This is a genomic window from Leptotrichia sp. oral taxon 417 (assembly GCF_013394865.1).
Taxonomy (GTDB): Bacteria; Fusobacteriota; Fusobacteriia; order Fusobacteriales; family Leptotrichiaceae; genus Leptotrichia; species Leptotrichia wadei_A.
Genome location: NZ_JABXYV010000001.1, coordinates 2,191,518 through 2,306,860, shown reverse-complemented (window position 1 = coordinate 2,306,860; position 115,343 = coordinate 2,191,518). Strand labels below are relative to the sequence as shown.

Genomic DNA, 115,343 nt, shown 5'->3' with positions numbered 1-115,343 from the left:
TATATTTGCAATAGTTTACTTTGGAAGTAGAACTTTAATGGATGGGTTTATAGCGATTGTGGAGTTCTTTTTGAAGTTAGCAGGGATTCAGTTAAATTTAATGTTTTAAATTTCAAAAAAATCAAGAAAAAATTTTTAAAAATTACAAATGTGGGATATACTATAATATATAGTGGATATTAAATGGGATGTTTTTATCAAAATTTTAAGGATGTGGTAAAGATGAGAAAATTATTCTTGATTTTAGGGATATTTTTAATGATGAATTTTGAAATATATGGATTCACACAAAAGGAAAAGATTCAGGAAACGTTGTCAAAACTTGGAGTTAGGCAGGAATTGATTGATGAAACAGTTGCGTTGGATTATGAAATACGTGATACGCAATATTTTGAGGAAGATGAGAAAATTATTCGAGAACGGGTGGCAAAACTGGAAAAACTGCTTCAAAAGGATAAGAGAAATTATATTGCAGCACAGGCATTAATCACTATTTTTGAATCAAAAATAAGTGGAGACTATAAAAAATATCTGGATTTATTTGAAAAATACACACCCTATGAATATACAAAAACTTTTTCAAAAATGATGTATGCCTTGGAACAAGGAAATATGCCTGAATTTGAAAAATACATGGATGAAATTCCTAAAAAATATAGTGATCCTGCGATAATAGCATTGTCAAAAATTTTTGTGGCAAAGGATTTTAATGAAAAGCAAATGTTGACAGAAAAGGTTTTGAAGTTGTTAAAGGATGAAGGTGAAAGAAGAAAAATAGGAGTTTCTGATGAGGAATATCATATGATGAAATTGACTTATTATTTAAATAAGATTCGTGGATTATTTGATAGTGGGGAATTAAAGCAGGCTGTTGCAGAATATTTGGATAATGTTGTAAATGAAGATGTCAACGATGAAATACGGAATTATAATCTTCGTGCTGAAGTTATACTTTATTTTAATGTTGTAATAATGAATGAGGGAATACAGGAAGTTATGCTTAAAATAAGTAATGGGGCAAAATTGGAAGATGCTTGGATTGCTAGGAAGATTCAGGAGGAAACTGAAAAAGATAAGGATTTCTTGGCAAAAATGGTAAACTAATGCTGCTTAATAAGGAAATAAGAGTTCCTTGCCAGTAAATAAACAAAATATTATTTCTATTTTTAACAAAAAGATAGTAAGAAGTCGTAGGCTTTCTATAAGTGGGAGATGAATTGCTTTTTTTGTAAAAAAAATTGAAAAAAGGATATGCCTATGATACAATTTTTGTATAAAATATCGAAGAGAAATAATTAAAAATAATATTCAAAATCAAAAGGATGTGTAATTTTATGAAATATAATTTAGCATTCAAATATAGAATTTATCCAAATAAGGAGCAAGAATTATTGATAAACAAGACTTTTGGATGTGTTCGTTTTGTTTACAATACAATTTTGTATATTGCTAATAAAATTTATGAAGGAACTGGAAAAAATAAAATAATTACACCTGCTAGTTTGAAAAGCGAAAACCAATTTTTAAAAGAAGTGGACAGTTTGGCACTTTCAAATGCTCAATTGAATGTAAAACGATCATTTACGAATTTTTTTCAGAAAAGAGCGAAGTTTCCAAAGTTCAAATCTAAAAAGAATAATGTTAAAAGTTACACGACAAATTGTGTGAACAATTCGATACGAATTGAGAAAAACAAGTATTTGGTTTTGCCAAAATTGAAAAGAATAAAATTAAAATATCATAGAGAAATACCAAAGAATTATAGAATAAAGTCGGTAACACTAATAAATAGTAATGGAAATTATTATGTTTCTGTTTTGACGGAATTTGAAAAAGAAATTCAAAAAATACCAAGTAATGATAAAGTGATTGGACTTGATTTTTCAATGTCTGAATTATTTGTCAGCTCTGAAAACCAAAGGGCTGATTATCCAAGAGATTTTAGGATGTTGGAGAAAAAATTGAAAAAATTGCAGAAATCATTATCGAGAAAAGTAAAGTTTTCTAAAAATTGGTATAAGCAAAAAGCAAAAATATCAAAATTGCATGAATATATTAAAAATTGTCGAAGAGATTTTTTACATAAATTATCGAAAAAATTGTCTGAAACATATAATGCTGTGGTTGTTGAGGATTTGAATATGAAGGGGATGAGCCAGGCATTAAATTTTGGTAAAAGTGTAGGAGATAATGGGTGGGGAATGTTTTTGAGAATGCTTGAGTATAAACTGATATTTTTAGGGAAACAATTTTTGAAGATAGATAAGTGGTTTCCGTCGTCGAAAACTTGCAGTAAATGTGGAAATGTTAAAGAGGAACTGAAATTATCAGAAAGAAGTTATAAATGTGAGTGCTGTGGAATTGAGATTGATAGAGATTATAATGCGGCACTGAATATAAAAAACATTGGAAAAGAGATTTTGAAATATTAGGAAATAAAAAGACAGGGTAGGAACTACCCGAAGAGCTTGGTAAATATATTTGGCTAGCAAAAGCAGATACTTCCCAAGAAGCTCCCGCTTATAAAAGCGGGAGTAGTTCACATAAAATTTATATAAAAACAGGAGGAAATTTATGAAAAAATTGTTTATATTATTGTCATTGCCATTGTTTTTTAGTTTAAATTCAAAATCGCTGGCATATACACGGGCAGAGCTTATACAGGATAGGCTTTCTAAAATTGGGATAAAACAGGATATTATTGATGAAACTATAAAATTTCAATATGATATTAAAGATGAAAAAAATTTTTTTACAGAAGAGGGGAAGGAAAGTGATGATTTTCAAAAACTGAAGGAAATTTATGAAAAAGATGAGAGAAATGAAACCTTGGGAGCAACTATTGCTGGTGCGTATATGGTTGGGGAACAGAAGGATTTTAAAAAAGCAAGACAATATATGGACAAAATTTCAAAATATTCGTCAAAATTTGACAGATTATCAAATGAATTGAGTTATTATAAACTAAAGGGCGATGAAAAAAATTCTAAAAAGTATTACAACCTTTTGAAAAGAAGTTATAAGGGAACTCCAGTTATGGATTTGGTTGAAATATTAAATGATAATTTAGAGATGATTTCGTTTCTTAATACATTGGGAGATTATTTAAATGAAGAAGATAACAATATTAATAATGAAGCGAATGATCTTCCAGATGGATTTTTATATGATGAAAAAAATGGGATCATACAAAATAAAGATGAAGATGAAAATGATGATTCTGATGAAGCGGAAAATGATGAAGAGGACAATCAGACTTATTCTGAAAGCATAAAGGAAATCCTTGATGATGGAAAAGAAACATTGAAAAGTCAAAAGGAGGAAGCTGATAAATATCGGCGAATAGCAGATTATTTTAAAATTGATAAAAATCAAAAGGAATTTGGTATTCCAGATGACTATGTGAGGGGATTTGAACTAAAATTTGCAGAAATAGAAATATCTAAAAATATGTTGAATTATGGAGTGGGAAGCGCAGTAAAATATTATCTGGATAACGTTTCAACAAAGGATGTAAGTTATGAAGATGTATATTTTAACGAGCAGTCGGAACTGGCACTTTATCTGTCTATTGCTCAAATGCTCGCAGCTGCTGATGAAAGTGTAATAAACAAATACAGAAAGGAATTTGAAAACACAAGAGTAATTAAACTTTTAGATGAAGTTTTGGAAAATGAAAGAAAAAAAGAGAAGGATAAAATTGAAAATCCTGATAAAAATAGTAAAAAACATATAAAAGGTTAATTTTTGAAATTAGATTTTGCGAATAAACTTGTAGCAGGGGGTTATTGACCCCTTGTTATTATTTACAAAAAAATACACCTAAAACTTTTCTTCATTTCAGGTGCATTTATAAAATTATGAAATTATCAATGGCAATAATAATAAAATAAAAGCCATTAATGCAGGCATTCCCTGTAATAAGAATATTTTTTTTGAAACTGTTACAGAACCATAGATTGCTGCACAGATAATACAAATCAGGAAGAAAATTGCAATTTGAAATTGAAATTCTCCGCTTTCGGTTAAACTCCACATTAATCCTGAGGCAAGAAAACCGTTGTATAGCCCTTGATTTGCCAGCATTTTTTTTACACGTTCATCTTTTAGAAAGTCTAGTTCCAATCCAAAGTTTTTTTGGATGGATTTACTTTCGTTCAGGTACATTTCAAGAATTAATATGTAATAATGCTCCATTGCCACGAATAATATTAATATGAATGCCAGTATGCTCAATTTAATTCTCTCCCTTCATTATATTTTTTGTTAATCTCTTACACTTAAAATTACAGGCTTTCCATCAATAATGGCAAAACTGTGTTCATATTGGGCTGAACGTTTTCCATCTTTTGTAACGGCAGTCCACATATCAGGCAATATCTTCACTTTATAAGTTCCAACGTTTACCATTGGCTCAACTGTAATTACCATTCCGTTTTCAATTTTAGCTCCAGTTCCAGCTCTTCCATAATTTGGAATAATTGGATCTTCGTGCATTTCCTTTCCAACTCCGTGTCCTGCAAAATCCCTTACAAGCGAGAATCCAAAACTTTCCACATATTCTTGAATAGCATGCCCAATGTCGCCAATTCTATTTCCAGCATGTGCCGCTTCAATTCCAATAGCTCTTGCCTTTTCAGTAACTTCCATCAATTTTTTAGAAGTTTCATCAATTTCTCCAACAGCATAAGTAATTGCAGAATCTCCAAAATATCCATCAAGCACTGTTACTGTGTCAATTGTCAAAATATCCCCTTCTTTTAAAATTTGCTTTTTGCTAGGAATACCGTGTACCACAACTTCATTTACAGAAATACAAGTTGCAGCTGGATATGGAGGATATGGACTTCCTATGTCATATCCCTTTGTTCCTGGGATTGCCCCTTGGCTTCTAATATAATCTTCTGCTATTTGATCAAGTTCATAAGTGCTTATTCCAGCCTTTACATATTTCGGCAATACATCTTCAAAAAGTCTTGCGATTATTTCATTAGCTTTTTTTATTTTTTTTATTTCATCTAATGTTTTGTAAATTATCATTTTTTCTTCTTCTTTCTAAATTTCTTTTTCTTTTTTTATTTGTTAAAAGTTAATTTCGCTAAATAATATTTTTTCTTATTTTTCCAAAATATCAATTATATCTTTTGTAATTTCTTCCAGTTTTTTTGCACCATCTACGCTGTAAACTTTATTTTGCTTTTTGTAAAAATCCAATACTGGCGCTGTTTGTTCGTTATAAACTGCCAATCTTTTTTTAACTGTTTCTTCGTTATCATCTGCTCTTTGTTCCAAATCTTCTGGATTTTCGTCAACTGGCGGATTATATTTTATGTGATAGATTTTACCAGTTTTTTTAGAAACTCTTCTTCCCGTAATTCTTTCGATTATTTCTTCATCACTTACTTCAAGTGCAATTACTTTTTCAATTTCTCTATTTGATTTTGCTAAAATTTTATCAAGTTCTTCAGCCTGAGCCACAGTTCTTGGAAATCCATCCAAAATGAACCCTTTTTTACAGTCATCTTCTTTAAGTCTTGCTTCTACAAGTCCATTTACAATATTGTCTGAAACCAATTTTCCTTCATCCATCAATTTTTTTGCTTCCAGTCCAAGTGGAGTTTTATTAGCGATTGCCGCTCTTAAAATGTCTCCAGTTGAAATTTGAGGAATTTCATATTTTTTAATTAATTCTTTTGCTTGAGTCCCTTTTCCTGCTCCAGGTGCTCCAAATAATACTATATTCATAATTATATCCGATATTTTAAATATCGCTCCTTTCTAAATTATTTATCTATACTTAATTTTAACATTTTAATAGTTATTTTTCAATTTTCTTTTTTAATTTTTTAAAAAAATAATGAATTTAATTTGGAAATAAAAAATAACCGCTGCCTTTTATAACAACGATTATTTAAAGTTATTATTTTTTCTTATAGTAAGAATCTTGCTGTAAAAATAAATCAATTAATAAATAAATAAAACTTTTGTTATATAATTATTTATACTTAATGTTTACTAAAACAGTTTTCAAAATATCTTACATTATAAATTATCTTCTTCTGGCAGCTCTCGCTCTAGCGGCAGCTCTTTGTCTACGTGTAGGCTCCTTTTTCACATATACTACTTTTGAATTTTGCTTTTTAGGAACTTTCACGAAAATGTATCTTCTTCTTACGATTTTACGTGTAGGTTCTTTTTTTACATATACGACTTTGTTATTTCTTCTAGGTGCAGCAAAAGCTGTAAGTGAGATTCCAATAACTCCAAAAATTAGAATCATTTTTTTAATAAGATTTCTGATGTTCATTTTATCATCTTCCCTTCTTTAAAAATTATTTTTTAACAATGAAAAAATTGTCTTTTGAATTATAGCACATGTTTATTAAAAAATATTGTCAAATTTATTTGAAATCTATGTTTAAAAAAAATTATTTTTTTTAGTGATTTTTTTTGAAAATCAAGTTATAATTAAACTGGAAATATAAAATTTGAAAAATAGAAATTATATAATGCAGGAGGTAAAAATTATGAAAAAGTTACTTTTGTTAGGTTTAGTATTGGCATTACTGCCAGCAGCAAATTTAGAGGCAAAAACTGTTAAAAAAGCAGCTGGAAAAAATTCACAAAGTACATTTGAGTTAAATGTTGCTCATATTAATGACCATCATTCACATCTGGAAGAGGAAAAAATGCCAATTAAGCTGGATGGAAAAACAGTTACGGTGCATATTGGTGGATTACCTAGAGTAGGACAGGAAATTAAGAATTTTAGGAAAAATAATAAAAATACTCTTGTGGTTCATGCAGGTGATGCTGTGACAGGAACTCTCTATTATACGTTATTTGAGGGGAAAGCAGATGCCGAACTTATGAATGCGATTAATTTTGATGCCTATACTTTGGGAAATCATGAATTTGATGATGGGAATAAATTTTTGAGATCATTTTTGGATGCTTTAAAAATACCAGTAGTTTCATCTAATGTTGTGCCTGATAAGGGAAGCATACTGGAAGGCAAATGGAAGCCTTATATTATAAAAAATATTGGTGGACAAAATGTGGGAATTATTGGAATAGATGTTGTGAAAAAAACGAAGGAGTCTTCTAGTCCAGGAGAAGATATTAAATTTTTAGATGAAGTTGAAACAGCTAGAAAATATGCAAAAGAACTTCAAGATAAGGGAATAAATAAAATAGTGCTGTTATCTCATGCAGGATATGAAAAGAATGTGGAAATTGGGCAAAAAGTTGATGGAATTGACTTGATTATATCGGGAGATACGCATTACTTGCTAGGAAAGGAATTTGAGCAGTTCGGATTAGTTCCTGAAGCTGACAGTTATCCGAAAAAAGTAAATTCTCCTAATGGAAATCCTGTCTACATTGCAGAAGCGTGGAATTATTCATATTTGCTTGGTGAAATGAAGGCAAAATTTGATAAGAATGGAGTGATTACAGAATTGATTCCTGCACCAAAACTGCTAATTGGAGATGACTTTTTTGAAGTGAAGGATGCCGATAGTAAAGCTGTTCAGCTTGATGAAAAGGAAAAAAGCAAGATTTTAAATTCAATAAAAAATAATAAAAATATAGTTGCCATAAAAAATGATCCAGCTTTGGCAAAACTTCTAGAAAGATACCAAAAGGAAAAAACAGAACTTGGAAAACGTAAAATTGGTAAAATTACTGAAGAAATCCCAGGGGGTTCAGATAACAGAGTGCCAAGTGAACATAATAAAGACGGTTCATTCGCAACAACTCTTGTGGCGGAATCTGTTTTGCATAAATTAAGAAATACAGGAACTGGAAATGTTGATTTTGTAATTGGAAATGCAGGAAATGTAAGAATTACGCTAAATCCTGGAGATTTTTCATATGATTTGGCATATTCATTATTGCCGTTTACTTCAAACACAGTATTTATAACAGATGTTACAGGTGCAGAAGTAAAGCAAATTTTGGAAGATGCGATTGATTATGTATTAAATGGCGGATCAACAGGGGCTTTCCCTTATGGTGCAGGAATTAGATACGAAGCAACAAAGGAAGGTACTCTTGGAACAAGAGTTAAAAAAATAGAAGTATTTGACTTTAAAGCAAATAAATGGATACCAATTGATGCTAAAAAAACTTATATGCTAGCCGTAAATTCGTATATTGCCAAAGGAAAAGACGGATATACAACATTAGGAAAAATCACGGCTCAAAAAAGAGGAAACGATACTCATTTAAGCGATACAAAGATGTTTATTGATTATTTGAAGGAGAAAAAAGAGCTTGGAAAACCAAAATCTACAAATGTAATTTTTAAATATTAAAACTTCTGAATAATTTAGCTTTTTAAGCAGAGGGGTTGACAGTATTAAAAAATTTTATGAAATATTTTAGGAGCTTTAATCTTAAAAATTATACTGTTTTAGCATAAATAATATATTCTAAATAAAAAAAGGAGAAATGCTACTATATAGATTAATAGCAAAAGAGAATATATTATATGTACCGATAGCTAGTCGGGAATTTACGACTGTGGAGAGCAAAAAAGTATGTTTTGATCAAAAGTATGCTCGATGAAGCAGTAATATTCTAGTGTGTTGACTATATTTTGACACATTTTGGTAGCAAGAGCAATGAAAGAGAGAATAAAAAAATTAAAAAAAGAAAAAGATGTGGCGATTTTAGCTCATTATTATGTAGATGGAGATGTACAGGAGATTGCTGACTATGTTGGAGATTCTTTTTATTTAGCTAAGACTGCGACAAAGCTGAAAAATAAGACAATAATAATGGCAGGAGTATATTTTATGGGTGAAAGTATAAAAATTTTAAATCCAGAAAAAACAGTGTATATGGTTGATATTTATGCTGACTGTCCTATGGCACATATGATAACTATAAAAAAAATAAAAGAAATGAGAGAAAAGTATAGCGATTTGTCGGTAGTATGCTATATAAATTCAACAGCTGAAATTAAAGCACATTGTGATGTCTGTATAACTTCATCCAATGCACTTAAAATTGTAAGTAAATTAAAAGAAAAAAATATCTTCATAGTTCCTGATGGAAATTTAGCCTCATATATTGCAAAACAAGTAAAAAATAAAAATATTATTTTAAATGAAGGTTATTGTTGTGTACATAATTTAGTGCATTTGGAAAATGTAAAGAAACTAAAAGAAGAATATCCTAATGCAAAAGTTTTGGCTCATCCAGAATGCAAGGAAGAAATTTTAAAATTAGCAGACTATATCGGGAGTACAAGCGGGATAATCGCCGAGGCTTTAAAAGAGGGAGATGAATTTATAATTGTAACTGAAAGAGGAATTAGATTTGAAATATATAAGAAAGCTCCTAATAAGAAATTGCATTTTGCAGATACTTTGATATGCAGAAGTATGAAGAAAAATACCTTGGAGAAAATTGAAAAAATTTTGACGGAAGGTGGAGATGAACTGAAAGTTGATGATGAAATAGCTAAAAAAGCTCTAATTCCTTTAGAAAGAATGTTAGAATTGGCAGGGGATTGAAATGAAAGCTGAAAATTACGATGTGGTTATAATTGGTTCTGGAGTTGCAGCATTGATTTGTGCTTTGACATTAGATGACAGTATAAATATATGCTTAATAACAAAAAAGGAGCTTAAAGACAGCAATTCTTATCTTGCACAGGGTGGAATATCTGTTTGCAGGGGAAAAGAGGATAGAGAAGACTATATTGAAGATACTTTAATTGCAGGTCATTATAAAAATGACAGAAAAGCAGTCGAAATATTAGTTGATGAATCAGAAGAAGCTGTAAAGACTTTGATTGAAATGGGAGTAAAATTTACAGGTGATAAAAAAGGTCTTTTTTATACAAGAGAAGGAGGACATAGAAAATTTAGAATTTTATATTGTGAAGATCGAACTGGTAAGTACATAATGGAAAGCCTTATAAAAAAAGTTTTGGAAAAAAAGAACATAAAAACAATAGAAAATTGTGAATTTTTAGATATAGTTGAAGAAAATAATACTTGTCTTGGTATTGTAGCCAAAAATAAAGAAATATTTTCAATAAGATCTAAATTCACAGTTTTAGCAACAGGAGGGATAGGCGGAATATATAAGAATACTACAAATTTTTCTCATATAAAAGGAGATGGAATAGCGGCAGCTATCAGACATAATATAGAATTAAAGGATATTTCGTATGTTCAAATACATCCAACGACATTTTATGCAAAAGATAATGAAAGGAAATTTTTGATTTCGGAATCAGTAAGAGGGGAAGGAGCGGTGCTTTTAAATCAGAAATTTCAAAGATTTACAGATGAGTTAAAACCTAGGGATGAAGTTACGAGAGCAATACTGGAAGAAATGAAAAAAGACAAATCTGAATATGAATGGTTGGATTTTAGCACAATAAAATTAGATATTGAAAAAAGATTTCCAAATATTTATAAACAATTAATAAAAAAAGATATAAATGTATTGAAAGATAAAGTTCCAGTAGTTCCTGCTCAGCATTATACAATGGGAGGAATCAAGGTTAATATGGATTCAAAAACTTCAATGAAAAATTTGTATGCTGTTGGTGAAGTTGCCTGTACGGGTGTTCATGGGCAAAACAGGCTTGCAAGCAACTCGTTATTAGAAAGTGTTGTGTTTGGAAAAAGAGCAGCCCATTCGATTAATGTTGAAAATAACGTCTCTAATTATAATAATGTGACAGCAGATAATGCATTTAAAAATATTGAAAAAGAAGTTTTTGAAATAGAAAATAAAATAAAAGAAAATAAAAATATTATAGAGCAAAGGATAAAAGAAGATGAGTTTGAGAAAAATAGATAAATTTCAAATGGATAATTCAATCAAATTAGCATTAAAAGAGGATATTACTTCAGAAGATGTAAGTACAAATGCAATTTATAAGGATGATAGACTGGCGGAAATTTCTTTATATTCCAAGGGAGAAGGTATTTTAGCGGGACTTGATGTATTTAAAAGAGTTTTTGAGTTAAATGGTTCTCCTGTTTTTACTGAATATAAAAAGGATGGGGATGAAGTTTTTAAAAAAGATCTGATACTAAAGATAAGAGATGATGTAAAAGCATTGCTTTCTTCTGAAAGAGTAGCTTTAAATTATTTGCAAAGAATGAGTGGAATTGCAACTTATACAAAAAAAATGATAGAAGCGCTAGACGATAAAAACATATATTTACTAGATACAAGAAAAACTGTTCCAAATATGAGAATATTTGAAAAGTACGCAGTTGTAGCTGGTGGAGGGCATAACCATAGATATAATCTTTCCGATGCGATAATGTTAAAAGACAATCATATAGATGCCGCTGGTTCAATAACAAAAGCTATAAAACTTGCTAGAGAATATTCTCCTTTTATTAAAAAAATTGAAATAGAAGTTGAAGATTTAGAAGGGGTAGAAGAGGCAGTTAGAGCTGGAGCAGATATAATTATGCTTGACAATATGGATATAGAAACTATTAAAAAGGCTATAAAAATTATAGGAAAGAAAGCTATAATAGAATGTTCTGGAAATATAGACATTAATAATATAAATCGCTTTAAAGGATTGGAGATTGATTATGTTTCAAGTGGAGCTATAACACATTCAGCTAAAATTTTAGATTTAAGTCTAAAAAATTTGAGGTATATAGAATAAGAAAGAAAGGGGATAAATTTTTATGAAACGTAATGCTGAAGATATGACGCTTAAGGAAGTCCAGTATCTGATTAAAAGAATAGAAAAGGGAACTTTGGATGAAAGCAGGGATAAGGAAAATTTACAGCGAAAAAGAGAAAATGGACAAAGATTAGTTTTAAAATTAATTGAAGAGTTTGGGGAACTGGCTGAAAATATTAGGAAAAATGCGAGATTTGATGGGGAAAATATAAAGGGGACAATTGAGGAGGAAGTGTTTGATGTTTTTTACTATGTTATTGCGATTGCGAATGACTATGGGATTGATTTGGAAAAAATCTTTTACATAAAGGATGAATTGAATAAAGTGAAATATGGAAGGGAATTTTCAATTTATGAAGCTCGGGAAAAATGGAAAAATATGATGGAAAATAAAAAAAATAAAAAAGAAGAGGGAAAATAGAAATTATGTCAATGAAAAATATTGATGCTTGCTTAGAAAAAAAAGAAAATAAAAGGGAAGTGAATATAAAAATACTTGGAACGAGTGATGTGCATGGAAGAGTGCTGGCTTGGAACTATGGGGCAGATGAGGAGGACAGGTCAGGCTCTTATGCGCAGATTTCAACATTGATAAAAAAAATTAGAAAAGAAAATAAAAATGTGATTTTAGTGGAAGTTGGGGATGCGATACAGGATAACTGGATAGAAAAATTTGCGATGGTTCCAAAGCATCCTGTTCCCCAGATTTTAAATTATATGGGCTATGACATCTTTGTACCTGGAAATCACGAATTTAATTTTGGAATGCCAACTTTGTCAAATATTTTAAGAGATATGAAACTTAATAAATTGACAGCTAATTTATATTACAATGAAAATGCTGAAAATGATACTAACTTTTCAAAAAATAAAAGAAGATATTTGGATGCCTCTGTAATTATTGAAAGAGATGGCATAAAAATAGGAGTTATTGGACTATCAACTCCGATGTCTGCGCAGTTTGAAGAAGATACAGGCTACTTAAAGGATTTTTACTTTGTATCGCCTATAAATGAAACTAGAAGGCAAATAGAAAAATTAAAATCTGAAGGGGCAAATGCGATTGTCGTAGTGGCTCACATGGGAATTGAAAATGAAAATAACATTCCAGAAACTGGAGTAAGGGATCTGGCAAATGCTGTACCTGAAATTGACGTAATTATTGCAGGACACATGCATCAAAATGTTCCAAAGAAAATAATTAACGGTGTTTTAATTACAGAGCCTCATAGATACGGCACTTTTATTTCAGAAGTCGATTTAAAATTTGAAATTGAAAATGGAAAAATCAGTTTAATAAGCAAAGATTCGACAACTGTTCCTGTAAAAGATGAGGAGCCTGATCCAGAAATAGAAAAAATTTACAAGCCTTTTCATAACAGACTTTGTAAAATTGCAAATGAAAAAGTGGGCGAAACTTTAAATGATATGGTGCCAAAAGGGAAATTTCACGGTGTGTCGGCAGCTTTTGCCAAAGATACTGGGCTGTCTTCGTTTATAACGGATGTAGAACTTTATTACAGTGGAGCAGACGTGGTTTCATTTGCATATAATTATGAAAATGTTAGGCTTAATAAGGGGGAAATTAGGAGAAAGGACATAGTTTACAATTACAGATATGCAGGTGGAGATGTTACAATTTATAAAATGACAGGGAAGCAACTGAAAGATTATATGGAATGGGCTGCTGACTATTTTGACACGATACAGCCTGGAGATACGGAATATCGGTATAATAGTGAACGTGCTGAAAGAAAATATGTGACTTTTGATATTTTTGGCGGAGTGAAGTATAAAATTGACTTGAGAAATGAAAAAGGTAATAAAATTACTAATTTAATGCTTGTAAATGGAAAAGAGATAACTTCTGAAATGGAACTGAAAGTTGGAATGAATGCTTACAGATTTGAGCAGCTAGCAAGAAAAGGCGGAATTTTTGATGGGCAGGAAATTCCAGTGTTATGGGCATCTAAGGAGGCAATTGGCGAAATTGATGGAACAATTCAAAATATGATGATTGATTATATAAAAAATGTGAAAAATGGAATAATAGAAGGGAAAAGTCATAATAATTGGGAAATTATAGGATTATAATAAATTTTTTTAAAAGTTATATATAAAAAATAATAGGCAATTGTAAAAGTAAAAGCGATAAATATTGAACAACAGCGGCATTTGTAATCGCAAGGGGTCAAGACCCCTTGTCAGGAAGCGGAGAAAAACAAGAAAAATCAAGCATAAAAATACTGTGTTTATTGCGTTTTTAGACTTTTACAAATGACTATAATAAAAAATAAATTTAGGAGAAAAAACAAATAATGAGCATAGAAAAGGAAAATCAGGATTTTAATAATCCAATAAAATATAAATTGGAAAAAAGTGATGGAAATGCACGTGCGGGAATTATAACAACTCCACATGGAGAAATAAAAACTCCAGTATTTATGCCAGTGGGGACACAGGCAACTGTGAAGGCTATGACTAAGGAGGAACTGGAAGAAATTAATTCTCAAATTATTCTTGGGAATACGTATCATTTGTATTTGCGTCCAGGAGATGAATTAGTAAATGATTTTGGCGGGCTTCACGGATTTATGAGATGGGATAGACCGATATTAACTGATAGTGGCGGATTTCAGGTATTTAGTCTGGGAGATTTGAGAAAAATAAAGGAAGAAGGTGTTTATTTCCGTTCGCATCTGGATGGATCAAAGCACTTTTTATCGCCTGAAAAATCTATTTCAATTCAAAATAATTTGGGAAGCGACATTATGATGGTGCTGGATGAATGCCCGCCAGGATTATCAACACGTGAATATTTGATTCCATCTATTGAAAGAACCTCAAGATGGGCAAAACGTTGTATTGAAGCAAATAGGAATAAGGACAGACAGGGTCTTTTTGCAATTGTGCAAGGTGGAATTTATGAGGATTTGCGGGATAAAAGCCTTGAAGAATTGTATGAGGCTGACTATGGATTTGCGGGATATGCTTTAGGAGGGCTTGCAGTTGGAGAGCCACGTGAGGATATGTATAGAATTTTAAAATATATTACGCCCAAATTGCCTGAGAATAAACCACGATATTTAATGGGAGTTGGAGAGCCGGCGGATATGCTTGAGGCTGTGGAACATGGAATTGACATGATGGATTGCGTTCAGCCTACAAGAATTGGAAGACACGGGACTGTTTTTACAAAATATGGAAGACTTGTCATTAAAAATGCTGTTTATTCAAGAGATGACAGACCTTTAGATGAAGATTGCGACTGTTATGCCTGCAGAAATTATACGAGGGCATATATTAGGCATTTATTCAAGGCTGGAGAAATTTTGGGGCAAAGGCTTGCAACATATCATAATTTGCATTTTTTGCTGAAACTTATGGATAATGCACGTGAGGCGATTATTGATGGAAGATTTAAGGAATATAAGGAAGAAGTGCTGAAAAATTATGCAATGGGGAAGGAAAGTGATTGGATAAAGCCAAAGTCAATATAAAATAAAAAAACTGCAGGGGATAAAAACCTTGCAATTTTTTTAAAATTTTATATAGAACAAAAAGATTTTTATGAAATAATTTGAAAGAGCAGAAGGAATAACCGATATTTTGCTCGCAATAACTTTAATATTAAAAAAAAAATCCGATCTACCGTTCTAACTTAATTTTTGGTTGCCTGCAAAATGTTACAGGTGGTAGTCATATTTATAAATTGTACAGAATCCGTACAAAACTTAAAGTAGTCGTGATTTTCCTGAGACAATTTATAAAGGGATAACCCCATTAAAAAAGAGTAAAGCCCAAAAATTTGGTGTTAGTGGCGTATAGACCAGAAATATTATACATATTTGAATTTCTTATTTAAGCAAAAATATTTATTGCTTTTCACTTCTTCAATATTATAACTGTTATACGAAAAAATGTCAAACATTCTTTTGAAAAAAGTTGGAAAAATTTATAATATAAACGTTATTTTCTATTTTTTTTAAAATTTTTCTTTTGCATAAACTTGAAATTTCCCTTGATAAGGCGGGCCTTGTTACTTCAAATTTTTTTGCTAGAGCTGAAATACTGGGCAAAAACTTTATTTTATCATCTTGAGCATTTTCTTTTATATAGCTAAGAACCTTTTCTTCAATTGTCTTATGTGTAAAATTAAACCAGATACGTTTTGACAAATATTGGCTTTTATTTGAAATTTCCCTTATAAAGTTAAGTAAAAGCCTTTTATCTGACTGGATTAGATCCAGATATTTTTCCTTATCCAAAAAAAGAAATTCAGAATTTTCCAAAGCTATCAAATCAACAGGGAAAACATTATTTTTTCCAAATAAAAATGCAGAAGCCAGCACTTCACCAGCCTTCATTTGATTTATAACAATTGTATCTCCGTTAAATTTCTGCATTTCTCCACGTGCTGTTCCTTTTACAATAATAATAATTTTTTTTAAAATATCTCCACGAAAAAATACAATTTCATTTTTTTTATATTCTTTTATTTTAAAGTCAGCTTCTGTTAGACATTTTGCGATTTTATCAGGGTTTAATCCTTTAAACAGTGAAACTTTTGTCAAAAAAAGTGACAGATCTTTTATTTTCATTTTTTACCTTCTGTTATTTTAAATTTTTTAGTTTGTATATAAAATATTTTGTATATATTATCATTTTTGATTTATGATTTCAAGAAAAATTTTAAAGAAAAATATTTGGGTGTAAGCCAACTAAAAGACTATTCAAGTCAATAACTTAAGATTGCTGGTTATAATAATTATTAAAAGAAAAAAGGAGAAAATAATAAATGGAAAAAAGTAAAAAGATAGTTATGGCAGTTTTGCTTGTAATGAGTATAGGCTGCATTGGAAATGCGAAAGTGTCAGGTAAAAGCGGAAAATTTAAAAATGTAAAAAGACCAGCTGTTACATCAAAAAATTCAAAGAGCAGTTCAAAAGAATTGAATAGTGAAGAATATGCAAAAGTTTTGGATAATTTTATGAAAAAGGCGGAGAAATATCTTGAAACAGGGGATAAGGTACGGCTTGTGGATGATTATATAAATGATATTGAAAATGCGAAGGTTTCTAAAAAGGCATTGGAAGATAATTATGATGCTGATAAAGAGGCTTTTGGAATGGTTGAAGTGGCAATATTTATGAAAAGTTCATATTCAAGTGGAGAAAAGGCTAAAAAGTTGACAGATGCAGATTATGAGAGAATACAGAAAAAATTTACTAATACAAGTAAATTTAAACAGCTGGAAGGATATGTGGAAATACAGCCAGTACAGCCATTACAAATTCAATAATTTTAAGAACTCGGGCAAACTTAGATAAAAAAAATAAGTTGTCTGGGTTTTATTTTTGTGGTAACATATAAATGAAATATAAAATATAATATATTTGAATCGAATTGGAAAATTGAATAATTTTTGAATTTGAGTATAATTTTTGAAAATATTATTTATGTAAAGGGGAAATTAAAATGAATATGGAAGTAATTAAAGCAAATGTAAGAAATTTTTTAGATGAAAAAAGATATGAACACGTGAAAAGAGTGGCAAAATGTGCTGTGGAACTGGCAAAAATTTATGGAGTTCCTGTGGAAAAAGTGGAAGCTTCAGCTTGGCTTCATGATGTGGCAAAGTTTTTTAACTTGTCTGTTATGATTGACTTGACAAGGGGGAAATATCCTGAAGTGGCGGATAAGATGTCACAATCTACGGCTGTGCTGCATGGATTTGCAGGGGCTGAATTTGTACGGCAAAATTATGACTTGTTTGGAGTTGATGATGAGGAAATTCTGGATGGGATTAAATATCATACTATTGGGTGCGAAAATATGAGTACACTTGCGAAAATTATTTATCTTGCTGATGCGATAGAGGAAAAGAGAAGCTGGGAAGGTGTGGAAAAGGCTAGAGAATTGGCAAAAACAGATTTAGACGAGGCAATAAAATTTGAAATTGAGGAAAAATTAAAATATTTGCTTGCGAAGGATTCTATCATTCATCCAAATGTTATAAAATTTAGAAATTCGATAATAGCTAATAAAATTTAGAATAAAAAAATAGAGGTAAAATATGGGAAATAAAAAAAAGAAAGAAAGACATAGAAATATTGAAAATAGTGATAAAGATTTTCATAAGGAAAAAAGATTTGGCAAAAAAAATTATAATGCTAAAAAGGAAAATCAGAAAACTCCCAAAATGGAACTTAAAGAAGAACGGGAATTGAAATATTTAAAGCAAGTTCTGTCAGAATATGAATTTACTTTTCAGGAAATATTGCAGCTTTTGGAATGGAGCCAGAAAAAACGGAAAATGTATAAGCAGCTTTTAAATGCTTGGGAAGAAAGTGGAGAAATCTACTTGAAAAGAAATGGGAAATATACTTTGCCTGAAAAGGAAGGATTTGTAAAAGGTGAAATTTCTATTTCCAGCGGGAATTTTGGATTTCTTGATATTAATGGGCAGGCTAGTGTCTTTATTCCTGGAACTTATTTAAATACGGCTATGAATGGAGATACTGTTTTAGTTCGTATTTTAAAGGAAAGTTCAGATAATAAGAAGCGGGAAGGTGAAGTTTATAAAGTTATAAAAAGAAATCGGGATGTTATTGTCGGAATTTTTGAACATAACTTGAGCTTTGGATTTGTACGTCCAAGAAATTCTCCAAAGGATATTTATATTCCAAAAAAATTAATAAGAGGGGCTAAAACTGGAGATTTAGTGGCTGTAAAAGTAGATTTCTGGGGAGATGACGAAAGAAAGCCTGAAGGCGGGATTGTGAGCATTTTAGGAAGTCCTAAGGATACAGAAGCACTTATTTCATCACTGCTTTTAAATGAGGGAATTGAGGAGAAATTTCCAAATGAAGTTTTGCAGGAATTGGATAAAATAGATGAGGATTTTTCAGATGAACTTGAAAATCGTAAGGATTTACGGCATCTTGACATTATCACAATTGACGGCTCTGATGCAAAGGATTTAGATGATGCAGTTTATGTGGAAAAAACGGAAGACGGATATAAACTTTTTGTAAGCATTGCCGATGTTTCCTGTTATGTAAAGGAAAATACCGAACTTGATACAGAAGCATTAAAACGTGGAAATTCAATTTATCTTGTAGACAGGGTAATTCCTATGCTGCCAAGAAAATTGTCAAATAATTTATGTTCGCTTAATCCAAATGAAGATAAGCTGACTTTTACTGTGGAAATGGATTTGGATAAAAGGGGTAAAGTTATAAAAAATGATTTTTATAAATCAGTTATAAAATCAAAATACAGAATGACTTACGAAAATGTAAATATAATTTTGGAAAAAAATGAAGAATCAGAAGAATACAGAAATCTTTACGACAAATATAGAAAAATTGATGAAATGTTAAAAAATATGCTGGAACTTTCTAAAATCATCAGAAGCAATAAAAAAAGACGTGGGAGCATTGATTTTGAATTGCCTGAGATAAAGGTAGTCTTGGATGAAAATAAGGCCGTGAAGGATATTGTATTACGTTCCAGAGGGGAAGCAGAAAGAATCATTGAAGACTTTATGGTTATTGCAAACGAAACTGTGGCGGAAAAACTTTTCTGGGAGGAAATTCCTGCGATTTACAGGGTTCACGAAGATCCTGACAAGGCGAAAGTTCAGGCATTGAATGAAACTTTGATAAAATTTGGATATTCTCTGAAGGGATTGGAGGAAATTCATCCTGGAAAATTCCAGAATATTATTGAAAGAACGACAGGACTGCCAGAAGGCTACCTAATTCATAAATTAATTTTACGGGCAATGCAGCGTGCAAGATATGCCAATAAGAATTTAGGGCATTTTGGACTGGCTTCAAAATATTATTTGCACTTTACATCACCAATTCGGAGATATTCTGATTTAATCGTTCACAGAATGTTGGGACGTTCAATTGAAAAATTTATGAGCGAAAAGGAAAAGGCAAAATATGGTGCTAATTTTGAAGCGATTGCCTCAAGTATTTCAAGAACTGAGCGAGTGGCGGACAAACTGGAAGAAGATAGCGTAAAAATCAAGTTAATTGAGTATATGCAGGATAAAATTGGACAGGTTTATATTGCCAGACTTAGTGGAATGAATAAAAATAAAATATTTATGGAGCTGGAAAATCACATAGAAGTGGTTTACAATGTTACAACAGCACGTGATAATTTCATTTACGATGAGGAAAACTTTAAAATTGTGGATAAAAGAAATAATGAGTCCTACACTATGGGAAGTACAATGAAAGTGAGCATTGTAAGTGCAAGTTATGCTAAGATGGAAATTGAGGTCATACCCTATGTGGAAGAAAAAGTAAAAATTGACGAAACTGAAGAAGAATAAAAAACAAAATAGCAAAAGGAGGGAAAATGCCAGTATTAGCTAGAAATAAAAAGGCTTTTCACGATTACTTCATAGAAGACAAGCTGGAAGCAGGGATTGAGCTTGTGGGAACGGAAGTGAAGTCGGTAAAGGCAGGAAAAGTCAGCATAAAAGAAAGTTTTATAAGAATTATACGAAATGAAATTTTTGTGATGAATATGCATATCACGCCTTATGAATTTGGGAATATTAACAATGTGGCAGAATCTCGTGTGAGAAAATTGCTTTTGAATAGACGTGAAATAAAAAAGTGGAGTGAAAAGATTAAAGAGCAAGGTTATACTATTGTTCCAATTTCAATTTATACAAAACAAAGGCTTGTAAAAATGGAAATAGGACTTGCAAAAGGAAAGAAAATGCATGATAAAAGAGAATCGTTGAAAAGAAAAGATATTGAAAGAGATATGAAAAAATTACAGAAAAATTTTGGAAGATAAAAATTGCATAAATTGATTAGAATTAGTATAATAGACATATTCAAAAACTATTTGAATTTAAAATTTAACAAAACAATTTGAATATTTCAAAAGATATAAAATAAAAGAAAATATAAATTATAGAGGGAGTGAAATTATGAGTAAAATCATAAATTATGCTGGAGAAGATTTTGATAATGAAATAATTTTGCAAAATGGGCTTACACTTGTTGATTTTTTTGCCATCTGGTGCGGACCTTGCCAAATGTTGGAAAAAGTTCTAGCGGAAGTGGCTAATGCTTCAGAATGTAAAATTGTCAAAGTTGATGTTGATGATTATCCAGAATTTGGAGCGAAATTTAAAATAAGAGGACTGCCTTTGCTTTTACTTTTTAAAGATGGACAAATTGTGGAAACTTTGAATGGTTTTCAGACTTTTGATGAAATTATGGAAAAAATTAATTTACATAGTTAATTTTGAACTCGTTTTTATTTTAACAAGGGGAATTATTTGTCACTAATTGAGATATTATTTTTTTATAAAATTTATACTATTTTGCATTTAAACAGCAGAATAGTTATAAATTTCTTTGCAAGGGGTCAAGACCTCTTGTTAGCAAATAATATAAAATATTTTTAAACAGAGTTTAGTATTAATATAGTATTTTAAATTTTTTTGTATATGGAAATAAAAATTTTTAGAAGGAAGGGATATTTTTATGAAAACTATTTTAGTTCCAGGGGGAGCAGGATATATCGGTTCGCACACTGTGTTAGATTTGATTAAAAAAGGATTTAATCCTATTATAGTGGATGATTTTAGTAATTCTAGTAAAAAAGTTATTACAATTTTAGAAGAGCTTTCTGGAGAAAAAATAAATTTTTATGAATTGGATGTGAAAAATAAAGAAGGTTTGCAAAAAATTTTTAGAGAAAATAAAATCGATGCTGTTATTAATTTTGCAGGATTTAAGGCAGTGGGAGAATCTGTAGAAAAACCGCTTATGTATTATGAAAATAATTTATTTGGAATGATTACTTTGCTTGAAGTAATGAAAGAATTTAATGTAAAAAATATCGTATTTAGTTCGTCAGCTACTGTTTATGGTGTTTCTGAAAAAGTACCTTTTGTGGAAACTGATCCGATGGGAGAAGTTACAAATCCTTATGGGCGTACAAAAGTAATAATCGAACATATTTTAATGGATTTGGCAAAATCTGACAATACTTGGAATATAATTGCTCTTAGATATTTCAATCCATTAGGTGCTCATGAAAGCGGAAGAATTGGAGAAGATCCAAACGGAATTCCAAACAATCTTTCACCTTATATAACTCAAGTTGCAGTTGGAAAATTGGAAAAATTACATATTTTTGGAAATGATTATGATACTCCAGATGGAACTTGTATAAGAGATTTTATTCATGTAAATGATTTGGCGGCAGGACATTCAGCAGCATTGAATTATTTATTTAATAATGAAAATCTTGGTTTTGATGCGATAAATTTAGGAAGCGAAAAAGGTTACAGCGTTTTTGAAATTTTAAGTAATTTTGAAAAAGCTGTTGGAAAAGAAATTCCTTATGTAATTGATGGCAGAAGAGCTGGAGATATTGCAGTTTGTTATGCAGATGCTTCAAAAGCTAAAAAATTATTGAATTGGGAAGCAAAATATACAATTGAAGATATGTGCCGTGATTCTTGGAATTGGCAAAAGAAAAATCCAAATGGATTTAAAGATTAATTTATTTAAAAAATATCGAAAGGAACTAGAAAATGAACAACTTTGAAGACAAATTAAATAAATATGCAGAAGTAATTGTAAAAATTGGAGCAAATGTGCAAAAAGGTCAGAAAGTTTGGGTAAACTGTACGACTGATGCATTGCCATTGGTTTACAAAGTTACAGAATTAGCTTATAAAGAGGGAGCGAGTGATGTTCATGTTAAATTGACAGATGATAAATTGTCAAGACTTCATGCTGAATATCAGTCAAAAGAAGTTTATTCACATATCCCGCAATGGGCAATTGACGAGAGAAATGACTATCTTGACAATAATGTTGTATTTATACACATTTTAAGCAGCTCTCCAAACTTATTCGCAGGAATTGATGCTGAAAAACTGGGAGCGTTGACAAAAAATGCAGGGGAAGCCTACAAGTATTACAGAACTTGCATCATGACAGATGTAAACTCTTGGACAATTGCAAGTTATCCTTCAGCAGATTGGGCAAAACTTGTGTTCCCAGATGAAACAGATACCGATGTTGCACAGGAAAAATTGCTTGATGCAATATTGAAAACTGTAAGAGTTGATAAAGATGATCCAGTTAAGGCTTGGGAAGAACATAGAAAGAATTTGAATGAAAAAGCTGAATTTTTGAATAGCAAAAATTTTGTGGCACTTCACTATACTTCAAAAGGAACTGATTTGACAGTTGGACTTCCTAAAAATCATATTTGGGTGGCAGCTGGAAGTGTTAATGCGAAAGGGGCTGATTTCTTGCCTAATATGCCGACAGAGGAAGTGTTTACGGCTGGAGACAGAGATCGTGTAGACGGTTATGTTTCTAATAAAAAACCACTTTCGTATCAAGGAAATATTATTGACAATTTCAAATTGACTTTTAAAGATGGAAAAGTTGTAGATTTTGAAGCAGAAGAAGGTTACGACATTTTGAAACAGTTGCTTGACACTGATGAAGGTTCGAGAAGAATAGGAGAAGTTGCTCTTGTACCAAATGATTCACCTATTTCAAATTCAGGACTTCTTTATTATCAAACATTATTTGACGAAAATGCCTCAAACCACTTAGCATTGGGTGCCGCATACCCGACTAATGTAAAAAATGGAACAAAAATGACAGAAGAAGAATTAATAAAAGCTCACATTAATCAATCAATTTCACATGTTGATTTTATGATTGGTGATGCTGAAATGGATATTGACGGAATTTTGGAAGATGGAACGAAAATTCCTGTATTTAGAAAAGGAAATTGGGCGTTTTAAATTTTAAAATTTTGGAGATAATATTATGAAATGCAATAGTTTGGAAGAAGTGAGAGAAAATATTGATAGTATAGATGATAAAATTATAAAATTAATTGCAGAGCGTTCAGATTATGTAAGACAGGCAGCATATTTTAAAAAGTCAAAAACAGATGTAAAAGCAGCTGATAGAGTTGAGAAAATAATAAAAAAGGTCAGGGAAAAGGCTAAAATTTATGGTTGCAGTCCAGATGTTGTGGAATTGATTATGAAATAGTGTAAGAACACTCGCAACTTTAGTTATGAGATGAATTGCACGAAAATTTAGTAAGCATATGGAAAAATTTTAGTAGATAGAATGTAGAATATATGATATAATATCTATGATTGAAGACTGTAATGGAGTATTAAATATTCTCAAAGAAAAGTAAAGTTGTGGACTTAAAAGTTGTCCTATACAATAGGGGCGAGCTGAACACGCCTAAAAGAATAAGGATAGTTGTTGTGCTATCAAACTTCTTAGAAAATTTTTAAATACTTTTAAAGATTTTAGAACCCTGCGACTTTAGTCGTGGGAGGTTCAGTGGTGAAGAAATGAAAACTTCTGAAAAAAATGAATAGTTAATAAAAAAGAAACTGCTTTAATTCAAGGGTTTCTTTTTTTGTTTTAAAAAAAAACAAATTAAAAATTTTCATGCTATTTTTTATTTAAAAAGTAGACTGGTTATAAATTTCTTTACAAGGGGTCAAAATTTTTTATTAGCAAATAATAGGAAAATATAACTTTTATTTTTAAACGGAGTCTAGGATTAATTTTTATTTAGAAAAAAAACTTGCATTATTTTCTAAAAAGGTATAAAATTAGTTTGGTAATTAAAATGTTCGATTTTCACAGCATTTGTTTCAGTTTTGAAATCATTATAAAGTGCTTTGTTATACAGGAAGTTTTCTTATTAGTTTGAATGTATAAGTGTTATTTGTGAATCGAAATTAATAAATATTAAATAATGGGAGGAGATGATCTGACATGACGTTAGTAGAAGGAAAAGTCGGAGACAAGTTTTTGTTAAAGGACATCGATCAAAAAAAATTAGACACACGGTTGTTAAGTTTAGGAGTTTGTAGAGGAGATGCATGCACAATTGAAAATATTGCAAATGGAAATGTCCTTATAAAGACAGTTGAAACTAAAATTGTCATTAGTACAAATTTAGCAAATCACATTCAAATTGAGGTGGTAAAATGATAAATGTGGCATTTGTCGGAAATCCTAATGTTGGGAAAACCGCTTTAATTAATCAAATTTCACATGCAAGTTTAAAAATGGGGAACTGGCCAGGGGTAACAATTGAAAAAAAAGAAGTATTTTTTAAGGTCGGAGATGAAGATGTAAAATTAATTGATTTGCCAGGAATTTACAATTTATCAATGAGTACGGCAGAAGAAAGAGTTTCACGAGATTTTTTGCTGGATGAAAAAGTTGATGTGATAATTAATGTACTAGATTCGACATCGCTTGAAAAAAATATTTATTTGACTGCTTTATTAAAGGAACTTGATATTCCAGTTGTGATGGCACTTAACTTTGAGGATGAATTTAAAAGAATTGGCTATCAATTGGATATAGAAAAATTTGAAAAGCAATTGGGAGTTCCAGTTATTTTCACAAGTGGAAGATCTGGAGCTGGAGTAGACAAGCTTATGGAAAAAGCTGTAGAACTTTACAAAAAAAATTCTTCAGATAAAAAAATACAGCATAGATTGCCATTTGAAAAGGAAATCGAAGATAATATTAAAAGTTTGAAGGATAAATTGGAAAATGATAAATCTTATGAAAAAGTTTTAGAAAAATATCCAGTAGAATGGCTGGCAATTAAAATTTTGGAAGATGATACCAATGTAGCGGCAAGAGTAAAAACTGAATTTGGAGTAAGTGTTTCAAATATCGGAGAAACTGAAAAGAAAAATATCGAAAATCGTTACGGAATCGAACCTCAAGATGCTTTGGCAAGAGAGAGATATGGAATCGTTCGTGGAATTATCTCGATGAACCTAAAAAGAGGTACTGGAGATAAATTTGCATTAACTGATAAAATTGACAAAGTTCTTTTGAATAAGTTTTTTGGTGGAATAGCATTTCTTGCTATAATTTATGCTGTTTTCGTAATCGTATTTGATGGAAGTTCGCCGTTTATCGACTGGATTGATGGGTTCTTTAGTGACTTTGTCATAAAATATGTGGGTCACGCCATCGAAGGAGTGCCAGATTGGTTAAGCAGCTTTATACTTGATGGAATTTTAGCTGGTGTAGGTTCAGTATTGACATTCGTTCCACTTATGTTCTTTATTTACTTCTTCATGGCAATCCTTGAAGAAAGCGGATATATGGCTCGTGTTGCATTTATTTTAAATAAAATGATGACAAAAGTTGGACTTTCAGGAAAAGCATTCATCCCAATGCTAATCGGATTTGGATGTACAGTTCCAGCAATTTATTCAACAAGAACATTGGAAGATGAAAAAACAAGAAGATTGACAGGGGTTATCGCAACATTCATGTCATGTGGAGCAAGACTGCCAGTTTATTCATTGCTTGCAGCAGCGTTTTTCAGCAAGAATGCAGCGTTAGTTGTAGTTTCAATCTATGTTTTTGGTGTATTTATGGCCCTTTTAGTAGCTTTTATATTAAAAAGATTTAAATACTTTAAAGGAAACAACACAGAGTTACTTATAGAATTACCGCCATATAGACTTCCAGGTGCAAAAGCTGTCTGGAGCAATATGAGATCAAGAACTTTTTCTTACATAAAAAAAGCAACTACAATAGTTTTAGGAATCCTGTTAATTATCTGGTTCTTCCAATATTTCCCAAATAAAGGAGATGCTGAAAGTTCATATATAGGTCAAGCAGCAAAAGTTGTTCAGCCTGTATTCAAGCCAACTGGTTTTGGCGATAGATGGGAACCTGTAGCTTCTATTGTGCCAAGTATCATTGCAAAAGAAACAGTAGTTGGATTTTTAGGACAAATTTTATTATCTCAAGGAGATGATGAGAAAAAAGAATATAATTTTGTATCAGATTTAAAAGATCAAGTAGTTGGATTGGGAGGAGCAGCAGTAGAGTCAGTAAAATCATTAGGACATATTGCAACCTTCAAAATTACGACATTGGAAATGAAAAGTCAGGAGGAGCTTGACCAAGATGCAGGTGGAAACATCATTCCAGCAATTAGAAGCTTGTGGAATGACAAATATGGTCAACTAAGAGCATACTCATTTATGCTGTATGTCCTTTTGGTAGTGCCATGTGCCGTAGCAATGGGAGCTTTAAAACAAGAATTTGGATGGAAATTATTAGCATTTCAAGTGTCAATGCTGTTAATTCTGCCTTACGTAGTATCAACCTTATTCTTCAATATCGCAAGGCTATTTATATAGATATGAAATAAAATTTTGAAAGGAAGTGCAGAAAATGATAATAAAAACAGTTATCATCGCTATAATTGCAGCTGCAATCGTATTTGCAGTATTTAGAAAAATATACAAGGACTACAAAAAAAATAAAAATCTTTGTGGAACAGACTGCTGTCATTGTTCAACTGGTTCAACTTGCAGTCCACATAAAGAAAATCATGCTAAGTAGTAAAAAAATTCAAAAAATTTTATAATTTTTTTCAAGCCCCAGTAATATTTAGTCGTATGACTCTAGTATTTATGGGGCTTAATTGATTTTCATTATTTTTATTCTACAAACAAAAAACAAAGAAAATAAAAAATTTATTATAAGAATATTCCTGTATAATAATACTTGACCAATAGAAAAAGTGAAAACTTTTTTCTTCAAAACTCCTTTTTAAATACGTCATCACAAGGGTGGCGTATTTTTTTTACATATCTATCATGAAACCAAATAATACAGTATTTTGAGATAATTTTTCTTATGAGAGTTAATAAGTACTAATTTTTATTATTCTAAATTTTGTAAAAATAATCATTATCCTACGTTATATGGCATTCACGATGACCTATATAGTCTTATTATGAACAGTTTTAAACGTTAAAAAGAGCATTATCTTGAATAAAATTTTTCATTACAAGATTATTTGTTTTGCTCCTGTTTAGCTGCCTGAAATTTCGGTGACAAGCAGCGTTATCAGTAAAAAATTTAAATGAGTTTGTTTTGTCTTGCTTTGTGATTTAAATAAGAAATTTTTTAAAGAAATTAAAAAAACTTATAAAAATTATTTGGATATATGATATAATATGTGTAACAATAAGAAAAGTTTTTAGGAGAAAAAATTGTTAAAAATAGGAATTGTTGCTGAATATAATCCATTTCACAATGGTCATTTGTATCAAATCAGGAAAATTAGGGAAATATTTGGTAAAGATGTCTTTATTGCTGTTGTAGGAAGTGGGGATTTTGTTCAGCGGGGAGAAATTTCGTTTTTGGATAAATGGGAAAAAACGCAGGTTAATTTAGAGTGTGGTGTTAATTTAGTTGCAGAACTTCCACTTTACTATTCGATTCAAAATGCTGAGATTTTTTCAAAGATGGCGACACGAATTTTGGATTATTTGGGAATGGATATTCAGGTTTTTGGAGCAGAGGAGGAAAATATTGAGGTTTTGCAAAAGGTGCTTGATTTGCAGAAAAGGCAGGATTACAAGGACAAACTTATGGGATATATGAAAAAAGGCAATAGTTACAGCACTTCTCAAAGATTGGCATTGAAGGAATATGAACTGGATGGAATTGTGAAATCGAATAATATTTTGGCTTTGGAATATATGCGTGAGATTGAGAAAAGTAATCTTGGAATAAAGCCGTTTATTGTAAAAAGGGAAATTTCAGAATATAATGAAGAAAAAGTTGAAAAAGAGAGGGAGGAGTTTGCCAGTGCTTCGTTTTTGCGGAATGAACTGGAAAAAATTTTGGAAGAATTTTGTGGCGATAAAAATTTAAAATCAAAAAAACTTATTTTGGAAAAGCTGAAAAAAATTCAGAAATTTGTGCCAGAAAAATCTTTTGAAATAATTCTTGAAAATTTAGAATTTAAAATAAAAAATGGAATTAATTTTCAAAAACTAAAGGAAGAAATCTTTAAAATCGTAAAATATAAGATTTTGACTGAAAAAAAAGAAAAAATAATGGAAATTTATGACATTAATTGTGAAATTTATGCTAGAATATATAAGGGAGCGGAAATTTCAAAAAATTATAGGGAATTTTTGGAAAATACGAAGTCAAGAAACTTATCAAACAGGCGTGTGGAGCGGATTATTTTAAATATTTTGTTAAACATAAAGGCTGGAATGATGGATTTTGAGATAAATTATGTCAGAATTTTGGGATTTGATAAAAAGGGACAGGAATATTTGAAAAAAATTCGAGAAAATAATAATTTTGAAGATATTGAGGGGAAAAATGGTTTTGAGAAAAAAAATATTTTTGTAAATTGGAAGGATATAGAAAAATTTGGAAAGTTTTTTGAAAATAATGGAAATATGGCAAATTCAAAAAATTTAAAAAATTTAAAAAATTCAGAAAATAAAAATATATCAAAAAAAGAAAATATAAAAAATTTTAAAATTCAAGAAAATTTTTTTAAAAAAATAAAAATTGAAAAAAATGGATTTTTGTTAAAAGAATTATTTTTGGGGAAAAAAGAAAAATTGAATCCAATTGTTTATTTAAATAATTAAAATTAAAATATAGGCAATTGTAAAAGTAAAATTTTTAAAAATTAAGCAACAATAATATTTATAACAGTAAAGGGTCAAGATTCCCTGTTAAAAATTAATAAAAAAGTGAAAAAATATTGTTTGATGAGATTTTATAAACTTTTATAAATGTCTAAAAATTAAAGCAGAATGGGAGTGAATTATGGGAACGGAGTTGTTAATAGCAGTTAATGTGCTGTTTATGATATTTTTCTTTGTGATTGCGTATTTGTCAATAAGGTATTTTATTAATCAAATTGAGAAGTATCCGAGAATTACATTTGAAGAGGTGTATAATAGTAAAAAGTTAAGACAGAAGTATAATATTGAGAATAATAAGGCAAATCCTTATGATTATGGTTACAATTTTAAGGAAATTGAGTATAAATCGGGGAAAATTCAGCTTTATGGATGGCTTATTGAAAATAAGGATGCTACGAAGACTATGATTATTTCTCATGGACGTGGTGTGAATAGACTGGCGGCATTGCAGTATTTGGGTATGTTTAAGGACATTGGGCTTGATAAGGAGTATAATTTTTTTATTCCAGATTTGAGAAATTCCGGGAAGTCTGATGTGGCTAGAACTAAGATGGGATATTGCTTTGGGCAGGATATTTTTCATACGATGGAAATGTTAAAAGAAAGATTTGGAAAGAATAATTTTACGTTGTATGGGTTTTCACAAGGGGGAATGGGATCTGCCATTGCTTCTAAAATGTATGTAAAGGTACTCAGAAAAAAAGGGATAGTTATTGAGAAATTAATATTGGACAGTTCAATTTCAAATATAAGAAAGAGAATTAAGGAAGATGCAAGAAAACGTCGTGTTCCAAAATTTATTGTAAGTGTTATTGTAAGAATTTTTAATTTAAGAGTTGGAAGTCATCTTGATAAATTGAGATTGTCGTATTTGCTAAAAAGAATACCTACATTGATAATTCAGTCTAAAAATGACAAGGCTACAACTTATGGAATGCTTATGGAAGAGTATAACGAGCTTGCACAGAATGAAAATATCAAGCTAAAAGTTTTTGAAAAAGGTTCGCACACAAGAATTTATGCAGATCCTGAGTGTAAAGATGAATATGCCAAGGCAGTAAAGGAATTTTTGGTAAATTAATATAAATTAAAAGTAGAAAGGTAAAAAAATTAATGAATTCAAGATTAACGAAGAAAAGTTATATAATTTACGGGCTTGGTGTTTCATATTTTATGATTGACCAGATCTATAATCAATGGCTGTCGTATTATTATTTACCGCCTGAAACGGAAAAAAACCTAGTTCCGTTGTTAAAGCCGCAATATTTGGTTTTGGCCTTTATTTTTGCGAGGATGATTGATGCAATCTCAGATCCTGTAGTAGGATTTTTATCTGATAATTCCAAATCTCGTTTTGGAAAAAGGTCAATATTTATGCTAATTGGAGGATTGCCGCTTGGGATTCTTACGATTATGTATTTTTATCCAGTTAAAAGTTCACAGCTGGCGACACTTATTTATTTGTCAATCGTTGGAGGGCTGTATTTTACAGCTTATACTCTAGTTGCAGCCCCGTATAACGCTTTAATTCCAGACTTGGCTTCAAATAAGGAGGAGAGGCTTAATCTTTCCACAATGCAATCGACTTTTAGGCTTATATTTACTGGAATTGCGATGGTATTGCCAGGTATTTTGATTTCAAAATTAGGTATGGTAAATGGAGTGCTGAATACAGAAGTTGGAATACGTAAAACAGTAATTTTAATTACAATATTGTCAGTTTTGGGGATTTATGCGTGCATATTTTTTCTAAAGGAGAAACAGCTTACACAAAATCGTCCTAAGACTGAATCGCTAGGGTTTATGAAATCAATTTCACATTTGAAGGATAAGGAAATTATTTTGTACTTTTTAGGATATTTCTTTTTCTTTTGCGGGTTTAACATACTTCGTGGGGATTTAACATATTATTTGAGCACTGTAATGCAAAAGGACATTAAGTATTTGACTGTAATATCGGTTGTGCTGTTTGGGATGGCTGGGCTGTTTTTTCCGATTACGAATAAGTTTGGGAAAAAATATTCATATAAGAAAATATTGATTGTGGATATGCTGCTTTTAATAGCTGGAACTTTTGGGCTGCTGTTTATTAATAAAAATAATTCAATTTTTGCTTATGTATTTTTTGTAATTTGTGGAGCAGGATTAAGTGGTGCGGCATTTATTTTTCCGCAGGCAATGCTTAGTGAAATTTCGGCAAAATTGTCTGAAATTAAAAAAATTAGTCTGGAAGGATTTATGTTTGGAATACAGGGAATGTTTTTAAAATTGGCATTTCTAGTTCAGCAGGTTGTTCAGTCAACTTTGCTAGTTGCTGGAAATCAAAATGTTCAAAATGGTGTAAAGGGTGCAACTGAACTGGGAGTTAAGGTAACGCTTGTTGTGGCATTGGCATTGTTTGGTGTTTCTTTGTTTTTTTATAATTTGAAAAAGGAAGATTAGAATAAGAAATATTGAAAATTACGATAGTAGAAGTTCTTTTAAAAATCGAGTTTATGGTTGTTTTAATAATAAAATCAAAAAATTAATAATCAATATAAATATGATAACGGAGGTTTTTATGAAAATTGAAGATTTGCAAAAAAAGTCAAAAACATTGAGAAAAGACATTATTGAAATGATTTATGGGGCAAAGTCAGGGCATCCAGGTGGTTCGCTTTCAATTGCCGATATTTTGGCTGTGCTTTACTGGAAGGAAATGAATGTTGACCCAGAAAATCCAGAAATGGAAAACCGTGACAGGCTTGTGCTTAGTAAAGGGCATGCAGCTCCTGCACTTTATGCGGCTTTAATTGAAAAGGGATTTTTAGGAAAAGAAGGAAGAGATCTTATTCCAACATTGAGAAAATGGCATTCTCCGCTTCAAGGACATCCTGATATGAAAAAATTGGCTGGAGTTGAAATGTCAACTGGTTCACTTGGGCAAGGGCTTTCTGCTGCAAATGGAATGGCTTTGAGTGCAAAAATTTATAAAAATGACTATAGAGTTTATGCGATTTTGGGAGATGGAGAATTACAGGAAGGACAAGTTTGGGAAGCTGTAATGACGGCTGCGCATTATAAACTTGATAATTTAGTTGCGATAGTTGATTATAATAATTTGCAAATTGACGGAAAAGTTTCGGATGTAATGGATGTTGCTCCAGTCGGAGAAAAATTTAAGGCATTTAACTGGAATGTAATTGAAATTGACGGACATAATTATGAAGAAATCATAAATGCCCTTGATACAGCGAGAACAGTTAAAGGTCAGCCGACAGTTATCGTTGCAAATACTGTAAAAGGTAAAGGCGTTTCATTTATGGAAAATAATGCAGGATTTCACGGAGCTGCTCCGAATGAGGAAGAATATAAAAAAGCGATGGAAGAATTAAGCTGAAAGACTGGTGCTGAAGGAAATTAAAATTTAAGGTTTGTAATAAAGAATATGAATATTTAAAGTTATAATTTTTTTGATTCAATATGTGAATATAAAAATTTAAAGTATTGCGTTAATCGGATCTTATAAACTTTAAAAATAACCGACCAAAATAAAAAAATAGGAGAATATGAGAATGGAAAAAAAATCAACTAGAGTAGCTTACGGGGAAACATTGGTTAAATTGGGGAAAATAAATAAAGATGTAGTGGTTCTGGAAGCTGATTTGTCAAAATCGACAATGACTGCATATTTTCAAAAGGAATTTCCAGAAAGACATATAAACGTTGGAATTGCTGAAGCTGATATGATTGCAACTGCAGCGGGAATCGCAACAACTGGAAAAATACCGTTTGCTTCGACATTTGCACATTTTGCGGCAGGACGTGCCTTTGATCAAATCAGAAATTCGGTTGCATATCCACATTTAAATGTAAAAATCTGTCCAACTCATGCAGGAGTTTCGCTAGGAGAAGATGGAGGTTCGCACCAATCAGTTGAAGATGTGGCTTTAATGCGTGCAATTCCAGGAATGGTTGTATTATCGCCAGCAGATGCGGTTGAAACAGAAAAAATGATTTTTGCAGTCGCTGAATATGAAGGGCCTGTCTATGTAAGACTTGGAAGATTGAATATTCCAGTATTATTCGATGAAGATTATACATTTGAAATAGGAAAAGCCGTAACTTTGACGCAAGGTGATGATGTAGCAATATTAGCGACAGGACTTATGGTTTCAGAGGCTTTAAAAGCTGAAAAACTATTGGAAGAAAAAGGAATAAAAGCAAGAGTAATCAATGTTTCAACAATAAAGCCACTAGATACAGAAACTGTTTTAAAAGCTGCGAAAGAATGTAAATTTATTGTAACAAGTGAAGAACATTCGGTAATTGGAGGATTGGGAAGCGCAGTTTCAGAATATTTATCTGAAGTTCATCCTGCAAAAGTGATAAAACATGGAATACAAGATATTTTTGGACAAAGTGCAGATGGAGAAACTATGCTTACAAATTATGGATTAAGAGCTGAAAATATCGTAGAATTAGTTTTAAAAAATATGTAATTTTTAGAAATTATTTTTGTGTTTTGATTAAATAATACTTTATGCTATTTCCCATTTAAATAACGGATTAATTATGAATTTTTTATAAGAGGGCAAGCCTTTTTGCCAGTAATATAAAATATAATTTCTGTTTTTTAAATGGGATTTAGTATTATAATCAATGTTTTATTTATTCTTTTTCTAAAGACTTTTTCAATATCTTTTCCACTTCTTTAGTTAATTTTAGCAATTCCTATTTATTTTATAGATATATTTTTGTAATATTATAAAAAAAGACTAATAAAAATGTAAAAAATATGATAAAATATATTGTATATTCAAATTTAATTTGAAATATAAATGAATTTGTTTGAAATTGAACTGATTTAATGCGATTTTTGTTTAAATAATATATTTTTTTATTATAAAATTATAAAAATAAAAAATGGAGGGAAAAATGAAACATACGGTAGCAATTGTTGGTAGGCCCAATGTGGGGAAATCAACGTTATTTAATAAATTAGTGGGGGACAGGCTGTCAATTGTGAAGGATGAGCCTGGAGTTACTAGAGATAGGCTGTATCGTGAGATGGAATGGAGCGGGAAAGAATTTATACTGGTGGATACTGGTGGGCTTGAGCCACGAACTGAGGATTTTATGATGGGGAAAATTAAGCAGCAGGCACAAGTAGCAATTGATGAAGCGGATGTAATTATATTTTTAGTTGATGGGAAGGCTGGGATTACTGGACTTGATGAAGATGTGGCAACTGTACTTAGAAAGCAGGATAAAAAAGTTGTTGTAGCTGTAAATAAAATTGATAATTATATGCGTGATCAGGAAAATATTTTTGAGTTCTATGGACTTGGATTTGAGGAAGTCATTGGAATTTCCGGAGAGCATAAGACAAACTTGGGAGATTTGCTGGATGCTGTAATTGAAAAATTTGAGGATAAAAAGATAAAGCAAACTGAAGATGGACTTAGTATTGCTATTTTGGGAAGACCGAATGCCGGGAAATCTTCGCTTGTAAATAAACTTTTGAATGAAGAGCGTTCTATTGTAAGTGATATTGCAGGGACAACAAGGGATACGATTGATTCCAGCTTGAAATATGATGGAGAAACTTATACTTTAATTGATACAGCGGGAATCCGTAGAAAGTCAAAAGTGGAAGATGATATTGAGTATTACAGTGTATTACGTGCAATGAAATCTATAAAAAGGGCGGATGTATGTGTGCTTATGCTGGATGCGACAGAACTTTTGACAGATCAGGATAAGAGAATCGCTGGAATGATTTATGAGGAGAGAAAGCCGATTATTATTGCCATAAATAAATGGGATTTAATTGAAAAGGATAATAATAGCGTAAAGGAATTTACTGAGCTTGTGAAGGCTGATCTGGCATTCTTGGATTATGCGCCGATTGTTACAATTTCGGCATTGACTGGAAAAAGAACTTTGAATATTTTGGAGCAGGCTAGGTTTATTAATGAGGAATATCATAAAAAGATAACTACTGGTCTTTTGAATCAGATTTTGTCAGAAATAATAGCACAAAATCCAGTTCCTACGAGAAAAGGGCGAGCAGTAAAAATAAATTATGCAACGCAAGTAAGCCAAGCACCGCCAAAATTTGTATTCTTTGCAAACAATCCAGAATTGATACACTTTTCATACCAAAGATATATTGAAAATAAATTGAGGGAATATTTTGGATTTGAAGGATGTCCAATTGATATTGTATTTAATAAAAAAAGTGAAAAGTCTTTTGGATAAGTTTATAAATTTAGAATTACTGTTTAATAAAAATTTTCTATATTTTAGAAACTGGTATTATAGAAAGGAAAAGTGAATGAAATTTTACAATGAGGAAAAGCTGTTAAAATTAAGAAATATTTTAATTGTAACGGTATTGGCACTTTTAGCACTTTTGTTATTTTTTAGAGTTTACGATAATTTCGCAAAACAGATAAAGCTTGTTACAAGCACGATTTTTCCGTTTATTTTGTCATTTATTATTGTATATTGCCTTATGCCTTTTATTGACATGATAAGTGAAAAGGACAAAAATGACAGTTTTTTAAAAAATAGTAAACTTGATGAGCTGGAAAAAGTGGAAAAGATGAATATAAGCGATTCAGAAAAAAGAAAAAAAATAGAGTTGTTTAATGAGATTTCACAGAGTAAGAAGAAAAAAAGAATTAAATTAAATCGTACATTTGCAATTTTACTTGTACTGACTATATTTTTTGTGATTTTTCTTTACATTGTTTTAACAATTGTGCCGATATTTACAAAGCAGGTATCGAGTCTTATTGATTTCTTGCTAAAAAATCAGGAAAAGCTTCAAAATAATTTTTTTGGATTTCTTAAAAGTAATAATATTGACCTTAAAAGTTCTCTGATGAGTTCTAAGGATATAATTGTATCCAATGTCATAAAAGTATTAAGTTCAAGTTTTTCGCTGATAAGCAGCACATTCAGCCTGCTGTTTATGACTCCTATTTTTACAATAATGCTTATTTTCAGTTATGATAACATGGAAAATGGAGTTAAGAGAGCATTGCAGAATATGGATAGGGAAGACTTGATTGTTCTTATAAAAAATATGGATGAAACAATTGGGAAATATATTCTTGTAACAGCACTTGACAGTATGATAGTTGGAGTTGTATCATTTATAATATTTTATTTTTTGAAAATGGATTACAGTATGCTTTTTTCAGTAATTATAGGTTTTGGGAATGTGATTCCGTTTATTGGTCCGTTTATTGGACTGATTCCGGCTATACTTTATGCTTTTACAAAATCATTTAAATTAGTGATTTTTATTGTAGTGCTAATTACGATTGTACAAACAATAGAAGCAAATATTGTAAAACCGTGGCTTACTGGAAAATCTGTAGAAATGCATCCAATTACGACGCTTCTGGTAGTTCTTATTGGAGGAGCTTTATTTGGAATTGGAGGAGCATTTATTGCAATTCCTGCATATATCATTATTAAATTAACTTTCCTGTTTTTTTGGGAAAAATATACTGTAGATAATAAATTAAATAAAAATAGAAAATGAGAAAAGGGAGTGAAAATTTATGGATAATAAAGGAAAAATGGAAATTCAAAAATGTATTTATTTTTCAATTTCAAAGATGTTTAGAATAGTTAATAAAATAGCGGAAGAATCATTTGAAAAGATAGATATTTATCCAACGCACGGATTTTTGATGATTATATTGAAGGAAGAAGAAAATGGGCTTACAGTAAATCAAATATCTGAAACATTGGCAATAGCTCCATCGACAGTTACACGCTTTGTGGATAAATTAATTTCCAAAGGATATGTGAAAAGGGAAAAGTCTGGAAAAAATTCAATTACGAAAATAACTGAAGAAGGTCTGAAAATAATACCTGACATTTACAAATCGTGGGATGGAATTTCAGAAAAAATAGAAGAAGTTGTAGGAAATGAAGAGTACTTGAGAAAAACTGGCGAAGATTTTAAGGAATTTGCAGATATTCTTGGAAAAGATAAAAAATATGATCAAATAAGTGAAGATTTTGATTTTTGGATTATATAAATTAATTTAAACTCTGTTTAAAGATAGAAGTTATATTTTATATTATTTGCTATTAAGAGTTTTTGGATTCTTGTAAGCCTGCTATTTAAATGGGAAATAGTATAAAATATTCAAGAAAAAAATTCGATGTATCAGCATTGATAAAAAAGGTAATATATGGTAAAATAAAAGAAAATGTATTAAATAAATAATGGAGGAAAAAACTATGAGAAAAGTAATAGTAGCTGGAAACTGGAAAATGAACAAAACTGCGAAAGAAGCAGCAAAATTCTTTAATGAATTGAAACCTTTAGTAGCAGATGTTAAAAATGCAGGAATTATAATTGGAGCACCTTTTACTGCATTGGAAACAGCAACTAGAGAAACTGCAGGAAGCAACATTAAAATTGCCGCTGAAAATATGAACGCTAAAGAAAGTGGAGCATATACTGGAGAAGTTTCACCATTAATGTTAAAAGATTTAGGTGTGGAATATGTAATTTTAGGACATTCTGAAAGAAGAGAATATTACCATGAAAATGATGAAATTATCAATGAAAAAGTAAAATCAGCATTAGCTCATGACTTAAAACCAATTTTATGTATTGGAGAAAAATTAGAACAAAGAGAAGCTGGAACAACTAACGACGTTGTAAAAACTCAAATTGTTGGTGGATTAAAAGACGTTACAGCTGAACAAATGGCAAATGTTGTACTTGCTTATGAACCAGTATGGGCAATTGGAACAGGTAAAACTGCAACTCCAGATCAAGCTCAAGAAGTTCATGCATTCATCAGAGGATTATTGACTGACTTATACGGAAAAGAAGTTGCAGAAAATGTAACAGTTCAATACGGTGGTTCAATGAACGATGGAAATGCAGCTGACTTAATTGCACAAACAGACATTGACGGTGGATTAGTAGGAGGAGCAAGTTTAATTCCTGAAAAATTCGCTGTAATAATAAAAGCTGGAGATGCAGCAGCTAAATAATTGTTTTGAAAATAAAAAATAATTAGCTATTCTCTTGTTTTTTAGATTATAGGAGGAACTAATAAAGTGTTAGAAAATTTATTAATTATAGCTTTAGTAATTTTATCAATCATCATGATAAGCGTAATTTTACTACAGCCAGACAGAAGCCAAGGTTTAGCAAAAAGTTCTGCAAATATCTTGGATGAAGAAAAAGAAGGAATTGAAAAATTTACAGAAATAGTTGCAACATTATTTCTAGTCGTTGCAATTTTATTCCAAATTGTAAGATAAATAATTTTGAATAGAAATTTTAAAAAGTAAGTTTTTTTGATTTTTTGTAAAGATATTAGAATCACAGTTAAGAATATTGGCTGTGATTTTTTCTAAAAAATTTTTTTAAAACTATTGACAATGTACTGTATACGTGTTATAATAGATTTGTAAGTTGAAAATGACTATTTGTAAAACTTTTCAACTATTCCTAATTTTCAGATACTTTCTATTAGAAGTTATGATTAACATTATTTTAGAAGGGAATGATATTTATGTCATATAAAAAAATCGAAAAAAGATTTAGAAAATTAGGCGGAAAAGTTGTGCGTATAAGAGGTAGTCATTATCAATGGAAAATTCCAGGTGTAAAAGGTGTTGTAACAGTACAATACTCAAAAGATATACCTATCGGAACAGTAAAAAATATTGAAAGACAAGTTGGGATTAAATTCTAGTCCCTTCTTGCTTTCACTAAAAATTATTATCCCATAATTTGGATGGGATTTAGAGCACCCCAAAAATGAAGGGGACTAAAACCCAAATATCTGCCGTGCCCTTCAATGATTGGATTTAGAGCACCCCAAAAGTAAGGAAAATTTGTAATTAGGTAAGAAATATTAAAAAAATTGATTTTAAAAAAATAAAGAAATTAAATGAAAAATTGTCCAAGTAAAAAAGAATTACTAACAATGAATGATTAAAAAATAGAAAAATTTAAAATAATTATTTTGATTTAGCAGAAATGCTAAAAAATTTTACAAACAATTTTATACACGTGTTCAACACGTAAAAAAAGATAGGAGATAATGAAAATGGATGTATTTTATCCAGCAGTGGTAACTAAGGAAGATGGGACTTATTATGGTTGTATTGTTGATTTTGATAAGTTTGAAGATGGAGAGATAAATTATTATGCTACATTTGGAAATAGCATGGAGGAGGCTGTTTCCAATTTGAGAGAGACATTAGGTCTGCATTTGGCTGATTTTTTGGATGTAAGAAAAAAATTTCCTGAGCCTTCAAAAGTGGAGGATGTGAAACTGAAAGAAAATCAGTATTTGTATATTTTATCTGTTGATCCAGTGTATGAAGTGGCAAAAGTTACAAATGCGCTTAAAAAGAAAACTTTAACAATTCCTGTTTGGCTAGATATATTGGCACAGGAAAAAAATCTGAATTTTTCACAAATTTTACAAAAAGCATTGAAAAAAGAATTAGGTATTGAGTAAAAAATACAGATATTAGGAGGTTTTTATATATGAAAGTTACAAAAGTTGGAGGAATTTCACATAAAAAATATACTAGTGAAGGAAGGCTTGTAAAAAGCGAAAGTGAAGAAAATAGGACTGATGAGAGATTATCTGCACTTTTAAATATGAGACTAGATATGTATATAAAAAATCCTAGCAATACAGAAACAAAAGAAAATAAAAAAAGAATAGGAAAACTGAAAAAATTCTTTTCAAATAAAATGGTGTATTTAAAAGACAATACCTTAAGCTTAAAGAATGGAAAAAAGGAAAATATTGACAGGGAATATTCTGAAACAGATATTTCGGAATATGATGTAAGAGATAGCAAAAATTTTGCAGTTTTAAAAAAAATATATTTAAATGAAAATGTAAATTCAGAAGAATTGGAAGTATTTAGAAAAGACATTAAGAAAAAATTGAATAAAATAAATTCTTTAAAATATTCATTTGAAAAAAATAAGGCTAATTACCAGAAAATTAATGAAAATAATATTGAAAAAGTTGAAGGAAAGAGCAAAAGAAATATTATTTATGATTATTACAGAGAATCAGCAAAACGTGATGCTTATGTGAGTAATGTAAAAGAAGCCTTTGATAAATTATATAAAGAAGAGGATATTGCCAAGTTAGTTTTAAAAATAGAAAATTTAACAAAGCTTGAAAAATCTAAGATAAGAGAATTTTATCATGAAATAATTGGAAGAAAAAATGATAAAGAAAATTTTGCTAAAATTATTTATGAAGAAATACAAAATGTAAATAATATGAAAGAATTAATTGAAAAAGTTCCAGATATGAGTGAATTAAAAAAATCACAAGTGTTTTATAAATATTATTTGGATAAAGAAGAACTTAATGATGAAAATGTAAAATATGTTTTTTGTCATTTTGTAGAAATTGAAATGAGTAAACTTCTGAAAAATTATGTGTATAAAAAACCAAGTAATATAAGCAATGATAAAGTGAAAAGAATATTTGAATATCAAAGTTTAAAAAAATTAATAGAAAATAAATTACTAAATAAATTGGATACTTATGTAAGAAATTGCGGGAAATATAATTATTATTTACAAGATGGAGAAATTGCAACAAGTGATTTTATTGCTAGGAATAGACAAAATGAAGCATTTTTACGAAATATAATTGGAGTTTCTTCGGTTGCATATTTTTCATTGAGAAATATTCTTGAAACTGAAAATAAAGATGATATTACAGGAAAAATGAGAGGAAAGACTAGAATAGAGAGTAAAACTGGGGAAGAAAAATACATTCCTGGAGAAGTTGATCAAATATATTATGAAAATAAGCAAAATGAAGTAAAAAATAAATTAAAAATGTTTTATGGCTATGATTTTGATATGGATAATAAAAAAGAAATTGAAGATTTTTTTGCAAATATTGATGAAGCCATTAGCAGTATTAGACATGGAATTGTTCACTTTAATTTGGATTTGGATGGGAAAGATATATTTGCATTTAAAAATATCGTTCCTTCTGAAATTTCAAAAAAAATGTTTCAAAATGAAATAAATGAGAAAAAATTGAAATTGAAGATATTTAGGCAGTTGAATAGTGCGAATGTATTTAGATACTTGGAAAAAGATAGAATATTGGATTATTTAAGAAGTACACGATTTGAATTTGTCAATAAAAATATTCCATTTGTCCCATCATTTACAAAATTATATGATAGAATAGATGACTTGAAAATTAGTTTGAATATTTACTGGAAAACTCCAAAAACTAACGATGATATCAAAACTAAAGAAATTACAGATGCTCAAATATATCTTTTAAAAAATATTTATTATGGAAAATTTTTAGATTATTTTATGAGCAGGAACGGAAACTTCTTTGAAATAAGCAGAGAAGTAATTAAATTAAATAAAAATAATAAAAAAAATGTAAAAACTGGATTTTATAAACTGCAAAAATTTGAAAATCTTGAGGCAAGAAGTCCTAAAGAATATCTTGCAAAGGTACAAAGCCTTTATATAATTAATGTTGCAAATCAGGATGAAGAAGAAAAAAATACATACATTGACTTTATTCAAAAAGTATTTTTAAAAGGATTTATAACTTATTTAGCAAATAACAGAAGATTAAGCCTTATGTATATTGGAAGTGATGAAGAAGTAAATAATTCTTTGGCTGAAAAAAAACAGGAGTTTGATAAATTTTGGAGAAAATACGAAGAAAATAATGATATTGAGATTCCTGATGAAATAAATGAGTTTTTAAAGGAAATAAAATTAGGGAAAATATTGAAAAACAGTGCAAAATTAAATATATTTTATTTGATTTTGAAATTGCTTAATAATAAGGAATTTACTAATTTGAAGGGAAATCTTGAAAAATATCATAGTGCAAACGAAGTTAATATTTTTTCAGATGAGCTTGAACTTATAAATTTTTTAAATTTAGACAATAATAAAGTAAAAGAAGATTTTGAATTTGAAGCAGATGAAATTGGAAAATTTTTAAATTTTAATGGCAATAAAATAAAAAATAGAGAAGAATTAAAGAAATTTGATACAACTAAAATGTATTTTTATAAAGAAAATATTATAAAATACAGAGCTTATTATAATATAAAAAAATATGGAATGTTAAATCTACTTGAAAAAATAGCGGATAAGGCAGGATATAAAATAAGTATAGAAGAATTGAAAAAATACAGTAATAAAAAAAATGAAATAGAAAAAAATCATAAAATGCAGGAAAATTTACATAGAAAATATGCAAGACCTAGAAAAGATGAAAAATTTACTGATGAAGATTATGAAAGCTATAAACAGGCAATTAAAAATATAGAAGAATATACTCATTTGAAAAATAAAGTAGAATTTAATGAGTTAAATTTGTTACAAGGTCTACTATTAAGAATACTTCATAGACTTGTGGGGTATACTTCGATTTGGGAAAGAGATTTGAGATTTAGATTAAAAGGGGAATTTCCAGAAAATCAGTATATAGAAGAAATATTTAATTTTGAGAATAAAAAGAATATGAAATACAAAAGCGGACAAATTGTTGAAAAATATATAAAATTTTATAAGGAATTACATCAAAATGATGAAGTGAAAATAAATAAATATTCCAGTGCAAATATAAAAGTGTTAAAACAAGAGAAAAAAGATTTGTATATACGAAATTATATTGCACATTTTAACTATATTCCGCATGCCGAAATTTCACTTTTAGAAGTGCTGGAAAATTTAAGAAAATTACTATCTTATGATAGAAAACTTAAAAATGCAGTTATGAAATCAGTAGTGGATATATTGAAGGAATACGGTTTTGTGGTGAAATTTAAGATAGGAGCAGATAAGAAAATAGAAATTCAAAGTTTAAAATCAGAAGAAATTGTACATTTGAAAAAACTGAAACTAAAAGATAATGATAAAAAGAAAGAACCGATAAAAACCTATAGAAATTCAAAGGAATTGTGTAAACTTGTGAAAGTTATGTTTGAATATAAAATGGAAGAAAAAAGTTCTGAAAAATAAGAAATATGAAGTGATTTGATTAAGAAAATGAAAATCTTATCTGGCGAAATAACTATCGGAGAAAAAATTATAAGAAAAGAAACAAAAATTTTAGAATATTAGTTTGCATTATGAGAAAAATGTGGTAAAATAAGACAAAGGGATAATCTAAATCAGTAAAAAAACAATAAATAATCAAATATTAAAATAAAAAGTAACATATTATCCCATATTGGATGGGATTTAGACCACCCCAAAAATGAAGGGGACTAAAACAATATTTATTAAAAATGATGGAAGTACTTTATGATTTAGACCACCCCAAAAATGAAGGGGACTAAAACATATATATAAGTTCCCCAAATTAACATCATCAAAGATTTAGAATATTTCTAAGATTGTTTTTTAGTATTAACAAAACAATAAGAGCGATAAGGCTCTTTTTTATTTATTTAGAAATTGGAAAAAATATCAAAAAAAATTTTAAAATCATTGACTACGTGTCTAATACGTGTTATAATGATTTTGTAATTAAAAAGATAATATGAAAAATAAATATAGGAGTTGATAGTTCTGAATTTATGTGATTATATCTTAGATTTTGTAAGTGGTTTATTTGGAGAAGAAGAAGTTGAATGCTGGTTGAATATTTTATTAGATTTCTTTTTTTAGTAATGATAGGAGATGATAAGGATGGATTTTTTTGACTCAAAATTAAAACTTTGAAATTAATATTTGGAAACAACTTTTGCATATTTTTACAATTTTTTTGAAAAAAATGTTATAATAGTAAAAAATTTATAAAAAATCTTCAGTTTAAGGAGAAAGATACTATGAAAATTAGTTATAAAGGAATTGGATCTAATTTAAAAGAAATATTATTTGAAGAATTTAGGAAAAATGAAAATACACTTTTTGTATTTGAAAATTCAGCTTCATTTTTTGAAATTAAAAGAAACTTTTTGCAAGATGAGAAAATGCAGCAAGAATTAGGGATTTTTCAGAATTTTAAGATGATGAACAGTTATGATTTTTATGAAAATCTTTTTATTACAGACAAAATTGTGATAAAAGAAGAAAAACAGGTTGTATTATTTTATAATGCATTGACACAAAAGCTAAAAAAGAAAATGAAGATTAAGAATTATTATGATGTTATTGATATTGCCTATAATTATTATAATTTATTTGCAGAACTTCAGGAATATAAGATTGATTTAGAAAAGGTGGAGTTGGAGAAATGGCAGGTTAAAACTTTTAAAACTTTACTTGAAATTGATAATGAAATTAAAAAAATTGTACAGCTAAAAGGACTAATTTTGCCATATATGCTTAGAAATGTAGAAAATATTTCGGATAGTTTTTTAAAAAAATTTAATAAAATTTGTTTTGTAAATAAAGTTAAAATTACACCTTTTGAAAAAGAAATAATTAAAAATATTGAAAGCAGAGGAATTATAGTAAAAAATATTCTGCAGCTTAGTAAAAATGATTTTAATGAAGAAAAATTAAAAATAAATGACAGTTTTTCAATTCCTAATAAAAGTGAATCTTTGGAAAAATTTGAAACAAATATTGAAATTTTTGAATATGAAAATAAATTTTCACAGCTTTTGGGAATGATAAAAAAACTGAATGACAGTGAAAATGAAGAAAAAATTGAAAATATAGCAAATTTTAAAATTTATGATTTGCAGAATAACGGAGAAGATGGGAAAAAGGATTATCAGCTTTTAAAACAAGAAAAAATTTCTTCTAATCTGGAAATTACTATGCAAAAAACAAAGATTTACAAAATATTGGAACTAATCTGTAATATTTTGGAAAATGTAAAAGTTATTGGAAAAAATTCTGAAAGTGATGAAGTAGAAAATGAAGATTTTGAATCTAGAATTGAAACTGAAAAAAATTATAAAATAGAAAATGAGAAAACAGAAAATTTAGAAAACTATGAATTTGAAAAGGAAAATAAAAAAGAATGTAACCAATCTTTAAAAATTAGAATGAAAGATTTGTATGATGCTTTTAAATCTAATGATTTTTTAAAAATCTTTAAGTTAAAAAAATCTTATAATTTTTTTGTGGAAATTGCTAAAGAGGGATATAAATATATTTCTAAAAATGAAATTTTTAGAATTTTGAAAAATCAAAATGAAAGATATTATAAAAATTGGACAGATATTGATATTGAAGGAATTATTAATTTAATTGATGAAATTGAAAGAATTTTTGAATATCAGATGCTTGAAGAATATAGAAGCTATCTTGAGGAAATTTTTGATAGAAGCGGTGAGCTGGATAAAGATATTCGAGATAAGTATTTTGAAGCTTTATCGGAAATGGTAGTGCTGGAAGATTTTTCATTTGATAATTTATGGAGTGGTTTTTTTAGTGAAAATGTAATTTCAGCAAGTTTATTGAAACTATTTTTGAAATATTTAGATAAAAAAGCGATTAGTTTAAATCTTGAAAAAAGTGACGAGCAGGATAGTGAAAATATTGCAAAATATTCGATTAATTCATTTTCAGCAATTTCAGAGACTCAAAAGGAAAACCTTATACTTCTCAATATTCAAGATACATTTCCAAAAGTAAATGTAAACAATTATTTATTTACAAAAATTCAACGTGCAAAAATAGGGCTTCCTATAAGTGATGATGAAAAGCGAATTGAGATTTTTAAATTTTATCAAAATATTCTAGGAGCAAAAAATGTTTATTTATCTTATGTAAAAAATCAAGATGAAAATATAGATTCGGCTGGAGTTATTGAGGAAATTAAACTAAAATACAGTATAAAAGCACAAAAAAATAAAATAAATGAGAATGACGAACTGGATTTTATAAAAAACTATTTTTTGGAAAATATAGAAAAAACATGGAAACCACGAGAAATTGGAAAATTTATTCCATCTAAGCTGGAAAAAAATTTAGATAAAATTAAATCAAAAAAATTGAGTCTTGGATATTATGATTTTGAAAAGATGGAAACCTTTGAGTATGGGTATTATTTAGATAAAATGATTGGTGAAACTGAGATTGAAAAAATTGATGAAAAATTAGAGGATAAATTGTTTGGAACTATTATTCATTTAATTTATGAAAAAATTGTTTCTAAAAATAAGGAAAATATTGAGAAAAAGAAACTTTTGATAAAAAGTAAGGAAGATGAAAAAATTTTAAAAAAGGAAATTAAGGATGTTTTAAAAGATGTTCTAAATTCATATAAATATAAAATTTCTGAAGATTATTTGGAATTTTATAAAAAAATCTCATTTAAAGAAATTGTAAAATCAGTAGAAAAAATATTGAAAAAAATGATGAAAAGAATTGAAAATGAAGATGAAATAAAAATTTATTCGGAAGAAAAAATAAAACTTAAATCAGAAAAGAAACTTTATGAAAATATTTTTATAAATGGAGTAATTGATTTGCACTTAAAATTGAAAGAAAAAGAAATTTTGTATGACTATAAATCTGGTGTCCTAAAAAATAAAAAAGGAGAAGAAAAGAAAGAAAAAGTTGACAATGCTTTTAAACAATTAGATTACTACTCTATTATGCTTTCTGAAAGAAATAGTCAGGAAATAGAAAAATTTGTAGTGGATGTATGGAATGGCGATATAATGGATGATAAAAGAAAAGAAGAAGAAGAATTTCTGAATGAAGATGATATTCTCAAAGTCGTAAAAAAATATTATGAAACTGATTATTATGATATTGGTGATGTAAAAGATGTGCAAAACTACACCTATCAAACTTATAAAAATATATGCAGAAGGGAGGATGAATTAAATGATGAAAATAAATAATATAAATGAAAAACAAAATAAAATTATTTTGAAAGCAAGTGCAGGAACTGGGAAGACTTATAGATTATCACTAGAATATATTGCAAACTTGATAAAAGGTGTAAATTATAAAAATATAGTTGTAATGACTTTTACTAAAAAGGCAACTGCGGAAATTAAAGAGAGAATTTATGATTTTCTTTATCAAATTGCATTTGAAAAATATAACTGGAAAGAGCTGGAAAATAGCCTAAAAGAACTTTATGGATTCTCCGATGATGAAATCTTAAAAAATAACTTACAAAATATGTATTTTGAAATGATCAAAAATAAGGATGAAATCAGAATTTACACAATTGACGGATTTACAAACAGAATTTTTAAAAATACGATCGCTCCATATTTTGGTGTTTATAGCTATGAAACAATTGACGAAGAAGAAGATGAATTTTACAATGATATTTTGATTAAAATAATTGGAAATAATAACTATTTCGAAAAATTTAAGTTTATGATAGATGAAGAAAAAGACAGGAAAAATATCTCGACTTATGTAAAAGTTGTAAAATCGCTACTGAATTTGCAGGAAAAATTTTTGCTAGCTGGCAATAATTACAAAGAAGCAAATCTAGCTTTGAAAAATAGTAAATCAAGTACAGATTTTGTAAATATTTTTGAAAATATTCTTAAAAATACGAAAAAAATTGCTGAAATAAAAAGAGAAAACGTTACTGAAATATTAAATGTAAAATTTACTGATATTTTTAAAAAATTTGAAGAACTAAATCAAAATAATCCCGATACTTCTACTGTGCAAGATAAAAAAATAGAATTAATATTGGAAAAATCAGATGATATTTTTGGTACAGGAAATATTTGGAACGGGAAAAAAACTGGTGGAAAAGAAGCCAAAGAACTGCTGGATACAATGAAAAAAGATCAGGAACTTTTGCACAAATCAATCTCAAATTATATTTTTTATGAGAAAATATTACCGAATGACAGGAAAATAAAAGAATTTGCAAAAATTATATTTGACATTGCAGAACAAACAAAATTAAGTACAAAAAGATTTACTCACACAGATATTTCTACATATACGTATAAGTTTATTTTTGACAAGGAACTAGGATTTGTAAAAACTGACAATAAAAATAACAACACAGTTACAGGAGATTTTTTGGAACTTATTGGTGGACAAATTGATACAATTATGATTGATGAGTTTCAGGATACAAGTATTTTGCAATGGAAAATTTTACAATTACTTCTTTCAAGTGCCAAAAATATTATTTGCGTTGGTGATGAGAAACAAAGTATTTACAATTGGCGTGGTGGAGAAAAGGAACTTTTTGAAAATTTGGAAAATCTGATCGGTGGAAATGTTCAGAGTTTGGAAAAATCCTATCGAAGCTACAAGCAGATTATTGAAAATGTAAATAAAATTTTTACTAATTATAATGAAAACTGGAAATATACAAATTCGTTGTATCGTGATGATGAGGACTATCAGAGAGGATATTTTGGATATTATTTTCAAAAAAGAAAATCTAAATATAAGAAAGAGGAAGAAAAACCTGAAAAAGCATACGAAGAAATGATACGAAACTTAAAAGAAGGGAAAATTCAGAATCTTGGGAAAAGCTGTATAATTTGTCGTGGAAATAATGAGCTTGCGGAAATTACAGCAAGGCTGAATGAAGAAAAAATTCCATTTACGCTTGAGAGCAATTCTTCGATTTTAGACTACAAAGCTGTTAAACCGCTATATAAGCTAATAAAATTTTTTGTCTATCATAATTTTGTTTATTTATTGGAATTTATGCGAAGTGATTTAATTGGGTGCCTGAATAATCACGTAAAATATTTGGTAGAAAATAAATATTTAATTGAAAAATATATTACAAAAAATATTAATTTATCGAATAAAAATCTGAAAAATAAAAATAGTTTTGAATATTTTGTAGAAAACTTGGAAAATTTGGAAGAAAAAGGAAATTTGATGGAATATAAAAACATTGATTTTATGGAAAGAAATGGGCTTTCATTTTCTAAAATTTTGGAAAAAATAAAAGAACTTTACAAACTTTCGGTTAATTTAAACAACAAATATCCAAATGAGAATTTTTCAAAAAAAATTATTCAAAATTTTGATGTGACAAGTTTCTATTCGACAAATAGCGATATAAAAAATATTTTTCAATTTTTCAATATTTTAAAAGAATTTGATAATTTGTACGAATTTATCGTGCATGTTGAAGATGAAAGGGATAATTTGCGTCAAATAAGCAGTTCTGATGAGAACACCATAAATTTAATGACAATTCATAAGTCCAAAGGATTGGAATTTGATACAATAATTTATTATAGAAAAGGAAAAACAGGTGGAAATAATTTTAAAACTTTTGAAACATATTTTAATTATGATGAAACTTTTTCCAATGTAACCAATTTCCTGATAATTTTTTCAAAATATTCTAAAAATGTAAAAGAACTAAAAGAATATAAAATGATTGCTGAAAAAAATTCTCAAAAGGAAAAAATGGAAGAAATAAATGCTGATTATGTTGCTTTGACACGTGCGAAAAAAAATCTCCTTTTATATTGTGAAGCAGTTATCAAAAAATTGACTCCAACTAAGAAAAATCCTAAAGAATATGAATTTTCAGATACTTTTATAAATAAATTAATTGAAGTTTATAATGGTAACGAAAAAGAATATCATAATGGGAAAATTATTGAAACAATTAAAATAAAAAATGAAAATATAAAAAACTCTGAAAAATTTAAAATAAACAATAAAATTTTGGAAACTTATTTTTCAAAAGATAAATTTCAAATAAAAAAATCAAGTATAACTTTAGAAAAAGAATTTAAACGAAAAAAAGGTCTTGCAATGCACTATTATTTTGAGCATATTTTAAATGATTTGGAAAATGAGAAAAAGATAGCAAAATCTGCACTTTTGAGCCGATATGGGAATATGCTGGGGAAAAAAATTGTGGAAGAACTGATTGTCAGAATGGATAAATTTATTGAAAAAAATATCAATATTTATGATAAGAAATATAAAGTTTATAATGAATTTGAAGTATATGATTCTGAAGGGAAGAAGCGTATTATTGACAGAATAAATATTGATGAGAATAACAGGAAAATCTATATTTATGATTATAAGACTGGATTTGAGCCTGAAACGAAAAAAGAATATCAGAAGCAAATTGAGGAATATAAGAATATTTTAAGGGGAAAAGTTTCAGAGGATTATGAAATCGAAGTAAAATTGCTGGAAGTTTAAGAATAAATTATTAAGAGTATTTGATGAACTAAATTAGCAAGGAGTTTTGATCCCGTGTTTCAAAACATTTATTTTAAGTTTTTTTCAAAAAATGGTTTTTTCTATTTCAAAAATAAGATTAATAGGTTATAATAATATAAAATGATTAAAATTTAGGAGGAAAAAATATGTCAATATTAGTTTTTGGACACAAAAATCCAGATACAGATACAATTTGTTCGGCAATTGCTTATGCGGAACTAAAAAATAAATTGGGAAAAGATGTAAAGGCTGTAAGACTTGGAGAAGTTAATGAAGAAACTAAGTATGCCTTGAACTATTTTAAAGTTGAAAAGCCTGAATTGGTGGAAAATGTGGCTGGAAAGGAAATTATTTTAGTAGATCATAATGAAAGAACTCAGACTGCTGATGGATTTGAAGAAGCAAAAGTTTTGGAATTGATTGATCATCACAGAATTTCAAATTTCAATGTAGATGAGCCATTGTATGCAAGAGTAGAGCCTGTTGGATGTACTGCGACTATTATTTTAAAATTATTTAAGGAAAATGGTCTTGCACCAAGTAAAGAAACTGCTGGACTTATGTTAAGCGCAATTATTTCAGATACATTATTGTTTAAATCTCCAACTTGTACACAATGTGACGCAAAGGCTGGAAAGGAATTGGCTGAAATTGCTGGAGTAGATTTGAAGGAATATGGACTTGAAATGTTAAAGGCTGGAACTGCGCTTGGAGATAAATCTGAAGCAGAACTTCTTAATATGGACATGAAAATATTTGAAATTGATGGTGAAAAAATTGGTGTAGCACAAGTCAATACTGTAAATGAAGCGGAAGTTTTAGAAAGAAAAGAAAAATTATTGGCTGAAATTGATAATATTATTGCAAAAGAAGGGCTAAAATTCTTTATGCTTGCAATTACAAATATTTTAACAAATGATTCTACAGCATTAGTTTCTGGAAATGGAAATGATGTTATTGAAAAAGCATTTGGAGAAAAAGTTGACAGTAATTTAGTAACTTTGAAGGGTGTAGTTTCAAGAAAGAAACAAATTATTCCGCCATTGACAAAAGCAATTCAAGGATAAGATTACAAAAATAAAAAATAAGGATTTTAAAAATGGCAATAATAAAATTTAAAAAAAGGGAAGAGCTGAAAATTTTATTTGCGGTAAAACTGCCTATGATAATTTCTGAGCTTTATAAACAGTCTAGAAATAAAAGGGAAGCGAATGAAATAATAAGAAATGCCTTTAATATGAAAAAAAATAGAGTAATTAACACATTGGAGCTAGTTGACGGATTTGGAAACCAGTTTTCCGTTCTTGTCATTTACGATAATATTATGGAGGAAAAGGAGCTTTTAAAATATAATCTGGATGTTGAGGAAATTAACTTTAGAATTTTGGAATTTGACTTTAATAATAAAATTGAAGTTGAAGAAACTATAAAATATATAAAAAGGACATATTAGCTTTTCTTATAATTATATGAATTTTGAAAATACTTTGGCAAGGGTAAGTTCCCCCTTGTCATAAAGCAAATAAAATCGGTCTATAATATAAAAAAGTGAGGGAGAATAATGAAGAAAATAGCGATATTGGTTAGCATGTTAATGATTATGATGGTTAGCATTGCTGAAGCCAAAGGAAGTAAAAATCATCAAAAGAAAGAAAATAAAAAATTTGAGAAAATAATGAAGGATTTTCAAATGGAAGCTGTAATGAAAACTACAAAAGGGGATATTACATTTTTTTTATATCCTGAAGCAGCTCCAAAAAATGTTGCGAATTTTGTATTTTTGGCAAAAAATGATTTCTATAATGGATTAAAGTTTTTTAGAGTTGTTCCAAATGGACTTGTTCAGGGAGGAGATCCTGCTGAAAATGGAACTGGAACGACAGGATACATTATTCCAGATGAGAAAAAGAAATGGCTAAATTTTGATGTTGAAGGAATATTGGCAATGTCAAATTCAGGGCCTGATACTAACAGCAGCCAGTTTTTTATTACTATGGAGGCAATGAAGGAACTGAATGGAAAGTATACAATTATTGGTGGAATAAAATCTCGTGAAGACTTGAGAGTAATAAGAACTTTAAGGGAAAATGACAAAATATTGAGTGTTGACATTAAAGGAAAAAAAGTTGACAATTTCTTGAATTATTTCCCTGATGAAGTCAGTGAATGGGAATCAAAACTGAAAAAACCATCAAATCAATAAAAATATTAAGACTTTTAATTTTTAAATGAAAAATTTATTAGGGAAATTTAAGCCTATAGTAAAAAGTTATTGATATATTAAGAAAAAAATGTTAAAATATTTGATATAAATTAAAATAATGAAAGGGAGACTGAAATGAATAGATTAAGAAATTTATTAAAAAGTGAAAAGTTAAGTTTATCTCAATATTTTGAGGAAGCGTATAAACTTTTTAATGAAATGATTAGAGATGATAATAAAGATATAATGATTATTATGTTTTTATCATTGATTTCAGTGCTATTAAGAAATATCATTGGAACTTTGGTATCATTTGCTATGTTGATTAGAATATGGTTTTTTTATAGAAAAGTTATTTTTAAAATTGAAGGGAAAAGATATGAAACAGGTGATGCAACTGTAAAATCATTTGTGTTGCTTGGAATTAGCTTGTTGGCAGGACTTTTGGTAGGCCTTCTTATGCTTCCGTCTATAAGTGGAATAATAGGGATGACATTGTATGGCGGAGGAGGAATTGGAGTTTTAGCAGCCATAATCATTCCAATTATTATTCTTATAGTGATCTTTATTGTTGTGCTGCTATTTATATTATATTTTATACCTGCATACATGTCTAGAAATGGAAGTATTGGTGAAACATTTAAATATAATCTTTTCCTTTGTAAAAATGATAGAATGAGAATGTTTTTACCTGTAATTATCTTGCTTGTTTCAGGATTTGTATTAGGAGTTGTATTTGGATTTTTTGGAACTGTAGGAACTATTATAGGAGCGCTTATAAGTTCGGCTGTCAATTTGTTTCAAGTAATAATAGTTTCAATAATTTATTTAAATGTAGAATATAATACTGAAATTCCTGAAGAGTTTTCTTTTGCAAAAGAAAATTATAAAAATAAAGCGAATAAAGCTGCAGATGAAAGTAAAAAAATAGAAAATAAAACTTTAACAGAAGAAAAAAAAGATGATGAAAATAATTAATAAAAAAAATATTTAATTTTATAAAAAACTGTTTTGGCTATGTAACGATGGCTTGAAACAGTTTTTTTCTTTAAATGCTATTTTTAGTATTGCTACATTTTTTACTCTGTCTTCAAAGACAAAAAATTTGAAACATTTGGTCACTTATGATATAATAAAAACAATAATTAAGTATGTCAAATACGGATGATTTTGAACTGGAACAGTAAGGAAATTGAGAATGTCTAGAAAAATAAAAAGGGGCTTAAAAAAGTTGTGATTTAATTGGGGCAGGTTCAAAACATAGAGGTGTGATATAATTTTAGTGATTGATAAGGTATTATATAATAAAAAATAAAAGGTTGAAGAAATGAAAAGGATGAAAAAATATAAAGTATTGTTTATTTTGCTGTTTTATATCATACTTTGTGGCAAGCTGAATGCTGCTGGGGAAGTAATAGATTTGGAAACAGAAAAGTCTAGAATAAATCTGGAAACGGAAGAAATAGAAACAGAAGGTAACGTTACTGTAAAATATGAAGATTATACGATAAATGCTGACAAATTAAAAAAAATTGCTAATAAAAATATTCTTTCAGGTTCTGGAAACGTTGAATTTTCTCAAGGTTCTCAAATTATAAAGGCTGATAACTTTATCTTTGATATGGATACAAAACTGGCAAAAATATTTAATTCAGAAAGTTATGATTCTAACTTAAAATTACGTTATGGTGGAGAGGAAACTTTAAGTTTAGGGAATAAGGCAATTTTTATAAAAAATGGATGGTTTACTACGAGTCCTTATGAAAAACCTAATTATAAAATAAATGCAGAAGAGCTGGAAATTTATCCAAATAAAAAGGCTATTGCAAGAAATATTGGCTTTTTTGCTGGAGGAAAAACTTGGTTTAAGCTGCCATATTATGTAACTTCTCTAAAGCCGTCAACTCAAAGGGCTACATTATTTCCTTACATTGGGATGGATAGCGACAGAGGGCTTTTTGGAATTATGGGGTTTGACTATGATTTAGGTCCGCTTGCACAAGGATTTGTTGATTTTGAGTTAAGTACAAAGCAAAAACTGGCTTTAAAAGTTTCAAATGATTATTCCTTCTGGGGAAATAATTCTGGAAATATATTTGTAAACAGGGTTGTTGTTCCAATCGGAAATCATAAGCAGGAATGGGATTTTAAATGGAATCATAAAGTTACAAATGTTCCGAAAAAAGCCAAGGAAGATAGAAAATTTTACGATGCAGGTTATGGAATCTGGAATTTAAATTATCAAAATATTACAACTAATTTAATGTATGCAGTCGACGGTGCAAAATTAAAGGATGATTATACTGCATTTGTAGATAAATATAGACATATTGGTTTCTGGGATATGAATATTAATCAGGAGCTTGGTCAAAATGGAGAATTTAATGCAAAATATTATTGGACACAGGATAAGCATGCATTAAAGGCATTGACTGATATAAATGACAAGATTATGAAGGATGATGATCTTGATCCACGTAGAACAGACGTTGATTTGTATAAGAGCATAAAGTATACAAATGGTAATAAAGATGTGGAAATAACAGTGGATAATGAGGATTTTCGGGATATTAATCCTGGATATGTCGGAGATTTGAACTCATATAGAAAAAAAAGAAATTATGGAATTGACTTTAGAGGGCCAAAAATAAAATTTGATTATCTTAATTCGGATAAGGATGAATACAGAGAACTTTTAGGAATGCGAGATCGTGGTGATGACAAGACAATTCATTGGGTTCAGAATGTTGCTTATGACAAGAGAAAGGAATGGGGATTGACATTTGGAAATTATTATCCATTCAGGGAAAGTGACTTTTTTGGATATCAGCCTCGTACTGGTTATCAGAATTTAACAAATACGCTGTATTTTGGAGCACAGGCAAAGCAAGTTGAGATAATAAAAAAAGAATATGAATATGATTACACAAGAGATAATGAAAATTATAATGCATTATTCTTAAATCCATCAACAACTGATGAAAGCCGTATTTATAAAGTTTATGAAGATAATGAGATAATACGCCGTCCTAAGAAAATCATTTATGAAAAATATAGATCGCAAAGATTTAATATGGGTAATGACAGAATTGATATTCCATTGAGAGAATCTTTTGTCGGATATAACTTAGCTTTTGAAAACCGTGATTATAGCAGTTTACCAGTGCCTGAATTTAGAAACGGAAGAAAAGTAGAAGATCTGAATTCAAAAACAGGATATAAAGTTGCAAGAGATGCAAGTGGAGATACTATAAAGCAAAGTCCATCAATGAAAATTTTTACATTGGATACAAGATTATTTACAACAATTTTTGACAATACTTCCAAGAATAATAATAAATACGATGTAAAAGTTACAAATGATGCAACAGTAAGTTTTCAGCGGACAACTGCTGATAGTGCAACTTATGGAGGGTATGACATTGTAGAAGTTCCAACAAATGCTATTGGACTTAGAAATGATTTTAACTATCATATAGGAAATGTAACGTTTAATTATAATTTAGCAATGAGAGATGACAGGCATTTTATGGATCATTGGTTAAAAAATAGATATGTTAAAAACTATTTTAAAGCTGATATTGCAAATAAACGTTTTGTAAGCCTTAATTTTGAAAATAATGATGAATATGAATTTAAAGATTTTAAATCTGAAAGGGATTTTAATAGAGAAATTCAATATGGATATGTATCAGATGCTGGAGATAACTTCCTGTATAAGTTTTCTGATAAAAATAAACAGTTATTTCCATATAATACCAGTCTTGGATGGAATCAGAAGATATACAAGGAATCTCTAAAGGAAAGAAGTTTTGGAATCAATTTTAATGAATGGGGATTTGAGTATACAAACACATTGAATAAGGCAAATGATATTTATGGAAATGTTGCTACATTTGGATATCCGGCATTAAAATTAAAGACAAACTATCACAAATTAGGATTTGTTTATGATACTTCAAAAATGAAAAATAAGAAATTTGAATCGGATCATTATTTTAGAGTAAATCTTGGATTTGGTAAAAAAATATACAGAGATTTGAAAAATACTCCAATTATTACTTCAGATGACAAATATATACGTGGAAATGATTATACTACAATTGGATTTTTATATAAATATGAAAATAATGCTAAACCTAGATATGCTGCTGATCTGGACAAAAAGGAAAAAGACAGGGAAGCAGAAATTATAAAATCTGAAAATCAAATTAAAGATGTAAATATGGTAAAAAATTCAAATACACAGGAATTTTCTATTAACAATGCCAATAAATCTAATATAGATAATATTGTTGTAAATAGTGATAATAGGCTATTCTTGAGCAGTGATGAGGAAGAAGCGTATAAAAGTTATGTGGAAGAGGAAAATTATCGTCAAAATAAGTTCAGCTTAAATGATTTTAATGCTAAACTTCAAAATTTGAGAAGTCATAAAAAATATTTCCAAATTGGGATGGATATGCAAATAGATGGTTCTGATGCGACTAATCCTAGCGGAATGAAGGGATTTGACAAAATTAATGATTTAACATTTAAAGTTGAAGCGGGATATTTGGAAAAAATGTTTGTAAGATATGCCTTTATAATGGAAAGACCAGACAGAATATATCGTAATGACTCGACACGTAACAGCACCTTTGACTTTAGAAAACATGAATTTGAAGGAAAGTATATGTTTTCACGAGATCCAGACAAGCCATGGTGGGTCGGTGGAAAAATCCAATATGTACAAAATGGAGCACCTAAATCTTCTGATCCTGAAATCTATGAAAGTTCATGGTATGCTAAAAAAGTTAATAAGTTGACTTTAGGAATGGTGACATTGACACATAGATTCGAAAATGTTGAATGGGAAATTGGAACAGGAATGAAATGGGATAAGCCTAGCAACAAAAAATTAGGATATTATCCAGTAGTTTCATTAAAATTTGGAGTAACTCCATTCCCGGAAAAGAATGTTCAATTTAACTATTCTGGAAAAGGATTTGAATTTGGAGCAGGATTATAAAAATTATACTTATTTTGAATATTATTTATCAAGGGATTTTGATCCCTTGTTTTTTTATTTTTATTTCTTGTTATACTATTCCCCGTTTAAAAAGCGAATATTTGTTTTAACAAAAAGATAGCAAGAAGTCTCCGACTTCTATAAGTGGGAGATGAATTGCTTTTTTTGTAAAAAAAATTGAAAAAAGGATACTCTTATGATACAATTTTTGTATAAATAATGATAAAATCTCTAAAGAAATAATTAAAAATAATATTCAAAATCAAAAAGAGGTGTAATTTTATGAAATATAATTTGGCATTCAAATACAGAATTTATCCAAATAAAGATCAAGAATTGTTGATAAACAAGACTTTTGGATGTGTTCGTTTTGTTTACAATACGATTTTATATATCGCTAATAAAATTTATGAAGAAACTGGAAAAAATAAAATAGTTACACCTGCCAGTTTGAAAAGTGAAAATCAATTTTTAAAAGAAGTAGATAGTCTGGCACTTTCAAATGCTCAATTGAATGTAAAACGATCGTTTACGAATTTTTTTCAGAAGAGAGCAAAATTTCCAAGGTTCAAATCTAAAAAGAATAATGTTAAAAGTTATACAACAAATTGTGTGAATAATTCGATACGAATTGAGGAAAATAAATATTTGGTCTTGCCAAAATTGAAAAAAGTAAAATTGAAATATCATAGAGAAATACCGAAGGATTACAAGATAAAGTCAGTAACATTGACAAACAGTAATGGAAATTACTATGTTTCTGTTTTGACAGAATTTGAAAAAGAAATTCAAAAAAATTCAAGTAATGATAAAGTAATTGGACTTGATTTTTCAATGTCTGAATTATTTGTCAGTTCTGAAAACCAAAGGGCTGATTATCCAAAATATTTTAGGATGTTGGAAGAAGAATTGAAAAAATTACAGAAATCATTATCGAGAAAAGTGAAGTTTTCTAAAAATTGGTATAAGCAAAAAGCGAAAATATCAAAATTGCATGAGTATATTAAAAATTGCCGAAGAGATTTTTTGCATAAATTATCGAAAAAATTGTCTGAAACATATAATGCTGTGGTTGTTGAAAATTTGAATATGAGAGGGATGAGTCAGGCATTAAATTTTGGAAAAAGTATAGGAGATAATGGATGGGGAATGTTTTTGAGGATGCTTGAGTATAAACTGATGTTTTTAGGGAAACAATTTTTGAAGATAGATAAGTGGTTTCCATCATCGAAAATTTGCAGTAAATGTGGAAATATTAAAGAGGAACTGAAATTATCAGAAAGAAGTTATAAATGTGAGTGCTGCGGGATTGAAATTGATAGAGATTACAATGCGGCATTGAATATAAAAAACATTGGAAAAGCAATGTTGAAATATTAAAAAATAAAAGAAGACAGGGTAGGAACTACCCAAAGAGCTTGGTAAATATATTTGGCTAGCAAAAGCAGGTACTTCCCAAGAAGCTCCCGCTTCTAAAAGCGGGAGTAGTTCACTTATTTATTATTTGAAAATAAATATCAGGTTTAATCTGCTAAAAAGATTTACAACATTCCATTATTCAAATTGGGTTTAGTATTAGAATAAGGAGAAGCACGAGATATTAAAAAACGCCAGTCACCACTTTATAAATGGAAATTCTGGCGTAATTTAAAAAAAAATTATAAGTTTTTATGTGAATAAAAAATTATTAATTTACAAATTGAACTTCAATCCGTCTATTTGCTGCTCTTCCTTCTTCTGTATCATTTGAAGCGACTGGGTTAAGATCACCATTTCCTTTTGTTTCAATTATTTTTTCAGGAGCAAGTCCAAGTTCAATTAATTTTTCTTCAACACTTTCAGCTCTTCTTAAAGATAATTCTTTGTTATATTGTTTAGTCCCTTTGGAATCAGTATATCCGATTATAGAAACTTTATAATTTTTAGATTCAATATAATTTTTTAATTTTTCCAGTATAGGATTGTATTCTTCCTTTATTGTGGCACTATTAAAATCAAACTTTAATTTACTTGTATCCAGTACGACAACATCAGATTCATCTTTGCTTTTTGATACTTCAAGATCATCTATATTGTTTTCTCCGTCAACTTCAACTGCAGTAGTTCTCATCGCATTATCACGAAGATTTGATGTTGTAATTTTTTTTGCTGTAGTTGGAGCAGAAACTAATAATACAGATAACATTGCAGTTATTTTTGATTTTTTTTCCATATTAGACCTCTCTTCCTTTTTTATTATAATATATTTTTTAAAATCTAAATTTTTACAATTATATAACTAAATAAAAAAGTATAAACATATTTGAATTATACTTTCCTTTATTTAGTATAGCATATTCTTTTTAATTTTCATAGATTTTTTTTTGATAAAACTGAAGAAAAAGTAAAAATTGAATTGCCTTGTTTTTTTGTATAGAATATGATATTCTAGTAATATGATTTTGAAAGCATAATTAAATTTATTTAAAATCAAATTGATAAAAATTAATACTATAACGTAGTGTTAAAATAGAAGAGGGATGTAAAAAATATGGAAAAATCAAAAATAATTAGAGGGACAAGCAAATGTGCAAGATTTTTTGTTTGTGATACGACAGAAATCGTGAGGGAAGCAAAAAAAATACACGATCTTGATCCGATAGCAACTACGATTTTTGGAAAATTGCTGACTGCGACTGCTATGATGGGGAAAGATCTGAAAAATGAAAAGGATTTGGTGTCGGTTAGAATTAACGGGGACGGGCCTTATGGAAATATGCTTGCAACTGGGAATATGAATGGAGAAGTAAAAGGTTATATTGCAAATCCTGAGGAAAAATTTCATCAGATTGTGGATGAAAATGGTAATTTTATAAAGGACGAAACGGGGCAAATAAGATTTATTGGAAATGGAACAATGCAGGTTATAAAGGACTTGGGATTACGTGATCCGTTTTCTGGCGTTACTCAAATAAATGAAGAGGATATTGCTGATATTGTCGCCCATTATTTTCTTTTGTCTGAACAAATAAAATCCGTTGTTGCACTAGGAGTGAAATTGGATGAAAATGGCGAAGTGAAAAGGGCTGGCGGTTATTTAATCCAGCTATTGCCAGGAGTGGAAGATGGATTTATTGATAAATTGGAAAATAAATTACAGCAAATTAGAACAATTACTGAACTTTTAGAAGGTGGAATGAGCCTTGAACAAATTGTGGAACTGCTTTACGAGGATATTTCAGTATTTGAAGATGAAACAGATGTTGATGGTGCCCATAAAAAAGTTTATGTGGAAGATTTTGAAATTTTGGAAAAATCAGATTTGGAATACAAGTGTAACTGTACAAGGGATAAGTTTTACAGGGGATTAATTACGCTTGGAAAAGATGAAATTAATAAAATTTTGGAAGAAGAAGGAAAAATTGAGACTGAATGTCATTTTTGCAGAAAAAAATATGAATTTACAAAAGATGATTTTAATTGGGATTAATTATAAAATAAGAAGGAGATGAAAAAAATGTCAAAATTAAGAGTAGGTGTAATACGTGGGGGAGTTTCGACTGAAAGAGAAGTGTCGCTAAAAACAGGAAGTGAAATTGTAGCAAATTTAAATAGAGATAAATATGAAGTTTTTGATATTGTAATTGATACTGAAAAGGAAGTTTATGAAAAAATAAAAGACTTGAATCTAGATTTTGCTTACATTGCTTTACATGGTGTATTTGGAGAAGATGGAAGAATACAAGCAATTTTACAAAGTTTTGGAATTGCTTACAGTGGGCCTGGAGTAATGTCAAGTGCGGTTTGTATGGATAAGGAATTTTCAAAAAGAATTGTGTCTGAATACGGAGTTAGAATTGCAAAATGGAAAAGTGTTCGTGTAGGAGAAACAGTTGATTTTGAAACAGTAAAAAAAGAATTAGGAGATCATCTTATCGTAAAACCAAATAACGGTGGTTCAAGTATCGGAGTAAGTTTTGTGGAAACTGAAGAAGAATTGAAAAAAGGATTAGAACTTGTATTTGGAATGGATAAAGAGGCTTTGATCGAAGAAGTATTACATGGAGTGGAAATAAGTGTGCCAGTAATTGGTGGAAAAGTTTTCCCAACAATAAGAATCGAAGCACTTGCTGGAGATTACTTTGACTATGAATCAAAATATGCAAAAGGTGGAGCAAAAGAATATGTGTTTGAATTCCCAGAAAAAGTACAAGCTGAAATTAACAAATTTGCACAAGATAGCTATTATGGATTAAAATGTGAAGGATTCGCAAGAATTGACTTTATGGTAGTAAACGAAGAAACACCATATTTCATGGAAGTAAACACATCACCAGGAATGACAGCTGCAAGTTTATTGCCAAAAAGTACAGCTTCAAAAGGATACAGCTACTCAGAAACATTAGATTTATTAATTGAATCTTCATTAAAAGTGGAAAGATAAACGAAAGTAAATATTCATAAAGCAAGGGGTTTTGTCCCCTTGTTATCAAATATATCAAAATATGGAGGGAAATATGGAAAGAATAGCAAGTTTTACAGTAGATCATAAAAAATTAAACAGAGGAATTTATGTGTCAAGAATTGACGAAATTAACGGAAATTACATCACAACTTTTGATGTGAGAATGAAGCTGCCAAACAGAGAACCAGTAATAAACATCGCAGAACTTCACACAATGGAACATTTAGGAGCAACATTTTTAAGAAATCATCCAACTTGGAAAGATGAAGTTGTATATTTTGGACCAATGGGTTGCAGAACAGGATTTTATGTAATTTTGAAAGGAAAATTAGAATCAAAAGACATCATTGACTTAATGAAAGAACTTTACAAATTTATGGCAGAATTTAAAGGAGAAATCCCAGGAGCAACTGCAATTGAATGTGGAAACTATTTAGATCAAAACTTGGCAATGGCTAATTTTGAATCAAAAAAATTTTTGGAAGAAACTTTGGAGAATTTGACGGAAGCAAATTTGGTTTATCCTAGATAGAAAATATTATGAGCATCTTTAAGAAGTATTTAAAAATAAGGTGGTAAAAGGATGGAAGAACTAAATACATTTGAAAAAACTTTACCAGATAAATTGGATTTTCTAATTAAATTGAAGCAATTCGTGAGTTTAGAAAAAAATAGTTTGGAAAAAATTAGTTTAGCAGTTATTTTTTTAGAATTAATGCAGAAAAATGGAAAAAGTGCAGAAATAAAAAAGATTAATGGACTTGAATATGTTTATGAAAATTTAACAGGATATTATTTTTTAGTTAGCTCAAAAAAATCAAGAAATTGTTATGATTATATTATAAAAATTTTTCATGAAAAGTTATTTCCAAATGGAGTAATTGATAAAATAATAGGAGATTATTTTTCTTTTGATAGTATAAAAGAAAGAGCAGAATATTTGTTAAGTAGATGGATAAAAATTGGGAAATTAGATTTTTATGTTTCATTATTGGATTTTGAAAATATAAATTTAAAAATGGAAAAATTAAAAGTTGAAAATAAATGGAAATTAATTATATATGAAGATATAAAAACTTCATACATTAAAGATTATTATTTGGATACAGAAGAAGCACTGTATTGCGATATTTTTTTGGAAAAATTAAAAATAGAACCTTTATATGATAAAATTCAATACAATGAATTTTTGAAAAATATATCTCCTTTATTGAAAAAGGAATTATTAGATATAGATGAAAATTATGAAATTGAAATATTAGTTGATAAATATCCGATTACAAATAATAAAATGCAATTTTTAGATGATGAAATGGATATTTATATTACTAAAAATGATTCAAATATGCATCCTTTGGAAAGTTATCCTGAAATATATTTTAGAGATACAGTAAATTCTTGGAAAAAATGTGAGATTGTAAAAAGCCGAAAGCAAAAAATATTTATTCTAAATATAGAACTTAATGAAGAAAAATGGAAAAAATTGCCAGAATTTAAGATAATGCCTAAAATAGAGCATAAAAATGTATTTCCACCTGTTTTTAAAAAAATAGAAAATAATATTTTCGATATAGTTTATATTCCTAGAGAATGTGATGATGATGACCTTGGATTTAGTATATCAGAAGAATTATTAAAGAAAATGATAGGATTGGGTTATGATGTTGAAATTATAAGTAATAAGGATAGGTTTTTTAATACGCATTCACCATATAAACTAAAAACGGAAAAAGATATTTTATGGGTTTATGATTATGAAAATAATTGGTATATATTGCCACTGCTGGATTTTGATACATTAGAACGAAAGGTTATAGATGGAGAAGTTATAACATACACGACTACCTCTGTACAAGTATATCATGAAAAATATTGTCCAGATGGAAAATTGTATTTTCAAAAATCAGAGATAAAAGATTATGGGATAAGCGATGCAATTCATTTGGGATTTGGTGAGTGGGTCGTTAATGAATATCAAAAGTTGATTGAAAGTTATAAAAACAAAATTTAAGTATTTAAATTAACAAGGAGGAAAAATGCCTTACATTTTAAAAGAAGAAAATATCGAAGAATTTTTGAGAAAATCAGAAATGGATGAATTTGAAGAAGAGGATTTTGGAGAATTTTATCCTGATGATTACAAAATGGTTGATAAAAGTGGAATGTTTGAGGATTTTAGGTTTAAATTAGTTGTTTTGGAAAGTTTACTTGGGAAAAATGCGAGTTTTGTTGATGAATTTAAAGAAGTTACTAAAAAATTAGAAGAAAAATATGATGATTATGTTTTTGAAATAGGAAATTTTATTAATCCTGTTATAGTTGAACCAATTTTAAAATTTTTGGAAAATGTAGAATTGACAGAAGAAGATTTAGAAAAAGTAGATGAAATTTGTATTGATGGCGGACTTGAAATTTATGGTATTCTTTGTCCAAATTGGGATGGAGAAGATGAATTATTTGAAATAAAAAGTGTAAAAGGATTTGAAAAATTGAAAAATTTGAAAAAAGTAGTTTTTATCTCTTGTTGTGATGAGGAATTGCTAGATGAATTCAGGGAAAGCGGAATTGAAGTAGAATAGAATTTAATTTAAAAATTATAATTTTTTAGATTTTTTCAAAAAATTTAATATCGAAAAGGAGATTTATGAAAAAAATATTGATTTTATTTTTAGTTGTTTTTTCATTAAATTTTTCATTTGAATTAAAAAAAGAAAATTTTGAAATTATGAAAAATAAGAGTTTAAAATTATCAGAAGAGGAAATGAAAAATCAAAGTGAAAAAGTTGTTGAAGTTTTTAATAAAGAAATTTCAGATAGGATAGAAAGTAAAAATAAGGGTATTGGATATTCGGAAAATACTAATTTGGAAACAGGTGAAAAAAATTTTAAAGTGAATGTACCTGATGTTTTGATGAATAATAAAGTCTATGAAAAAACAATTTATGAAATTGAAAAGATTAACTTTATTTCAAAAAATAAAGTGGAAGTAATTTATACTGAAAAATCTCCAAATATTTTTGAAATTATGTTCTCTGAAGAATTTAACAAAAAACTCGAAGATAAAGTTTCAAAAGAGTTGGGATATAAATTGGATAAGGAAAAAATTCAAAAATTATCCAATGAAGAAAGAATGAAAGCAAATGCAATAATTTTGTCTGAATATCAAAATGAAATGATAAAAAGATTGGATAATAACGAATTTGAATATGAAACTGAAAAGAGAAAAATGATTTTGGAAAGAAATCAGAAAGAATGGGAATATAAAGATGAAGAAACATTAGAAAGTGATGGTTTTGATATTTTTGATTCTATGTTTGAAAATTTTGGAAAATAATTTGAATAAATGAGGATGAGGTATGAGTAAATGAAAAAAATATTAATATTATTTTTACTAACAGCAAGTCTTGGATTTTCTGCGAATTATAAGGTGGAAGTTAAGCCAAATGTGAAAATTCAGCAGTCAGAAATTGAAAAGAACAATTTGGAAATTGAAAAAGTTTTTTTGGAAAATATAAAACGAGATACTCTTGAAGGAATAAAAGAGGTTGACAATCAGATTGCAGAACAAAAAGATGAATTAGGAGCAAGATTTTTTGGTGAAATTTTGAAAGAATATATGAGAAATGTGGAATATCGTATTAAGGAGATAAATTATAATTCTAATTCAAGTGCAGATTTAAAATTTGTTTTAAAAGCACCAAAATTAAATTTTAATTCTCTTTTGGGAGCTGAAGACCAAGAAAAAATAAATAAAACATTTGAGCAAAAAACTGGAAAATCAATAGAATATTTGTCAAATGTTTCAGGGGAAGATTTTCAAAAGAAATGGATGCCAACCTTGATAGATATAATATCAAAAACGGTTTCAGATAAAATTAAGGATATAAAAGAATTTGATGAAAAAGAAGGAACTGTCGAAGCAACAAAAATTAATGGAAAATGGAATATTATAATGAATAATTTAAAATAGAAAATTAATAAGATTGGAATTTTTTAATATAAAAATTAAAAATTTTTTGTAACAAAGGAAGGATTGAAATGGCAAAAATAATAGACACACATACACACATTTACGATGAGCAATTTGCAGAAGATTTTGATGAAGTTTTGGAACGGATTGAGGAGCAATTGGAAAGTGCTGTTGTTATTGGGTGTGATTTGGAAACTTCGCTTACGAGTGTGGCTCTTGCGAATAAATATCCGTTTATTTATGCAGTAATTGGAGTTCATCCTGTGGATATAAAAAAATATAATGATGAAGTAGAAAAAGAACTCGAAAGATTGGCATTGACTGAGAAAAAGGTTGTTGCGATTGGGGAAATTGGGCTGGATTATCATTGGATGGAAGATCCGAAAAATGTGCAAATTTCTGTGTTTAAAAAGCAGATGGAACTTGCTGAAAGAGTGAAAAAGCCTGTTGTGATTCATACGAGGGAAGCGTTGCAGGATACGATTAATGTTTTGAAGGAATATCCGAATGTTGGTGGGATTTTGCATTGTTATCCAGGATCGCTTGAGGCGGCAAAACCACTTTTAGATAGATATTATATCGGAATTGGTGGGACTTTGACATTCAAGAATAATAAAAAGACGAAAGAACTTGTGAGAGAACTTCCTTTGGAAAAGATTGTCCTAGAAACAGATTGTCCATATTTGACGCCAGTTCCTTTTAGAGGAAAAAGAAATGAGCCAATTTATACAAAATATGTGGCAGAAGAAATTGCTAGAATTAAGGAAATTTCAGTGGAAGAAGTTATAAGAGTAACTACGGAAAATGCGAAGAAAATTTATGGGATAAAATAAAAAGGAGCAATAAGTGAAGAAGATAAGGTTTTTAATAATTCTTGCGAGTATGATTTTGAATATAAATATATTTGGGGCAAAGCTGATTTATACTGATAAAAAGACAAAAGTGTCTGATTACGATGTAAAAGAAAGTTTAGTAAAATATCAAAAGAATGAGTATAAAAAAGGTAAAACTTATTATGCTATAACTGATAATACGACAGGATATGACAATTGGGAGGAAGAAGCTGGAGGCATGATGCCAAGAACATATCTTCCTAAAAATTGGAAAAAAATAGGGAAACATCCGTTGAAGGATCAGGAAGGCGAGGATCATACGACACTTGCAACGAAAACTTTTCTTGAAACAACAGGGTTTGATACAAGTAAAGTGATAAACTATGGTGCTGAAAATGAATGGAATATGTTAGAAGGAATATTTTCATATAGTACAAGTACACCATATTATTCACAGTATTTATTGACAGATAATGCATGGTATTTTGGAAATGTGATAAATGAAACGCTTTTAAATAATTATATGCCAAGACTTGCAACAGCAAATACAGATGATAGAAATTTATTGATAATAGCTTTTCCAAATGCTGAAGAAAAGAAAAATAATTCTGATGCCGAAGTGCTGCTTAATGATGCAACTGCGAAATTTCCCTTGTATAGTGATGAAATAGCAAAGTTATTTAGAAGCCAGCGAATAATGGTTGATGCTGCAAATTGCTTTAATTATGGGAAAAAAGATGTAACTAATTTTGTTTTGCTGAATGAAAGCTATAGAGGTAAGAAAATATCGGATTTTTCAAATAAATGTACAATGTCACAGAAGAATGATGAAGTTGGAGCAGATGCATTGTATGCACGAGGTAATACAATAGTAGCACTTGGAAATATATATAGTAAGGTAAATGACTCAAGTGAATTTGGAACAAGTTTTGCAACACCTAGAACGGCTGGATATGCGGCAATTATTTTGAATAAATTTAAGGGACTGACTTATCATCAGGTTAAAGAAATTCTTTTGACAACGGCTTATCGTGAAAAGGACAGGCTTGACAATCAGATGGGCTGGGGAATTGTGGATATTAGAAAAGCGCTTAATGGTCCGACAAATTTGAATGCGGGACTGATTGAAGAAAATAAATTTTATACTGGGATGTATGATAAAATTTTTAATAAAAAAAGTAATGACATTTATTTTTGGGCAGAACCTGAAACTGACTGGGTCTGGACTAATGATATAGACAGTGGATTAAGTGACAAGCCAAGCGGAACATCAACTTATATTATGGCTTTGGATAAGGATGACAACAGTATAACAGGAAAAGTGACAATACAAAATTATTTGTCAAGTGAAGAAAACTTTTACAAGGAAACTAGTAAATATGTGCCAGGACTTAGAAAAGCCGGGAAACATAAACTGACTATAACTGGGGATTTGCTTTATGGCGGAGAAACTCAAGTTTTGGAAGGGACACTAAAACTTACTGGAAATATACCTGACAGTACAATAGTTGTCTATGAAGGGGCTACTCTTGAACTTTGTGGAAATGCAAATAAAGTTGTACTTGCCGGTGGGAAAATTGAAGCATGTCCGAGCGCTAAATATACGCTTGTGAATGAAGATAGGGAAGATATTGAAGTAAATAAGAAAAAAGTGATTGATATTCCAAAACTTTTTTATTTTACTCAAAGCAACAAAATTGAAACTAATAATTTTAAAGACTATGATAAATATAATAAGTTTTTAAATAAGCATTATCATCACATAAAAAGTAATTATAATTTTGGAAAAATGCCTAAAGATGAATTTTATGCCGGAAAAAACCAAGTTTATGCACATGATTATTCTTATAAATTAACTGGAAAATGGGATTTTACTGATACTTATGAATTTTATAAATATATGAATGAAAAATAAAATAATAGATTAATAAAATTAATAAATTAATACTATTAAAAAAAGTTTTTATAAAAAAAAGGATTTATCATAAATTCTAAATTAACAAGGGGTTTTTACCCCTTGCCATAAAATAATTAAATTTCTTCTTTCAATTTTTTCATCAAAGCCTGACAGCCTTTTGTGACATCAGCAAATGTCTGCTCAAAATCCCCTGTAAACCAAGGATCGGCAATATCACGGCTTTCATTCGCATATTCCAAAAGTCTTTTAACTTCTCCTGCTTTTCTCCCATTTATAAACGAATTAATATCTTTTATATTATTTTCATCCATTCCAATGATGTAGTCAAACTCCAAATCCGAATCTTCGAGAGTCCGAGAATACATTCCAGCAGTAGAAATTCCTTCTTTTTTCAATCTTTCACGAGTTCCGTGATGAACAGGATTTCCATGTTCCCAAGAACTTGTTGCCGCAGAGTCAATTATAATTTTATCTTGCAAATTCTCATCTGCAACCATTTTTTTAAAGACAGCCTCAGCCATTGGAGAACGGCATATATTTCCAAGGCAGACAAATAATACTTTTTTCATTTCTTCTCCTTTTGATTTTATTTTTACTTTTCGTTATTTTTCATAAATTAAATTTTTCGTTTTAAAATTATAAATCTTAAAAATAAAAAATAAGATTAATTGTTGTAGGTTTCGCAACGGTTTAACCAGCCTCTAAGCCATCTTTGCTCATTTTTAGCACCAGAATTTTTCACTCTTCTCTCAAGCACAGATTTTGCCGACTGGCTAAATTCTTCAAGTGCCGCTTTCCCAGTTTGAGAACCTTTCATATTTTCCAAAACTTGCAGCAGTCCCCAGCCTTGTCCATTGTAAGTTTCTGATGGCGAAATTCCCTCACCTTTGAAATTTACATAGTCAATTAATGGATATAAGCCATTTGGCGAGTTTGCAACACGGTAAAATTGCTTTTTGACATTTTCTTTATTTTTTGCAACTTTTAACATTTTTTCCAGCGAATCTTCCAGACGGTTGAAAATAAATTCAATTTGTGTATCCTGCGTGCTGTAAAGAAAATTAATCAGTTCGGTAATTTCTGGATTATTATTTTGTTTTAATTTCAAAAATTCTTCTCGGCTTTTCCAAGGTGCAAATTTATTATCTTTAATAATTTTTGGCAATCCAATATTTTTAGATTTATAAAATTCCACAAGTGGCGGAAAACTTTCTTCAAATTTACCTTTTTCATTCTTTTTATACCAAATAAAATGTCCTATTCCAAGTGACGGGAAATTCTCTCCGCTATTCCAAACAACCAAGTCATTCTTTTTCCCCGCAGCTTCATTTTGAAAAATTCTTTTAGCCACACGGTTAAGTTCTTCTTTTGAAATCGACAATTTTGGTCTTTCACTTAAATTTTGAGAGTTTTTATTTTCCTCTTCGTTGATATTAATATTTTTAGTTATATTTTTATTTTGATTTAAGTTATCTGTCTTTTTAACAATTTTTTTCACATTTTCATTTTTTGCTTTTGGTGATTTTTTAAAAAATCCAAAAGATGTCAAGGAAGCTATTAGTGCTCCAAGTAAAATAACAGTTTTCATGAAATTCCTCCTTTTTTAGTAATTTTATCATATTTTCAGGATTTTATAAAGCAATTGTTTTTTCTTATTTTTATTCAATTTAAAAAAATGATATAATTTGTTAATTCTTTTTTGTTTTTATTAAATTTTTTTCAAAAAATTGAAATTTTATTTTGAAAATCGGCACACATTGTGATATAATTAGAGTTGAGAAATGTTATTAATAAATAAATTTATGGAGGTAATTAGAAATGACTAGAATTGAAGATATCTATGCAAGAGAGATACTTGATTCAAGAGGAAACCCAACTGTGGAAGTTGAAGTTTACTTAGAAGGTGGAGCAATGGGAAGAGCATCTGTACCATCAGGAGCATCTACTGGAGTGCACGAAGCAGTTGAATTAAGAGATGGTGACAAATCTAGATATTTAGGACAAGGTGTATTACAAGCAGTAGAAAACGTAAACAAAGTTATCGCTGAACACTTAATCGGATTTGACGCTTTAGACCAAGTAGCTATTGATAAAGCTATGATCGAGTTAGACGGAACACCTAACAAAGGTAAATTAGGAGCTAACGCAATCTTAGGAGTTTCATTAGCAGTAGCTAAAGCAGCAGCTAATCAATTAGGTATACCTTTATACAGATACTTAGGTGGAGTAAATGCTAAAGAATTACCAGTACCTATGATGAACATCTTAAATGGAGGATCTCATGCAGATTCAGCTGTTGACGTTCAAGAATTCATGGTACAACCAGTAGGAGCTAAAACTTACAAAGAAGCTTTAAGAATGGGATCTGAAATTTTCCACCACTTAGGAAAAATCTTAAAAGCAAATGGAGATTCTACTAACGTAGGAAACGAAGGTGGATACGCACCATCTAACATTAACGGTACTGAAGGAGCTTTAGATGTAATTTCTCAAGCTGTTGAAGCTGCTGGATACAAATTAGGAGAAGATGTTACATTCGCAATGGATGCCGCTTCATCTGAATTTGCTACTCAAAATGCTGACGGATCTTACACTTATACATTCAAAAGAGAAGGTGGAGTTGTAAGAAACTCTGACGAAATGGTTGAATGGTACAAACATTTAACTTCTAAATATCCAATCATTTCAATTGAAGATGGATTAGCTGAAGATGACTGGGATGGATTCAAAAAATTAACTGATGCTATCGGAGATAAAGTACAATTAGTAGGAGACGATTTATTCGTTACTAACACTAAGAGATTAGCTGATGGAATTGCAAAAGGAATTGCAAACTCAATCTTAATCAAAGTAAACCAAATTGGTACTTTAACTGAAACATTAGACGCTATCGAAATGGCTAAAAAAGCAGGATACACTGCAGTAGTATCTCACAGATCAGGAGAAACTGAAGATGATACAATTGCTGATATCGCAGTTGCTACAAATGCAGGACAAATTAAAACAGGATCTGCTTCAAGAACAGATAGAATGGCTAAATATAACCAATTATTAAGAATCGAAGATGATTTAGCAGATGAAGCTATTTACGAAGGTAAAAAAGCATTCTATAACATTAGATTAAAATAATAGATTAATATTTAAATTATAAAAGTTATGCTATTATAGATTTTCAGGGTGGAGACAGACCGAAGAGCCTGGTAAATATATGTGATTTTTAAAATTATATACTTCCCAGGAAGTTCTCTTTTCAATATATTTTAATATAATTTTTTAGTAATTTATATAAAAAATTGACAATTATTGTTAAATGGTATATAATATAAAAGATAATTAAAACTGATAACTTATTAGGAGGAAAAAAAATGAAAAAAGTTGGAATTTTATTTGTACTTTTAAGTGCTTTATCATTCTCAGCTAATTCTGCAAAAACTGTAAAAACTACAAAAGCTAAAACTACAAAAACAGTAGCTGCTCAAACTGTAACTGGTAGATTTAACCAATTGGAAGCAGAATATGAAAGATTGGTAAACATGGAAAACCAAGAGTACAACAAATTAAAAGCAAATGCTGATGCAGCAGCAGCTAAATTAGCTGAAAAACAAGCTCAAAAAGCTCAAATTGAAGAAAGAATCGAAAAAATTAAAGCAGCATCAGAATCAAAAGCATTTAAAGCTCAATATGCTGAATTAGCAAAACAATATGAAGCTGTAGTTAAAGCATTGGATACAGAAATCAAATCTTTAAATACAACAGTTGAAAATTTTGCAGCTATTGAAACTTTAAAAGGAAATCAACAAAATTAAAAAGTGAAAGGAGATACGAGGAGTAAAAGTTAAATTCAAATAATTTATACTTAATTCCCGTAGGTAAAATATGAAAAAGAAATTAGCAGTATTATTAGGAGTATTAGTATTAAGCAGTGTTTCATTTGCAGCTCCAAAACCAGCAGCAGGTGGATCATCAATCGAAAACAGCTTAAATAACTTAGAAAATCAATTAAACAAATTACAACAAATGGAAGATGCAAAATACAGAGAACAAGAAGCTCAAGCAAATGCAGCGTCTCAAAGATTAGAAAACTATACAGCAATGCAAGCTAAAATTGACGAAAGACTTGCTGAAATTGAAGCAAATGAAGATACAAGCATCTTCGGAAAAGAATTCAAAGCTAAAGCAGCTGAATATAAAAACTTAAGAAATCAATTAGACAAAGAAATTGCTAAAGAACAACAAATTATTAGTAACTTTGAAGTAATTAAATCTTTAAGATAGTAAACATGTTTAATATAAAAAAGATGCTTTTACAAGTTATTTGGAAAGGCATTTTTTTTTATAAAAAAATTTTGAAGGGTGATTGCTATGAAAGAAAAAATGAAATTGCAAGGAATGCTGCTAGCAGGATTAGCTTCAAGCTTATGGTCCATATCGGGAATTTCTGGAGAAATTTTATTTAAAAAATATAATTTTTCGTCAGATTGGCTAGTGTCAATAAGGACATTAATTTCTGGGATATTGCTTTTTATGGTAGTCATTTTTATTGAGAAAAAATCTATTTTAAAGCCGTTGAAAAATAAAAAGGATTTTATTGGAATAATTTTATTTGGAACTGCAGGAATGTATTTAGTTCAATATACGTATTTTAAGACAATTGAATTGAGCAATGTTTCATTTTCAACAATTTTACAGTTTACAGCGCCATTTTTTATATTTATTTACGAATCTATAAAAAATAGGAAAATTCCAGCGGTTTCAACATTGCTTTTACTTTCTATGACAGTTTTAGGAGTTGTGTTTATAGCGACAAAGGGAAAGATCTCGAGTTTGTCTGTTTCGCCAGAAGCATTATTGCTTGGACTCATTTCAGCGATTATGATTGCTTTTTATTCAATTTATCCAAAAAGGCTTTTGAAAAAATATGGAAGTATAACAGTAGTTGGATGGGGAATGATTGTGGGAAGCATAATTTCAAATATTGTTCATCCAATCTGGAAAATACAAGGGGATGTAAATTCAAAATCTATCATTCAAGTAGCAATTGTTGTAATTTTAGGAACATCTATTGCATATTTAATTTACATTGCCAGTTTAAACTACATTTCTTCTTCTCTTGCGGGAATTTTAACAGCTTTTGAGCCTGTACTTGCTGCAGTCTTGTCAGTAGTTATTTTTGGATTAAGATTCTCATTTGTTGAATTAATTGGATTTATATTGGTTTTTGCTTCAATTTTTATTTTGGAAAAAAGATTGTAATATAAAGATTTGTTATGAATTTTGGAGAGTGTACAGAATTTTGTGTAAACTCAAAATATAATATATGGTACAGGATGGTAGTTTTATCATCCTGTTTTTAAATTCTTCCTTCAAAATAAATATTTAACTGTGAATATATTTCTCCCCAGCCTGGTATTCTTCCAGTCCATTTCTTTGTTGCTTCCTTTAAGCTTAGATATACTGATTTCATTAATGCTTCATCTGTCGGATAAAGTGATTTTGTCTTCGTATACTTTCTTAATTGTCTGTTTAAGCTTTCTATCGGATTTGTCGTATATATCAGCTTTCTTATCTTTGTATCATATTTAAAGTATGTTGTCAACTCATTCCAGTTACTTCTCCAGGAATTAATTACTGCCATATACTTTTTACCCCATTTTTCTTCTAATTCATCCAGTTTAAACTCTGCCTGTTCCAGTGTTGATGCATTATACATTTCTTTTAAGTCTGATGTAAATTCCCTTGTATCTTTGTAAGATATATATCTTATGCTGTTTCTAATTTGATGAACCACACATTTTTGAATTTCTGTCTTTGGAAACACTGAAGATATTGCTTCGCTGAACCCTTTTAAATTATCAACAGACATAATTAGTATATCCTGAACTCCTCTATTTTTCAATTCATTTAAAACATTTAGCCAGTACTTGCTTGATTCATTTTCTCCTATCCAAAATCCTAAAACCTCCTTTCTTCCTTCCTTATCTATTCCTATAGCTAAATATACCGCCTTTTTAACAACAACTCCATCTTTTCTTACACTGTAATGGATAGCGTCCATAAAAACTATTGGATATACATCCTCAAGCTGTCTAGACTGCCATTCCCTAATTTCAGATATAATTTTATCTGTAATTTTACTGATCATAGATGGCGAAACATCAATTCCATAAAGATTATTGAGATGGTCCTCGATATCTCTGTTGCTCATTCCTTTAGCATAAAGAGAAAGAATCTGTCCTTCAATACCAGTAATTTCTCTTTGATATTTAGGGATGATTTGAGGTTCAAACTCAGCATTTCTATCTCTAGGAATATCTAAGTCAATATTGCCATACTCACTTCTAACAGTTTTCTTGGAATGTCCATTTCTAGCATTAGAAGTAGTCTTATCTTTCATAGAATGTTTAGCATACCCCAGTTCATGCTCAATTTCAGCTTCAAGCATAGTTTGAATAGTACCCGAAAGCAAATCCTTAAGCATATCCTTAATATCATTAGTATCTTTAATATTGTAATCCTCAATCAGTGTTTTAAAAATTTCGTTGTCAATTTTCTTTTTAGCCATAACAAAAACCTCCAAATATTATATAGTTATTTTACCATATATTATTTAGAGGTTTACACAAAAATTTTTACACACTCGAATTTTGAATTATACTCGAATCCATTTAAAATTGAACTATTAAAAATTATATGAATTTAGAGTTTGAGCAAAATATCCATAGTTTTTTAGTTCAGTTTTAAATAAGTTTTGTCTACAAATATTATTTAGCAAGGGGTCAAGACCCCTTGTTTAAAAAATATTATTTTTGAGATTTGATATTAGAAATTAAGATAGGATAATTAGTTCCTTGTTGCTCTTATTTAATACTTCTCTTCCATCTTTTTTAACTACTACATCATCTTCAATTCTGACTCCGCCCCATCCGTCAAAATAAAGCCCAGGTTCAGAAGTAACGACCATATTTTCCTTTAACTCAATTTGAGAAGCAGAAGATAAGTAAGGCAATTCGTGAATTTCAGCACCAATTCCATGTCCTAATCCGTGTCCAAAATATTTGCCGTATCCTTTTTCATTAAAGAAATTTCTGACAACTTTATCAACTTCATCTGACATTACACCTTCTTTTATTGTTTCTATTCCCAGTAATTGAGCTTCTAGAACAGTATTGTAAATTTCCTTATGTCTATCTGTAATTTTATTTCCATAATAAATAGTTCTTGTTATATCTGACACATATCCTTCATAATATGCTCCAAAATCCATTGTAATAAATTCTTCCTTTTGAATTTTTTTGTCAGAAGCAACTCCATGGGGCATAGCTGAACGGTAACCGCTGGCAAAAATTGTTGTAAATGAACGGTCATCAGCTCCTAATTTTCTTTGAATGTATTCCATATATGAAGAAACTTCCTTTTCAGAAACACCTTCCTTTATAATTTTTAAGGCTTCTGAAAATGCCACATCACTAATTTCTACAGCTTTTTTAATAAGGGCAATTTCTTCATCAGATTTTGCCATTCTTTCCATTATAAGTTTATTTCCAACAGGAACTAATTCCACTTTGAAAATATCTTTAATTGTCTGATAAAACGAGAATGAAACGTTAATATCTTCAAATCCGACATTTTTTAGTCCAAATTTCTTTATATATTCTCCAACTGTCTGAAGCGAACCACGAGAAACTTCCACAAATTCAAATCCCATTTCAGTAACTTGCTTAGTGGCTTGTGCTTTATATCTAAAATCTGAAAAGAAAAAGTTTCCATTTTTTGTCGCAAGAGCAACTCCAGTAGTCCCTGTAAATCCAGTAAAATATCGAATATTATACAAATCTGTAATAAATAATCCGTCAATATTCAGTTCATTTAAAATTCTTGATAATTTTTCAGTTCTTTTTTCCATGTTTTTCCCTCTTTTTTATTAAAATTTTTTACTTTTAAAGTGTAACATAAATTAGAAGTTTTTTCTATTTATTTTTTTACTTTTTCTTTTTTATTCACATTTAAATAGTGAATTAATTATGAATTTTTGGCAAAAGTTAAAAATAGCAAGCAATCTAAAATAGACCTGTTCGATAACTATACAAACTTAGAATTTAATAAAATAAATATCTTGAAGCAAGGGGTCTTGACCCCTTGTATAGATAAAAAAACTTAGGTTATCGAACATATCTAATATAATTTTTGTTTTTTAAATGAGATTTAGTAGTTTATAATTTATCTGAATTTGTGAAAATAATTTAAAGTAAAAATAAAAAATAGCCAAAAAGATCTGTTCAATAACTTAATTTTTTTTACTTAACAAAAGGTCAAGATCCCTTGCTTTAGAATATTTATTTTGTTAAATTCTAAATTGAACAAGTCTAATGACTAATTTTTATTTTATAATAGATTATGATTTTTGCGATTATTATCATAAAAATTAGAGAAGTTTAAATTCTAAAATTTATGTGTATATCCAACTGTGAATACATTTACATTTTTATCATATTTTACTTTTGATTTATCAATAGTAATTCCTGGAAGTGAAGTTTTTTCACGTTTTCCGTTGGCAGAATTGAAATTTACGTGCGCTAGTCCAAATTTCCATTCTGAAGATTCTGTTGGCTTGTAGGTAAGTCCAGTTGCATAAATTTGTGAATTTATTGCATATTCCACGTCAGAGAATGATTCTTTTTTGGCTCCAGTATCTGCATAGTTGAATCCAGCATGCCAAGTAAATTTGTCATTAATTCTGTAATCTGCTCCAAAATTTACTTCATATCCGTCATTATATTTAAATCTGTCTATTTTTGCAGCTTTGTTGAAGTAATGTGTGTATCCGCCAGAAAAAGTCCATTTGTTTACATCTTTTGAAACTCCTAATGCCAGAACTCCTGGCAAGTCACGTCTTAAATTAACTCCATCTGCATATTCCGGATAAAAGAATGAAATTCCCAAAGATCGTCCTGCAAGCAGCATTTTATTGTTTTCCTGAGCTTTTGACTTAAATTTTAATTTTACAGGTGTTTCATATTTTACTGCAAAATTCAAAGTATCAGTAGGTTTATAGTCAAATCCAATAATTCCTCCAATTCCATCGGCATTACGTTTTGAATTCATTGATAAATAATTTTTATTAAGACCAATAGCTGCTCCCACAAGCGGATTATAATCATATTGAGCTTCTCCATCTAATTTTCTGTGGGCATAAACGTATTTAAGACCACCTGACATTGAGAAAGTATCATTGAATTTATAGGCACTTCCAAGCATTAGCTGATAGTAACGGTTTTGTCCTGTAAAACGGTTTTTTGTAACTTTTGCTCCAAGCCTTCCTCCTGTAATATTGTTAAAAGTTTCTCCAGCCAGTTCAATTCCAGCAACTCCATCGTTATAACGAAGAGTAGCACCGCCTGCGATAACGCTTAGATTCCCAAAAAGTGAGTAATTATTCTTTTTGTATAAAAGGTTAAATGAAGGCGCTCCTGCATATCTATGTGATTTTAATTTTTTTCCATTTAATGTCATTGATTCATCAATCATTGAATTTTGTAAATTTGCATTAATGTAAGTTCCATCATCTAAAAAAGCGGTTCCTGCTGGATTATAAAAGGCGCCTTCTACAGAAATTTTTCCTGTTTGAGATGGGTTTTGAAAGTATGAGGCTGAATTATTTGACAAATAGTCAATACTTGCTGCATTTGCAAAAATTGCAGTTAAAACTGATAAAATGGCTATTTTTAATTTCATAATTTTCTCCTTATCTTTATTTTATAGTTATTTATAAAATTTAAATAATATACATTTCTAAATTTCAATTTTTTCTCATTTTTTTATAAATAATCTATAAATGTTATTATTTTGTTTTTATAATTTTTACTTTTAAAATTTTAAGTATAGATAATATAACATGTGTTATATAAAAAGTCAATAGATTTATTTTGGAAATAAAAGTTTTTTCTTAAAATAGCAAATATATTTAATATTTATTTTTTTTTTATAATTGAGTTAGAAAAATAGGCTATATTGGCAAGTTTAGTTTTTTCTAAGTGAAAAAATCGTATATAATAATAGATTTTTATGCAAATTTATGCTAAAATAAAAAAGATGTTTTCCTTTGAACATAAAATTTGAACATAAGAAAAAAATAAAGAAAACGTAAATGGAAATTAGGACAATGAAAATAATTATCCTTTTCAAAAAATAAAGAGAAGAGGAGGTAAAAAACGTGAGATGAAATACATAAAGAGATCTTTGATTGTATTTATTTTTCTTCTAATGTCTTTATTTGCACTAAAGTTTTATATTTCAACTAAAAACTTTAGGGGCGTGCTGACTTCGATTTTGAAGAGCAGCGGACTGAATGTGGAATTTAGGAATGTCAAGTTGATTGGATTTAATAAAATTCAGATTGACAACTTAAAAGTTAAAGATCTTGCAGGAAATGTAGTTATTGATGCTAAAAAGACTACGGCTGGAATTAGTCTTCTTATGCCGACTAGGCTTAATAGAATTGATGTGTATAATGGAACTGTAAATTTGGAACGTAGAAAAAATGAAGATTTTAATATTTTTCACGTAATAAAAAAAGATCCAAAGAAACCTAAGACATTTGACACGACAAGCAGAATTGGGAAAATGCATATTCATAACTCAATTTTAAATTTTACAGATACAACTTATAGCAAGAAAATAAGAAAAACATTGAAAAAAGTAAGTGGAAGGCTAGAAGTAGCAAAATCACGTGGTTTTTCACTTTTTGCGAAAGGTTCTGGAAATAAGAATGAAGATGGAACGACTGAAATTCTAAAGGTTGAATTGAAGCAATTGATAAAGTCTAAGCAATCGATTTACTCAATGTTTGATAAAATAAAAAATAGTGATATAAGAAGGAAGGATGCACGTCTTAATTTTGGTTTTGAGAATGTCAGAATAACTGAGGAGCTGGGACAATATGCACAGGTTGATATGATAAAGGCAAAAGGCGGAATACTTACAGGTGCATTGAAAATGGAGCAGAATAAAATTGAAAAGAAAATACATGCTCTAGGAAGCCTGAAAATTAAAAATGGAAAGTTGTCTTATGTTGATTTTGACGGTGATATTGAAGGCGTTAATGCTGTAGTTGATATGAAAAAGGACAAAATTACAGTTAATGCAAATACTAAATTGAGTGAAAGTCCAGTAACTTTGACAATGGCATATTTCATACAGACTCAAAAAATGAATTTGAAATTAGTTGCAGATAAACTTCCATTTGATCAAGTTGCACGTTACAAAATAATTAAAGATGCAAAAATTGAAGCTGAAGGTGCAGTTTCAGGAAATCTTGAATTAAATATCGATACAAAGAGTAAAAAGGGAACGCTTGACGGTAAGTTTTCTTCAGATAATATAAGAATTTCAAACTCTGATTTTCAAAATGTAAAGACTAATATGAAAATTACAAATGAAAAGCTGACTTTAAGTGATACATCATTTATATTTAATCAAGAGTTTTCAGGGTTCAAAGTAAATGAGGATGTTAAAATTGGAAAATTTGTGTATGACCTGAAAAAGAAAACTGGGTCAGGAGATTATGTATTAAATAATCTTGGGTCTGATTTTGACATCAAAAAGATCACAGGAAGTGCAAAAATTTCTCCCAAAAATATTATAACAGGTACAGTAAGATCTAATGTTCTGAGAGGAAATTATACAGTAAATCCAAAAACTCAGACAGCTGTAGTTAATGCAAGAAGCAGAGGATACTTCAATGTAAATTATGGTGGAAAATCTTATAAAATTAGTCCTGATGTTGACAATTTAGTTGCGAAGTTTAACAGTAAAAATGTACTTCGTTCTGGAATAATTAAGGCAAGAGTAAAGGATCTGTCAGTTCCTTTTATAAAAGCTATAAAGGTCAAGGTAAGAATTCGTAATGGAAATTACAGAATAAGCGGGACAGCAGGAATGAATGGCGGAGGAGTATTGAATATAAACGGGACAACAACTTCCGATATGAAACATTCATACTCCCTTAATCTGCCAAAAGAAGTTGATATTGCAAAGTTATTAAGGGCTAATGGATATAACTTTAACGGGCTTGACAAGGCAAAATTGCCTGCAACTGCAGAAGCCAGGGTTCATGGTGTAAATAATAAGTTTTCTGGAACTTATGAAATCCATAGCCCTTATGGCGAATATATGGGAAAGTATAAAAATTTGCATGCTAACGGTAAAATTAATGACTTGGCAAATTTGGATATGACAGTTAATGCAAAAGCAAGTGAATTACAATTTGAAAATCAGCGTTTGAGAAATGTAACAGGGAATCTTGAAATAAAAGATAATGTTGTCAATATCGCAAGTATAAGAAATGAAAATTTGAATGCAAGTGGTAGATATGACATTAAATCTGGTAAAATGGATATAAATGCAAGATTAAAAAATTACATGTTTACGGATAATAATTTGCCATCTAAAATGAATGTAAAAATTGGAACATTAAATGCCAATTTGACAGGAACGGCAGATAAACTTTCTGGAAATTATGAACTTTATAGTCCTTATGGAGAATACGTAGTGGAATACGAGAAATTACATGCCAATGGTAAAATTAATAATTTATCAAAGCTGGATTTGACAGTCAATGCAAAAATGGATGAATTATGGCTTAATTATCAACGTTTAAAGGATGTAACGGCTAATCTTGAAGTAAAGGACAATGTTGTGAATATTTTAAGCATTAAAAATGAGAATCTGAATGCAAGCGGTAATTACAATCTTAAAACCGGCAATATGAATATAAATGCAGGGTTAAAGGATTATATGCTTTATGACACTTCTCCATATAAAGTCAATTTAAAAGTTAAGAATTTGGATGCAAACTTAAAAGGAACAGTGAATAAACTTTCTGGAAATATAACAATACCATCTGCACCTACAACAATAAAATCAACTTATGTAGGGGATACAAATGCACATATCAGCATAAAAGATGGAATTATGAGATTTGATGATGTAACTTTGCGTGATAATAGATTAAGCGGAACTTATAATTTAGTTACAGGAATTTCAGATATTGGACTTGCTTTAAATGAGCCGGATATTCCAAAACTTTTAGAAATGAAGGATTTAACTTTCGGAACAAAATCAAATCTTAATCTTAAAGGAGATCTAAATAATTTTAATCTTGAAGGACAAATAGCTTTTGGAAATATGAGCTTTAAGACTTACAAGATACCGCATATTGTTGCAGATATTAAATATTCTAACGGAAATATTGACAAACTGTTTAAATATGGGACATTTGATTTGCAAAAATTAAGATTTATTGGAGATAATCAGGAAACTTTGTTTGAAACGCAGACTAAATTTGACTTGGCAAATGTAAATATAGATTATCAGCTGGAAAAACAGAAATTTTCGCTTGATTCAATACAGGATCTGAAGGACAAGGGATACAGCGGAGATATAGACTTTGGATTTATGTATCGTGGAAGTTTTGATAAATTTATATCTGGAGTTAAAATAAAGGCGGATTCGATTAAACTTAGCGGATTTCCAGTGAAAAATGTGGATATTGATTTGCAGGCTAATGAGAAGTCTTTGAATATTGGGCAGTTTTATCTGGAATATGAAAATAATCCACTTCTTTTAAATGGATATGTTCAATTTACACCAGTAAAATATAATGTTTCTATGCTTGCTAAGGATTTTAACCTGGATTTTCTGGGAATTGATAAAAATATAGAGCAGGCAGGAGGAATTGCGAATGTAGATGCGATTTTCTCTAATGAGGCTACAACAGGTCATATTCTGCTTAATAACTTTAATTATAAGACAAAAGACCAGTTGACGCTTGTAGATAATGTAAATGCCAATATCGATTTGAAAAATAGTAAACTTATAGTAAACCGTTTGGATGGAGGATATAACGGAGGAACTTTTAAAGTGACTGGAGATCTGGATGTTCCGACAATTCCTGCAGATTTTATGAAAACTAAACGATTAGAACTTGGAAAATTTGAATTAAATGCGGATCTTAATAATGTTGGACTTCATTATGGAACTGGAATAGATTTTGCACTTAGCGGAAATGCAATATTTACAGAAAATAGATTATTTGGAGATCTTGTGGTAAATAATGCTCAAATACGTGAAATTCCAGATTTTAATTCATCAAAAGCTAATACAACGGAATCGCAAAAGGCTAAGAAGGAGCAAGACAAGTCAATTGTAGAAGGAATTGTAGAAGAGGTAATTGACAAAATAATGAAGCAGTATACGATTAATATAGGTGTACAAGCTGGAAATAATGTAAAAATTAATATTCCGAATGTAAGTCTTGTAAAAAATATAAAGGGTACAGTAAAAGGTTCATCTGAAATTACTTATGATGATGGTCAAATTGGGATAGATGGAGAGTATGGAATTACAAAAGGGTCATTTTCAGTAAATGGAAATGATTTTAAGATTGATGGGGCAGAAATAAGATTTGTACCGTCAATTAATGGTGTTACAGCTTCTGTATCAGATCCATTTGTAGTTTTTGATGCCAGTACAAAAGTAGATGGCGACAGAATAGAGATAAATGTAAGTGGAAATGTAAGCAATCCTGAAATAAGATTTTCATCTTCTTCTGGAAAAACAAGAGAGGAAATAATATCAATGCTTGCACTTAATACTTTAGTTGGAAATAGTGGAAAACCTGGTGAAAATGGAGATAATTCAGTAGATGGGCTGGTAGTGGCAGGATCTTTGGTTAATACTGCATTAAACGAGCTTTTTCTTTCATCAGTGACTGGAAAGATCAAGGATGCATTGGGAATGTCCAAGTTTGCTGTTTCTACAAATGTTGACCGTTCTAATAAGACAGGAGAATATAGTGCCACAACTACGCTTACATTACAGGATAATTTATACAAGGATAAGCTATTTTGGAATGCCGCATTTAAATTTCCATATCAGACTTCTAAAAGTGATGAAAAAAATCCAATTGGATATAATGCATGGCTAAGTTACAGTGTTTCAAATGGACTAGACTTGAGAGCTGGAGGAGAAAGTTTTAAAAGATCCAGTTCTAGCGCAAGCATGGGTAACGGTTCAAGGATAAACTATTACTTTGGAGTTGATTTTTCAACAAAAGCTGATACATTCGGAGATATTCTGAAAAAGATATTCAAGAAGAAAAAATTAGATACACTAAAAAAATAGGAGGAAAAATGTCAAAACGAAAGGTAAAAAATAAAATTTATGCTTTGATTATTGTGGTAACGTTGTTTGTGTCTGTAAATAACTTATCGCAAGCTGAAGAAAAAAGCACAGTAGCTGGAATGATGCTGGCGGATAATGCAGGTAGAATATCTACTAAGCAGGAACTGGACGACGAAGGGCTTTCAGATATTAAGAGCAGATATTCTGCTGAAGAAGTGGAAATAGGTAATGAACCTGGAAGCAAAAGAGTTAAAAGAAACAGAAAAAATGCAGCACGTCAAGCAGCAAAAGGAAAAGGTAAAACAAATAATGTATTTGAAGCTGATAGAGAAACAAGAGATGATTTAAAAGTTGGTTCAATTGAATTTTCAAACTTAAAGGAATTATCTCCAGACTACCTGTTATCAAAAATAACTGTAAAATCAGGAGATAAATATACAAATAAAGATCTTAGTGATATTTATCTTGAATTAAAGAGAACAGGATATGTGGCAGATGCGAATGTTTATCCGAAAATTCGAGGAAATACTGTAAATATTACGGTTGAAGTTTCAGAAGTTGAAAATGCCGCAGCGCTTATGCAAAGAAAACAAATACAGGAAGAAATGAAAAAGGAAACAGACTTTACTATATCAAGTGTTGATATTGAAGGGTTGCAAGCTCGTAGTAAAGATAAGGAAAAATATTTAAAGAGTTTGCCAATTAAGCCGGGAGATATTTTCATACCGCAAAAGGCAGTTGATGGAGGGCAAAAAATATTTGACACCGGGTATTTCTCATCAGTTGAACCAAAAACTGACAGAAAAGCTGATAATACTATTTCAATAGTTTATGAAGTAAAGGAAAATCCAGTTGTTCAAAACATAACTTTTGAAGGAAATACACTTTACAAGGATGCAGAGCTGGAAAAAGCCTTAGGTATAAAAAGAGGCGAAATCTTAAACGGTAACTTGTTAAATCCTGATGAAAATGGAATATTAAAATTATATAACAAAAATGGATATACTGTCGCAAGGATTGAATCAATAAATGTTTCAAATGAAGGGAATATAAAAATAGGATTATCGGAAGGAGTTGTAGATTCTGTAGAATTTGAAAAAGCTTCTACTAGAAAAGACAATGAAAGACAATCTGAAAGACGGTCTGTTTTAAGAACAAAACCTTATATATTTGAAAGAGTTCAAAAAATAAAACCTGGACAAATTTTCCAAACTAAAAATATAAAGGAAACAGTGGAAGAACTTTATAGAACAGGAATGTTCACTTCAATAGAGCCAGTTCTTGAAGGAAAAGAAGATGATCCAAATGCAAGAGTTGTAAAATTGCTTGTGGAAGAACGTCCAACTACAACAATCAATGGAAGTATTTCTTACGGAACTTCAGTTGGTTTAGTAGGAGAACTTAAATTATCAGATTCAAACTTCTTGGGAAGAGGACAAGATGCCGCAATTACTTTATCAGCATCAAATAAAGGAGATAAAACATTTGATATTAGCTGGTTTGATCCTTGGTTAAGAGGAACTGAACGTGTTCAATTGGGAGGAACAGCCTACTGGAATGTGTCAGTTGATGATAATGCTGATCCAGATGAAGTGGAAAAAGTTAAGAAGATTGGAACTCGTTGGACAATTGGTAAAGGGCTTAACAGTGACCTTTATGTAAGAATGGCAGCAAGATATGACCATTATGAAGAATTGTTCTCAAATAAAAAAGTAAATGATAAGTATAACTTATTTGCAATAGGACCATCATTAATTTATGATACAAGAAATAATCAATATAGTCCTACAAAAGGAATCTATACTACACTTTCTTACGAAAGAGGAGAACTTCTAAGAGATCCTAGAAGTTATGACCAGTTTGAAGCAGATTTAAGAGCTTACCATAAAACATTCTTTGGTGATAAAAACGTAATGGCATATAGAGTAGCTTGGGGATCAACAGGAAGTGGAACTCCAGAAGCTTTAAGATTTAGTATTGGTGGAGCAGAATCAGTTCGTGGATATGATTATGGAGCATTTGATGGATATGACAAATTCCATGCAACTATTGAAAATAGAACTAAAATTAATGATACATTACAGTTAGTGGCATTCTTTGATATTGGTAACGCTTGGCAGAATGAGTCAAGAGATCCGATTACTGGTAAAAAAATCTATAAGCCAAACAGAAAGGCGGCACATGACTTTAAAGATCTAAAAAAAGGTTATGGAGTTGGGGTAAGATTGAATACGCCAATTGGACCGTTAAGATTTGATTATGGTTGGCCTATGGATCCTGAGAAAAAAGGTGAGAAAAAAGATAAGGGTAAATTCTACTTTAGTTTCGGGCAATCATTCTAATTTTTTCAGACAAGTAAAAATAGATCTATTCGATAACTATGCAAACTTCAGGTTTAATAAAATAAATATCCTGAAGCAAAGAGTCTTACCCTTGTGTGAGAAAAAAATTTAAAAATAATTATGTGGGATGATTGATTTCATCCCTATAATTTTATAAAAATTTTATAAATTTTTGTAAATGGCTATATAGGAGGTATTCAAAATGTATAATATAAAAGAAGTTGCAGAATTAATTAGTGGAAAAATAGTTGGAAATGAAAATTTAATTTTTAAAAGATTAGCTCCATTTTTTTATGCGACAGAAGATGAGTTGACTTTTGCAGCAGATGAAAAAATGTTGAAAAGTATTGATAAATGTACTGCTGGTGCAATAATTGTTCCACCGTTGGAAAATTTGCCGAAAGATAGAACGTATATTGTGGTTGAAAAAAATCCGAGAGAATTGATGCCAATTTTGCTTAACTTTTTTAAACCGAAAGTGAAATCATTTGAAAAACCGATAGAAGATTCAGCAATAATTGATGAAACAGCGAGTGTCTCAGAAATTAATACATACATTGGACATAATGTAAAAATTGGGAAAAATGTTGTAATTTATCCGAATGTTTCGATTTTTGAAGGGACAGAAATTGGAGATGGGACAATTATTTATTCGAATGTTACAATTAGAGAATTTTCTAAGATTGGGAAAAAATGTATTTTTCAGCCAGGTGCAGTTATTGGGTCTGATGGATTTGGATACATAAAAGTGAAAGGCGATAATGTGAAAATCGAGCAAATTGGACATGTTATCTTGGAAGATGAAGTGGAAATAGGAGCAAATACTTGCGTTGATAGAGGAGCAATTGGAGATACGATTATAAAAAAAGGTACGAAAATTGATAATTTGGTTCATATTGCTCATAATGATGTGATTGGTTCTAATTGCTTTATTATCGCACAAGTGGGAATTTCTGGAAGCGTGGAAGTTGGAGATGATACGACTCTTGCAGGACAAGTCGGAGTGGCTGGACACTTAAAAATTGGAAATAATGTTGTAATTGCTGCAAAATCAGGTGTTACAAATGATGTTCCTGATGGAAAACAAATGTCAGGATTTCCTTTGAGAGACCACATGGATGATTTGAGAGTGAAAATGTCGATGGGAAAAGTGCCTGAACTTGTAAAAAGAGTTAAAAAATTAGAAAAAAAATTAGAAAATCAGGAAAAATAAAAAATAATAATGAATTTCTGTCACTATTCACTAAAATTTCAAAACTCCCTTGACTTATTAATTCAAATGATGTAGAATAAATAATAAAGAACAAAGTAATATTATAAATAGAAAGAGAAGGGAGTTATAGATGAAAAAATTACTGTTAGGGATGCTTATGCTTTTATGTTTAGTTAGTTGCGGATCAGGGCCTAATGACACAGTTTCAAAATTTATTAATAATATAAAGGCCGGTAAGCCAAAAGAGGCGGCAAAATATGCTATTGATGATGGTTTTGAAGGAAATTTGGAAATGACTTATACTAATAAGACTCAAGAATTGCTTTTTAAAACATTATTGAAAAATCTTGAATATAAAATAATCGGAACAGAAAAACAGGATAATGATACTACTATCGTAACTGTAGAAGTAACAAATTTAGATGTACAAAAAGTATTTTTACAAGTTTTTCAAAAAATGTCACAAGAAGTTTTTACAAACAAAGATTCTAAACCACTTTCAGCTGAAGAAAGATTTAAACAGGAACTTGAAGCAAAAGATAAGCCAAAAACAAAAAATACAACTAAATTTGTAGTTAAGAAGACTCCGCAAGGGGAAAAAGTAGTTGTTACAGCTGAAAATATTGATGTATTGCTTGGTAAACTTAACACAACATTATTAAATCTGGGAAATCTTGGGAAAACTGAAAATGAAACAGCAGTAGAATTACCAGAAACAGGACCTTCAACAGGAGTATCACAAAAGCCTGAAGAACTTAGAAATCAAAACAAATAATTAAAAAACAATCTTTCTTTTACTGTTTAAAAGTTAGGTTGTTTTTTTGTTTTTCAAAGATAAAAATAAATATATATAAACTTGTTTATAAGAACTGTAATGTATAATAAGTTATCATTTAAGGTTAGAAGATTTATAAAATGATGCATACTGTAGTTTTAAAAAAGTTTCATCATAAACTTAAAAAGTTTTTTGTCTTTTATAAATAGAAAGTAAAATAAAAAAAGATTGATGAAATGATAAAAATATAGTATAATGTTATCACAGGTTAATAATTATCTGTGAGATCTGCTGAAATGTATAAAATAGTTTACATTCACAGGAAATTCCTATTTTTTATAAGTAGGAGCAATTTAGAGGAGATTTTTAGGAAAAAATTTTTTTAGAAAAGAAAGGTGATTAATTATGAAAAAAACATTAATTGGTTTATTTCTAGTTTTAGGAGCAGCTTCATTTGCAGATGCAGGAAAAGTAGAAGTTAAAGGTGGAATAGATTTTGGTGGAAAATACCATTATGAAAAAGATTGGAGAACTCAAAAAACTAAAAACAGTTCAGGAGAAATTGGAGTTGAATACAGAAACGAAGTAGTTCCTGGATTAGAAGTTGGAGGAGGTACAGCTTTCCAATTCCACAAAGACTTAAAAGATAAAGTAAAAGGACAAAATGAAAAAAACTATAACTCTGTTCCAGTGTATGCAACAGCTAAATATACTTTTGACACACAAACAGTTGTAAAACCTTATGTTAAAGGTGATTTAGGATATTCATTCAACAGTGGAAACCATGACTATGGTGTTTTAGGAAAATTCAAAGCTAAAAATGGATTATACTACGGAGTAGGTGGAGGAATCAACTACAACAACGTAAACGTAGAACTTATGTATAAAGAAAACCAAGGTGAATACAAATACGAAGGACCTGTAAGAGTTAATTCTAAATATGATGCTAATTATAGAAGAGTATCTCTTGGTGTAGGTTATAATTTCAACTTAGGAAATTAATAAGAGCTTAGTATTTTAATAATAATAAAAAATAATTTTTTGCTACTACGAAATGTAGTAGCTTTTTTTGTATAAATTTTTAAAAATAATTTCAATTCTTTATTTTTTTGTGATATAATAATAAACATAAATAAGTGTATAAATAATTTTTGCTATTTTCCATTTGGATAGCGGGTTTGTTATAAATTTCTTTTAAAGAATTAAAATTTTTTCTAGAAAACAAATAAAATATATTTAGATGGAGTTTAGCATTAAAATAGAAAGGAAGATGACAATATGAAAAAAGTATTTTTAATGATGCTGTTAGCCACGGTGTTTATTGTTGGATGCGGTAAAAAGGCTAATGATGGCAATGTTATAAAAATTGGAGTTATTGCGCCGCTTACTGGGAATTATGCACAATATGGAGTAGCAGTAAAAGAAGGTGTGGAACTGAAGGTTGATGCTATTAATAATGCAGGTGGAATCAATGGTAAAAAAATTGAGCTTATAACTGCAGATAGTAAGGGAGATGTTCAGGAAGCAGTAAATGCCTTTAAAAAGATGGTTTCACAAGATAAAGTTAATGTTGTGATTGGAGAAGTTGTATCGGCTACTTCACAAGCTATTTCAGGACTTGCGCAACAGGCAAAAGTACCTTTAATTTCAGCAACAGCTACAAGCCTTGATGTTACAAAAGGAAAAGATTTTGTATTTAGAACAACATTTACAGATCCTTATCAAGGAACTGCCACTGCGAAATATGCAAAATCTAAAGGCATAAAATCAATTGCAATATTGACAAACTCTTCAAATGACTATTCTGTAGGAATTGCAAATGCATTTAAGGCACAAGCTGCAAAAGATGGAATAACTATTACTGAAGAAAAATATACAAATGATGATAAAGACTTTAAAGCAATTTTGACAAAAGTAAAAGGACAAAATCCACAAGCTATTTTTATACCTGATTATTACAATACAATTGGGCTTATTATCTCACAAGCTAAAGATTTGGGAATTAATGCACAGTATCTTGGTGGAGATGGATGGGATGGAATCCAGACTAACTTTGGAAAGGTTGCAGAAGGAGCAATTTTTGCAAGTCAATTTGCACCAGATGACAAGGCTGAAAATGTTCAGAAATTTATGAAGGCTTACAAGGCTAAATATAACAAAGAGCCAATAATGTTTGCGGCACTTGGTTATGATACTGTAGAAATTGTAGAAACTGCTTTAAAATCTACAAAGGATTTATCAGGAACATCTATAAGGGAAGCTATGAATAATGTAAGCGGTATTGACCTGGTAACTGGTAAATTAAAATTTGACGCTGATAGAAATCCTGAAAAGGCGGTTACATTTATCCAAGTAAAAGGTGGAAAACTTACATTAAAGGAAAAATTCTAAAAGTAAAAGAATTTAAGGAAATAAGAAACTGGAAACGAAAATTTTAAGTAAATTATTTTTAAATATAAAAATATATTTTATAAAGGAGAACAATTATGAAAAAGCTATTATGTTTGATTTCATTATTAGCATTGTTTGTACTTAGCTGCGGAGCTAAAACTGGAAAAGATAAAAATGTTATAAAAATTGGTGTTATTGGGGCATTGACTGGAAATGTGGCACAATATGGAACAAGTGCAATTAATGGATTTAAATTGAAGGTAAAGGAAATAAATGCCGCTGGAGGAATTAACGGTAAAAAAATCGAACTTGTCGTTGCAGATAGTAAAGGAGATGCGCAAGAAGCAATTAATGCATTTAAAAAAATGGTTTCACAAGATAAAATTGATATTTTCATGGGAGAAGTTACATCTGGACCATCTCTTGCAATTGCACCGCTTGCACAACAAGCAAAAGTTCCTATGATTACAGCAACTGGAACTGCATTTGATATTACAAAGGATAAGGATTTCGTATTTAGAACAACATTTACAGATCCTTACCAAGGTGTTGTTGTTGCAAAATATGCAAAATCTAAAGGTTATAAAAATGTTACAGTATTGACTAATACAGGTAGTGATTATTCTGTTGGACTTGCAAATGCGTTTAAGGAACAAGCTAAAAAAGAAGGAATCCAAGTTAAAGAAGAACAATATACTGCTGATGACAAAGACTTTAGAGCATTGCTTACAAAGGTAAAAGGATATAATCCTGAAGTAATTTTTGTACCTGATTATTATAATACAATTGGATTAATTTTGACACAATCAAAAGAACTTGGAATAAACGCTCAATTTATGGGTGGAGATGGATGGGATGGAATCCAAACTAACTTTGGAAAAGTTGCTAATGGAGCAATTTTTGCAAGTCAATTTGCACCAGATGATCCTGACCAACATGTTCAAAAATTCATTGCTGAATATAAAAAGGAATATAAAGCTGATCCAATTATTTTTGCGGCTTTAGGATACGATACTGGAACAATTTTAGAAACTGCATTGAAAAATGTAAAAGATCTTTCTTCAAAAGATGAAATTAAAGATGCAATTAAGAACTTTACTGGAACAAATCTTGTTACAGGTTCATTAAAATATGATTCAGAAAGAAACCCTGAAAAGAAAGTTACATTTATTGAAGTAAAAGATGGAAAACTTACATTAAAAGAAAAATTCTAAAATAATAGAATTATTCATAAATTAGAGAAATTTAAAATTTAACAAAACAGATATTTTGAAGCAAGGGGTTAAAAACCCCTTGTTGAAATAAAAAAATTCAGATTGTCGAATACATCTAAATATGGAAAGTAATAATTATTATAAAGTTCGGTTGTTGGGGATTTTTTCTTTCTTCTAGCAATCGAGAACTTTTTTTATCAAGATTTTTTATTTAATAATTTAGAATTTAATAAAATGAATATACGTAAGCAGCTTTAAGATTATATGGAAATTTGAGTAAAATTGAATATAGTTTTTAGGTTGCCTAAGTATTAAAATATAAAATAAAAATAAACTGTATAAGTGGAAAGTATAGGAGTTTTAAATATGTTAAAGAGTTTTATTGAACAAACTATTAACGGACTGCAAACTGGAAGTATTTATGCCCTGATTGCTTTGGGATATACAATGGTTTACGGAATCGTTAAACTTATAAATTTTGCACACGGTGATATACTTATGGTAGGAGCTTATGTTACGCTTATCGCTGTGTCAAATGGGATGCCATTAATACTGGCTATTTTTTTGTCAATCATTTTTTGTGCGATCTTAGGAGTTGTAATCGACTTTTTTGCGTATCGTCCGATTAGGAATGCGCCTAAGATTTCAGCATTGATTACAGCGATTGGAATGAGTTTCTTGCTGGAAAGTCTGGCACTTATAATATTTGGAGCAAATCCGAGAGTTATTGATCCAAAATATATACCGGCATTTTTATCAAATGATAATAAAATGAAGCTAGGATTTTTGGAAATTAGTACGCTTACAATATTTGTAATTGTAATCACAATAATATGCATGGTAGCTTTAAATTTATTTATTAAAAAGACAAAATTGGGAAAAGCTACAAGAGCGGTTTCACAAGATACAGGAGCGGCACAGCTTATGGGAATTAATGTAAATAGAACTATTGCCATAACATTTGCTATTGGTTCTGGACTTGGTGCATTGGGTGGAGCATTATATGCGATTGTTTATCCGCAAATTGAGCCATATATGGGAATGCTGCCAGGACTGAAGGCATTTATTGCGGCTGTATTTGGAGGAATTGGAAGTATTCCTGGAGCTATGGTTGGAGGATATGTTTTAGGACTGCTTGAAGCATATGTAAAAGGATCATCGCTTACAACTTGGGCAAATCCGATTGTATTTGGGGTGCTTATATTAATATTGATTTTTAGACCAAATGGATTGTTTGGAAAAAATATGAAGGAAAAAGTATAATTGGAAGGGAGGAAAATGGAAAATGGAAAAAAATAATAAAGAAGAAAAAATAAAAAATATAGCTAGTTTAGAAAAAAAACAAGATGAACAGCCTAAAAAAAGTAAAGAAGCAAAAAATTATAAATGGAAAGACTTGAATTATTTTAACAAGTTAAACGTGAAAAATTATGTTGCTACATTTCTTTTGATAGTTGTATTTTATTTTGTTCTAAGTTTTACTTTTAATCCAAATGACCCTTTCAGCTATACAAAGGGAATTTATATAAATATCCTAATTTACGTGTTATTTTCAGTAAGTTTAAACATAACAGTCGGACTTATGGGACAGCTTAACTTGGGACAAGCTGGATTTATCGCAATAGGTGGATATTCAGCGGCATTTATTTCTAAAATATTGGCAAGCTATAATTTACCGCCATTTTTACAATTAATTTTAGTATCACTGTTTGGTGGATTAGTTGCAGCTGTATTTGGATTTTTAGTTGGTGGAAGTACACTTAGACTAAGGGGAGATTATCTTGCAATTATCACGCTTGCATTTGGAGAAATTGTAAAATATATTATTCAAAATTTGGACTTTTTAGGTGGAGCGACTGGACTTAACAATATTCCACCACTTTTGAGTTTTTCAAATACATATTTCATTGTAGTTATTTCAATTGTTATAATTGCGATGGCTATGACTTCTCGAAAGGGGAAAGAAATTCTGTCAATTAGGGAAGATGAAATTGCGGCTGAAAATATTGGAATTGGATTAAATCGTGTAAAACTTTATGGATTTGCATTTTCAGCATTTTTTGCTGGAGTTGGAGGGTCACTGTTTGCACATAATGTGGGAATTTTGACACCTGATAAATTTGGATTTTTATTCTCTATAGAAATTCTTGTTATGGTTGTGCTTGGAGGACTTGGAAGTATTACGGGAGCGATTGTTGCTGCGGTAATTTTGACATTATTAAATGAAAAATTAAGAGATGTTTCACAGTTTAGATACTTAGTTTACGCAATTATATTGATTTCATTGATGATTTTCCGTCCAAAGGGAATTTTTGGAACAAAAGAATTTACATTTGCAGGAACAAAAAGAAGAATTAAGCGGATTAGAGATCATAAAAATAGCAAAAATGAAAGTGATGAAAATTAAAATTAAGTATTTTTAATAAAATAAAAAAAGAAGTAAAATAGGAGATATAAATATGTCATTATTAAAAACGACAGATTTGGGAATATCTTTTGGAGGGCTAAGAGCAGTTGATGATGTAAATGTTGAAATAAAAGAAGGCGAGCTAGTTGGGCTGATTGGACCGAATGGAGCTGGAAAAACAACAATATTTAACTTGCTTACAGGTGTTTATAAACCTACAGACGGGGATATTTCTATAAATCAGATTAGTATAAATAAGAAAACTACTCCACAAATAGTTGCTTTAGGAGTTGCCAGAACATTTCAAAATATTAGGCTGTTTAAGGAACTAAGCGTATTAGACAATGTAAAGCTGGCATTTAACAATAGTATGAATTATAATACTTTTGAAGCGATTTTTAGACTTCCTAGATTTTGGAAGGAAGAAAAGGAAGTGACAGATAAGGCGCTTGATTTGCTGGATATTTTTGACATGGCTGAAATGGCGAATATTACTGCTGGAAACTTGTCTTATGGACAGCAAAGAAAACTGGAAATAGCAAGAGCTTTGGCTACAAATCCTAAATTGCTGCTGCTAGATGAGCCGGCGGCTGGAATGAATCCGAATGAAACGAAGGAATTAATGAATACAATTAGCTTTATAAGAAATAAGTTTAAAATTGCAATTTTGTTAATTGAACATGATATGGATCTGGTAATGGGAATTTGTGAAAGATTATATGTGCTAAACTTTGGAAGAATCATTGCTTCAGGGCTTCCGGATGAAATTCAGAATAATAAGGAAGTTATCACAGCTTATTTAGGAGAATAAAATGAATTTGAGCTGTAAAATTAATAAAATTAGCAAAAAGGAGGAAATGTGAATATTTTAAATGTAAATGACTTAAATGTCTACTATGGCGGAATTCATGCTATAAAAAACATTTCATTTCAAATAAAAAAAGGTGAAATCGTTTCCCTAATTGGTGCAAATGGAGCTGGAAAAACATCCACACTTCACGCTATTTCAGGGCTTGTACCAATAAAATCAGGAGAAATTTCCTTGAGCGGAGAAAATATAACCAATGCTGATGCTTATAAGCTTGTCAGCCGTGGAATGGCACATGTTCCAGAAGGCCGTAGAATCTTTACAGAGCTGACTGTGCTGGAAAACTTGGAAATGGGAGCGTACACAAGAAATGATGTGGATCAGATAAAAAAAGACATGGAACACATGTTCTCGCTATTCCCAAGACTTGCTGAACGTAAAAAGCAGTTGGCAGGAACAATGAGTGGAGGAGAACAGCAAATGCTGGCAATGGCAAGAGCTTTGATGTCAAATCCTTCATTATTATTACTGGATGAGCCGTCAATGGGGCTAGCGCCACTATTAGTGCAGGAAATCTTCAACATCATTGAAAAAATCAACAAGGAGGAAAATGTAACTGTATTGTTGGTAGAACAAAATGCCAATATGGCGCTTTCAATCGCAGATAGAGGATATGTTCTGGAAACTGGGAAAATCATTTTGGAAGGAACAGGGAAGGAACTACTTACAAATCCTGAAATTAAGAAGGCCTATTTGGGAGGATAAAAAAGAATATTTGTTTTTAAGAACTGTCTTGAAAAGTTTACGGGCTTTTTGAGATGGTTTTTATTTTGAAGAATTTTTTTGGAAAGTATGAATTTTGAAAAATAAAAAACTGGGAGAAATCCCAGTTTAACACTATTTCTATTTAAGTAGCGAAATAATTACTAATTTCATTGCAAGGAGTCAAGACTCCTAACAGGATGTTTTTCTGTACTAATTCAATAAAGTATATCCTTGTGAACTCATCGCAGCTTGAACTTCTCCAGCGTTATTATATTTTTCTGAAGAAAAAGAGTTAGATTTTATTTCTTCATAAGAAGTAATATTGTTATTTTTATCTAAAACTATGTTCCCAATTTCAACTGGTTCAAAAGATTCAGTGTTACCAAAAAATCCAGCAAATGTGTTTTGAATGAAATATTTAATTGATAAATTTCCATTTTCATCCTGTTTGTAATAAATTCCTGATAAATTAGGATTATCAGAAGGATTATCATCTTTTTGCAATTCAATTTTTCTCTGTGCAAGTTTTGTAATATAATTTTTCAAATCTTTTACTTGATTAGCATTTTTAGCATATTCAAGAAGTCCATTGACTTTTATTTTAAATTTACTGTTTTGAGGACGAATCTTTAATTTTTTTGCTACATCTTTATTATAAGAAACTTCAACATCAATTGTATCTCCATTTTGTATTCCTTCAGTTTTGGAAAAATTAAATGTAATTCCTCCCTCTTTTGCAAACTCTTCCTCTTTTTTAGGTTTTTCTGTATTGCTATTTGCAGTTTCTAGCGGAAATTCAGGATTTTGATAATTTGTTATTTTCCCGCTTCCAGAAGCTCCATCGATTCTAACTGTATAATATTTATTAAAGTCAAAATTTTGCAAAAATATGAAATTTGCGCAAATGTAGTATAATGCAATAATTCCTATTACAGCAATTCCAATAGTTGTATATTTTTTCTTTTTCTCAGGATCCATTGCATTTATTTTTTCAGCTCCATTATTCCATTCTGATTTTATATCTTCAATTTCTATATTTTTTCCTCTAAAAATAACAAAATAATTTGTTATTACCGAACCTAATGAAGTTATGAAAATCAATGCTAAAGAAAATTTTATTAAACCAAAATTTGGTGCTGAGCCTGTAGCTGCTCCAAACATACCTGATAAAGAAGTTAATGCTTTTATAAGTCCATGCACTGCATACATTTCTAAAAGTCCAAATATTATAAATCCGCCAATAAAATAATAATTTAGATTTTTTAATTTTTCTATTTTATTTTCTTTTTTTGCCTTTAGATAAATCAAAACAGTAGCCACAATTACAGCAATTACTATTAAATTTAAAATCCCTTGCATTGTTTTAGCTGTTGAAAAGAAATCCATCCCTTTTCCCAGTAAATTTGCACCACTACTAAACAAATTATCTAAAGATCCTGAACTAGCTTCTGAAGCAGCTTTTTTTGCATTAAGGTATAAACTTAAACCTTTTATTCCAGTATAAAGAAGTATAACTGAAGCGGCTGCAGTCAGCCAGAATACTATTTTCAAAAAAAGTTTATTATTTTCATTATCTTTTTGTAGAATATTATCTAAGAATCCTGATTGTGAAATATTTCCAGAATTATTATTTGCATTTGAATTTTGATTATTTGTTTTATTTTCTGTATTATTATTATCCATTTTTCCTCCTATTTTTAACATAAACAAAATAATTTTAAAATAAATTATTTTTCATATTTTTGTATTATCTCAACAAATTTTTGTTCTTCTTTGTTTAAAAGGTTATCTGTGTTGTATCTTCCTTGATACCAGCTTTTTTTAGAAAAATAGTTAGCATATTCAAGATTTTTTGTAAATATGTATCCTTTTTTAGCAAATAATGTATTTCTTATGTATCCCAATTTTTGTTTTGAAAAAGTTTTTAAAATATTTTCATTATTTTTATGCATAACTTCATCATAAACTCTGTCCAATGTCGCCAAATCCTCATCCTGACCAGACTGTGCTGGTGGATTGGCTGGATTAGTTGTATTTGCTGAATTTGTTGCATTTGGAGCAGGAGCGGCAGGCTGTCCTGATTGTCCTGGAACTGGAGTTGTAGCAGCAGGAGTGGCACTTTCTCCAGTAGCTGACATTATTCTTCTGAATAAAGTCATTCCATTTTCAAGTACCATATTAATTTCACTTAATTTTCTAACTCCAGACAATATTTCGCTTTTTTGTTTTTTAGAATCAAGTTTATATCGTGTTTCAGAAACTTCTCCAGTTGAGTTGTCAAAGCTATAGTAAATTTTATAAACTCCGCCATTTTCTTCAACTACTCCGCTTACATATTTTTGATAATCTTCTTCTTTTACTTCCAAATCCTTCAAAGTTTTTCCATCTTTTTTAATTTCTCCATCCAAAGTTACAAAATCCATTGAATACGAGTCTTTATCATATTTTGTAGCAACCTTTACAATTTTTCGGTTATCGATAGAAGCAGGATCATCAGAATAATCTACGACAGTTGTTACATTATTTTCAGTTTGAGTAAGCTGCATAAGTTTTCCTTCCTCATAAACTTGCACTTTCTTCGTTCCAGTCAATTTATAATTTATTTCAGTTTCCCCTTGCAATTTTCCATTACTTACAAAGAAATATCCACTTTTTTGTGGAAGATCAAATGTAATTTTTCCTGTAAAAATTGCTCCTTTATAATAGATAAAATTGTTATCAACCCTAAAATCAGTTGAATTTAATGCAACCGTAGCTCCTTGTGGATTTTGCGGCTTTGTATAAGTAGCTGATTGATATTTAGTATCTTTTGCATTATTATCCTTATTTTGGCTTGAACAAGATGCCATAAATGTTAAAATAAGAATTGTGATTGATAATTTTTTCATTATTTTCACTTCCTTTTTTTAATTATGTTTTTGTAAATTATTTTCTTTTAATTTAATAAATATATCTTCTGATTTAAAAAATTTACTATTTAAATATTTCATTTCTCCATATTTTTGGACTACTCACGATTATATTTTATAATCAAAATTTTTTATTTCTATTATCCATTCTTTCTTTAATTTGTTGTGCTTCTGAATCAGAAATAATTCTTTCGCTTTTATTATGAACTCCGTATTGTTGTCTTTTATAAGCGGCCATATCAATATCATCTTGAACTTCTTGAATTCTATTTGATGTCATTCCAGCTACAAAACTTGTGATACCTAGTAATTTAAATAGTACATAAACTGCTACGGCAAATAAAATTAATGGTATAGCAAATAATAATCCAAAAAATGCTAAAATTCCAATTCCAATTAATTTTAAAAGTAAAAGTATGTATTGTTTTGTATCTGTAGCTTCTTCTATTCCTATATTTTTTTCTGAAGTTAAATATCGCTTGTTCAAGATTTTAAAAATAATTGCACTGGCTACTGCATGTAAAGAATATCCGATCATAAAAATTGTCGATTCATTTATATGAGCATAGTTTAAAAAATTTAAAATAAAAAAAATACCTTGTAAAATAAATATTACCAAAATACTTATAATTGTACCTCCAATAAATGCTCCTAACCAGTAAATTACAGCGTATGTAATCCAGACTTTTCCTTTTGTTATCCCTTCGTCAGCTTTTTGTCTTGCCGCTTTAAATATAATAAATATATGCAGCAGTATTGCTGCTAAAAATATAGATTTCATTATTAATGAAGAATCATTAATAACTGCTATAAAATGGCTCATATTTCTTCTTTCCTTTCTTTTTTATTTTTTTTAGTAATTCCATTCATAATCCCCTTGTAAAATATGTGCTACATTTACATTTGGGCCCACTAATGAGACATCAGAATTTTTTAGATTTTCTTTAGAAATAAGTTTTGAAATTTCATTATATGTTTTAACTGTTTCTTGTTCCAATTTATTTGGATCTAAGTTTTCTAATTCTTTTTGCATTTGTGCATATTCATCTATGTGTTTTCTTTGTTCTTCAAATGTTTTATATGTAAGATTAAGTCTGTAAGTTTTTAATATATCCAGTGGATATGTTGCTTTATCAGTTGATACCAAATTTTGTTTTCCTGATGCTCTTCTAGATTCTTCAAAACCTTCAAATTTTTCTTTTACATTTCCCTTATTAATTTCACAACCGATAGTAGCATGTATTTGAAGAAATCTTTCATAATTTTCATCAAAGGAATCAGTATTTCCATAAGGACCACCTGCATGGCTGTAGTATTCTTTTAACATTTCATTTAATCCTTCTGGCGTAAGACACTTTGATTCGTCTACTTTTACTTTTTTTCCGCATGATACAGTAAACATAGCTAAAATGATAAATAAAGTTATAATTTTTTTCATATTTCCTCCATTTTTATAAAATCAATTTTTTTGCTTTTCACATGCAATAATTTTACTCAATTAAGAAAACTGAGATTTCTCCCAGTTTCCATCACTTTAAAATAACAAAAGATTTAAATACCTATTTAATATTAACTTTTTGCCCATTAATAAAAATTTCAGTTCCAGGATTTTGTGAATCGAAATAAGGATATTTAGAATCATAGAAAGGAGATTGAGTTTTAGCAACTTTTCCATTTTTCATAGCTAGTGTTTGTACTGTTAATTGATTATCCCAAATATACATTGCTAAATTATGATCAAAATAAATGTCTCTTTGAATTTCTTGTTCCTTTCCTGATTTATCTCTTTCAAAGCATCCTAAAATATTAGAACCATGAGTCCAATATACTGGAAATTTAACATATCCATAAAAAGTTTCACTTCCAATTTCATATAAGAATCCTCCTGGTTTCATTCTACATTCTACATAATTTACTTTTTCTGATATTCCTTGTAAATCTCTATGAGTGTATATAGAATTTCTTTCTGCACCATATATATCATCTTCATTTTTATAATCATTTTTATCAAAAGGATTTACAATTTTCTTATAATTTCCATCTGTAACAAGATATCCTCTAGTTCCTCCAGTTTTTCCGGAACTATTTGATGAAGATGTCGCATCTGTTCCGATTACAGCGTTCTTTAATTTTTTCCAGAAATCTGCTTTGGCTGGAATTGTGAATGTTAAGCATAGCATTGATACTAAGAATAATTTTTTCATAGCTTTCTCCTTTAATTTTTTAAATTGTTTTGCTTATATTATATATCAGAAGCCTTATTTTTTTTTTTTTTTTTTGCTTAGAAAATAATTTTAAAAATATGGATATTAATAAAGGGTTATTAAGTTGGACTTTTTTCTATATTTCCTGTATAATATTTATGATAAATATGATTTGAAAAAATTAATAAAGTAATTATGAATAAAGAAAGTGGGAGGATTTTATGGATTATAAATTAATTGCAACTGATATGGATGGAACGTTGCTGGATGAAGAACATGGGATAACAAGGGAGAATGTTGAGGCGATTGTGAAAGTTCAAAGGGAAAAGGGTGTTAAATTTGTGCTTGCAAGCGGTAGACCTAGTTATGCGATGCTTGAGTATGCAAAGGAGCTTCAGATGGATGAGTATGAAGGTTACGTGCTGGCATTTAACGGTGGCGAATTAATTGATATGAAGACAAATGAAGTGATTTTTCATGAAGGGCTGGAAAAAAAGGATATTGAAAATGTTTATAAGGTTTCAAAGGAAATAAATGTTCCGATGATTTTGTATGTTGGAGATACGATTTATGGGACAGAGGCAACAGAAGGAGTAATGTACGAAGCGGATCAATGTAAAATGAAATTCCAAAAATTTGATTCGCTTGAAGAATTAGAAAAAAAAGGAATTGATAAAACTACAAAATGCATGATTATTGGAACGCCTGAAGAAGTATTAATAGCCGAAGAGCATATGAATAAAGTTCATGGAAATGACTACTTTATTGCCATTTCAAAGCCAATATTTTTAGAAATTGCCAATAAAAATGTGGATAAAGGGAAGACATTGAAAAAATTGGGAGAAATCGAAAATATAAAGCCTGAGGAAATGATAGCGGTTGGAGATAGTGCAAATGATAAGCCATTATTGAAACTTGTGGGAATGCCTGTGGCTGTGGAAAATGCTATTCCTGAAATTAAAAGTATTTCTAAATTTATTTCAACTTCAAATGTGGAACATGGATTAAAAACAGTAATTGAAAAATTTTTTGAAATATAATACTATTTCCATTAGAATAAGAGATTTGTTATAAATTCTGTTCGCCAAGGAGTCTCAATTCTTGCCAGAAATAGATAAAACTTTTTCAAATTCAAATGGGATTTAGTATAAATAAAGAGGAAAGGAAATTATTATGTTCATAGACATTATTAAAGTATTTATTTTAAGCCTTGTGGAAGGGCTTACAGAGTTTATACCTGTCAGCAGCACAGGACATATGATCATTGTGGATCAATTTTTGCAATTATCGAAAAATGAGGAATTTGCAAATGCGTTTAAGATAATTATACAGCTAGGGGCAATTTTGTCGGTAGTTGTGTATTACTGGAAAAGAATTTTTCCGTTTGCAAAAGGGCTTAGCCAAAGTCAGCGGATGGATATTGTTCAAATGTGGATAAAAATAGTGATTGCAGTGCTTCCAGCAGTTGTTTTAGGACTTTTGTTCGATGATGTTATTGATAAAGTGCTGTTTAATTCAGTAGTTGTGGCAATAACGCTGATTATTTACGGAGTTATACTTATTTGGCTGGAATCTGGCGAAAAAAAGGAAGGTAAAATTACTTCAATTACTCAAATGCCTATAAAAACTGCAATTGGAGTGGGGCTATTTCAATGCCTTGCGATGATTCCAGGTACTTCAAGATCCGCTGCCACTATTATTGGAGGAGTTTTGCTTGGATTAAATAGGATTTTAGCGACAGAATTTTCATTTTTTCTTGCAATTCCGACAATGCTTGGAGCGACACTTTTGAAGCTGGTAAAACTGGGAACAGCATTAAGCGGATATGAATGGTTTTTAATTGCATTAGGTTTTATGCTTTCATTTATATTTGCCTATGCCGTTATTAAAGTCTTTATGAGCTATATTAAAAAGCATGATTTCAAGGTATTTGGATATTATCGGATCATTCTTGGAATAATTGTACTGGCACTTTATTTTGTAGGAGTTATAAAATAGATGATAAGAGCAAATATTGAGATTAATCAGAATAAACTTGAGGAATTTGTGCGTGTACTTCTGCCTGAAAATTATGGTGTTATTTCTGAAAACAGTGAAAATAATGTAGAAATTAATGTAAATTTTGAAAAGGGTAAAAATGTGGAAAACTTTTCAAAAGATTGTGGAAAACTAGAAAATAATGAAAATGAAAATGCTAAATTAATTACTGTAAATACAGCATTGATTGACAAAAATAGTGGCAAAATCTTAAAAAAAGTGACATTTTCACATAAGAAGATAAATGATGAATATTTTGATCAGGCGGAAGTTATGGCAAAGGCCTCATTAATGGAATTATTTGATAAAAAAAATAAATATAAATGGGGAATCTTAATAGGTGTGCGTCCTACAAAGATTATTGGGCGATTTTTAAAAATGGGATTGTCTTATGAAGAAATTGATGAAATATTGGAAAAAATATATTTTGTAAGTGATGAAAAGCGGAAACTTCTGCTAGACATTGTAAAACGTCAAGAACCATATTTAGACAAGGAAACAATAGGAATTTATATCGGTATTGCCTTTTGTCCTACAAAATGTTCATACTGCTCATTTCCAGCCTACCTGCTACGTGGAAAATATGCTGAAAGATATGATGAATATATAGGCTCAATTTATCATGAAATCCGTGAAATTGGGCAATTAACACAGGAACTGGATTTAAAAATTAACACGATTTACATTGGCGGAGGAACGCCTTCGATTTTAACGGCAAAAGAAATTGACAAACTTTTAAAAACAGTAAAGGAAAATTACAATTTGGGTTATTTAAAGGAATTTACATTTGAAGCTGGAAGAATTGATACCTTAGATGAGGAGAAATTGACTATTATTAAAAGTTATGGAGTAAATAAAATCAGCATAAATCCCCAGTCTTTTAATGAAAAGACACTAAAACTCGTAAATCGCTACCATAACAGGGAACAGTTTGACAACGTTTACAAAATTGCTAAAAATCTTGGATTGGAAATAAATATGGATTTGATTTTGGGACTGCCACGTGAAACTACAGAAGATATTCTGTATACGATGGATGAAATTTCAAAGTATGATATGGAAAATCTGACAATTCATAATTTGGCAATAAAAAATGCAAGCCGCCTTAATAAGGAGAATTATGCCCATAAAGATGTGCTGGATTATGGGAAAATTTATGAAAAAATTGGAAATGTTACTAAAAATAAAGGACTTTTTCCATATTATATGTATCGCCAGAAAAACAGCTTTCAATGGGGAGAAAATCTTGGATATTCATTAAATGGATGTGAATCGATTTACAATATTGAAATGATTGAGGAAAATAAGACAATTATTGGAATTGGGGCTGGGGCGATTACGAAACTTATCTGGTTTGATGAAGAGAAAAAGCGGGATAATATAAAAAGGCTTGTAAATCCTAAAGATCCGCTAGTTTGGATAAATGAGCTGCCAGAAAGGCTGGAACGGAAAAAGTCTGAAATTAAAAGAGTGTTTAAAAAAGATTTTTTAGAATTATAACAGTAAACTTATGTTTTTGGAACTGTAAATCAGATGTAATAAGCGGCAAAATATAAAATATATGAAAAAAACTATATTAATTATGTAAAATATATGATAAAATAAAGTGTATAGTAAAATAAAAGATATGTAAAATAAGGAGGTATTTTGATGAATTATCAAAATTTAGTAAATGGAGAGTGGAAAGACTCTAAAAATACAATAACTATTTATTCACCAATAAATGGGGAAGAACTTGGAACAGTTCCAGCTATGTCAAGAGAAGATGTTGATTATGCTATGGAATCTGCCAGAAAGGCTTTGCCTGCTTGGAGAGCATTGTCAGCCGTAGAAAGAGCCGCATATTTGAATAAGGCTGCTGATATTCTTGAAAGAGACAAGGATAAAATTGGGGAAAACTTGGCAAAGGAAGTAGCCAAAGGAATTAAAGCCGCTATTTCAGAAGTTGTGAGAACTGCTGATTTAATTAGATACGCCGCTGAAGAAGGGCTTAGAATTACTGGAGAATTTGTAAATGGTGGTGGATTTGAAGCTGGAAGCAAGAGAAAATATGGAGTTGTAAAAAGAGAGCCAGTTGGAGTTGTACTTGCAATCGCACCTTTTAACTACCCAGTAAATCTGTCAGCATCTAAAATTGCACCGGCTTTAATCGGAGGAAATGTAGTAATTTTCAAACCGCCTACACAAGGATCAATAAGTGGACTGTTATTAACACAAGTATTCGCAGAAGCTGGAATTCCAGCAGGAGTATTTAACTCTGTAACTGGAAAAGGTTCTGAAATCGGAGATTATTTGATTGAACACAAAGAAGTAAACTTTATAAACTTTACAGGAAGTACACCAATTGGGGAAAAAATCGGAAAACTTGCTGGAATGCGTCCAATTATGCTTGAATTAGGTGGAAAAGATGCTGGAATCGTGCTAGAAGATGCTGATTTGGAAAATGCCGCTAAAAATATCGTAGCAGGAGCATTTAGCTATTCTGGACAAAGATGTACTGCCATTAAAAGAGTACTTGTAATGGATTCAGTTGCAGATAAATTAGCAAACTTGATAAAAGAAAAAGTTGAAAAATTAACTGTTGGAGATCCTTTTGACAATGCTGACATTACAACAGTAATTGATACTCCATCAGCAGACTTTATCGAAGGATTAATAAAAGATGCACAAGAAAAAGGTGCAAAAGCATTAACAACAGTAAAAAGAGAAAAAAATCTAATCTGGCCAGTAGTTTTTGACAACGTAACAACTGATATGAGAATCGCCTGGGAAGAACCATTTGGACCAGTATTGCCAATTATCAGAGTAAAATCTGTAGATGAAGCAGTAGAAATTGCAAATAAATCAGAATATGGACTTCAATCAGCAGTATTTACAAAAAATTTCCCATTAGCATTTGAAATTGCTGAAAAATTGGAAGTAGGAACAGTACATATAAATAACAAGACTCAAAGAGGGCCTGACAGCTTCCCATTCTTAGGAATTAAAGGTTCAGGAGCAGGAGTTCAAGGGATAAAATACAGTATAGAAAGCATGACAAGAGTTAAATCTATCGTATTTGATATATAAAATTAAGGGATGTTTTCTTTCGGGAAAGCATCTTTTTTTTACATTTAATTTTTAAAATTTTAAATGAAAATTATTTTAGAGGAGGATTTTCCTATGAAAAAGGTAACAATGCTTCTAACATTAGCTTTAGCAGTACTATCATCTAGTTGCTCTTATTTTAAGATTCCTAAAGGTGATGGAAGAGAAAAAGCGGGAAATTTGTGTACTTATACGACAAAGGGAGAATTTATAGGCTGTGAGCCTATAAGATAGTAAAAAAATTAAAAAAATATATAGGAGGAAATGTTATGAAAAAGGCATTATTATTTTTATTTGCTGCATCTGTAATATTTGCTGCAGGACCAAAAGTTCCTTATACTCACGAAGGATTTTATTCTACAGATAAAGTTCAGAAGGCTGTTCATTTTGTATCTGTTGATGACATTAAGAAAAGTTTAGAAGGGAAAGGGCCTATTAATGTAAGTTTTGATATTGATGATACATTGGTGCATTCAAGCGGTTACTTTAATTACGGGCAATATCATTTCCAAATTTCAGGAGATAAAAGAGGAGCTGCAAGTTATTTGTATAATCAAAAATTTTGGGATTATGTTGCTGAAAACGGAGATGAACACTCAATTCCAAAACAATCTGCAAAAGATTTAATTAAGATGCATTTGGAAAGAGGAGATCACATATTTTTCATTACAGGAAGAACAAAACATTCAAAAGATAAAAACTATACTTCAACAAAATTATCAAAAACATTGCAAAGATACTTTGATTTGCCAGAAGAAGTTTATGTAGAATACACAGCTGATACTCCGACAGGTGGCTACAAATATGATAAATCATATTATATGAAAAAACACAATGTTTCAATTCACTACGGTGACAGCGACGATGATATTTTAGCTGCAAGAGAATTAGGAATTCGTGGAATAAGAGTTCAAAGAGCTTACAATTCTACAAATCCTCAAAAAATGAATGGTGGATACGGAGAAGAAGTTTTAATAAATTCAGCTTGGTAGAGAAAATAAAAAGTAAAGATTTCCGTTTTCTCATTTTTCTTTAACAAATATATGTTATTCTTTAGTTAAGAAGGAAATAAAATTAAGAAAAATTAGGAAAGAGGTATTTAAAATGAAAAAAATGTCTATTTTAATTGGAATTTTTACAGTCTTTTTGTTAAATTGCTTTGTTTTAAGTGCATATTCTAAAAGAAAAAAAATCTATAACTTAAATGAAACTTCGTGGGAATTGGTACAAATTAATCGAAATGGAAAAAATGTTGAAATTCCGAAGGGTGGTAAAGTTACAATTAATTTTTCAGGTGACAAAATTAATGGATTTTCTGGGATAAATAATTATTTTGGAAATTATAAAATTAAAAATAACTCGACTTTATCAGCTGGCGTGGCTACAACTTTGATGGCAGGTCCAGAAGAATTAATGAGCATTGAACAAAATTTCTTTGATATTTTACAATCTTCTCCAAAAATCAGCTATAATGCCAGCACTTTAACTTTGAGCAAGAATAAAAAGGAAATCTGGATTTTTAAAGTCTTGGCATTGAATAAACAGTTGCAAGATACAAGCTGGAAACTTTTGAACATGGATGGAAAAGATGTCAGTAAATTAATTTCAGAAAGCGAAGAGGGCATTACCATTTCATTTAGTGAAAACAGAATAAATGGAAATTCAGGAATAAACAATTATTTTGGAAATTGTGAAATAACTGATAATAATATTAAAATTGGTCCTCTTGGTTCAACAAGAATGGCAGGCCCTGAAAATCTTATGAAAGTTGAAAGGGAATTTTTGGAACTTTTAGGAAATTCTAAAAAAGTTAAATTATCTGATCAAAAAACTTTGATTTTGACAACAGATAAGGGAAAAACTTTGATATTTGAAAAAGTTAATAAATAAAAATTTTGAATTATAGTTAGGCAAATTTATTTAATAAGGGGAGTTTTGACTCCCTTTTTATAGTCTAGTAAGTTAATTAATGTAATTTTTAAATTTATTTAGTGTACTTTTTTTGTAAAAAAATTGAAAAAAGGATATATCTATGATACAATTTTTGTATAGAATATTGAAGAAAAGTTATAAATGTGAGTGCTGGAGTAATTCACTAAAATGATAAAATTAATGTAATAAAAATATTATAAAAACTAATTTTGAAAGGAATAAAAAAATATATGAAAAAAAATAAATTTTTGACTGCGATATGTATGTTATCAACTTTTGTAGGAACAAATCTTCATGCAAAAACATCGAAGGGGAAAAAAACTGTAAAATCTAAAACTTCTCATAAGCCTTTAAACGTAAAAAAAGTTCATAGTAGTGGAAATAGCGGAATTTATGGAGTTTCTGCAAAAAATAAAAGTGATCTTGTTGAGACAAAAATGGCAGAATTAAGACAAAGACATAGAAAGGCGATGACTTCGGGATCAACTCAAGAAAGAAAAAGAGCGGCTGTAGAAAAAAAACTTTTAACTTCCTATAGCAAGTGGCGTGGGACAAGATATGTATTAGGAGGAGATTCTAGAAAGGGTATAGATTGTTCAGCATTGACACGTAGAGTCTATCGTGAAGTTTTCAATAAGGAGCTTCCGAGAGTTTCAACACAGCAAGTAAAGCAAGGGACGAGAGTCTCAGCCAAAAACTTGAGATCGGGAGATATTGTTTTCTTTAAGCCTGGAAATAGAACAAATCATACAGCAGTTTATGTTGGTAATACACTATTTATTAATGCTTCTTCTTCAAAAGGAGTTGTAATGTCATCATTAAAGAGTCCATACTGGAGAAAATATTTCAGATATGGAGTAAGAGTTCATAATGTTTAATGTTTTGAACTTTATTGGAAATAAAAAAGGGAAAGCGGGAATTTTTATGAAAATATCAAAAAAATTAACAATAATGTTATTTGGGATATTATTAATAGGATGTGTTTTAAATGGAGCTGTTAAAAGAAAAAATCCTGTTATAAATGATAAACGCAGGGAACTTGTATTTAAAAAATTTAACTGCAATAAAAAAATATATACTGTAAATTATATTACAGATGAAATAGTTCAACTTTTGGATATGAAAACATATAAAAAATGGCAGCTGGATAGGGTTGTATCTTCAAATGGAGAAAAATATAGCGATGAAAATGTCAAAATTCATATAAAGGGAAATCGTATGATGCTTACACAAAATGGAAGAAATACTTCTTGTCTTTTAGTCAAGTAATGCAGTTTTTTATTCAAAAAATAGCAATAAATCAATTCAGCAGTTTAAATTTATAAATTTAAAATTAATTTTATTATTAACAAGGGGATTCTAATCCCCTTGCCAAAAAATTCAAGACAAATCAATCATTTCAATTTATGTTACTTCAAAAATCAACTAAAATTTAAATAATTAAAAAATGGATAAGCATATTTAAGGCAAGGAATACAAGGATTGATGAATAAATCATAAGAATATGACATTTAAACTAAAATTGTTATAATTGTATTTTTTTTAAAAAATTATATGGTATAATATTAATAAAATAAACAGGGAGGAAGATTTGTATGAAAAAAATGCTATTAATGGCAATACTGCTAATAGGAGCAATAAGTTATGGAGCGGCAGGACTTGATTTAAAATTTAATACAGATGGAAAATTACATGAAGAAAAACTGTTAAATAGAAGCATAGTTTCGGAAGATACAGAGTTAGAAATAAGAAAAACAGGAAATGGAGAGTATGAAATCGTACGTTCTTCTGAGGAGCCTGACAGTGAAGCATCTGTTGAAAAAGCAACAGTGAAAAAAAATTCTATTTGTGATGAAACTATCTGCATTGGATATGATGTGGAATTGAAAAAGGCAGTATTCATAGATCCTGAAGATATGAGAGTTATTTATCCTGAATGGTAAAATTCGTGCATTTAACAAGAAGAGAGAAATAGGCAAAAAAAGAACAAAAAATAATTGTATAGCAATAGATGTTGTTGTTTGTGACTCTCATTTTTCTTTAATAAATTTACGATATAATAATTAATGAAAAATTGAATAATAAAAAAATGGAGAAAAACTTATGAAAAAACTATTTTTTACATTAACAGTACTATTAATGGGAGTTGTCGCATGTTCAAAATCTGGAAAAGATGAAAAAAAGGAAACGAAAGAAACGGAAATAAAGCAAGAAGTTAATAAAACAACGGCAGTTTCTTCAAGCAGCATAAAATCAGAAAGCAGTTATGAAACTCAAATATTGGAAAGAATGGAAGCAGTAAAAAAGGAAATTCAGCCAGCTTTGGATTCTGGAGTGACAGCAGACATGAATAATGCAATTCAAAAATTAGGAGATTCATGGGAAGCAGAAATGAAAAAGGTTTATGAATTGTTATTATCAAAATTATCAGAAAATGAAAAGGCAAAATTGCAAAAAGAGCAGGAAGAATGGATAAAAAAAGTTAAGGAAGATGTTGAAAAAAGCACTGAAGAGTCAGAAGGTGGAACAATATCAGGAACTCTAGGAGGAAATGCCTGGGCAAGTGGAATAGAGAAAAGAACTTTAGAATTGGCAAAAAGATATGATTTATTAAATAATAAATAATATTTACAGATTAAAAAAATAATGAAGGAGAAACATTAGTTATGAAAAATAAAGTTTTTAAAATATTTGTAATTATGATTTTATCAGTAAATATAAGTTATGCAGGAAGTAATCCGAAAATAGATAAAGCAACATTTCAGGAAATAGATGCTGTATATGCAAAAGATAAAAATGGAGTTTATGTCTGGGAAAATAGAGGGTGGAAAAAATTAGAAGGAATAGATCCGATTACTTTTCAAATTATAAATATTAGCGGGAGTGCGCGTCGATATCTAAAAGATAAAAATGGAATTTACAATATTGATGGAGATAGTGATAATTTGGTACTGGAAAAATTACCGTATGATCCTCAGACGTATGAAGTGATAAATCAATTGTATTCAAAAGATAAAAACAATATTTATTATTCAAATAGAAAAATAATAGGAGCAGATTTACCTACATTCCAAATAGGAAGTGATGGTTTTTCAAAAGATAAAAATAATATTTATTTGGGGGGTAAGAAAATATTGGGTGTTGATAGAGACACCATTAAGATAATAGAACTTCCTTATATAAAGGATAAAAATAATGTTTACTATGGAAATAAAAAAATAGAAGGAGCAGATAAAAACACATTTGAATTAACATATGATTTTGGATCTGTAGTAAATGGATATTATTCAAAAGATAAAAACAATGTCTATTATGAAAATAAGAAATTAAAAGGTATAGATGTAAAAACATTTAAGAAAATAAGCAGATTAGTTGACAATTTTCTTATAGAAGATAAAAATGGATTTTACATTGTTGAGAAAGACGGAAGTATAGCTCCGATAGACGGTAAGGAAGTGGATATTGAAAATCTTTCACAGTTAGCAATCAAAACTAACTTGTATCACGATAAGGACAGTATGTATTTTGTAAAAAATCATAAACTTGTAAAAATAAAAGATGCTCCTAAGGTTGATCCATATAATTTGTCGACATATAATGACAAATATATAAATAAGTATAATGTAGTTTATTACTTAGACACAGATGAAGGTGCATTTAGAAAACTTGAAAAAGCAGAAAGCCATCAGTTTAGTGCATATGGCGATACTGAATATGCAAAAGGAAGAAAAAACGTTTATTTTAAAGGTAAAATTTTAGCTGATGCTGATTATGAAAGTTTTGGTATGAAATATAATCATGAAAAGGATGTATATGAAATAAGAGATAAAAATAAAGTTTATGAAACAGTAAAAGCAGACTAGAAAAATAATAAGTAAAATAAAAACTCTCATTTTTCTTTAATAAAATTATGATATATTATTAGTGAAAAAATAAACAAAGAAGAAAAAATAGAAAGCGGAGGGAATGAAAATGAAAAAAATTATTATGGCATTATTGCTATTGATGGGAGTCATTGGGTTTTCAGAAGAAGAATTTAGTTACAAAGGTTATGATTTGCCTTTCACAAGCGATGGAAAACTGCATGAGGAAATATTGCTGAAAAGAGAGATATCAGCAGATGATACTTCAATAGAAATCAAAAAATTGAAAAATGGGAAGTATCAGTTCTGGGATTACGCTTCTGATACTGGAGATGAAAATGAGCCGCCACGAATTACAAATGCAGTTAAGGAAAAAAATGTGCTTTGTGATGAATATATCTGTATTGGATACGATACAAAATTAAAAGATCCAGTAATTTTGAATAGAAAAACGAAAAGAATAATTAGTATTGTACGAGAAAATCATGATAAAATTGATGATCCTGAACATTTGAAAGAGTTCCCTGAAGATAATCCTGAAATGTATAAATTATACCGTGATTATTATAAACTGTATAAATAAGTTGTGATTAAGAAATGATAAATTTAAACAGAAAGAGCAGGTAATAATTATTAAAAAAGTATTGTTTTTAACGCAAAATACAAAAAATAGGAGTTGATAAAAAATGAGAAAATTATTAATAGCAGGATTATTACTTTTAGGAGCTGTTGCATTTGCAGGGAAATATGAAAATGAATTGACAAAAAGAATGAAAACTTTAGAAGAAAAAGCACAGGCTGGATGGGATAGTGGAGTAAGAGCTGATATGATAAATGCTTCACTAGATTTGGATACTGAATGGGAAAAAGAAATGAATAAAGTCTATGATTTGATTCTAAAAAAACTGCCAGCAAAGGAAAAAGTAAAATTTAAAGCTGAACAGCAAAAATGGAAAAAGGATAGAGAAACTAAAGTTCAGAAGGCGTACGATAAATATGAGGCAGAAGATGGACCAAGAATGGCTGGGGAACTTGCCGCTAGTGATAGATTATCAATAACAAAAGACAGAGCATTGCAATTGGCAAAAAGATACGATAAATTAAATAAATAAGAAATCCTAATAAATTTAGGGCTTGAGTAAAATAATTATAGTTTTTGAGTTCTATTTTTAATAAGTTTTACTATAAAAGGAAATAGTGTAAAATTTCAGCTATTTCCTTATTTTTTTTATCAGATCTTTTAATTCTGCTGCATGCAGTCTTATTTTTATTATTTTTTTAAATAAAAAAACGCCATTCATCAAATGTCTAAAAAAGAAATTTTTAAAAACATAGATTTCTTGGCGTAATTTTAAATGAATTTATTAGTCTCTAATAGTTGCTAACAATTCTCCTAATACTTCAACTGCTTGTTCAGCATCAGGCCCTTCAGCGTGAACTGTAACTTCTGAACCGTTTTTAATTCCAATTGATAATAATTTCAATAAAGATTTTCCGTTTACTTTTTTCCCTTCATTTTCAACTTCTACTTTACTTTCAAATTCTTTTGCTTTAGCAACAAATACTCCACCTGGTCTTGTATGTAATCCTGTAGGATTTGTCATAGTAACTGTTTTACTTGCCATTATTAGTCCTCCTTAAATATCATTACTTTAATTTTACAACAGTTTTTGGCATTTGTCAATAAGCAGTAAAAACATTTTTTTGATTAAAAGGAAAGATACATAATAATCTAATTTTAGAAAATATTTTTTAAAGAGATTTTTCTGTAACATTAACTAATAATGAATGAAAATTAGTATAAGTCACATTTCCAGGCTTACTATTCTTTATTTTCTTGACAAATTTTCTTTCACAGTAATCAACTGTAACTTTATCGCCTTTTTTTGCTTTAGAATATTCACAAGCGAGATTTGCGGCATAAATTAAAGCATCTTCAGGAAGTTCTTGATTATTTCGTAAAATAAGAACATGGCTTCCAGGAATATCTTTTATATGCATCCATATATCGTTTGGCTGCCCTTTAGAAAAGGATATTTCCTCATTCTCTTTATTATTTCTTCCAACAAAGATTTGAAAACCTTTATAGTCAAATGACAATAATTCACGTTTTTTTGTTTTATTCAATTTAATTTTATTTTTTATTTTATTTCCATTATCTGATAAATTCAGTTCATTTTCAATTTCTTCAATCCCAATAAAATCATTTTCCTTTTCAATGAACATTTTTATTTCTTCAAAATATTTTATTTCATCCTGAATGTCGGAAAATCTTATATTTAAGGCTGAAATAGTACGTTTTCCTTTATTATACTTATTATAATAAAAATTTAAATTATCATTTGGAGATAAAAGCGGATCAAGATTTATCGTAATTTCCTGATTATTATAAAAATCAAAAACTGTAACTTTTTTCATTCCATATTTTATCTGGTGCATATTTGCCGCCAAAATATCTCCGATATTTTTATAATTTTCAAAATTTTCATTTTTTTTCAAGTCAACTTTTATATTTTTTTCTATTTTTTTGAATTTTTTTATTTGCGAATCAACATATTTTAACAAACTTTTCTTTTTTTCACTAATGACATTGGAAGTAATTGTTGTTTTAAAATAAGCATTTAAGCCTTCATTCAAAGTTTCAAAATATTTTCTGTTATTTTTATTTTCTGGATTAGTATTTTCCTTCTGACTAAATTCTGAAAACTCATTATAAGTCAGCACTTTCTGAATTTTTCCACGATTTAATATTTCATACATTACAGGTTTGTAACTAGACAAATACTTTTCAAAAACATCGTAATCTTGTGAACACTGTACCGCAAAAGCACGCCCAGCACCTTCAATCTTTTCCAAAAAAGTTTCTGTTTCAAATGGAAAATTTTCCTTTTCCAAATAAATTGGCGAAATCTTTTTTTCCTCAAAAGGCAATGTGTATTTTGCTCCAGTCATAATAACACGGTTTCCAACATCAATCGAAGTAAAAAAAAGTGCAGACAGAATTTTATCTTTACAAGTTAGGAAAATATTACTTGCCTTTCCCATAATTTCAATAATTAACGTATACTTTTCCACATCTCCAAATTGATTTAACTTTTCAAAGTCAAAATATACAATCCTGTCAAAGTCTTCCTGTCTAATATTAATTAAAATAGAATTTTGCAGGTGCTTTTTTAATGAAAGCAGAAATTTTGACTGGAAGTCAGTATTTGGATCTTTTTCATCTTTTAAATAAAAAATAGTTGAATTATCCTTTACTTGAAAAAGCAGGTTATTTTTTCCAAAAAAGAGTGAAAATGACACTCTGTCATATTGAAAAATTTTTGTCAATTTATATCGTAATATTTTTTCCTTTATTTCCTTTACAAGAAATGAAATTCCAATTCCATCTAAATAGAGCATATTTTCCTCCTTTTTTATTTTTATATTTTTTCAGTTATTTTTTAAAGTGCATTTTTTCTAACCAT

At 29.5% G+C, this 115,343-nt stretch carries 100 protein-coding genes and 1 other RNA gene (2 of these 101 cut by a window edge); 81 read left to right on the top strand and 20 right to left on the bottom strand.

Features of this window, described 5'->3' with window-relative positions:
* From HW276_RS10595 to HW276_RS10580, 4 genes are all read left to right on the top strand, one after another.
* Positions 1-109 carry the 3' end of a site-2 protease family protein gene (locus tag HW276_RS10595; RefSeq protein WP_178938411.1) on the top strand. The gene continues 656 nt to the left of window position 1, outside the view, so only the last 109 of its 765 coding nucleotides appear in the window; its start codon lies off the left edge, out of view; its stop codon occupies positions 107-109.
* Between the two features lie 113 nt (positions 110-222).
* Positions 223-1,104, top strand: a complete 882-nt coding sequence (locus tag HW276_RS10590) for a hypothetical protein (RefSeq protein ID WP_178938410.1) — start codon at positions 223-225, stop codon at positions 1,102-1,104.
* A 230-nt stretch (positions 1,105-1,334) separates the two neighbouring features.
* On the top strand, positions 1,335-2,432 hold the full coding sequence (locus tag HW276_RS10585; protein ID WP_178938409.1) for an RNA-guided endonuclease TnpB family protein: 1,098 nt from the start codon (positions 1,335-1,337) through the stop codon (positions 2,430-2,432).
* A gap of 142 nt (positions 2,433-2,574) precedes the next feature.
* The gene (locus HW276_RS10580) at positions 2,575-3,744 is read left to right on the top strand and encodes a hypothetical protein (protein WP_178938408.1); all 1,170 of its coding nucleotides are present in this window, start codon (positions 2,575-2,577) and stop codon (positions 3,742-3,744) included.
* 114 nt (positions 3,745-3,858) lie between these two features.
* Here the strand turns inward: HW276_RS10580 and HW276_RS10575 are convergent, their stop codons facing one another.
* From HW276_RS10575 to HW276_RS10560, 4 genes are all read right to left on the bottom strand, one after another.
* On the bottom strand, positions 3,859-4,236 hold the full coding sequence (locus HW276_RS10575) for a DUF1304 domain-containing protein (protein WP_178938407.1): 378 nt from the start codon (positions 4,234-4,236) through the stop codon (positions 3,859-3,861).
* A gap of 30 nt (positions 4,237-4,266) precedes the next feature.
* Complete coding sequence (map, locus tag HW276_RS10570; protein ID WP_147004407.1) at positions 4,267-5,040, bottom strand: type I methionyl aminopeptidase; 774 nt, start codon at positions 5,038-5,040, stop codon at positions 4,267-4,269.
* Positions 5,041-5,115: 75 nt separating this feature from the next.
* Positions 5,116-5,745 carry an adenylate kinase gene (locus HW276_RS10565; protein ID WP_147004406.1) on the bottom strand — a complete coding sequence of 210 codons (630 nt, stop codon included), beginning with the start codon at positions 5,743-5,745 and terminating at the stop codon, positions 5,116-5,118.
* Positions 5,746-6,049: 304 nt separating this feature from the next.
* On the bottom strand, positions 6,050-6,307 hold the full coding sequence (locus HW276_RS10560; RefSeq protein WP_010126470.1) for a hypothetical protein: 258 nt from the start codon (positions 6,305-6,307) through the stop codon (positions 6,050-6,052).
* A 220-nt stretch (positions 6,308-6,527) separates the two neighbouring features.
* Between HW276_RS10560 and nadN the strand changes: the two genes are divergently transcribed.
* From nadN to tgt, 7 genes are all read left to right on the top strand, one after another.
* Positions 6,528-8,318, top strand: a complete 1,791-nt coding sequence (gene nadN / locus HW276_RS10555) for an NAD nucleotidase (RefSeq protein WP_178938406.1) — start codon at positions 6,528-6,530, stop codon at positions 8,316-8,318.
* A gap of 309 nt (positions 8,319-8,627) precedes the next feature.
* The gene (nadA, locus tag HW276_RS10550; RefSeq protein WP_178938405.1) at positions 8,628-9,524 is read left to right on the top strand and encodes a quinolinate synthase NadA; all 897 of its coding nucleotides are present in this window, start codon (positions 8,628-8,630) and stop codon (positions 9,522-9,524) included.
* 1 nt (position 9,525) lies between these two features.
* A complete protein-coding gene (locus HW276_RS10545; protein ID WP_178938404.1) occupies positions 9,526-10,827 on the top strand; it encodes an L-aspartate oxidase in 1,302 nt (433 codons plus the stop codon).
* Positions 10,805-11,659 (top strand): carboxylating nicotinate-nucleotide diphosphorylase, encoded by an 855-nt coding sequence (gene nadC / locus HW276_RS10540; protein WP_178938403.1) that lies wholly within the window; start codon positions 10,805-10,807, stop codon positions 11,657-11,659. The genes HW276_RS10545 and nadC overlap by 23 nt, the downstream gene beginning before the upstream one ends.
* 22 nt (positions 11,660-11,681) lie before the next feature.
* Positions 11,682-12,101: a MazG nucleotide pyrophosphohydrolase domain-containing protein gene (locus tag HW276_RS10535; protein WP_178938402.1), complete on the top strand. Its 420-nt coding sequence runs from the start codon at positions 11,682-11,684 to the stop codon at positions 12,099-12,101.
* A gap of 5 nt (positions 12,102-12,106) precedes the next feature.
* Positions 12,107-13,774: a bifunctional UDP-sugar hydrolase/5'-nucleotidase gene (locus tag HW276_RS10530; RefSeq protein WP_178938401.1), complete on the top strand. Its 1,668-nt coding sequence runs from the start codon at positions 12,107-12,109 to the stop codon at positions 13,772-13,774.
* A 224-nt stretch (positions 13,775-13,998) separates the two neighbouring features.
* A complete protein-coding gene (tgt, locus tag HW276_RS10525; protein ID WP_178938400.1) occupies positions 13,999-15,180 on the top strand; it encodes a tRNA guanosine(34) transglycosylase Tgt in 1,182 nt (393 codons plus the stop codon).
* A gap of 136 nt (positions 15,181-15,316) precedes the next feature.
* Here the strand turns inward: tgt and ssrS are convergent.
* Positions 15,317-15,519: non-coding RNA, 6S RNA (gene ssrS, locus HW276_RS10520), on the bottom strand.
* 84 nt (positions 15,520-15,603) lie between these two features.
* Complete coding sequence (locus HW276_RS10515) at positions 15,604-16,281, bottom strand: Crp/Fnr family transcriptional regulator (RefSeq protein ID WP_178938399.1); 678 nt, start codon at positions 16,279-16,281, stop codon at positions 15,604-15,606.
* Positions 16,282-16,478: 197 nt separating this feature from the next.
* Between HW276_RS10515 and HW276_RS10510 the strand changes: the two genes are divergently transcribed.
* The 32 genes from HW276_RS10510 (at position 16,479) to HW276_RS10355 (ending at position 58,964) form a co-directional block, all read left to right on the top strand.
* Positions 16,479-16,982: a hypothetical protein gene (locus HW276_RS10510; protein ID WP_178938398.1), complete on the top strand. Its 504-nt coding sequence runs from the start codon at positions 16,479-16,481 to the stop codon at positions 16,980-16,982.
* Positions 16,983-17,158: 176 nt separating this feature from the next.
* Positions 17,159-17,734 carry a bis(5'-nucleosyl)-tetraphosphatase (symmetrical) YqeK gene (yqeK, locus tag HW276_RS10505; RefSeq protein ID WP_178938397.1) on the top strand — a complete coding sequence of 192 codons (576 nt, stop codon included), beginning with the start codon at positions 17,159-17,161 and terminating at the stop codon, positions 17,732-17,734.
* A 22-nt stretch (positions 17,735-17,756) separates the two neighbouring features.
* Positions 17,757-20,033, top strand: coding sequence for a ribonuclease R (gene rnr, locus HW276_RS10500; RefSeq protein ID WP_178938396.1), 2,277 nt, complete (start codon positions 17,757-17,759; stop codon positions 20,031-20,033).
* Between the two features lie 26 nt (positions 20,034-20,059).
* Positions 20,060-20,509, top strand: coding sequence for an SsrA-binding protein SmpB (smpB, locus tag HW276_RS10495; protein ID WP_147004394.1), 450 nt, complete (start codon positions 20,060-20,062; stop codon positions 20,507-20,509).
* A gap of 136 nt (positions 20,510-20,645) precedes the next feature.
* On the top strand, positions 20,646-20,963 hold the full coding sequence (locus HW276_RS10490) for a co-chaperone YbbN (RefSeq protein WP_018451299.1): 318 nt from the start codon (positions 20,646-20,648) through the stop codon (positions 20,961-20,963).
* Positions 20,964-21,207: 244 nt separating this feature from the next.
* Positions 21,208-22,233 (top strand): UDP-glucose 4-epimerase GalE, encoded by a 1,026-nt coding sequence (gene galE / locus HW276_RS10485; protein ID WP_178938395.1) that lies wholly within the window; start codon positions 21,208-21,210, stop codon positions 22,231-22,233.
* Positions 22,234-22,265: 32 nt separating this feature from the next.
* On the top strand, positions 22,266-23,501 hold the full coding sequence (locus HW276_RS10480) for an aminopeptidase (protein ID WP_178938394.1): 1,236 nt from the start codon (positions 22,266-22,268) through the stop codon (positions 23,499-23,501).
* Positions 23,502-23,526: 25 nt separating this feature from the next.
* The gene (locus HW276_RS10475) at positions 23,527-23,757 is read left to right on the top strand and encodes a chorismate mutase (protein ID WP_178938393.1); all 231 of its coding nucleotides are present in this window, start codon (positions 23,527-23,529) and stop codon (positions 23,755-23,757) included.
* A 750-nt stretch (positions 23,758-24,507) separates the two neighbouring features.
* Entirely contained in the window at positions 24,508-24,726 is a 219-nt protein-coding gene (locus HW276_RS10470; RefSeq protein ID WP_018498226.1) for a ferrous iron transport protein A, read from the top strand.
* Positions 24,723-26,918 carry a ferrous iron transport protein B gene (gene feoB / locus HW276_RS10465; RefSeq protein WP_178938392.1) on the top strand — a complete coding sequence of 732 codons (2,196 nt, stop codon included), beginning with the start codon at positions 24,723-24,725 and terminating at the stop codon, positions 26,916-26,918. Before HW276_RS10470 ends, feoB begins: the two co-directional genes overlap by 4 nt.
* A 34-nt stretch (positions 26,919-26,952) precedes the next feature.
* Positions 26,953-27,123, top strand: coding sequence for a FeoB-associated Cys-rich membrane protein (locus tag HW276_RS10460; protein ID WP_018498224.1), 171 nt, complete (start codon positions 26,953-26,955; stop codon positions 27,121-27,123).
* A 656-nt stretch (positions 27,124-27,779) separates the two neighbouring features.
* Positions 27,780-29,186, top strand: a complete 1,407-nt coding sequence (locus HW276_RS10455) for a nucleotidyltransferase family protein (protein ID WP_178938391.1) — start codon at positions 27,780-27,782, stop codon at positions 29,184-29,186.
* A gap of 181 nt (positions 29,187-29,367) precedes the next feature.
* Entirely contained in the window at positions 29,368-30,327 is a 960-nt protein-coding gene (locus tag HW276_RS10450) for an alpha/beta hydrolase (RefSeq protein WP_178938390.1), read from the top strand.
* Positions 30,328-30,359: 32 nt separating this feature from the next.
* On the top strand, positions 30,360-31,688 hold the full coding sequence (locus tag HW276_RS10445; protein ID WP_178938389.1) for an MFS transporter: 1,329 nt from the start codon (positions 30,360-30,362) through the stop codon (positions 31,686-31,688).
* A gap of 118 nt (positions 31,689-31,806) precedes the next feature.
* Positions 31,807-32,625 (top strand): transketolase, encoded by an 819-nt coding sequence (locus tag HW276_RS10440; RefSeq protein ID WP_147004373.1) that lies wholly within the window; start codon positions 31,807-31,809, stop codon positions 32,623-32,625.
* Between the two features lie 175 nt (positions 32,626-32,800).
* A complete protein-coding gene (locus tag HW276_RS10435; RefSeq protein ID WP_178938388.1) occupies positions 32,801-33,727 on the top strand; it encodes a transketolase family protein in 927 nt (308 codons plus the stop codon).
* Positions 33,728-34,163: 436 nt separating this feature from the next.
* Positions 34,164-35,489, top strand: coding sequence for a ribosome biogenesis GTPase Der (gene der / locus HW276_RS10430; RefSeq protein ID WP_147004371.1), 1,326 nt, complete (start codon positions 34,164-34,166; stop codon positions 35,487-35,489).
* Between the two features lie 76 nt (positions 35,490-35,565).
* Positions 35,566-36,786 carry an AI-2E family transporter gene (locus tag HW276_RS10425; RefSeq protein WP_178938387.1) on the top strand — a complete coding sequence of 407 codons (1,221 nt, stop codon included), beginning with the start codon at positions 35,566-35,568 and terminating at the stop codon, positions 36,784-36,786.
* A 19-nt stretch (positions 36,787-36,805) separates the two neighbouring features.
* Entirely contained in the window at positions 36,806-37,291 is a 486-nt protein-coding gene (locus HW276_RS10420; protein ID WP_060917641.1) for a MarR family winged helix-turn-helix transcriptional regulator, read from the top strand.
* 205 nt (positions 37,292-37,496) lie between these two features.
* Positions 37,497-38,264: a triose-phosphate isomerase gene (gene tpiA, locus HW276_RS10415; RefSeq protein WP_147004368.1), complete on the top strand. Its 768-nt coding sequence runs from the start codon at positions 37,497-37,499 to the stop codon at positions 38,262-38,264.
* Between the two features lie 66 nt (positions 38,265-38,330).
* Entirely contained in the window at positions 38,331-38,537 is a 207-nt protein-coding gene (gene secG / locus HW276_RS10410; RefSeq protein ID WP_006804864.1) for a preprotein translocase subunit SecG, read from the top strand.
* 254 nt (positions 38,538-38,791) lie between these two features.
* Entirely contained in the window at positions 38,792-38,974 is a 183-nt protein-coding gene (locus HW276_RS10405; RefSeq protein WP_178938386.1) for a type II toxin-antitoxin system HicA family toxin, read from the top strand.
* 357 nt (positions 38,975-39,331) lie between these two features.
* Positions 39,332-39,748 carry a type II toxin-antitoxin system HicB family antitoxin gene (locus HW276_RS10400; protein ID WP_146959604.1) on the top strand — a complete coding sequence of 139 codons (417 nt, stop codon included), beginning with the start codon at positions 39,332-39,334 and terminating at the stop codon, positions 39,746-39,748.
* Between the two features lie 29 nt (positions 39,749-39,777).
* Positions 39,778-43,281, top strand: coding sequence for a type VI-A CRISPR-associated RNA-guided ribonuclease Cas13a (gene cas13a, locus HW276_RS10395; protein WP_178938385.1), 3,504 nt, complete (start codon positions 39,778-39,780; stop codon positions 43,279-43,281).
* 812 nt (positions 43,282-44,093) lie between these two features.
* Positions 44,094-47,072, top strand: coding sequence for a PD-(D/E)XK nuclease family protein (locus HW276_RS10390; protein ID WP_178938384.1), 2,979 nt, complete (start codon positions 44,094-44,096; stop codon positions 47,070-47,072).
* Positions 47,056-50,349, top strand: a complete 3,294-nt coding sequence (locus HW276_RS10385; protein ID WP_255460452.1) for an exodeoxyribonuclease V subunit beta — start codon at positions 47,056-47,058, stop codon at positions 50,347-50,349. The genes HW276_RS10390 and HW276_RS10385 overlap by 17 nt, the downstream gene beginning before the upstream one ends.
* Before the next feature lie 167 nt (positions 50,350-50,516).
* The gene (locus tag HW276_RS10380; protein ID WP_147004365.1) at positions 50,517-51,437 is read left to right on the top strand and encodes a manganese-dependent inorganic pyrophosphatase; all 921 of its coding nucleotides are present in this window, start codon (positions 50,517-50,519) and stop codon (positions 51,435-51,437) included.
* Positions 51,438-51,469: 32 nt separating this feature from the next.
* Positions 51,470-51,823 carry a hypothetical protein gene (locus HW276_RS10375; RefSeq protein WP_147004364.1) on the top strand — a complete coding sequence of 118 codons (354 nt, stop codon included), beginning with the start codon at positions 51,470-51,472 and terminating at the stop codon, positions 51,821-51,823.
* A 108-nt stretch (positions 51,824-51,931) separates the two neighbouring features.
* Positions 51,932-52,573: a peptidylprolyl isomerase gene (locus tag HW276_RS10370; protein ID WP_147004363.1), complete on the top strand. Its 642-nt coding sequence runs from the start codon at positions 51,932-51,934 to the stop codon at positions 52,571-52,573.
* 135 nt (positions 52,574-52,708) lie between these two features.
* Positions 52,709-53,551, top strand: a complete 843-nt coding sequence (locus HW276_RS10365) for a hypothetical protein (protein WP_178938383.1) — start codon at positions 52,709-52,711, stop codon at positions 53,549-53,551.
* A 349-nt stretch (positions 53,552-53,900) separates the two neighbouring features.
* The gene (locus HW276_RS10360) at positions 53,901-57,584 is read left to right on the top strand and encodes an LPS-assembly protein LptD (protein WP_178938382.1); all 3,684 of its coding nucleotides are present in this window, start codon (positions 53,901-53,903) and stop codon (positions 57,582-57,584) included.
* Between the two features lie 282 nt (positions 57,585-57,866).
* Positions 57,867-58,964, top strand: coding sequence for an RNA-guided endonuclease TnpB family protein (locus HW276_RS10355; RefSeq protein ID WP_178938381.1), 1,098 nt, complete (start codon positions 57,867-57,869; stop codon positions 58,962-58,964).
* Between the two features lie 307 nt (positions 58,965-59,271).
* Here the strand turns inward: HW276_RS10355 and HW276_RS10350 are convergent, their stop codons facing one another.
* On the bottom strand, positions 59,272-59,796 hold the full coding sequence (locus HW276_RS10350) for an OmpA family protein (RefSeq protein WP_178938380.1): 525 nt from the start codon (positions 59,794-59,796) through the stop codon (positions 59,272-59,274).
* A 318-nt stretch (positions 59,797-60,114) separates the two neighbouring features.
* On the opposite strand from HW276_RS10350, the gene HW276_RS10345 reads away from it, so the two are divergent.
* The 9 genes from HW276_RS10345 to HW276_RS10305 all read left to right on the top strand — a co-directional run bounded on the left by HW276_RS10345 (position 60,115) and on the right by HW276_RS10305 (position 68,746).
* Complete coding sequence (locus HW276_RS10345) at positions 60,115-61,053, top strand: Hsp33 family molecular chaperone HslO (RefSeq protein WP_178938379.1); 939 nt, start codon at positions 60,115-60,117, stop codon at positions 61,051-61,053.
* A 27-nt stretch (positions 61,054-61,080) separates the two neighbouring features.
* Complete coding sequence (locus HW276_RS10340) at positions 61,081-62,007, top strand: D-alanine--D-alanine ligase (protein WP_018499170.1); 927 nt, start codon at positions 61,081-61,083, stop codon at positions 62,005-62,007.
* A gap of 73 nt (positions 62,008-62,080) precedes the next feature.
* Positions 62,081-62,560, top strand: coding sequence for an S-ribosylhomocysteine lyase (locus tag HW276_RS10335; protein ID WP_178938378.1), 480 nt, complete (start codon positions 62,081-62,083; stop codon positions 62,558-62,560).
* Positions 62,561-62,611: 51 nt separating this feature from the next.
* A complete protein-coding gene (locus HW276_RS10330) occupies positions 62,612-64,039 on the top strand; it encodes a hypothetical protein (RefSeq protein WP_178938377.1) in 1,428 nt (475 codons plus the stop codon).
* Positions 64,040-64,064: 25 nt separating this feature from the next.
* Positions 64,065-64,607, top strand: coding sequence for a hypothetical protein (locus tag HW276_RS10325; protein ID WP_178938376.1), 543 nt, complete (start codon positions 64,065-64,067; stop codon positions 64,605-64,607).
* A 65-nt stretch (positions 64,608-64,672) separates the two neighbouring features.
* On the top strand, positions 64,673-65,362 hold the full coding sequence (locus HW276_RS10320) for a hypothetical protein (RefSeq protein WP_178938375.1): 690 nt from the start codon (positions 64,673-64,675) through the stop codon (positions 65,360-65,362).
* 30 nt (positions 65,363-65,392) lie between these two features.
* The gene (locus HW276_RS10315) at positions 65,393-65,998 is read left to right on the top strand and encodes a hypothetical protein (RefSeq protein ID WP_178938374.1); all 606 of its coding nucleotides are present in this window, start codon (positions 65,393-65,395) and stop codon (positions 65,996-65,998) included.
* Between the two features lie 68 nt (positions 65,999-66,066).
* Positions 66,067-66,831, top strand: a complete 765-nt coding sequence (locus HW276_RS10310; RefSeq protein WP_178938373.1) for a TatD family hydrolase — start codon at positions 66,067-66,069, stop codon at positions 66,829-66,831.
* A gap of 13 nt (positions 66,832-66,844) precedes the next feature.
* Positions 66,845-68,746 carry a S8 family serine peptidase gene (locus tag HW276_RS10305; protein WP_178938372.1) on the top strand — a complete coding sequence of 634 codons (1,902 nt, stop codon included), beginning with the start codon at positions 66,845-66,847 and terminating at the stop codon, positions 68,744-68,746.
* Between the two features lie 116 nt (positions 68,747-68,862).
* Here the strand turns inward: HW276_RS10305 and HW276_RS10300 are convergent, their stop codons facing one another.
* Together HW276_RS10300 and HW276_RS10295 are read right to left on the bottom strand one after the other, a co-directional pair.
* The gene (locus HW276_RS10300; RefSeq protein ID WP_010127051.1) at positions 68,863-69,318 is read right to left on the bottom strand and encodes a low molecular weight protein-tyrosine-phosphatase; all 456 of its coding nucleotides are present in this window, start codon (positions 69,316-69,318) and stop codon (positions 68,863-68,865) included.
* A 95-nt stretch (positions 69,319-69,413) separates the two neighbouring features.
* Complete coding sequence (locus HW276_RS10295) at positions 69,414-70,337, bottom strand: hypothetical protein (protein WP_178938371.1); 924 nt, start codon at positions 70,335-70,337, stop codon at positions 69,414-69,416.
* Positions 70,338-70,567: 230 nt separating this feature from the next.
* Between HW276_RS10295 and eno the strand changes: the two genes are divergently transcribed.
* The 4 genes from eno to HW276_RS10275 all read left to right on the top strand — a co-directional run bounded on the left by eno (position 70,568) and on the right by HW276_RS10275 (position 74,002).
* Positions 70,568-71,878: a phosphopyruvate hydratase gene (gene eno, locus HW276_RS10290; protein ID WP_178938370.1), complete on the top strand. Its 1,311-nt coding sequence runs from the start codon at positions 70,568-70,570 to the stop codon at positions 71,876-71,878.
* Positions 71,879-72,114: 236 nt separating this feature from the next.
* The gene (locus HW276_RS10285; RefSeq protein ID WP_147004351.1) at positions 72,115-72,555 is read left to right on the top strand and encodes an adhesion protein FadA; all 441 of its coding nucleotides are present in this window, start codon (positions 72,115-72,117) and stop codon (positions 72,553-72,555) included.
* A 70-nt stretch (positions 72,556-72,625) separates the two neighbouring features.
* Positions 72,626-73,024 (top strand): adhesion protein FadA, encoded by a 399-nt coding sequence (locus tag HW276_RS10280; RefSeq protein ID WP_010127058.1) that lies wholly within the window; start codon positions 72,626-72,628, stop codon positions 73,022-73,024.
* A gap of 87 nt (positions 73,025-73,111) precedes the next feature.
* Positions 73,112-74,002 (top strand): DMT family transporter, encoded by an 891-nt coding sequence (locus HW276_RS10275; RefSeq protein WP_178938369.1) that lies wholly within the window; start codon positions 73,112-73,114, stop codon positions 74,000-74,002.
* A 97-nt stretch (positions 74,003-74,099) separates the two neighbouring features.
* Here the strand turns inward: HW276_RS10275 and HW276_RS10270 are convergent, their stop codons facing one another.
* From HW276_RS10270 to HW276_RS10260, 3 genes are all read right to left on the bottom strand, one after another.
* Entirely contained in the window at positions 74,100-75,311 is a 1,212-nt protein-coding gene (locus HW276_RS10270; RefSeq protein WP_178938368.1) for an IS256 family transposase, read from the bottom strand.
* Between the two features lie 264 nt (positions 75,312-75,575).
* Positions 75,576-76,652, bottom strand: coding sequence for a Xaa-Pro peptidase family protein (locus tag HW276_RS10265; protein ID WP_178938367.1), 1,077 nt, complete (start codon positions 76,650-76,652; stop codon positions 75,576-75,578).
* A gap of 536 nt (positions 76,653-77,188) precedes the next feature.
* Entirely contained in the window at positions 77,189-78,481 is a 1,293-nt protein-coding gene (locus tag HW276_RS10260; RefSeq protein WP_178938366.1) for an OmpP1/FadL family transporter, read from the bottom strand.
* 483 nt (positions 78,482-78,964) lie between these two features.
* Here HW276_RS10260 and HW276_RS10255 point away from each other — a divergent pair, with 483 nt between their 5' ends.
* The 11 genes from HW276_RS10255 (at position 78,965) to HW276_RS10205 (ending at position 95,844) form a co-directional block, all read left to right on the top strand.
* Positions 78,965-83,929 (top strand): translocation/assembly module TamB domain-containing protein, encoded by a 4,965-nt coding sequence (locus HW276_RS10255; RefSeq protein WP_178938365.1) that lies wholly within the window; start codon positions 78,965-78,967, stop codon positions 83,927-83,929.
* 8 nt (positions 83,930-83,937) lie between these two features.
* Positions 83,938-86,271 (top strand): outer membrane protein assembly factor, encoded by a 2,334-nt coding sequence (locus HW276_RS10250; RefSeq protein WP_147004345.1) that lies wholly within the window; start codon positions 83,938-83,940, stop codon positions 86,269-86,271.
* A gap of 202 nt (positions 86,272-86,473) precedes the next feature.
* Positions 86,474-87,484 (top strand): UDP-3-O-(3-hydroxymyristoyl)glucosamine N-acyltransferase, encoded by a 1,011-nt coding sequence (lpxD, locus tag HW276_RS10245; RefSeq protein WP_178938364.1) that lies wholly within the window; start codon positions 86,474-86,476, stop codon positions 87,482-87,484.
* Positions 87,485-87,614: 130 nt separating this feature from the next.
* On the top strand, positions 87,615-88,259 hold the full coding sequence (locus HW276_RS10240; RefSeq protein ID WP_178938363.1) for a DUF4878 domain-containing protein: 645 nt from the start codon (positions 87,615-87,617) through the stop codon (positions 88,257-88,259).
* A gap of 405 nt (positions 88,260-88,664) precedes the next feature.
* Entirely contained in the window at positions 88,665-89,261 is a 597-nt protein-coding gene (locus tag HW276_RS10235) for an outer membrane beta-barrel protein (protein ID WP_178938362.1), read from the top strand.
* A 276-nt stretch (positions 89,262-89,537) separates the two neighbouring features.
* The gene (locus HW276_RS10230) at positions 89,538-90,650 is read left to right on the top strand and encodes an ABC transporter substrate-binding protein (RefSeq protein WP_147004341.1); all 1,113 of its coding nucleotides are present in this window, start codon (positions 89,538-89,540) and stop codon (positions 90,648-90,650) included.
* A gap of 95 nt (positions 90,651-90,745) precedes the next feature.
* The gene (locus HW276_RS10225) at positions 90,746-91,864 is read left to right on the top strand and encodes an ABC transporter substrate-binding protein (RefSeq protein WP_178938361.1); all 1,119 of its coding nucleotides are present in this window, start codon (positions 90,746-90,748) and stop codon (positions 91,862-91,864) included.
* Between the two features lie 366 nt (positions 91,865-92,230).
* Positions 92,231-93,127, top strand: a complete 897-nt coding sequence (locus tag HW276_RS10220) for a branched-chain amino acid ABC transporter permease (protein ID WP_147004339.1) — start codon at positions 92,231-92,233, stop codon at positions 93,125-93,127.
* Between the two features lie 22 nt (positions 93,128-93,149).
* The gene (locus tag HW276_RS10215; RefSeq protein WP_147004338.1) at positions 93,150-94,271 is read left to right on the top strand and encodes a branched-chain amino acid ABC transporter permease; all 1,122 of its coding nucleotides are present in this window, start codon (positions 93,150-93,152) and stop codon (positions 94,269-94,271) included.
* A 52-nt stretch (positions 94,272-94,323) separates the two neighbouring features.
* Positions 94,324-95,082, top strand: coding sequence for an ABC transporter ATP-binding protein (locus HW276_RS10210; RefSeq protein WP_147004337.1), 759 nt, complete (start codon positions 94,324-94,326; stop codon positions 95,080-95,082).
* 54 nt (positions 95,083-95,136) lie between these two features.
* On the top strand, positions 95,137-95,844 hold the full coding sequence (locus HW276_RS10205) for an ABC transporter ATP-binding protein (RefSeq protein WP_363316937.1): 708 nt from the start codon (positions 95,137-95,139) through the stop codon (positions 95,842-95,844).
* Positions 95,845-96,054: 210 nt separating this feature from the next.
* Here the strand turns inward: HW276_RS10205 and HW276_RS10200 are convergent, their stop codons facing one another.
* From HW276_RS10200 to HW276_RS10180, 5 genes are all read right to left on the bottom strand, one after another.
* The gene (locus tag HW276_RS10200; RefSeq protein WP_178938359.1) at positions 96,055-97,527 is read right to left on the bottom strand and encodes a hypothetical protein; all 1,473 of its coding nucleotides are present in this window, start codon (positions 97,525-97,527) and stop codon (positions 96,055-96,057) included.
* A gap of 44 nt (positions 97,528-97,571) precedes the next feature.
* Positions 97,572-98,732, bottom strand: coding sequence for a YARHG domain-containing protein (locus HW276_RS10195; RefSeq protein ID WP_178938358.1), 1,161 nt, complete (start codon positions 98,730-98,732; stop codon positions 97,572-97,574).
* 142 nt (positions 98,733-98,874) lie between these two features.
* The gene (locus HW276_RS10190) at positions 98,875-99,576 is read right to left on the bottom strand and encodes a hypothetical protein (RefSeq protein WP_178938357.1); all 702 of its coding nucleotides are present in this window, start codon (positions 99,574-99,576) and stop codon (positions 98,875-98,877) included.
* 30 nt (positions 99,577-99,606) lie between these two features.
* Positions 99,607-100,191 carry a hypothetical protein gene (locus HW276_RS10185; protein WP_178938356.1) on the bottom strand — a complete coding sequence of 195 codons (585 nt, stop codon included), beginning with the start codon at positions 100,189-100,191 and terminating at the stop codon, positions 99,607-99,609.
* 121 nt (positions 100,192-100,312) lie between these two features.
* Positions 100,313-100,957 (bottom strand): hypothetical protein, encoded by a 645-nt coding sequence (locus HW276_RS10180; protein WP_178938355.1) that lies wholly within the window; start codon positions 100,955-100,957, stop codon positions 100,313-100,315.
* Between the two features lie 221 nt (positions 100,958-101,178).
* On the opposite strand from HW276_RS10180, the gene HW276_RS10175 reads away from it, so the two are divergent.
* The 14 genes from HW276_RS10175 to HW276_RS10110 all read left to right on the top strand — a co-directional run bounded on the left by HW276_RS10175 (position 101,179) and on the right by HW276_RS10110 (position 112,988).
* Entirely contained in the window at positions 101,179-101,997 is an 819-nt protein-coding gene (locus tag HW276_RS10175; protein ID WP_178938354.1) for a Cof-type HAD-IIB family hydrolase, read from the top strand.
* A 133-nt stretch (positions 101,998-102,130) separates the two neighbouring features.
* Entirely contained in the window at positions 102,131-102,955 is an 825-nt protein-coding gene (locus HW276_RS10170; protein WP_178938353.1) for an undecaprenyl-diphosphate phosphatase, read from the top strand.
* Positions 102,956-104,494, top strand: a complete 1,539-nt coding sequence (locus tag HW276_RS10165) for a coproporphyrinogen III oxidase (RefSeq protein ID WP_178938352.1) — start codon at positions 102,956-102,958, stop codon at positions 104,492-104,494. It abuts the gene before it with no gap.
* Between the two features lie 150 nt (positions 104,495-104,644).
* Positions 104,645-106,063 carry an NADP-dependent glyceraldehyde-3-phosphate dehydrogenase gene (locus HW276_RS10160; protein ID WP_218975010.1) on the top strand — a complete coding sequence of 473 codons (1,419 nt, stop codon included), beginning with the start codon at positions 104,645-104,647 and terminating at the stop codon, positions 106,061-106,063.
* A gap of 93 nt (positions 106,064-106,156) precedes the next feature.
* Complete coding sequence (locus HW276_RS10155; RefSeq protein WP_178938350.1) at positions 106,157-106,315, top strand: hypothetical protein; 159 nt, start codon at positions 106,157-106,159, stop codon at positions 106,313-106,315.
* 35 nt (positions 106,316-106,350) lie between these two features.
* Positions 106,351-107,073 (top strand): acid phosphatase AphA, encoded by a 723-nt coding sequence (gene aphA, locus HW276_RS10150; RefSeq protein WP_178938349.1) that lies wholly within the window; start codon positions 106,351-106,353, stop codon positions 107,071-107,073.
* Between the two features lie 112 nt (positions 107,074-107,185).
* Positions 107,186-107,971 carry an META domain-containing protein gene (locus HW276_RS10145; protein WP_178938348.1) on the top strand — a complete coding sequence of 262 codons (786 nt, stop codon included), beginning with the start codon at positions 107,186-107,188 and terminating at the stop codon, positions 107,969-107,971.
* 272 nt (positions 107,972-108,243) lie between these two features.
* Positions 108,244-108,891 carry a C40 family peptidase gene (locus tag HW276_RS10140; RefSeq protein WP_178938347.1) on the top strand — a complete coding sequence of 216 codons (648 nt, stop codon included), beginning with the start codon at positions 108,244-108,246 and terminating at the stop codon, positions 108,889-108,891.
* Between the two features lie 46 nt (positions 108,892-108,937).
* Positions 108,938-109,282, top strand: coding sequence for an MliC family protein (locus HW276_RS10135; RefSeq protein WP_178938346.1), 345 nt, complete (start codon positions 108,938-108,940; stop codon positions 109,280-109,282).
* A 326-nt stretch (positions 109,283-109,608) separates the two neighbouring features.
* Positions 109,609-109,956, top strand: coding sequence for a hypothetical protein (locus HW276_RS10130; RefSeq protein WP_147004321.1), 348 nt, complete (start codon positions 109,609-109,611; stop codon positions 109,954-109,956).
* A gap of 160 nt (positions 109,957-110,116) precedes the next feature.
* Positions 110,117-110,638, top strand: a complete 522-nt coding sequence (locus HW276_RS10125; protein WP_178938345.1) for a lysozyme inhibitor LprI family protein — start codon at positions 110,117-110,119, stop codon at positions 110,636-110,638.
* A 41-nt stretch (positions 110,639-110,679) separates the two neighbouring features.
* Entirely contained in the window at positions 110,680-111,876 is a 1,197-nt protein-coding gene (locus HW276_RS10120) for a DKNYY domain-containing protein (protein ID WP_178938344.1), read from the top strand.
* A gap of 109 nt (positions 111,877-111,985) precedes the next feature.
* On the top strand, positions 111,986-112,459 hold the full coding sequence (locus tag HW276_RS10115) for a hypothetical protein (protein WP_018499320.1): 474 nt from the start codon (positions 111,986-111,988) through the stop codon (positions 112,457-112,459).
* A 103-nt stretch (positions 112,460-112,562) separates the two neighbouring features.
* Positions 112,563-112,988 (top strand): lysozyme inhibitor LprI family protein, encoded by a 426-nt coding sequence (locus HW276_RS10110; RefSeq protein WP_178938343.1) that lies wholly within the window; start codon positions 112,563-112,565, stop codon positions 112,986-112,988.
* Between the two features lie 252 nt (positions 112,989-113,240).
* Here HW276_RS10110 and HW276_RS10105 read toward each other — a convergent pair whose 3' ends face one another.
* From HW276_RS10105 to HW276_RS10095, 3 genes are all read right to left on the bottom strand, one after another.
* Complete coding sequence (locus HW276_RS10105; RefSeq protein ID WP_018450418.1) at positions 113,241-113,501, bottom strand: HPr family phosphocarrier protein; 261 nt, start codon at positions 113,499-113,501, stop codon at positions 113,241-113,243.
* A gap of 127 nt (positions 113,502-113,628) precedes the next feature.
* Entirely contained in the window at positions 113,629-115,278 is a 1,650-nt protein-coding gene (locus tag HW276_RS10100) for an NFACT family protein (protein ID WP_178938342.1), read from the bottom strand.
* A gap of 41 nt (positions 115,279-115,319) precedes the next feature.
* Positions 115,320-115,343 carry the final stretch of a MarR family transcriptional regulator gene (locus HW276_RS10095; protein WP_147004314.1) on the bottom strand. 639 nt of this gene lie beyond the right edge of the window, so 24 of the gene's 663 nt are visible here — the last part of the coding sequence; its start codon lies off the right edge, out of view; it ends in the stop codon at positions 115,320-115,322.

Bases quoted from the DNA above. Each gene is read 5' to 3' on its own strand.
- HW276_RS10590 (WP_178938410.1), top strand. From the start codon at position 223: ATGAGAAAATTATTCTTGATTTTAGGGATATTTTTAATGATGAATTTT.
- HW276_RS10585 (WP_178938409.1), top strand. From the start codon at position 1,335: ATGAAATATAATTTAGCATTCAAATATAGAATTTATCCAAATAAGGAG.
- HW276_RS10580 (WP_178938408.1), top strand. From the start codon at position 2,575: ATGAAAAAATTGTTTATATTATTGTCATTGCCATTGTTTTTTAGTTTA.
- map (WP_147004407.1), bottom strand. From the start codon at position 5,040: ATGATAATTTACAAAACATTAGATGAAATAAAAAAAATAAAAAAAGCT.
- HW276_RS10565 (WP_147004406.1), bottom strand. From the start codon at position 5,745: ATGAATATAGTATTATTTGGAGCACCTGGAGCAGGAAAAGGGACTCAA.
- HW276_RS10560 (WP_010126470.1), bottom strand. From the start codon at position 6,307: ATGAACATCAGAAATCTTATTAAAAAAATGATTCTAATTTTTGGAGTT.
- nadN (WP_178938406.1), top strand. From the start codon at position 6,528: ATGAAAAAGTTACTTTTGTTAGGTTTAGTATTGGCATTACTGCCAGCA.
- nadA (WP_178938405.1), top strand. From the start codon at position 8,628: ATGAAAGAGAGAATAAAAAAATTAAAAAAAGAAAAAGATGTGGCGATT.
- HW276_RS10545 (WP_178938404.1), top strand. From the start codon at position 9,526: ATGAAAGCTGAAAATTACGATGTGGTTATAATTGGTTCTGGAGTTGCA.
- nadC (WP_178938403.1), top strand. From the start codon at position 10,805: ATGAGTTTGAGAAAAATAGATAAATTTCAAATGGATAATTCAATCAAA.
- HW276_RS10535 (WP_178938402.1), top strand. From the start codon at position 11,682: ATGAAACGTAATGCTGAAGATATGACGCTTAAGGAAGTCCAGTATCTG.
- HW276_RS10530 (WP_178938401.1), top strand. From the start codon at position 12,107: ATGTCAATGAAAAATATTGATGCTTGCTTAGAAAAAAAAGAAAATAAA.
- tgt (WP_178938400.1), top strand. From the start codon at position 13,999: ATGAGCATAGAAAAGGAAAATCAGGATTTTAATAATCCAATAAAATAT.
- HW276_RS10515 (WP_178938399.1), bottom strand. From the start codon at position 16,281: ATGAAAATAAAAGATCTGTCACTTTTTTTGACAAAAGTTTCACTGTTT.
- HW276_RS10510 (WP_178938398.1), top strand. From the start codon at position 16,479: ATGGAAAAAAGTAAAAAGATAGTTATGGCAGTTTTGCTTGTAATGAGT.
- yqeK (WP_178938397.1), top strand. From the start codon at position 17,159: ATGAATATGGAAGTAATTAAAGCAAATGTAAGAAATTTTTTAGATGAA.
- rnr (WP_178938396.1), top strand. From the start codon at position 17,757: ATGGGAAATAAAAAAAAGAAAGAAAGACATAGAAATATTGAAAATAGT.
- smpB (WP_147004394.1), top strand. From the start codon at position 20,060: ATGCCAGTATTAGCTAGAAATAAAAAGGCTTTTCACGATTACTTCATA.
- HW276_RS10490 (WP_018451299.1), top strand. From the start codon at position 20,646: ATGAGTAAAATCATAAATTATGCTGGAGAAGATTTTGATAATGAAATA.
- galE (WP_178938395.1), top strand. From the start codon at position 21,208: ATGAAAACTATTTTAGTTCCAGGGGGAGCAGGATATATCGGTTCGCAC.
- HW276_RS10480 (WP_178938394.1), top strand. From the start codon at position 22,266: ATGAACAACTTTGAAGACAAATTAAATAAATATGCAGAAGTAATTGTA.
- HW276_RS10475 (WP_178938393.1), top strand. From the start codon at position 23,527: ATGAAATGCAATAGTTTGGAAGAAGTGAGAGAAAATATTGATAGTATA.
- HW276_RS10470 (WP_018498226.1), top strand. From the start codon at position 24,508: ATGACGTTAGTAGAAGGAAAAGTCGGAGACAAGTTTTTGTTAAAGGAC.
- feoB (WP_178938392.1), top strand. From the start codon at position 24,723: ATGATAAATGTGGCATTTGTCGGAAATCCTAATGTTGGGAAAACCGCT.
- HW276_RS10460 (WP_018498224.1), top strand. From the start codon at position 26,953: ATGATAATAAAAACAGTTATCATCGCTATAATTGCAGCTGCAATCGTA.
- HW276_RS10450 (WP_178938390.1), top strand. From the start codon at position 29,368: ATGGGAACGGAGTTGTTAATAGCAGTTAATGTGCTGTTTATGATATTT.
- HW276_RS10445 (WP_178938389.1), top strand. From the start codon at position 30,360: ATGAATTCAAGATTAACGAAGAAAAGTTATATAATTTACGGGCTTGGT.
- HW276_RS10440 (WP_147004373.1), top strand. From the start codon at position 31,807: ATGAAAATTGAAGATTTGCAAAAAAAGTCAAAAACATTGAGAAAAGAC.
- HW276_RS10435 (WP_178938388.1), top strand. From the start codon at position 32,801: ATGGAAAAAAAATCAACTAGAGTAGCTTACGGGGAAACATTGGTTAAA.
- der (WP_147004371.1), top strand. From the start codon at position 34,164: ATGAAACATACGGTAGCAATTGTTGGTAGGCCCAATGTGGGGAAATCA.
- HW276_RS10425 (WP_178938387.1), top strand. From the start codon at position 35,566: ATGAAATTTTACAATGAGGAAAAGCTGTTAAAATTAAGAAATATTTTA.
- HW276_RS10420 (WP_060917641.1), top strand. From the start codon at position 36,806: ATGGATAATAAAGGAAAAATGGAAATTCAAAAATGTATTTATTTTTCA.
- tpiA (WP_147004368.1), top strand. From the start codon at position 37,497: ATGAGAAAAGTAATAGTAGCTGGAAACTGGAAAATGAACAAAACTGCG.
- HW276_RS10405 (WP_178938386.1), top strand. From the start codon at position 38,792: ATGTCATATAAAAAAATCGAAAAAAGATTTAGAAAATTAGGCGGAAAA.
- HW276_RS10400 (WP_146959604.1), top strand. From the start codon at position 39,332: ATGGATGTATTTTATCCAGCAGTGGTAACTAAGGAAGATGGGACTTAT.
- cas13a (WP_178938385.1), top strand. From the start codon at position 39,778: ATGAAAGTTACAAAAGTTGGAGGAATTTCACATAAAAAATATACTAGT.
- HW276_RS10390 (WP_178938384.1), top strand. From the start codon at position 44,094: ATGAAAATTAGTTATAAAGGAATTGGATCTAATTTAAAAGAAATATTA.
- HW276_RS10385 (WP_255460452.1), top strand. From the start codon at position 47,056: ATGATGAAAATAAATAATATAAATGAAAAACAAAATAAAATTATTTTG.
- HW276_RS10380 (WP_147004365.1), top strand. From the start codon at position 50,517: ATGTCAATATTAGTTTTTGGACACAAAAATCCAGATACAGATACAATT.
- HW276_RS10375 (WP_147004364.1), top strand. From the start codon at position 51,470: ATGGCAATAATAAAATTTAAAAAAAGGGAAGAGCTGAAAATTTTATTT.
- HW276_RS10370 (WP_147004363.1), top strand. From the start codon at position 51,932: ATGAAGAAAATAGCGATATTGGTTAGCATGTTAATGATTATGATGGTT.
- HW276_RS10365 (WP_178938383.1), top strand. From the start codon at position 52,709: ATGAATAGATTAAGAAATTTATTAAAAAGTGAAAAGTTAAGTTTATCT.
- HW276_RS10360 (WP_178938382.1), top strand. From the start codon at position 53,901: ATGAAAAGGATGAAAAAATATAAAGTATTGTTTATTTTGCTGTTTTAT.
- HW276_RS10355 (WP_178938381.1), top strand. From the start codon at position 57,867: ATGAAATATAATTTGGCATTCAAATACAGAATTTATCCAAATAAAGAT.
- HW276_RS10350 (WP_178938380.1), bottom strand. From the start codon at position 59,796: ATGGAAAAAAAATCAAAAATAACTGCAATGTTATCTGTATTATTAGTT.
- HW276_RS10345 (WP_178938379.1), top strand. From the start codon at position 60,115: ATGGAAAAATCAAAAATAATTAGAGGGACAAGCAAATGTGCAAGATTT.
- HW276_RS10340 (WP_018499170.1), top strand. From the start codon at position 61,081: ATGTCAAAATTAAGAGTAGGTGTAATACGTGGGGGAGTTTCGACTGAA.
- HW276_RS10335 (WP_178938378.1), top strand. From the start codon at position 62,081: ATGGAAAGAATAGCAAGTTTTACAGTAGATCATAAAAAATTAAACAGA.
- HW276_RS10330 (WP_178938377.1), top strand. From the start codon at position 62,612: ATGGAAGAACTAAATACATTTGAAAAAACTTTACCAGATAAATTGGAT.
- HW276_RS10325 (WP_178938376.1), top strand. From the start codon at position 64,065: ATGCCTTACATTTTAAAAGAAGAAAATATCGAAGAATTTTTGAGAAAA.
- HW276_RS10320 (WP_178938375.1), top strand. From the start codon at position 64,673: ATGAAAAAAATATTGATTTTATTTTTAGTTGTTTTTTCATTAAATTTT.
- HW276_RS10315 (WP_178938374.1), top strand. From the start codon at position 65,393: ATGAAAAAAATATTAATATTATTTTTACTAACAGCAAGTCTTGGATTT.
- HW276_RS10310 (WP_178938373.1), top strand. From the start codon at position 66,067: ATGGCAAAAATAATAGACACACATACACACATTTACGATGAGCAATTT.
- HW276_RS10300 (WP_010127051.1), bottom strand. From the start codon at position 69,318: ATGAAAAAAGTATTATTTGTCTGCCTTGGAAATATATGCCGTTCTCCA.
- HW276_RS10295 (WP_178938371.1), bottom strand. From the start codon at position 70,337: ATGAAAACTGTTATTTTACTTGGAGCACTAATAGCTTCCTTGACATCT.
- eno (WP_178938370.1), top strand. From the start codon at position 70,568: ATGACTAGAATTGAAGATATCTATGCAAGAGAGATACTTGATTCAAGA.
- HW276_RS10285 (WP_147004351.1), top strand. From the start codon at position 72,115: ATGAAAAAAGTTGGAATTTTATTTGTACTTTTAAGTGCTTTATCATTC.
- HW276_RS10280 (WP_010127058.1), top strand. From the start codon at position 72,626: ATGAAAAAGAAATTAGCAGTATTATTAGGAGTATTAGTATTAAGCAGT.
- HW276_RS10275 (WP_178938369.1), top strand. From the start codon at position 73,112: ATGAAAGAAAAAATGAAATTGCAAGGAATGCTGCTAGCAGGATTAGCT.
- HW276_RS10270 (WP_178938368.1), bottom strand. From the start codon at position 75,311: ATGGCTAAAAAGAAAATTGACAACGAAATTTTTAAAACACTGATTGAG.
- HW276_RS10265 (WP_178938367.1), bottom strand. From the start codon at position 76,652: ATGGAAAAAAGAACTGAAAAATTATCAAGAATTTTAAATGAACTGAAT.
- HW276_RS10260 (WP_178938366.1), bottom strand. From the start codon at position 78,481: ATGAAATTAAAAATAGCCATTTTATCAGTTTTAACTGCAATTTTTGCA.
- HW276_RS10255 (WP_178938365.1), top strand. From the start codon at position 78,965: ATGAAATACATAAAGAGATCTTTGATTGTATTTATTTTTCTTCTAATG.
- HW276_RS10250 (WP_147004345.1), top strand. From the start codon at position 83,938: ATGTCAAAACGAAAGGTAAAAAATAAAATTTATGCTTTGATTATTGTG.
- lpxD (WP_178938364.1), top strand. From the start codon at position 86,474: ATGTATAATATAAAAGAAGTTGCAGAATTAATTAGTGGAAAAATAGTT.
- HW276_RS10240 (WP_178938363.1), top strand. From the start codon at position 87,615: ATGAAAAAATTACTGTTAGGGATGCTTATGCTTTTATGTTTAGTTAGT.
- HW276_RS10235 (WP_178938362.1), top strand. From the start codon at position 88,665: ATGAAAAAAACATTAATTGGTTTATTTCTAGTTTTAGGAGCAGCTTCA.
- HW276_RS10230 (WP_147004341.1), top strand. From the start codon at position 89,538: ATGAAAAAAGTATTTTTAATGATGCTGTTAGCCACGGTGTTTATTGTT.
- HW276_RS10225 (WP_178938361.1), top strand. From the start codon at position 90,746: ATGAAAAAGCTATTATGTTTGATTTCATTATTAGCATTGTTTGTACTT.
- HW276_RS10220 (WP_147004339.1), top strand. From the start codon at position 92,231: ATGTTAAAGAGTTTTATTGAACAAACTATTAACGGACTGCAAACTGGA.
- HW276_RS10215 (WP_147004338.1), top strand. From the start codon at position 93,150: ATGGAAAAAAATAATAAAGAAGAAAAAATAAAAAATATAGCTAGTTTA.
- HW276_RS10210 (WP_147004337.1), top strand. From the start codon at position 94,324: ATGTCATTATTAAAAACGACAGATTTGGGAATATCTTTTGGAGGGCTA.
- HW276_RS10200 (WP_178938359.1), bottom strand. From the start codon at position 97,527: ATGGATAATAATAATACAGAAAATAAAACAAATAATCAAAATTCAAAT.
- HW276_RS10195 (WP_178938358.1), bottom strand. From the start codon at position 98,732: ATGAAAAAATTATCAATCACAATTCTTATTTTAACATTTATGGCATCT.
- HW276_RS10190 (WP_178938357.1), bottom strand. From the start codon at position 99,576: ATGAGCCATTTTATAGCAGTTATTAATGATTCTTCATTAATAATGAAA.
- HW276_RS10185 (WP_178938356.1), bottom strand. From the start codon at position 100,191: ATGAAAAAAATTATAACTTTATTTATCATTTTAGCTATGTTTACTGTA.
- HW276_RS10180 (WP_178938355.1), bottom strand. From the start codon at position 100,957: ATGAAAAAATTATTCTTAGTATCAATGCTATGCTTAACATTCACAATT.
- HW276_RS10175 (WP_178938354.1), top strand. From the start codon at position 101,179: ATGGATTATAAATTAATTGCAACTGATATGGATGGAACGTTGCTGGAT.
- HW276_RS10170 (WP_178938353.1), top strand. From the start codon at position 102,131: ATGTTCATAGACATTATTAAAGTATTTATTTTAAGCCTTGTGGAAGGG.
- HW276_RS10165 (WP_178938352.1), top strand. From the start codon at position 102,956: ATGATAAGAGCAAATATTGAGATTAATCAGAATAAACTTGAGGAATTT.
- HW276_RS10160 (WP_218975010.1), top strand. From the start codon at position 104,645: ATGAATTATCAAAATTTAGTAAATGGAGAGTGGAAAGACTCTAAAAAT.
- HW276_RS10155 (WP_178938350.1), top strand. From the start codon at position 106,157: ATGAAAAAGGTAACAATGCTTCTAACATTAGCTTTAGCAGTACTATCA.
- aphA (WP_178938349.1), top strand. From the start codon at position 106,351: ATGAAAAAGGCATTATTATTTTTATTTGCTGCATCTGTAATATTTGCT.
- HW276_RS10145 (WP_178938348.1), top strand. From the start codon at position 107,186: ATGAAAAAAATGTCTATTTTAATTGGAATTTTTACAGTCTTTTTGTTA.
- HW276_RS10140 (WP_178938347.1), top strand. From the start codon at position 108,244: ATGAAAAAAAATAAATTTTTGACTGCGATATGTATGTTATCAACTTTT.
- HW276_RS10135 (WP_178938346.1), top strand. From the start codon at position 108,938: ATGAAAATATCAAAAAAATTAACAATAATGTTATTTGGGATATTATTA.
- HW276_RS10130 (WP_147004321.1), top strand. From the start codon at position 109,609: ATGAAAAAAATGCTATTAATGGCAATACTGCTAATAGGAGCAATAAGT.
- HW276_RS10125 (WP_178938345.1), top strand. From the start codon at position 110,117: ATGAAAAAACTATTTTTTACATTAACAGTACTATTAATGGGAGTTGTC.
- HW276_RS10120 (WP_178938344.1), top strand. From the start codon at position 110,680: ATGAAAAATAAAGTTTTTAAAATATTTGTAATTATGATTTTATCAGTA.
- HW276_RS10115 (WP_018499320.1), top strand. From the start codon at position 111,986: ATGAAAAAAATTATTATGGCATTATTGCTATTGATGGGAGTCATTGGG.
- HW276_RS10110 (WP_178938343.1), top strand. From the start codon at position 112,563: ATGAGAAAATTATTAATAGCAGGATTATTACTTTTAGGAGCTGTTGCA.
- HW276_RS10105 (WP_018450418.1), bottom strand. From the start codon at position 113,501: ATGGCAAGTAAAACAGTTACTATGACAAATCCTACAGGATTACATACA.
- HW276_RS10100 (WP_178938342.1), bottom strand. From the start codon at position 115,278: ATGCTCTATTTAGATGGAATTGGAATTTCATTTCTTGTAAAGGAAATA.